Raw genomic sequence first — 115343 nt, forward strand, 5'->3', positions numbered from 1 at the left:
TTTTAAACAGTGTATAAACTATGTGTCATCTATGTGGTCTATGTGGTTCAAGCTACTTAACGGAATGGGCTCAAGGATAACCTAAGTAATCTTATTACAATTTTTCCCTTGAATGCTGTAAAATTGAGTAAAGCAATTCTCTCGCCCTAAACAATTGCGCCTTGATGGTTCCAAGGGGCATATCAAATTCAGCCGCAATTTCGAGATAGGAATATTCACGGAAATAACGAAGTTCAATGAGTTTACGATAATGGGGTTTTAAGCGGTCAACAATATCATGCATCAGAATCGTTTTCTGCTTGCGGATTAAATTTTCAACCGGGTCGGGTTGCTCGCAAGGAATACCTGGCGGACAATAAATATGGCCCTCGCTGTCTTCAAAAGTATCATCAATGGAGAGCGTATGTCGCTTGGTTTTGCGTTTGTAATCAATAAAATGATTGGAGGCTATTTTATTGATCCATGTAATAAATGCAAACTCAGGCGTGAATTGATGCAGGTTCTGAAAGGCTTTTCCAAAAGTTTCGATAGTGAGGTCATCGGCGGTGGTTTCATCTTTCGACTTTTTAAGCAGCAACTCATATACAGGCTTCCAATACAGCCGCATGAGTTCAGCATAGGCTCTCTGATCGCCCTGACCAATGGCCAGTTTTATCAGATCCTGATCACGCAGTGAACGCTCGCTCTGAGGGCCTTTTACTTCCATTTCTTGCTTTTGAAAACCAGACTATTAAGCGCCAGTAAAGGGTTGAAAAATGTGAAAAACGGATCGAACATTGGCGAAAGTAAAAATAAATTCCTTTCGTTCAGTTTTTTCGCACCATAACCATAAAGCACCATCCGGCTTATCAATCTTAATCCTTGCGCCCCAAGTACAAACGGCCAGTAAAATTGGATGGCAAGCAGATAAATCAATGATAAATAATAAACTACCGCACTCACAGCCTGGATTCCGAGAAGGTTCTTGTATTTAGATTTATAATACCTGCCGGTAGTAAAATGCCTTCGTTTTTGGGTAATCCAGGATTTGAGGGTTTTCTTGGGTTCGGAAAAAACATAGGAAGCTGGATTTAATTCTATGCGTGTGTTGATGCGGGTTGCCGCTGCATTAATAAATAAATCGTCATCACCTGAACTGATGTGATAATGGTTGATAAACCCTTTGTGTTTGTAAAACAGCGACTTTTTATAAGAAAGGTTTCGCCCAACACCCATGTATGCTCTTCCTGAGAGCGCGAATGAAAAATATTGAATTGCAATCTGAAATGTGTCGTAACGGATGAAAAGGTTTAGCAAGCCTGGCAGTTTTTCGTACGGCCCGTATCCCAACACAATTTCCGCATCTTTATCATAACTTGCCTGCATTTCTCTGATCCATTGGTTCGAAACTGGCCGGCAATCGGCATCGGTGAGCAGCAATATTTCATTCTTCGCAGATTTAATGCCCACGCTGAGTGGAAATTTTTTGCTCCTGAAAAAGACAACACTTTGTGTAACGTTAACAACTTTAAGTCGTGGGTATTGTTGAGCCAGCAGGGTGAGTACCATCTCAGTTTCATCGTGCGAACCATCATTCACAACGATCACCTCAAAATCAGGATAATCCTGTTCAAGAACCAGGGGCAGATTTTTTTCAAGTTTGTAAGCTTCATTATGTGCAGCTATTACAACAGAAACGGGTTCGCTACCGTCAGAACCCGGCCGGCGCTTAACAAAAGCGAGCCTGCTGTAAAAAAACCAGTAGTAGAAAAGCTGGACCAGCCAGGCGAAAGCGAAAATGCCCAGCACTATCATGCCGGAATTATTGATAAGAAAGGTGGTTAGCATCGTTTCGTTCATGAGGCGGCAAAAGTATCCAATCTCTGATAATTAGTATAAATTTGGCACTTTGTTTTAACAGGCGACTTATGAACACTTATGAAATTTGAATTAACAACAAAAGACCCCTCATCCAAGGCCCGCGCCGGTATTTTCCAAACAGATCACGGAAGTATCAAAACTCCTATTTTTATGCCTGTTGGAACCGTTGGAACCGTGAAAGCAGTGCATTTCAGAGAATTGGCTGAGGATATAAAGGCGCAAATCATTTTAGGAAATACTTATCATCTTTACTTAAGGCCGGGGCTTGAGATCATTAGTCAGGCTGGTGGTTTGCACCGTTTCAATGGTTGGAACCGTCCAATACTTACCGATAGCGGGGGCTACCAGGTTTATTCGCTCACGAGCATCAGGAAGTTAAAAGAAGAAGGTGTTGTTTTTCAATCGCATATTGATGGTTCGAGCCATACCTTCACACCAGAAAATGTAATGAACATCCAGCGCACAATCGGCGCCGATATCATCATGGCATTTGATGAATGCACCCCTTACCCCTGCGAATACGAATATGCGCGCCGAAGTATGCAACTCACCCACCGCTGGCTCGAAAGATGCATTTCACAGTTCAACATTACTGATCCAAAATATGGCTACAATCAGTCGCTTTTCCCGATAGTGCAGGGCAGCGTTTACAAGGATCTGAGAAGCCAATCAGCCGAAAATATTGCTTCATGGAATGCCGACGGCAATGCAATTGGCGGACTTTCAGTAGGAGAGCCTGCCGAAGTGATGTATGAAATGACTGAACTGGTATGCGGCATTCTTCCTCAGGATAAACCCCGCTACCTTATGGGAGTTGGCACACCCGTTAACATCCTGGAAAGTATTGCCCTGGGGGTTGATATGTTTGATTGCGTGATGCCCACGCGCAATGGACGCAATGGGATGCTTTTCACAAAAGAAGGAATAATAAATATTAAGAACGAAAAGTGGAAACAGGATTTTTCATCCATTGATCCCGATGGAGAATCCTTTGTTGACAGGGCTTATTCCAAAGCTTATCTGCGGCACTTGTTTGCATCTAAAGAAATGCTGGGTCCCATGATAGCGAGTATCCACAACCTTCGTTTTTATATGTGGCTGGTGGAAGAAGCCAGAAAGCAGATTATCGAAGGCAATTTCTTTGCCTGGAAAACTTCTATGGTAAAAAAACTTTCGCACAGACTTTAAGTACAGGTTTTCAAACCTGGCAGCTTCAGCAACTGTAAGTGTTTGACAACAAAAACAAACAATAAAAGTAAAACCCGGCTGTTTGTTAAATCAACTGAATGATCAAATCATTGTATTTTTGTCCATTGCAACAACTCTTCAGCACAGGTCCCTGAAAAATGAAAATAATTGACTGGTACATCATCCGGAAGTTCCTGGGAACCTTTTTTTATGCCATTGCGCTGCTTGCCATCATCATTATCATCTTCGATCTCTCTGAAAAAATTGATGACTTTATTGAAAAGGATGCCCCGCTGAAAGCGATCATCTTTGATTATTACCTCAATTTCATTCCTTACCTGGTGAACATGTTCAGTTCCTTGTTCACTTTTATTGCGGTTATCTTTTTCACCTCGCGCATGGCCACCAATACCGAGATCATTGCGATCCTGAGCAGTGGCATAAGTTTCTGGCGGTTGATGCGACCCTATCTGATATCGGCCACACTGCTAGGTTTGCTTTCTTTTGCCTTGGCAAGTTATATAATACCAGTTACAAACCGTTCATTATTTGCCTTTGAGCGAACCTATATCAAGGACCAGAAACGTAACCATCAGGCCAACATCCACATGCAGATCAATCCCGGTGTTTATGTGTACGTTGAGAGGTTCAACAGTTTCACGGATGCAGGAAGTAAATTTTCGATCGAAAAGATTGACAGCACGGGCTTGTATTACAAACTCACAGCCGAACAGATAAAATACGACAGCATAAATAAAATCTGGTCCATTATAAATTACCAGGTAAGGCAAATTGATAGCATCGGCGAAAGGCTGAGCAGTGGCAGCCAGATTGATACTGTAATGAACATGGTTCCAGATGATTTTGTAATTGATGTTGACCGGATCAAAGTATTAACGTCACCTGAGCTGAACGAAGTAATCGCAATTGAAAAAATGAAAGGTTCAGGAGCCGTGATAGCTTACCAGGTTGAGAAACACAGTCGTATTGCTTTTCCCTTTGCCAATATTATCCTTGCAATTATTGGTGTTTCGGTTTCGAGCCGTAAGATCAGGGGCGGAACCGGCTTACATCTTGGCATTGGTCTAACCCTGACCTTTTCCTACGTGCTGTTCATGCAAATATCAACAGTTTATGGGGTTTACGGCGGACTGCCACCCGTAATTGCCACCTGGCTCCCAAACCTGTTTTTTGGAATTATGGCTATCTTCCTCATCCGCAATGCACCTAAGTAATGTGACACAGTGTTGCAGTGATACAGTGCTGGAATGATGGAGTGTTGGAATTCAGGCAGCAATCATTAGTTATATAGTTGTCATTCATTGTCATACAGTTGTAATACCTGGTCATAAAGTTGTAACTGAAACGGTCCTTCTCATTTTCTCCTTTTCTCTCAGTCCCTTCGTCGCTTAATCCCTGGTCCCTCAGCCGCCCTGTCACTTCCACATCATTCCCTCGCTCCTTGCTCTACTCTCCACGCTTTCACAACTTCCCAATCCACTGAAAATATCCATCCGGGAAACCTATAATTTCCGGTTCATGATCAAATAACCCAAATATCGCTGAACCACTTCCGCTCATGGATGCATATAATGCTCCAATCTCATAAAGCCTATCCTTTATTTTTTTCGCCTCGGGATGTCGTTCAAAAACAGGTTTTTCAAAGGCGTTTAATAAAATATTTTTCCATTCGCTAACCGGCCTTTCCATTGTATCCAATAATGGCTGTCCGTATCCTGAAGCGGTGGTCCAGGAATATGCCTGTGCAGTATTGATGTGCACAGGAGGTTTGATCAAATATAAATAATAGCCTCCCAGCTTGAGTGTTAAAGGCTGGAGTTTTTCGCCCCGCCCGGTAGCAAGGGCAGGTTTGTTTTCGATAAAGAAAGCACAGTCGCTGCCAAGCTGAGAAACATATTGAAGCATTTGATCCTTCGTTAGCGCCAGATTAAAAAGATTATTCAATAGCATGATGGCATGGGTGCAATCAGAAGAGCCTCCACCAAGTCCGGCTCCAATGGGAATCACTTTGTGAAGGTGAATATGAACCGCTGGGAGGTCAAAATCCATTTTTAAAAGTTCGTAAAGCCGGATTACAATGTTTTTGGTTCCAGCGGTTATACCATTATTGCTGTCAATAGCTAAGCCTGTGCAATTGAATACGGTAGCTCCGGCATTTGACTCCATGATTTCAAGCACATCGCATAAAGCAATTGGAAACATAACAGTTTCGATGTCATGGAAACCATCATTTCGCTTCCGGATAATATTAAGACCCAGGTTGATCTTGGCGTTCGGAAATGCAATCATGAAAAATCACTTTTTAACCCGCTGAAGTTTAACTGGTGATGAAAGGGTTCAGCCAAAAGTACCATAAAATTTAATTTCGTGATGAGGGTTCGCAAATTTCGTTGTAATTTTGAACCTGTATTGGCGGCTTGTTTACCAACCCTCACGCCAAGAAAAGCCTATATATTATTTTTGTATGCCGTTATTCAACTCTATACTTTCCTGGCTGATGAAAAAGCGGATTTCACAAATCGATTTTTTCATGAAGCATCCGCATGAAGTTCAGCAGGATTGGTTTCGCATACTTATTGATGTTTCTACTGATACCGAATGGGGTAAGAAGTATGATTACGGCTCAATAAACACACCTGAAGATTTTCAAAAGAGAGTTCCTATAAACGACTATGAAGCCCTCAAACCATATATTGAAAGATTGCAAAAAGGAGAGTCAAACCTTTTATGGCCTACTGAAATAAAATGGTTTGCAAAATCATCAGGCACTACTGCTGATAAAAGTAAGTTTATCCCGGTAAGCCAGGAAGCTATTGAAGAATGTCATTTCAAAGGGGGAAAGGACATGTTGTCAATTTACTGCAATAATTATCCTGAAACCCGTCTTTTTTCAGGTAAGGTTCTTGGATTGACTGGCACACACAACTTCGGCGATGAAAATGCATCGTGGTACCAGGGCGATGTTTCAGCGATCCTGCTCGAAAATCTACCTTTTTGGGTCAATCTGATCCGAACACCCGACCGCTCCATTTCGCTAATGGACGAGTGGGAAAGCAAAATAGAAAAAATTGCCAGAATTACTATCAATGAAGATGTTACAAATATTACGGGAGTACCTTCCTGGACCTTGCTTTTACTCAAACGCATACTTGATATTGCCGGCAAGCAAAACATGATTGATGTGTGGCCGAATCTTGAGTTGTTTATACATGGGGGCGTAAACTTTGCTCCTTACCGCGATCAGTTTGAGAAAATTGTCCCACCAAAGATGAATTACCTTGAAACCTACAACGCTTCAGAAGGTTTTTTTGGCATCCAGGATCGCACCCACTCTAAGGAGATGCTGCTGATGCTGGATTACGGGATTTATTACGAGTTCCTGCCAATAGATGAACTCGGGAATGAGAATCCAAAAACCTTGCAGCTTCACGAAGTTAAAACCGGCGAAGTGTATGGTTTGATTATTACTACCAACGCAGGTTTATGGCGATATCTTATTGGCGATACTATCCGGTTCACAAGCCTGGCACCATATAGGATAGTCATTGCCGGCCGGACTAAGAACTTCATCAATTCAGTTGGCGAGGAACTCATGATTGATAACGCAGAACAGGCCATTAGCCTTGCCTGTGAAAAAACAGGTGCAACCATCAATGAATATACCGCAGCGCCGGTATATTTTAATGATAATGAAAATGCTGCCCATGAATGGCTGATCGAATTTGAAGCTCTGCCCAATGAAATTGAATTATTCACCGATACTCTTGACCAGGCACTTAAACAACTCAATTCCGACTATGAAGCCAAGCGTTATCGCGATATGATTTTACGAAAACCCATTGTTAAGGTAATGCCCAAAGGAACTTTCTACAAATGGCTCAAGCAGAAAGGAAAACTTGGCGGGCAGAATAAAGTACCGCGCCTCGCAAACGACAGGAAATACGTTGATGAAATTATGGCAGTACTTTAATAAGGTCAGAAATCAGAAGCCAGAATTCAGGAGAGGGAATACATTGAGAAACTTTACCACAAACTAACCTCATTCACTAAAATAATTACAGCGTTTACAATCTAAACCATAACCAACATGCATCACATTGCCATTGCCGGAAACATCGGATCGGGTAAAACATCGCTCACCGAGCTATTATCGAAATATTTTGGTTGGGAAGCCCATTACGAGGCTGTTGAAACAAATCCTTACCTGCACAGTTTCTATGAAGACATGCAGCGCTGGTCGTTCAATTTACAAGTGTATTTCCTAAACAGCCGCTTCCGCCAGGTTGTAAATATCCGCAACAGCGGCAAAACAGTTATCCAGGACCGGACAATTTACGAAGATGCCCACATTTTTGCCCCGAACTTGCATGCTATGAACCTGATGTCAACCAGGGATTTCGAAAATTACAGTTCGCTTTTTGAACTTATGAGTTCATTCATAAAGGCTCCTGATTTACTTATTTATCTCAAAGCCAGTGTTCCAACGTTGGTTCAGCAAATACAGAAAAGAGGCCGGGATTATGAAAATGCAATCCGCCTCGATTACCTAAAATCGCTAAACGACAGATATGAGTCGTGGATCTCGTCTTACGACGAAGGCAAATTACTGATCATTGACGTGGATAAGATCAAATTTATTAATGATCCCGAAGGGCTGGGATTCATTATCAACCGCATCAATGCTGAGTTGCACGGTCTATTCGGTTGATGTAAATTATGATTTTCCAAGCTTTCTTACAGCAAGCACTTCGCTTGCAATTTCTTCAATAGGTTTATTGGTCACCCTGATGACTGGCCATAGCGGCTGCCGGTTAAAAATTGCATGGGCATAGTTCAACTCCTTTTGTACAAAATGCAGGCTGGCATAATCATCTGAACCCATCCCTAAATGAACCTGCCTAACATGCCTCAGTGAGGCAAGGTTATGAGCATAAGTGGTCAGACAGAAAACCTTTTCGGGAGGAAGTTTAAAAAGTCCTTCAGGTGGTTCAATACCCAGCACAATAGGCACATTGGCCACTAGCCAGCCTTTGAACGCGAAGTATATGCTTAATGGGGTTTTAAAGGTTCTTGATACCCCAACAAGTACAATTTCTGCTTTATCAAGTTCGTCAGGGCGCTGCCCGTCGTCATGTTGAAATGCAAACTGCATGGCATCAATACGCTTGAAGTATTCACGGTTGATCTCACTGAACAATCCGGGTTTCTCAGCCGGCGAATGCATCAGTTTTTCCGATAACCTGCCCAGCAGCGGGCCCATGAGATCAATAGTTTCAATGTTGTACCTGCGCCCTGTTGTGATCATAAATTCACGCAAATCGTTCGAAACCAAGGTATGAACCACGAAAGCTTCAACCTTAGTAGCTTCCTGAACTGCTTCTTCAATTTGTTGTTTGGTTCTGACTTCATTGTGAATGATGGTTTTCACCACCTGTTCAGGAAACTGGGTAAGCGCTGCATTCAGCGCCTGGGTGGCAGTTCGGCCGGTTCCGTCGGAAACTATTAGTATTTTTGTCATAATTCATGGTTTAGGGAGATGCTAATATACTTAAAGAATTTATCTTTGCCATCAAGAAATACCGGTTCAAATGCAAAAAGCGATTGCCATCATACCTGCACGTTTTGCCTCCACCAGGTTTCCCGGTAAACCCCTGGTTAAGATTGAGGGCAGAACCATGATCATGCGCGTGTATGAACAGGCCATAAAAGCAGAGCAACTTCAAGAAGTGTATGTTGCCACCGATGATACACGGATTTTTGATCATGTGAACCAATCAGGCGGTAAAGCCATCATGACTTCAGTGAACCATAGCAGCGGCACTGAGCGCTGCCTTGAGGCCTTTCAAATTTTATTGAAAGAAAAGAAATGCACACCGGATGAAATTATTATCAACATTCAGGGCGACGAACCATTTATCCTTCCCGGTCAGATTGATAAACTGGTAATAGCCTTTGCACAGCCTGAGGTAAATATTGCCACACTTATAAAAGTTTTAAAATCTCCTGAGGAACTGAATGATCCAAACTGCGTGAAGGTAGTTGCAGGTAACCACGGACAGGCGCTTTATTTTTCAAGGTTTCCTATACCTTATGTTCGCGAAAATGCAGAGCTGGAAAAATTTGTTTCCGGGTTGCATTTCAAGCATATAGGAATGTACGCTTATCGCAGTAAGATATTGGCTGAAATTTGCAAGCTGATGCCTTCACCACTTGAGATGGCCGAAAAGCTGGAGCAATTGCGTTGGCTTGAACATGGCTACACAATTCACTTGCAAGTTACTGGCCACGAAAGCATTGCAATTGATTCACCTTCCGATTTACTAAAAGTTACCAACATTTCTTGAATAATAAGAACAAGTGGCTTAGCTTTGTAAGCCCTTAGTTTGAAGCCATGAACCTCGAAAAATACATTTGCGACTTACTCTACCGGCATGAATGCGTGATAGTTCCTGAATTTGGTGGCTTTATCACCAACTACGCGCCGGCCTCTATCCAGGAGGCAACCCATACCATTCTCCCACCCCGGAAATTCCTTGTCTTTAATTCGAACCTCACAATCAACGACGGTTTGCTGGCAAATGAGATCAGCAATAAAAAGAATTGCAGCTTTGATGAAGCGATGCAATTTATTAAACGCGAAGTTATTGCGTGGCATGAACGCATGAAAGCCGGAAAAACGATTTTTCTTATCGGAATAGGTTCATTCAACATGAATAAATCCGGCAAATTGGATTTCAAACCCGATCTGGAACAAAATTTTTTTGATGAAGCCTACGGCCTGACAAGTCTGGTAGTTCCGCCGCTGCAAAAGCGGGCACGAAAACCCAAACAGCAAGCAATCCGTTATCATAAACCTGCCCGCAAAATTAACCGAAAAGCCATTCGGCGACTTGCATGGGCAGCAGCCATCACTATTCCTCTTGTTGCAGCAAGCATCTGGAGCATACTAAACTATGATTCTCTCAGGCAATATGCCGTTCAACATTCAGGAATTTTTCAAGTTTTAGAATCCGAACCCAAATCAATCAGTGATGACCAGTCTGTTTATGAAGTTGATACAAGCGCATTCCTAAAGGCTATTGGGGAAAATGCTGAGACTTCAAACAGCGCTGAATCGCTGATCGGGGCTTATGGTGCGAACCTGGGTTCAGATATTGAAACCAAAGTAGTACAAGAACAACTTACCGAAGCAATACTTCCTGCTGCATCTGAACCGGTTGCTGAACCAATAGCGAAATCAGTCCGTACTTACCATATCATCATTGGTTCGTTTGAGAGCGAAATCAATGCCCAACATTTTGCCGATGAGTTGGTGGTTTCAGGTTGGAACGCAATCAAGGTTCCCGCATCACAAGGCATGCACAGGGTAAGCATTGCATCCTATGCCGACAAAAATGAAGCCCTGCAGCAGCTATCAAAAATTCGTGAGGAACGAAACCCCGGAGCCTGGCTTCTCAGAATCTGAAACTTTCTTTGGATCCTGAGCACTAAGAAATTTAACACCAAACTAAATTGGCTAAAAAGAAACTTGCAAGGTTTGAGGAATCTAAATCATTCCCAAACCTGATCCAGGCCGGTTATTTTGATTTATTAAAAGACTATCCGCTTAAAGGTAAATGGGCTGAGAATTATTTTGGTAACACCCATCCAATTGTACTTGAGCTCGGTTGTGGCAAAGGCGAATACACGGTTTCGCTGGCCGAAAAAAATAAATCGTTGAACTTTATTGGTATTGATAATAAAGGAGCAAGGCTTTGGCGTGGTTGTAAAAATGCCATTGAGAACCACTTCGACAATGTTTGTTTTATCCGAACCAAAATTGAACAGATCGAACGCTTTTTTGCACCCGGCGAAATCAGTGAAATATGGATTACTTTTCCTGATCCACAACCCGGCAGCTCCGGGGAGCGGAAAAGACTTACATCGCCCCGTTTTCTGAACCACTACAAAAACTTCCTCAAACCTGACAGCATTATCCATCTCAAAACCGACAACACACCATTATTTGAGTACACCCTCGAAACCATCGCATCACAAGGCCACCAATTGATTTTTCATTCGTTCGATCTCTATGGACTAAACCTTGAAGACGATGCCTCAGGGGTTCAAACCTTTTATGAAAAAATGTTTCTTGAACAAGGAATCAGCATCAAGTACTTAAGGTTTAAACTGAATCAAACTCAAACCAACTGATCAGCTATTAAAATGGCAGCATCCGGAAACGATTATTCCTTTTTTGCACAGGTTCACGAAGTTGTTAAACTGATCCCCTTTGGCCGGGTCACTTCATACGGGGCCATAGCCAACTATCTTGGCACCAAAGGCTCGGCGCGGATGGTTGGTTGGGCCATGAATGCATCTCATCACTCCCTTGATTCTATTCCAGCCCACAGGGTGGTAAACCGCATTGGGCTACTCACCGGCAAAAACAATTTTGGTGGGCCTGATATCATGCAACAGCTGCTCGAAAGCGAAGGCATTACGGTGCTTGAGGATCAAATACAGCACTTTGAAAAATATTTCTGGGATCCTGCAAAAGAGCTACTCTGATCCATTACATTTAACAGCACTCATAATTGAATACTACATCCCACCCCCTTAGCAGTATCTGGCTCAAAGCCGCAGTGGCGGGTGGTTTATGGGCTTCAGTTGAAATTATTGTTGGCAGCTTTCTGCACAATATACGAATACCTTTTGCCGGTGGTGTGCTGGCATCATTCGGGGTAATATTGATGATAGCTTTTTATCGTATGTGGCCGGAAAGAGGATTGCTTTGGAGGGCTGGGGTCATTTGCGCTCTCATGAAATCTATCTCGCCAAGTGCCATTATTCTTGGGCCAATGATTGGTATTTTATCCGAAGCCATCTTGCTCGATTTGATTATACGTCTTCTGGGAAGGAGTTTGCCAGCAATTATGATTGCCGGCGGCGTTGCAGTTACCACTTCATTTGCACAGAAAATCCTAAACATTTTGGTCATTTATGGGATGAGCCTGGTTAAAGTTTATCTGAACCTGATTGATTATGCTGCCCGACAGATTGGTTTTACACATGCCAATCCGTGGGTGTTGATTCTGATACTGGCAGGAATTTACTTTGTCATGGGCCTTGCTTCTGCTATTGCTGGCTATATAATAGGCCGGCGATCAGTGGAGTTGAAGCCGTCTGAAATGTCACCTCAACTTATTGCGGGTAGAACATTATTCAGGGATAACGAAAAACAAAACTATTCCACCTTCTTATTGTTCATGAATTTACTGGCTATTCCCGTGGGTATTATTTTAATGAACAGCGCGCCGATTTACATTTCTATCTCTGTATGTTCAGGATACATTATCTTTTGCCTTGTCTATTATCCCATTCTTCTGCGAAGGTTCAAAAACCCATTGATTTGGGTTCAGTTTGTAATAATCATTGTTTTATCCGGGCTCTTTTGGAAGAGTGATCTGGAGCAAAATGGCATGTTTGATTGGGCAAGTCTGCAGGCCGGTATTGAAATGTCGTTCAGGGCCTTGTTGGTAATTTCAGGTTTCACCGGTATTTCATCGGAGCTCAGAAGTCCTTTGGTTCGCGCATTTTTATTCAAAAGAGGACTCAGGCAGGTTTACGGCGCTGTTTCACTGGCTTTCCAGGCTTTGCCCTCAATGCTCGAAGATGCCGTTAAGCCGCGCGAGTTATTCCGTCAGCCACTCACAGCAGTAGCCCGAATGCTGTCACGCGCCGGGCAGTGGGAGAAAGTATTTGCACAATCGGCCAACGAAAAAGCTTTTTAACCTGTATAATTCACACCGCAACGACGCTCCCGATGGTTATCGGGAGACGCAATGATTTGATTTAAAATAGAACTTGCCGTTGGCTTTAGCCACATCCGTGTTTTGGCTAGAATCAACAGGTATGTTTTCCACAAACACAGTGGTTTATAGAACCGTCATTCATTAAAACTATTTTCCCGTTAAGTTAAAATGACTTCTTACTTTTGTAGCCCAGCCATATGATTTAATGAAAGCACGTTCAGCAAATTCGAACCAGGAGATGAGTTTCTGGGAACACCTTGAAGACCTGCGTGGAACCCTTGTGCGTTCCGTGGCAGGAATCATGATCTTTTCTGTGGTAGCATTCTTAAACCGCAATGTCATTTTCGATCACGTTATTCTTGCACCAAAAGATTCCGATTTCATCACCAATGTATTGCTTTGTAAGCTGGGTAAGTTTTTATCTTTGCCATCGCTTTGCATTGACGATCTTTCGCTGCAAATCATCAACATTCAAATGTCAGGTCAGTTCATGATCCATTTATATGCAAGCATGGCAGTTGGTTTTGTTTTGGCTTCACCCTATATCGTTTATCAGTTCTGGAAATTCATAGTGCCTGCTTTAAAGCCCGAGGAACGAAAATACAGCCGCCGTGCTGTTTTCGTGATTTCTTTCCTTTTTTTTGCAGGAGTTCTTTTCAGCTATTTTGTTATCGTTCCGCTTACAATAAACTTTTTAGGAACCTACCAGGTAAGCGAGTTTGTTGAGAACCGTATATCACTACAATCTTATATCAGCACCGTTATCTCTGTTACACTGGGAGTAGGCATTGTGTTCGAATTACCGGTAGTAATATATTTCCTGGCCCGCGTTGGACTGGTAAATTCAAGCTTTTTACGCAAGAACCGAAAATACATGCTGATCATTATTCTTATTATTTCAGCCATCATCACACCACCCGATGTTTTCAGCCAGATACTTGTGAGCATTCCTTTACTGGCATTATATGAGCTTAGCATTTACATTGCCAGAAGAGTCAACCCGGAATAATCTGCGGTGTAACCTTTCGGTTCTGATGGCGTCAAAAGATGAGATAATAAAAACATTTACAATCACATTAACCGTTTTATCATGAACTATTCAAGATTTTACAGAAGCAGGACCCAGAAAGTATTTGGCGGAGTTTCAGGCGGCATTGCCGAGTATTTTAATATGGATCCGGTAATTATCCGGGTCATTTTTGTATTGGCCGCAATCTTTGGCGGAGGAGGTGTTATCATTTACCTCGTGCTTTGGGTTGCCGTTCCCGAAAGGCCATTTACATCAACTTTTTATAATGCCGGAACCCCACCAGAGCCCGACCCAACGAAAGACACTCCCCCTGTTGTTGAACCTGAGCCGGGAGTTGACATCGCAAACCGCCGCTACACCGGTAGCATGATCGGTGGAATTATTTTAATTGGTATTGGTGCTATCATTTTGGTAACCCGGGTCGTACCCAATGTTTATTTCCGTGACCTATGGCCATTTATACTTGTGGCCGCAGGTGTTGTACTGATCCTGACCTCCATGAATCAGCCAACTCCCAGACAACAATAATAAAGTTTCGTTCAAGTATTGAATCATAAAATTCTCAAACCATGGATTACAAAAAAGTTTTTTGGGGCATCCTTTTCATTATGATAGGGTTGTTATTTGTTTTGAAAAATCTCAACATTCTCGAATTTAGCTGGTTCCAGTTCCTGAACCTATGGCCTTTACTTCTGATCCTGTGGGGTATAGCCATGCTGCCGATAAAAGGAGCCGTGAAGTTAATTCTATCACTACTCATTGTTGTATTGGGCGTTTACCTGGTAAATAAATACGACAGTGGTTACTGGTTTGATTTTAATAAACCTGGAACTGGAAAATACCGGCATTATGACAAATGGGATAAATCACGTGGTGATAAGTGGGATGATTCGCAAGATGATAATACAGATAAAGACCGTGATGGGGACGATTGGGAAAGTCAATACCTTTTCTTCCCTTACAGTGCTGATATTGAAAAAGCAACATTGAGACTCGACGCTGCTGCGGGCAGTTTCTATCTTCAGGATACTTCCCAACAACTCATTGAAGTTAGAAAAGATGGAAATATCGGGAGTTATAGTCTCACTTCCCAGGAAGCAAGAGATTCGTATGTTGTTAACTTATCAATGGAGGAAACTACTATCCGTGGCAATCGATTGAGACACCAGGTTGACATTAAGCTCCATGAAGAACCGGTGTGGGACCTCGATCTGGACATTGGCGCTGCCCGGATTGAAATGGATTTGAGTTCTTTTAAAGTAAATGACATAAACATTGATGGTGGCGCTTCCTCTATCCGGATGAAGTTGGGTAACCTGATGCCTATGATTAATGTTGAAGTGGATGCCGGAGCTTCTTCAATCGTTATCGAAGTGCCTGAAAGCTCAGGTTGCCAGGTTAAAACCAGCTCAGTGCTCTCGGGTAAGAACCTGAAAGATTTTAATAAAACAGATGACGATAAGTACACTACTGAAAACTTCAGCGATAGCGAGAATAAAATTTTCATCAATATTGATGTGGCCGTATCAAGCATTGAGGTGAAAAGATATTAAAAACCCTGGTTATATTTTGAGCCATATCAGGGGTACCGGCATTCATCCGCAAGGGTGAATGCCGGTTGTTTTTTTACAACCTTCCTCTTTTTTGCGACCACAAACTTTCCACTCAGGAAAATTGTTTATAAGAAATGCCTATTTTTGCAACATCAGATCCTGTAGCCCAAAACTCTAATTTCGCTTCCAACATGTCCATTTCACTCAGGTTAATCCTGGTTTGCATTGCCTTTTTGTTGCTGGTAGTTTCACCTGAGAATCTCTCGCGTAGTGCATTGCCGCACCAGACCGAGCTCTTATCGCCAAAAGAAGAAGACCAACTATACAGCTACCTTTTACGTGATAAAGTAGATCAGATTGACTCACTGCTCAATCGCTACTCCTGGTTTAACGGGAATATCATGGTGGTAAAGGATCATAAGATTTTATACCAGCGATCACATGGTTATGCGAACTTTCAAACGCGCGAACCATTGACCACTTCATCGGTTTTTGAACTTGCCTCGGTAAGTAAGCAATTTACAGCTGTTGCGATTTTAATGCTTTATGAGCGCAAATTAATTGATCTCGATGATGAGATTAAACGATACCTGCCAGAGATTACTTATAAGGATATTACAATCAGGCATCTGCTCAACCACACTTCGGGATTGCCAAATTATATGTATGTGCTGGAAAAGCAGTCCGATGGTTCGCACATGCCTTCAAATGAGGAAATGCTGAAAATACTTGTTGGCAGCAACCCAAATATATTCTTCAAGCCAGGTCGCCTTTATAGTTATTCCAATACCGGATACGCTTTGCTGGCATCAGTGGTTGAGAGGGTTTCAGGGAAAACGTTTTCTCAATTTATACGCGAGAATATTTTCCACCCACTTGAGATGCACAATACATTTACTAGTGTAGAGTTACTCGATAACGAATTTACTGTCAGTCATCAGGCAGTTGGCCATCGCCAGGTTTGGAGGCGGTTCCGACCCAATACACCAGTTGTTCACGATAGGGTTTTGGGCGATAAAGGCATTCATTCATGCCTTGAGGATCTTTATAAATGGGATCAGGCATTATACTCCGGGCAACTTGTAAGCAAGCAATCCCTTGAAGAGGCTTATAATCCGGTTACACTTTCCAACCGTCGTAATTTCCCTTATGGATTTGGGTTTAGGATCGGGAAGAAAAGTGAAGAAAAATACGTTTACCATCATGGGCTTTGGGAAGGCTTTAGAACCAGCTTTATCAGGTATATTGAACGGGGCGATGCAATTGTGATCCTGAATAATACAAACCAACGCTTTAACAACAAGATCATCAACAACATTGAGCATATTATTGAAAAGCCAGTGGTCATGAGCCCCACTCATAAACTCGCTTTATGTGTTATTCATGATGGCGTTCCAAAAGCTCTCGAAATGTATAATGAAATGATTGCCAGCGGAATGTTGCAACATCCTGATGCCAATGAATTATTTGGCGTAGCCCAGATGTTGAGGCAAATCAATAAACCCGTTTTGTCGAGCTGGATATATGAGTTTTACGAAACCACCAGTTTATGCCGGGATGTTGAACTTCCATTGGCCGGGAAGTAATTTGCAGGAATTAACGCCTGAGTTCAAAGTTTTTACCCAAGTACACTTTCCGAACCTGCTCGTCCTGTGCCAATTCTTCCGATGTGCCGGATTTCAAAACAGATCCTTCATACAATAAATAGGCACGATCAGTAATGGTAAGTGTTTCATGCACATTATGATCGGTAATCAGGATACCAATATTTTTCGATTTTAGCCTGACCACTATATTCTGAATATCCTCAACTGCAATAGGGTCAACTCCGGCAAATGGTTCGTCGAGCAGCATAAATTTGGGATCAACGGCCAGGGCGCGGGCTATTTCAGTTCTTCGGCGCTCACCTCCTGAGAGCATAATGCCAAGGCTTTTTCTAACATGCTGCAGGCCAAACTCATCGAGTAGGGATTCAAGACGTTCTTTTTGTTGCTGCTTTTTCAAGCCTGTGAATTCAAGCACGGCTTTGATATTATCCTCAACGCTTAACCTGCGGAAAACAGAAGCTTCCTGGGCAAGATATCCAATACCTAATTGAGAGCGTTTATACATTGGCTCGCGCGTAATTTCAGTATTATCAAGAAAAACTCGCCCTTCCAATGGTTTTATCAAACCTACGATGATATAAAACGAAGTTGTTTTACCAGCGCCATTCGGGCCAAGTAACCCAACAATCTCACCACGCTTTACTTCGATGCTGACATTATTTACAACTGTACGCTTGCGGTACTTTTTTACAATGTTATCGGTTCGTAATATCATGTGAATTGCGAATTGAATATTAATGAGTTTATGTGGCAGACGAGCTGCCGAGTTCATCCCAAAACTCCACAGCCCTTCGTGTATGCGGTATAACGATGGTTCCCCCAACCAGATTGCCTATGGCCAGAATTTCAAACAATTCCTCATTGTTCATGCCGTTTTCGTGGCATTTAATAAGATGATACTTGATGCAATCATCGCATCGCAGCACCAGCGATGCAATAAGCCCCAGCATTTCCTTTGTTTTTGTGTTCAGGGCGCCCCCCATATAAGCATTGGTATCAATGTTATAGATGCGTTTGATCACTTTATTGTCAGCAGCCAGAATGCGTTCATTCATTTTCTGCCTGTATGCATTAAATTCTTCCAGTTTTGAAGTCATTGTTCTGTATTTTGTTTAGATAAAAAGCCTGGGAAGGCTGTAGGACTAACGATTGTGTGAACCGGGACAAAATTAGTTCAGGCTTATTTCTTAACACTCTTGACCGGCTTAAATAATCCCTTCTTTCAAAATATCATGTAAATGGATCACACCAGTGTATAAATCATGATCAACCACAAGCAATTGAGTTATGTTGTTCTGGCGCATTATGTTGAGCGCATCAGAAACCAATGCATCCTTTTCAATTGTGCGTGGGTTTGCTGACATAATATCAACTGCTTTATGATTTTCGAACTCAACATTTCGGTATAACATCCTTCGAATATCACCATCAGTAATGATGCCTTTCAGCTGGTTTCCATCAACTACTGCTGTTGCACCCAGGCGTTTTGATGTTATCTCAACAATAACGGTCTTGATGCTATCATCTACATTAACCCGCGGCACTTCATTAGTAATACAAATATCCTGAACTCTGAGATACAGTTGCTTGCCAAGTGAACCGCCAGGATGATATCTTGCGAAATCACTGATCGAAAAACCCCTTGATTCTAAGAGACATACCGCCAAAGCATCGCCCATGGCAAGCTGCGCTGTAGTACTGGAAGTAGGGGCCAGATTATTGGAGCAAGCTTCCTTTTTTACAGAAACATCAATAATATAATCTGCCTGCCTGGCAAGATAAGAATCGGTATTGCCAACAAAAGCAACCAATTTATTAACTGATAACTTAAGCAAGGGGACAAGCACCTTGATTTCGGGAGTATTCCCGCTTTTTGAAAGGCAGATAACAACATCATCCTTGCGTATAGTTCCCAGATCGCCATGGAGAGCATCGGCAGCGTGCAGAAAAATTGCTGGGGTTCCGGTTGAGTTAAGCGTAGCAACTATTTTTTGTGCAATGATGGCGCTTTTCCCAATTCCGGTAAGGATTGCCCGCCCCTCTGAGTGCAGGATTAACTCAACCACCTCTACAAAAGTATCATTGATGTGTGATGCAAGATCGGCAACTGCTTCAGCTTCATCACGCAGGGTTAATCTGGCAATTTCTTTAATTTCGTCAGTAGATTTCAAAGTGTGGATTCAGTTTAAATGTTCAGTTTGCCTGACAAAGGTATGGAAATTAACTAATCAGAATCTGCCGCTTTTACTGTTGAAAAACAATCCGTTAAAACAGTCTTACTCATTAACGTTAAATCAGGAAGATTCTTTTTTTGAAAAACAATTTTAAATACTCAAATTTGCACTCCTTTTTTTGGGGAAGGGTAATAATTTGATCTTTACATGGTTTATACATTTCTGCGAATGAAAATCAATGAAGATCAATAGAGAAAGGAAAATATATTTTTTTCTTATTTGGTTAATTGGCTTTAAAAAGCATTATATTTGTATTGAACGATAAGATTGTTATAATTCAATTAATTAAAATTTTGGTTACCAATTGATTATTAAGCTTAAATTTTTATTGTTTTAAGCTTTATAGGAGATTTAATACTAGCTGTAAGAAATGACTTTGACTAAGGATTATCCGCTGCATGACCTACTGAAGAAGATTTTTGGATTTGAGCATTTCAAGGGTAATCAGGAAGCGATCATAAAAAGTGTCCTTGCCGGAAAAGACGCTTTTGTTATTATGCCCACCGGTGGTGGCAAATCAATGTGCTACCAGCTTCCTGCCCTGATCCTGGATGGAACCGCCATCATTATTTCACCGCTCATTGCACTGATGAAAAACCAGGTTGACGCAATCCGGAACTTTGGAGCTGAAAATGGAATCGCCCATGTGCTGAATTCATCACTAAACAAAGCTGAAATCACACAGGTTCGGAAGGACTTAACCACCGGAAAAACGAAACTTCTCTATGTGGCTCCGGAGTCACTAACGAAAGAGGAAAATATAAAATTTTTCCAAGAGATTAATATCTCATTTTATGCTATTGATGAAGCACACTGTATCTCTGAATGGGGTCATGATTTCAGGCCGGAATATCGCCGTTTGCGCCCAATAATAGAGGCAATAGGTAAAAAAGTACCGGTTATTGCACTCACTGCAACTGCAACACCCAAAGTTCAGCAAGATATTCAGAAGAACCTTAACATGGTGGATGCCAATGTTTACAAGTCATCTTTTAATCGTCCGAACCTATATTACGAAGTAAGGCCGAAAAACGAAGATGTGAGTAAGGAAATCATTAAATATGTGAAAGCCAATTCAGGGAAATCTGGAATAATTTATTGCCTGAGCCGTAAAAAAGTTGAAGAACTTTCTGAAACGCTGCAGGTTAATGGCATTAAAGCTTTACCCTATCACGCCGGGCTTGATTCTTCGACCCGGAAAATAAACCAGGACAAATTCCTGATGGAAGAAAGTGACATTATTGTTGCTACCATCGCGTTCGGTATGGGAATTGACAAACCTGATGTTCGTTTTGTAATTCATTACGATATTCCAAAAAGCCTTGAAGGCTATTATCAGGAAACCGGAAGATCGGGCCGTGATGATGGTGAAGGCAATTGCATTGCATTTTATTCATACGACGATATTCAAAAGCTTGAAAAGTTCCTGAAAGGCAAACCAGTGGCAGAACAGGAAATTGCCCAGCAACTGCTGATCGAAACAGTTGCTTATGCTGAATCATCGGTATGCAGGCGCAAACAATTGTTACACTATTTTGGCGAAATATATAAAGAAGACAACTGCAATAATTGCGACAACTGCCTGCATCCAAAGTCAAAGTTTGAAGCCAAAGATTATGTAGTGACCGTGCTTGATGCAGTACTTGAAGTAAAGCAGTTATTCAAGGCAAAGCATATCATTAATATTTTAACAGGCAAAAACACTGCAACGCTGAAGAATTTCAAACATCATATGCTTGATTCTTTTGGCAAGGGCATGGAAAAAGATGAGAAGTTCTGGAACGCAATCATCCGTCAGATGCTAATTGAGCGCCTGCTCATCAAGGACATTGAAAATTATGGGTTACTGAAAATCAGTTCCGATGGCAATAAGTTTCTGAAGAAACCTGTTTCCATCATGCTTACCCTCGATCATGATTACGAAAGCTCAGAAGATGAAGACTTCTTTGCAGGTGCCGGATCAAAAACAAGTACAACTGACAAGACATTGTTTTCATTGCTCAAGGATCTGAGAAAAGACATATCAAGAAAAGAATCACTACCACCGTTTGTCATCTTCCAGGATCCTTCACTTGAAGATATGGCTACTCAATATCCGGTTACAATTGATGAATTAAAGCATATAACCGGAGTTGGTATTGGTAAAGCTCAGAAATACGGCAAACCGTTCGTTGAACTTATCGGACAGTATGTTGAAGAAAATGAGATCATCCGGCCACTTGATATGGTGGTCAAATCAGTTGTAAATAAAAGTGGCTTGAAGGTTTATATCATTCAGAACATTGACCGGAAAATTGCTTTGGAAGACATAGCTTATGCCAAAAACCTTACCATTGATGAACTGCTATCGGAAGTTGAACGGATCGTATCAAGTGGCACCAAGATTGACCTGAACTATTATGTCAATGAATACATAGATCCTTATCACCAGGAAGAAATATTCGATTATTTCAAAGAAGCTGAATCCGACTCTATCCAGGATGCACTTAAAACACTTGGAGAAGATGAGTACAGCGAGGAAGAGATCCGTTTGATGCGGATAAAATTTATGTCAGAACTTGGCAACTAATATTCTACTTTACTTAAAACCTTTCTTAAAATGACTGAAAACCTTGAGAATAAAGGCAAGAACCCAATGTCTGGCCTTTGGATCGCTAACATTGTATTAATGTTTGGCTTAATTTTGCTTTATGTTTTACACTTTAATTCCAGAAGTGAGAGCCAGTCAAAAGAAGCGGATCAACTCTTAACATCTGACCCACATGCCGCACCGCGCATTGCCTTTATTGATTCTGATACTTTAATGTTACAGTATGAAATGGTTTCTGAAATGGTAAATTCATTCGAAGCCAGTACAATAGCGAAAGAAGCTACAATGCGTAAGAGGCAAAATGAATTCGAACAAAAAGTAAACGACTTCCAGAAGCGCGTTCAGAGTGGAAGCATCTCCATGGAAATTGCCCAGATTACCGAGCAGCAGCTTATGACCGAGCAGCAGGAATTAATGAGCCTGCGCGATGAATTATCAGATCAGCTTGCAAAAGAAGAATTTGATATGAATGTGCAATTGCTCGATATTGTTTCGTTATTCCTTGAAGATTATAATCGTACCAGGCAATATGACCTGATTTTTAATTTCAAAAAAGGCACCAATTTATTTGTTGCGAACCAGGTTTATGATATTACACCCGAAGTTATCGAACTTCTGAACCAGGAATATCGTCTGAAAAGCCAGAAGAAATAATCAGTACTGCTTATGGCTGGGCTTAAATTTAATCATCCGGTTCTTATTCTACTAAGTTTAACGATGCTTATGGCGTCCTGCTATTCAAGCAATAAACGCTTAGAATCTGAACTGCCACCCGATGCTTTGGATAAGAACACGATGATTGATTTACTAACCGATATTCACCTGATTGAAGGAACCCTGGCACAGAAGCAGGTTAAGGGCGTGCTTGCTTTCGATTTTGCAGAAATCTATTATGATTCCCTTTTTGCAAAATATTCTATTCAAAAAGCAAAATTGGACAGCAGTATTGCATATTACAGCAGAAACCCAGATGTATATGAGGAAATATATGCTGAAGTAATTACCAGGCTCTCAAAAATAGAAAGCGCTCAAGGCCATATTCCAGATCTGGATTCAGATAGTATGTTGATTATTGAACCTGAAGTTGAAGAAGTAACGGAACCGTTTTGGTTTAAAAAGAGCCAAAACCCATGGCTTTACAACAAACCAGGATTATAACCTTTGTGATCTACTGCTTGATTGCTATAGCCGCGTAAGAAATCAAATCGGCGCCGTCGTTTACGGCATATGTCCAGGTCATTGTGCTGTTGGTAGTCAGGTTGCCTATCCCACTGATAGTTAAAGATGCAACCGTTTGAGCGGGAATGGTTATCCTATCCTCAGTAACAATACCGTAAGCTGAATGAAAGCTACCGACATTCGCAAAATTGGTCAGCACTACCTGTGATGAGTTTGATGGATCGTAGGCAATATCAACATTATAAAATGCCTGGTTACTTTTCACTTCAGTTTCGTCGAAGCGCCATGTACCAACAAATCTATCCCGGAGGTCGGCATCGGGATCGTCGTCGACAATCTCGCAGGCAGTGAAACAAAATAATAAGGATACAACTAGAAATAAACCAAATCTGTGAAGCTTTATCATAAATGTAGAATATTAGATGATCTGATAACCTTCGCAAAGATAAATCAAGTAGGCTGACAAAAGTAAACAAGGTGGGTAAAAAAAAAGGCCCTCAGGCCTAAAATAAAGAAAAGTGTCCGGGGAGAATTTTGGCAACAAGGATACCATCAGATTAACCAACAATATCTGAAAGGTAATCAAAGCAAAATCGCAGTAGAATAAAGATATTTTAGCGTATGAAGATATTATGAGTAGTTTTACCGCTTACTTGCTGCCAAAGAACTTTGTTTCCCGGAACACTTAATGTTTTATAAAAACATGGCAAAGGTTGAATATTTAAGAGTACCCGGCAATCTAAAATATCGCTAAAACATAAGACTTCAACCATAGATCCTCAGTACAACTAATTTTTGTACATTTATGGATTCCTACCCTTTAATAAGGTTTAAGCCATTAACTGTTCAAATAACTCAAGAATTAGGTTGAAGCAGCATATTGCTGACATACTGATTGTTACCTGATATCTGCAGCTTCTGTTAAGCAATAGCAATACTAAGATTTCAAAATAAAACGTTAACATTTTTTAACTATAGCCTTGCAAGAATTACCGGGATATATAAATCAGAAATTCAAATGTTGAAAAAGAAAGAAGTCTTGTTTCAATTGATCAAATCGTTGACCAAGGAAGAGAAGAGGCATTTCAAACTTTATGTGAACAAGTATACCGGATCAAGGGAAAACAATTACATAACGCTATTCAACGCAATTGACAAACAAGAAAGCTATGACGAAGATGCAATAAAAAAGCAGTTCAAAGACCGGTTATTTATAAAGCAACTTACCGTCACCAAACATTATCTCCAAAAACAAATAATTAAAAGCTTACAGAATTTACATTTTGATGATACTGTGAACCTGAGCATGCTTACTTTACACCATCAGGTAGCAATTTTGTTTAAGAAAGGCCATTTCGAGATTTGTCGTGAACTCGTTAAAAAGGGAATTGAAGTCTGCACAGCAAATGATTTATACCTTGAATGGATAGGATTCCTGAAATGGGAGCTCAACCTGATTAATATTATTAATATTGAGGAGTATAAAAAAAGCCTCAACAGGTACCTCGAGAAAACAAGCCAACTTCTTACCTGGTATGAAATAACTACCCAGGGCAACCATCTAACCAATCAGCTCCAGATATATTCTCTTGATACCCCAACCTTCGGTTCGAACAGTACTCATTACAATAACCTCATAAAAAAAATTGAGATTCTGATATCCACTACTGATATTACCGCATTACCTTTAAAAATAAGGTTTAATCTTCTCTTTCCACTTGCCCAATCCTACCTTTATACTTCCGATTATCACAATGCTTACAAGATATACTTACGTTTGTATGGAGAACTTATAAATGAATATCGCACAAAGAATCTGCATGACCAATTTATTAGTAGCCTGCTTGGACTTATTTACACAGGAGGTGCCATTGGCAGATCAGATATGGTTTTAATTGCTGTAGAAAAACTAAAAATGGTTCCTGAAATCAACCCACACATTGCATTCCGGAAGAAGGAGAGCCTGGTTTTTTATCCTTTGATTAATTGCGCAATAAGCGGGGATTTTTATAATGGTCTAACAGCCATTGAAATTATGAATACGTTTCTGGACAATGCCACTAAAAAAGTAAACAGTGTGCAATACATCTATGCCTATTATTATTCTGCGTATATCTTTATGGGAAACGATAATCGCGTGCAGGCATTGAAATACCTCAGAAAAATTGATGCTTTCCAGAATAAAGAATTATTGCCTAACCTGAGGCTTGCAATTAAGATAATGGAAATTGTAATATTTTTTGATCAGTTGAAATATGATCTGGTCGAATCCCGTATAAAAAGTCTGCAACGCTATTTACAGAAAGATGAAAACGTTAAGCCATTCCTCAAAAAGTTTGTGAGCTATTTCCAGAAGTTGGTTGTTCAGGATCCGGATTCGATTGTAATTCAGGATCTTTACAAAAGATACTTAAGGGAGTTGCAAGATCTGGAATTGAAGGAGCAAATCGTATTACTTATCCATTTTGATTTGATCTCATGGCTACAGAGTAAGACTGAAGGATGCACTTTTGGAGAAAAACTCAAGGTAAACTCTCAACGCCTGTTCATTGAGAGTCAATTTGCACAGGAAAAGTAAACAGTGCAAAAAGAAACGTGGATATCAGCTTAACGCAAAACAAGCAAGCGGGAAGAATAGAATGAATCCTCGTTCCACGCTTTTATAACATAAACACCATCATCAACACCAAGAAGGGATAATGAAGTGGACTGAGAGCTTTGATTTTTGTAAGAACGTATCAGCCGGCCATTTAGATCATACAGGCTTACATTGAATTCAGTTTCGTCTGATCCCAATGATATGCTAAAGAAATCAATTGCGGGATTTGGGAAAGCAATAAACCCTTTTTTCTCAGAATCTGCAATATTATCATATCCTACTGTACAAGCAGTAGCATTTAATCCATAAGATGACAGGAGGCTTTCCAATTCAGAAACTGAAGGTGGATAAATATACTGTTCCACAATTGTATGATCAGGTGCAATTAAAATCACAGAGATAAAAGATTGAATCTGATAGGCCTCATTGATTTCATTACCATAACCCTCGATTCCACTTATAGAAGGAAAATTATAACCATTTTGCTGATGATACTCCAGCAACTGCATATTGGTAGCACCCCAGTTAACTCCAATCACGATGAGATCACCATTGTTGCAACCATATTGTTCATAAATGATGCTCACATGCGGATTATATGTTGAGCACGACCCACAATTCATGGTCGAAAAACTGAGCAAAACATGTTTCCCGCTATTAAGGTAATTGAATAAATTATGCGAAGAACCATTAAAATCCTTCGCATCAATTTGAACTGCATTTAAAAGGGGCGTTTGCGAAACTCCTGTAAATGCAATGCTCAGCAATAAAAGCGAGTATAAAATTTTTTTCATGAGCTGAAATATAATTGCAAATATATAGAAATTAACATCTTTTAAGCCGAATAGTTCGTCTGTAGATTTGCAATTATTGCAACAGGCAGAAGACTGTTTTCCGCCGAAGCGAATATGACCCCTAGCGAGCTATTCTTTTAAAAATTCTTTGATTTTTTCAATGATAAATTCTCGACCTATCCCAGTCTTAAAATGCTTTTCCCTTTTCATAGCATCTGATTTGGTCTGAAAAGTTTCGAAATAGGCTATATGCCATGGACTATATCTTTTTGACCAATCTTTACTTGATAGTTCATTGTGGCTAAGCAATCGCTGCTCAAGGTTACTGGTTTAGCCGGTATAGGTTTTATCGAACTTTTTTGAGAATAAAATGTAAACGTAGAACATGATGAAGAAGTTAGCTATCATTACGTAAAAAGGCCGAGATTCATATCTCAGCCTTTTGAAGTAGCGGGGACCGGATTCGAACCGATGACCTTTGGGTTATGAGCCCAACGAGCTACCTCTGCTCCACCCCGCAATATATTTTTAATCTTTTAAAGAACTTTCATTTGTTATTCGAACCGATGTCCGCCGCGGCGGATATGAGCCCAACGATTCGCCGCGGCGAATCCACCCCGCAATATATTATCTTTCAATGAAGTTCTTTAACTTACTCGTTTTTCAAACGGACTGCAAAGGTAATTTTTGTTTCTTTGCCAACCAAATTTATTATTAAAATAATGGGGCATAAAGCTGGATTCGTAAGCATCATCGGTAAACCCAATGTGGGTAAATCAACGCTCATGAACGCCATGATCGGTGAAAAACTTTCCATCATCACTCCCAAGGCGCAAACTACACGTCACCGGATAAGAGGAATTATAAGTGACGATGATTTTCAGATTGTTTTCTCTGATACACCCGGTCTTTTACAATCTCATTATAAATTGCATGATGCTATGATGGATTTTGTGAACCAGTCGCTTGAAGATGCTGACCTGGTTCTGTTCATGGCCGAAATGCACGAAAAGCCCGAAACGAATGATTTTGTTGAGATTGTAAAAAATCTTAAAACACCCGTTATTGTTGTGATCAACAAAGCTGATCTTGCAAAAGATAATGAGTTAGTTGTTGTCGAAAAGTTGTGGAGCGAAGCTATCCCAACAGCACAGCTTATTTTGGTTTCGGCACTTCAGGGTCTGAACCTTGGTAAACTGATGCAAACAATAATTGATCAGCTTCCGGAAAGCCCGCCTTTTTTCCCAAAAGAAGAGATAACCGATCGTAACCTGCGTTTCTGGGTAGCTGAAACTATTCGTGAGAAAATATTTATGAATTATCGCAAGGAAATTCCTTATTCAACCACTGTAGTTGTCGAAAGTTATAAAGAAGAAGATAGCATTGACCGCATTAAGGCATTGATTTTTGTGGAACGCGAAACCCAAAAAGCAATCTTGCTGGGCCACCAGGGAAAATCAATTAAAAAGGTTGGAATAGAAGCCCGTAAGGAAATCGAAGAGTTTCTAAATAAGCAAGTTTACCTTGAATTAACCATAAAAGTCAGTAAAGATTGGCGCAACAACCCTGAGATGCTCAAGCGTTATGGCTACGAATAATCTCATCGAATGCTTTATTTTCCATCTTCAACCATAACCGGCATCCTATTATGCGGGCTGCCAAATAATTATCAGATTCTGCTTGATGTTCTAAAAAGAACTATTTTTGTCACTCATTATAATTGCTTAACATACAAAAGTTTTAAAACCAATGTTTTGCAACTGAACATACCGAATTTTTTTATGAACAATTATTAACTAACAGGAGGAATAAAAATGGAAAACGATGAAATGATGGCTTTGGGAATGATTGAATCCCGGGGCTTCACTGCCATGGTCGAAGCATCCGACGCAATGCTAAAAGCAGCAAATGTTGAGCTTGTAGGGTATGAAAAAACAGGCGGAGGCTATGTAACAGCTATTGTCAGAGGCGACGTAGCATCAGTGAGAGCAGCAGTAGAGGCTGGTGTCAGAGCTGCCGAAAAAGTTGGCGAATTGGTTGCATCGCATGTTATCCCCAGGCCACATTCAAATGTTGATTCAGCGCTACCATTGGGTAAAGCAAAAGCTAAGAAAGGGTAACAGATATGAGTTCGAAAGCTTACATAGACCTTCGCACGTATATCTTCCTCGACTCTCTGCAGCTTCAAATGGCTTCATATTTATCAACAGTATCAAGGGGATATCTGCCTGTGGCAGGCCAGGCTTGTTGCATCATTGAAATTGCTCCGGGCATTGAGATTAATGCATTGACAGACGTGGCACTTAAGGCGACAAATGTTACCCCAGGTATGCAGATTGTTGAAAGGGCTTTTGGAATGCTTGAAGTTCACTCATCAAACCAGGGAGATACCCGCATGGCAGGTGAGGCAGTCCTCAAATCAATAGACAAAACCGAAAGCGACAGGATTAAACCACGAATTCTGACAAGCCAGTTGATTAAAAATGTTGAAGACCATCATGCACAATTGATCAATCGTACCAGGATGGGCATGATGCTTTTACGTGGCAATACACTGTTTGTACTTGAAATTGAGCCGGCGGGTTATGCCTACTATGCTGCAAATGAGGCTGAAAAAACAGCAAGGATCAATATTATTGATGTAATGGGTTTTGGAAAGTTCGGCCGTTTATACATAGGAGGCGACGAAGCCGAAGTGCTGGAATGTAAAATAAATGTTGAAAAACGCCTTGCCGAAATAACTGGAAGATCGGGAAAGGAAGACTATAAATAAAGAAACCAGCACGGTCTGATAGCTATAATTAAATTTTGTGCATGTTTGAAAACCAAGACTTTGAAGCCCTGTTGAAGTGTCTGTTGCCTTGGTAAAAGCAACCATATCAAAAAAAAATAAACTAATTGGAAAATGATATTAGCAAAAGTTGTTGGCACTGTTGTTTCGAGCCATAAGGAACCCAAAATGGAAGGCTTAAAACTCCTTCTTCTCGAAAAAATTGATCCTGTTACACTCAAAGGTAAAAACGATTTTGTTGTTTCGATGGACAGCGTAAATGCCGGCCTTGATGAAATAGTTATGTATGTATCGGGAAGCAGTGCAAGATTTACCCATGCTACCGAGGGCTTGCCGACTGACTCGGCAGTTATTGCCATTGTTGATAGGATAGAAAAAGACGGAGTATTTACATTTCAAAAAACATAACTTAATATCAGATGATTCTGGGTAAAGTTGTTGGTTCAGTAGTTAGTACTGACATAAGCATTGATATTGAAGGCGCAAGATATCTGTTGGTTCAAAAATGCAACCAGAAGGGAGAAGCAAAAAGTGACTTTCTTGTTGCTCTTGATCTTGTGAGTGCTGGCTATAACGAAATTGTGATGATTTCGGAAAGTACATCGGCGCGCGAAACAACCCTTACTCAAAACAAACCGGTTGATGCCATTATAGTAGGAATAATTGATATGATAGATGAAAACAATGAAATTGTTTACAGGAAATGATAGTTGATAAAAACACAATCGTTCTTGGTGTTCTGGAGTTCAGTAGCATAGCTATTGGAATCCATGCATTGGATCAGATGGTAAAAATTGCTCCTGTAAGAATCATTGACGCGCGTACAATTTGTCCCGGAAAATATCTGATTGTTTTCAGTGGCGATGTGGCTTCAGCCGAGTATTCCTACCACAAAGGATTCGAGATTGGTTCGGAATATATTGTTGACAGCCTTTTTTTGCCGATGGTTCACAGCGAGTTGATTGATGCTATCGGAAAAATAAAACCTGTGGATACGTGGGAATCTGTGGGTATTATTGAAACATTATCAGTAACATCTGCTATCGAGGCCGCTGATATCGCCGCAAAAGCCAGTGATGTTAAAATTATTGAAATCAGGCTGGCTATCGGTTTCGGTGGTAAATCTTACATGAAAATGATGGGGCGCCTGCACGATGTTGAGGCTTCAATGAATGCAGCCGTATCAAAGATAGCTTCCAAAAATATGTTGTGTGCGAAAACAATTATTTCTCATCCACATAAAGAAATAAAACCCTATTTCTTGTCATAAAAACCATGACTGATGGATAATTTAGAAGAAAAAGTAAGGCAATTGGTTGCCGAGGCATTGCAAAACCTTAGCATGGAAGCTGGGGGGAAATCTCAGGCTGCCATAAACGGTGTATTCACAGATATTTACGATGCCATCAATGCGGCGTCTACCGCTTTTAAAACCTTTATAGAACTGCCGCTTGATACCCGGAGAAGCATCATTCACAACATGAGAAAGGCTTCGCTGGAGCAGAATGAAACCATCTCAAAAATGGCTCATGAAGAAACTGGGCTTGGGAAGTATGAAGATAAAATGCTCAAGAACCTGCTCGGAATAAACAAAACCCCCGGTGTTGAGGATATTGTGCCACAGGCATTCAGCGATGAAAACGGTTTCACTCTTGTTGAAAGAGCGCCATACGGTGTGATAGGTTCCATAACACCATCCACCAATCCAACTGTTACCATCATAAGCAATGCCATTGGAATGGTGGCTGCCGGCAATACCGTAGTTTTCAATCCCCATCCGGCTGCCAGGCGTGTTTCGGCTTATGTTATTGATTTTTTGAACCGTGCTGTTATTGAGGCAGGAGGCCCTGCTAATGTAATTACCTGCATTGAAAACCCAACCATTGAATCGGCAAAGGCAATTATGTCGCACGAGAAAATAGCTTTGATGGTTGTAACAGGCGGACCGGCTGTAGTTAAAACCGCCATGAGCAGTGGTAAAAAAGTGATTGCCGCCGGCCCGGGAAACCCACCTGTAATTGTGGACGAAACTGCCAACCTGGCCAAAGCTGCTAAAGATATCGTTGATGGCGCAAGTTTCGATAATAATATCATATGCATTTGCGAGAAAGAAATTATTGTGGTTGAATCAGTTGCCGATGAACTCAAGGCTGAATTGAAAAAAAACGGAGCATGGGAACTCGATACGGATCAAATAAGAAAAATAACAGAACTTGTGATCTCTGACCCCGGCAAACCGGGCCATGAAGGGTCGGCCAATAAAAAATATATTGGGAAAAACGCTGGTCTTATCGCCGGAGAAATTGGATTACCGGTTCCTGCCTCCACAAGAATTTTGTTGTGTGAAGTTGATAGCGGCCACCCATTGGTCTGGACTGAACAACTTATGCCTGTTATTCCCCTGGTCAGGGTCAAAGATGTTGATGCAGCCATTGACCTTGCCGTTAAAGCAGAACACGGATTCAGGCATACAGCAGTTATGCACTCCATGAACATTGCTAAGCTTAGCAAAATGGCAAAAGTGATTAATTGTTCACTTTTTGTCAAAAATGGCCCCAGCTATGCCGGCTTAGGCTATGGCGGTGCAGGATTTGCCTCGTTTACAATAGCCAGCCCAACAGGCGAAGGTCTTAGTAGGGCACACACATTTACACGCGAAAGAAGATGCACCCTGGTGGATTATTTCAGAATTATTTAAAAACTTTGATATGAAATTTGGAAGGGTGATCGGAAGAGTAGTCAGCACCGTTAAGGTTGATTCATTTGAAGGACAGAAATTCCTTCTTGTGCAACCCGTTGATGAAAAACTCAATGATACCGGCGACCCGATAGTGGCAATAGATACAATACAATCCTCAGAAGGGCAGGTAATATATTATGAAACAAGCAGAGAAGCCGCAAGGGTGCTGGAGAATATACTGAATCCATGCGACGCCGCCATAGTTGGTATTGTTGACGTAATTAATCTGGAGAGATAATCATGATTATTGGCAGAGTAATCGGAAATGTTGTTTCAACGGTGAAAGCAAAAGGCTATGAATCAAGGAAAATTTTGATTGTTCAGCCGATAGATCCCACTGGCCAATCAATAGGAAAATCGTTTTTGGCTATTGATACTGTTCAGGCAGGCTTTGGTGATACCGTTATTACGATTGATGAAGGCAACTCCGCCAGGATCGCACTTAAAGAACCCGAAGCTTATACAATCAAACTGGTGGTAGCGGGAATTGTAGATCACATAAATAAAAAGATTTAATGAAATGAAGTGTTTGGATGGCGATTATTAGTTGTTATTTACCTGTGAAGAAACAGGGAATAGTTGCCCTAATGCTGTCAACCCAAAATTGTTAATGAACCATGAATAAGGAAAGTATTGTTACTGTAGCCTTAGGAGCCGATCACGGAGCATACAGCGCCAAGGAAATGCTTAAATCATATTTACAAGTGATCGGTTACAAAGTAACAGATGTGGGAACCGATAATGAAACGATAAAAGTAGATTATCCGGATTTCGCGTATCAGGTTGCAAAAAAAGTTGCCAGTGGCGCCTGCGACCGGGGAATTATGCTTGACGCAGCCGGTATTGGCTCCTCAATGGTTTGCAATAAAGTGAAAGGAATCAGGGCCGCTTTATGCTGGAATATGAAAACAATCATCAACAGCAGGGAGCATAACAATGCCAATGTGCTGACCATGGGAACCACAATGCATTCAGAGACGGAGTTAAGCGCTATGGCAAAACTTTGGCTTGAAACCGGCTTTGAAGGTGGCAGGCATTGGCCCAGGATCAACAAAATGATGGCCATTGAAAGGAAATAATAACTGCTGAATACATCTGTGAAAAAACCAGCCATATAATTTAATTGACAAGATTAAACATCAGAAAAACAATGGATCAAAACGAATTGGTAGAAAAAATAACCCGTGAAGTAATGTCACGGCTCAAGGAAAGCATGAATAAGGAAGATAGCAAAGATAAAATTGAATCAGATCTAAAACGACCAGGCATGACTCCGCAGGAACTGGCAGGATATATTGATCATACTCTCCTCAAACCCGATGCGGTGGCTTCCCAGTTCGACCAGCTTTGCAGCGAAGCAATACAGTATAATTTCTATTCCGTCTGCGTTAATTCGGGCTGGGTATCGTATGTGGCAAAGAAATTAAGAGGCACTGGCATAAAGATTTGTTCGGTTGTCGGATTCCCGCTGGGAGAAACTGATTCACGAACTAAAGCTTTTGAAGCCAGGAATGCTATCGGTAACGGAGCACACGAAATTGATATGGTGATGAGCATAGGAGCACTGAAATCAGGCGACCTTAAATACGTTGAGGATGATATCAGAGCCGTGAAAAGAGCTTGCCGAAGCAACACAGTGCTGAAGGTTATACTCGAAACCTCGCTGTTAACAGACCAGGAAAAAGTGTTTGCTTGTGAAATATGCAAAAAAACCGAGGCCGATTTCGTTAAAACCAGTACCGGCTTTAGCGGTAGTGGTGCTACTATTGCCGATATTGAACTCATGCGCCGCGCTGTTGGACCCAAAATGGGTGTGAAAGCCAGCGGCGGTATCAGAGATTTTGACTTTGCCGTTTCACTGATCAGGGCAGGCGCCACCAGGATTGGAGCCGGAGCAAGCGTAGCTATCATTACAGGTAAAACTACTGACGGTAAATATTAGCACATGAACTTTGGTTAATGCCAAATCTATAAACCCCTGATATTAAAATTAGTAAGAGCGCAGACCAATCAGATAACGATAGAGGTGTTATCATTACTTGGTTGTTTTTGAATTCAAATCTGATTGATTATTTATAACAACTTTTTCACATGTCTCTTTCCGAATACCAGACTCCCGACTACTTCCTTATTGACGAACTTCTTAGCCAGGAGCATCGCATTATCCGCGGTGCAGTCCAAGACTGGGTGAACCGCTCAATAAAACCCAATATTGAACGCTGGGCGCAAAACAATGAGTTTCCTTCTGAAATCATGCGCGAACTTGGAGAACTCGGCGCACTTGGGCCATATATTCCTGAGGCTTACGGTGGTGCCGGTTTGGATCAGATTTCTTACGGCCTTATCATGACTGAACTCGAACGCGGCGACAGCAGTATCCGATCTGCGGCTTCGGTTCAATCTTCCCTGGTAATGTATCCGATTTTTACTTTCGGTTCAGAAGAACAAAAACAAAAATACCTGCCCAAGCTTGCAAGTGGCGAATTGGTGGGCTGTTTTGGCCTTACCGAACCAAATCATGGCTCCGACCCCGGAAGCATGGAAACCCGCATCAAGGATCAGGGCGATCATTTTTTGTTGAATGGCGCTAAAATGTGGATCACCAATTCCGGTATAGCAGACATTGCTGTGGTGTGGGCAAAGGATGAAACGGGAACTGTTCGCGGATTGATTGTTCCTAAGGAAAGTGAAGGTTATTCGGCCCCAGAAATAAAAAACAAATGGTCGCTGCGGGCGTCCAACACAGGTGAACTTGTATTTGATAATGTTAGGATTCCCAAAGAAAATATTTTCCCGGGCGTAAAAGGCATGAAAGGCCCGTTAAGTTGCCTGAATTCTGCACGATACGGAATTGCATGGGGCGCAATAGGCGCAGCCATGGACTGTTACTTCGCCGCTTTGAAATATTCCAAAGAGCGAACCCAATTTGGGAAACCGATTGCCTCGTTTCAACTTCAGCAAAAGAAACTGGCCGAAGTACTCACCGAAATTACCAAAGCGCAGTTGCTTGCATGGCGGCTTGGTGTTCTGAAAAATGAAAACCGTGCAACACCCGCACAAATAAGTATGGCCAAACGCAATAACGTGAAAATGGCGCTGGATGTGGCCAGGGAATCACGGCAGATACTCGGCGCCATGGGCATTACCGGCGATTTCCCAATGATGCGCCACATGATGAACCTCGAATCGGTAATCACCTACGAAGGCACACATGACATTCATTTGCTGATAACAGGGCATGATATTACGGGGATAAGTGCGTTTTGAAGGAACAAGACCCAAGATCCAAATCCCAAGTCCCAAATTCCAAGGTTGAAGGCCAATTACTCCATTACTCCAATACTCCATCACTCCAATCAACCAATTGACTAATTGACCAATCAACCACACACACAATACTGCATCACCGTAACACAGCATCACCGTATCCCATTAAAAACCCTACCTTTGCCGCCAAATTATTGATATTATGAGCAATATACTTGCTATCGTAGGAAGGCCGAATGTTGGCAAATCCACTTTTTTTAATCGCCTCACAGGCATGAGGCAAGCCATTGTTGATCCAACTTCCGGCGTTACCCGCGATCGGCATTATGGCCGTTCAGACTGGAATGGCATTGAGTTTTCGGTTATTGATACAGGTGGCTATGTTACCGGTTCGGATGATGTTTTTGAGAGCGAGATCCGCAAACAAGTGGCTTTGGCGATGGAAGAAGCCGATGTAATCCTTTTCATTGTTGACTCGCGCGAAGGCCTCACAGGCATGGATGAAGAAATTTCGACTATGCTGAGGCGTTCGGACAAAAAGATATTTGTTGCGGCCAACAAAGCCGATAGTTCTGAACACTTTAACGAAGCCAGCGAATTTTATGCCCTGGGGGTTGACCAGGTTTTCCCTGTTTCTGCAATGACCGGAAGTGGAACCGGCGAATTACTGGATGAAGTGGTGAAAGAATTTTCCACACCCGATGTTGAGGAAGTTCCTGAAATACCAAGGATTGCCGTGGTGGGAAGGCCAAATGTTGGTAAATCCTCGCTGGTGAATGCCTTGCTGGGTGTTGACCGCAATATAGTTACCGCAATTCCGGGCACAACCCGCGATTCTGTGTATACAAGGCACAAAGGTTACGGTTTTGATTTCCTTTTAGTGGATACAGCCGGGGTCAGGAAAAAAAGCAAGGTTTCTGAAAATATTGAGTTCTACTCGGTAATGCGAAGCATCCGTTCAATCGAGAACAGCGATGTCTGCCTTTTGATGATTGATGCTTCAGAAGGATTTGAGGCGCAGGACACCAATTTGTTCTCGCTGGCTCAGAAGAACCACAAGGGAATCGTAATTGTGGTGAACAAATGGGATTTGTTGGAAAAGGAAACCAATACGCACAAGGATTATGAAACTCTGATCCGCGAAAAAATATCACCGTTTACCGATGTTCCGATCGTGTTTACTTCGGTTCTCACAAAACAACGTATTTACAAAACCATTGAACTGGCACATCAGGTGTATGAGAACCGAAAGCGAAGAATTACTACCTCTAAATTGAATGAGTTGTTGCTTCCTGTTATACAGAATAATCCTCCCCCGGCTACCAAAGGCAAATACGTGAAAGTTAAATACATCACTCAGCTTAAAACCCATTTCCCTGCCTTTGTTTTTTTCTGCAATCTGCCTCAGTATGTGAAAGACCCGTACAAACGTTTTATTGAGAACCAGATACGCTCCAACTTTGATTTTAGCGGGGTGCCAATGGAGATTTATTTCAGGGAAAAGTAAGTTGGAAGTCCCAAGTTTCAAGCCCCAAATTCCAAGAGACAAGAAACAAGAGACAAGAAACAAGCGTCAAGTCCTAAGTCCAAAATTCAAAATTTGAAGAACACCCTATTATCAAATTAACTACTAAACACCGCATTACTCCATTACTCCACCACTCCATCACTCCAAACTGCATCACTGCATTACTGTATCACAGCATCACAAAAACCTGAAAAACCATGAATGCTTCCGTACGAATTGACAAATGGCTTTGGTCGGTAAGGGTTTATAAAACCCGCAACCAGGCTGCCGATGCATGCAGGGCGGGCAAGGTTAAAATGGATGGAAACGCCGTAAAGCCATCACGTGATGTGAAACCCGGCGATGTGATTGAGATCAGCATGGCCCCGATCAAGAAAACCCTGGAAGTGATTGAACCGATCAAGAACCGTGTTGGCGCTAAACTTGTTCCTGAATTTGCCAGGGATTTGACTCCACAGGAAGAATACGACAAGCTGAAACTCATCAGTGAAATGAATTTCGAGCACCGCGACCGTGGCACCGGGCGGCCAACCAAAAAACAAAGAAGGCTGATAGATTATTTGAAGGATGAGGACTAGTACCTCCATTCAATCCCACATTTTTCCTACCGGAGAATTTCAAACTCCTCAATTATTGATCAAAATAAATTAGTATTACTTTTGTGACTAACCTTGAATTTTGAGTAATATGGAAGCAACAATAAGAATTTCCATTAATGAACTAACGCCTGATTTTGTCAAAAAGTTAAAAATGCTATTGAATAAGGATCAGGAGATTGAACTCACAATCAATCCTGTTGGTGACTTTGGCCTCAATAACAAAGAATCCAAAGAAGAATATATTCAACGGATTCAAGAGGCTTTAACTAACTTATCGAATGGCAAGTTTGTAGCATTTTCCGAGCAGGAACTGGATGAATTTTCAGAAAACCTGCTGTCATGAATAAATATATTTTCGAAGAAAATTCGCTTGACGATTTCAGCAATTGGGCATTGTATAACAGACAGATTTTTAAGAAGATCGTTAAGCTACTCAAAGACATCAAACGTTCTCCATTTTCCGGAATTGGCAAACCCGAACTATTAAAATTTGATAAATCTGGTTGCTGGTCAAGAAGAATTACTTCTGAGCATCGTCTTGTTTACAAATTAGATGAAACAGGAAACATTTTAATTGTAAGCTGTAAAGGCCATTACAGCGAGTAACGCTATTTATTTCTAAGATTGCTCATTAATAAAACACCACTTCAATTTTATTTCTCGGGAATAGCTGATACAATGTGCTGTCCATTTGGACCATATATCTGTATGGTCTAATACTTTTCGGAGTAACCACAATCAATGATTTCAAATTTTGATAAAAACAGTTATAACCGCAAAAGTTGAAAATAATTAAAGAATTACGGTTATAACCGTAATTTCCATATTTTTCCGAAGAATTCCGGCTATACCCGGAATTTGAAATTTTTAATCCACGTAAATCACTAGCCCCTTCAAATACGCCCCTTCCGGATGGAAAATACTTATCGGGTGATCGGGTGGCTGGCTGAGGCGGTGAAGGATGCGGACGCTACGGCCGGCTTCAATGGCAGATGCCATTACCGTGGATTCAAACAAATCGGTTCCGACTACCTGAGAACAGGAAAAAGTGAAAAGGATTCCACCAGATTTTATCTTTTTCAGAACCGATGTATTCAGAAATTTATAACCCTGCATGGCCCGGTGTTGCGAGGCTTTGTGCTTGGCGAAGGCAGGCGGATCAAGAATTACTTGGTCAAAATCAGCGGCCATTTCCTGAACATAATTTTTCACATCAGCTATGATGCCTTTGTGTTTGGTTTCTTCAAAGCCGTTGAGTTTTACGTTTGCATTAGCAAGCTCAATCGCTGATGCGGCGCTGTCAACAGAGTAAACTTCTTTGGCGCCGGACTTCAATGCGTAAATACTGAATCCGCCGGTATAAGAAAATAAATTGAGGACTTTACGACCCTGGGCATATAGCCCCAGCAAAGCGCGGTTCTCACGCTGATCCAGAAAGAAACCTGTTTTCTGTCCTTTGACAAAATCCACCAGGAATTTGTTTCCATGTTCGGTGATTTCCTTTGGAGTTTCGGCTTGCCCATGCAAAAACCTGCTATGTAATTCATTATTTTCAGAAGGTTCGAAAAATGACTCAGCACTTTTGTCATAAACAGCCTGGAGTTTGCCATTGTAAACGCTTGTCAGCGCTTCGGAAATTTCATTTCGGGCATTGAACATCCCCTGGGTCTGAGCTTGGAAAACCGCAATTTTATCATAAATATCAATGATCAATCCCGGCAAACCGTCGCCTTCAGTGAAAACGAGGCGATATGCATTGGTGTCAGCATTCTCAGCCAGGCCCAGCGCCTTGCGCAGATTGTAAGCATTTTCAATTTTTTGCTTCCAGAAGGCTGTATTGATTTCTTTGCGTTCGAAGCTAAATAGTTTGACCGCAAGCGAACTGTCTTCAAAATGCCCGGTGCCAAGATAATTGCCCTGCGAAGTAAACACTTCAACTATTTCACCCCCCTTAAGATGTTCGGATATGGATTGAACGGCCCCGGAAAAAATCCAGGGATGGAAACGCTGGATCGAAACTTCGCGCCCTTTGCTTAAGATAACCCTTGGGTAATTTTGATGCTTGTTTTTGATATCTGTCATTTGGTTTCCAATATCACTCGTCATAATTAATATCCTTTACCAGGCTGCCATCTTCGTCCCAGAATCTCCATCTCCCGGCCCGTTCGCCAGCCTTGTAATTGCCTTCAAAATACTTTCCGCCGTTTTCATGCCATACTGTACTCTTCCCATCGCGGATATCGGCTTTGTAATTAGCTTCGCTCCACTTGTTTCCATTGGAGAACCAATAGGTCCATTTGCCCTCCCGCATACCTTGATGATAGGCTCCTTCAATACGTTTCATGCCATCGGGATAATACCCGATTTCCTTTATCAGGATCGAATCATTATTTTGGAAGGAGTAATATTGTTCAAGTTCAACTTTCCCATCAGGGTAGGTTTGAACCACTACCCTTTCAATTTCAGGCGAACAGGAAAATAGAAAAATGAAGGCAAGGCTTGAGTAAATCATTTTTGTCATAGGCCTGGTTTTATTTTCGGTTTGAACCAAATGAATTCAGAATAAGCGACATTTTAGCGATCGAAAAGTAAGCGCTCTCCCCTGGAAGAATTATGAATCACCCCATCTTCATACACCAGGTTTCCATTCACAAAAGTATGGGTAATCTTTGAATTGAAGGTTTGGCCTTCAAATGGCGACCAGCCGCACTTGTACAATATGTTGTCTTTGTTAACGGTATAGGCTGTGTTCAGATCAACCAACACCACATCGGCATGATAATCTGGCCTGATAAAACCCCTTCTGTTAACCTGGAAACAAATGGCCGGGGCATGGCACATTTTCTCAACAATTTGCTCAAGACTCAAGCGCCCCTGGTGAAAAAACTCAAGCATAGCCTGCAAGGAGTGCTGCACCAACGGACCACCGGACGGCGATTTGAAGTATGTGTTACTTTTTTCTTCCAACGTATGTGGGGCGTGGTCGGTGGCAACCACATCGAGTTTGTTATCAAGCAAAGCCTGGAATAAAGCCTCCCTGTCGCCGGCTGATTTGATGGCCGGATTCCATTTTATTCGTGTGCCCTGGGTTCTATAATCTTCTTCTGCAAACCACAAATGGTGAACGCAGACTTCGGCGGTTATTCTCTTTTCATGCAGCGGGATCAGGTTATCGAACAGTTGCATTTCGTCAGCAGTGGAGAGATGCAGCATATGAAGCCGGGTGCCGTATTTTTTTGCCAGGTTCACGGCAAATTCCGATGATTTATAACAGGCTTCGTGGCTGCGGATTTGAGGGTGCAATTCAACCGCTATATCTTCACCATATTTCTCACGGAACATTATTGAATTTTTCCTGATGATGTTTTCATCTTCGCAATGGGTTGCAATAAGCACTTTACAATCTGCAAAAAGTTTATTCAATGTTGCATGGTCATCAACCAGTAGGTTTCCAGTTGAAGCTCCCAGAAAAACTTTAACCCCACATACATTTCCAGGATTTGTCTTCAGAACCTCATCAACATTATCGTTTGAGGTTCCCATATAAAACGAATAATTGGCCAGCGATTTTTTAGCCGCCATCTCATACTTTTCTTCAAGCAATTCCTGGGTAAGTACCGGTGGAATTGTATTGGGCATTTCCATAAAGGAAGTCACGCCACCGGCAACGGCTGCGCGGCTTTCGCTTTCCAAGTCAGCTTTGTGGGTGAGGCCCGGATCACGAAAATGCACCTGATCGTCAATTACACCAGGCATAAGAAGTTTGCCCCCGGCATCGAGAAAAACTGAATTTGGCGGGAAATGGCCTTCCTGCGGGGTTCCTTCGTACACCTGCTGAATGATTCCATCACTCAATAAAATGGAGCCTTTATAGGATTTCCCTTCGTTTACGATCAGGGCGTTGTGGATGAGCAGCGGATTTCCCATATGTGTTTACGATTTACGATTTTGGATTTACGATTTGGAGTAAGTTTATGCTATCAATTGACTCCTTCAAATTAGCGAGCTTACTTCTTGCCCCAAAGTCGTACTTCGTAAATCAAAAATCGTCAATAATTTCTATTTCGAATATCTCCGGAAAAAACTTTTCCACTTCATTGTGATGACACCGAAAATAGCTTCCTTGATTATGCCTTTGCTCATTTTTGAAACCCCTTCGGCACGGTCGGTGAATACAATCGGCACTTCAACAATGTTGAAACCAAGTTTCCATGCATTGAATTTCATCTCTATTTGGAAAGCATAACCAATGAACCTGATCTGGCTCAAATCAATGGTTTCAAGGACTTTGCGGGTATAACATTTAAATCCGGCCGTTGAATCTTTTACCCTCATGCCGGTAACAATTCTCACATAAAATGAAGCAAAGTATGAAATCAAAATCCTGCTCATTGGCCAGTTTACCACGTTGATACCTTTTATATATCGTGAACCTATGGCCAGATCGGCGCCTTTATTGGCACAGGCATCGTGCAAACGAAGAAGATCGGCAGGATTGTGTGAGAAGTCGGCATCCATCTCAAAAACATACTGATACTCTCTTTGCAAAGCCCACCGAAAACCGTGAATATAAGCAGTTCCCAGGCCAAGCTTGCCTTTGCGTTCTTCAATGAACAATTTATCTTTGAACTCCCCCAGCAGCGATTTTACGATATCGGCAGTGCCATCGGGGGAATTATCTTCGATGATGAGGATGTGAAAATCTTTCCTGAGTGAGAAAACCGTTCGGATAATTTTCTCAACGTTTTCCTTTTCGTTGTATGTTGGAATTATAACGAGACTATCTGACACCGGGTGATTTATTAAGAAGCAGCGAAATTAAACAATTCGATCATAAGCACAACAGGTATCTTTAACGCTTTCAACAATCCATTATTTCACAACGCTGGTGCAAGCTTCAAAACAACTTATTGCTTCATCAATTTCAGCGAATACGACTGGTCGCCGAAAACAGTTGTCAAAATATAAATGCCTGCCGGCAAATCAGAATAATTAACTACAGTGGTGTTAATACCTGCACTAAGGGTTGTGTCCTGAAAATCAACCGGCTTTCCTTCCAGTGTAAAAAGCTTAATTTTAATTTCGCCGGGTCGTACAACCAGCATTTCAATGATCATGTGATCCATAACCGGGTTAGGGAAGATACTCATCTTGAAACCAGCGCTTGTTATCTGATCCACACTTAGCCATTCCATGCTTTGGAAATCAATTTTTGAAGCAAAATGCATGCTGTCAATAAATGGGTTGCGGTTGCCCTGCCTTGAGCTTATATAGTCGTTCCTGGCTATTTCCCGGGCATCCGGTGGATCGGAAAAATGCCAGAGTTTGAGAATTTCCTGATTTTGTTGAGGTGGAAGTTGCCATTGGTAACCATTGGTGTTATCGTAACGGGTTACCATGTAAAACATCGCGCGTGCCGCATTGCCCTTTTGCGAATCTCTGGGTTCGTAAACGATATTTCCCTGTGCATCTGTTCCACGTTTTCCATCAAGAAATTGATAGGTGACATTTTGAACTACACCCAGCGGGAGATTGCTTCGCCTGTTGTTGGCATTGTTCTGGTGAACCGGGAAAAGGTGATAGTAATCTGAGTATTCCGGCGCCGATTCTGAATTGTGTGGAAACCAACTGAAAGGAAATGTATGCTCGCGGCTTAATGTACCGCCCGGTGACCCGATCCAGCCAAACGGATCATCATAAACATGGGCGTAACCGGTGTAAACACAGTACACAACTTTTTGTCCCCCTGTAGTATCCTGGTATTCGAAACCATTGATCATAATGTTCACATAATCGCCGTAAGCAAAAGAATTATGTGGTCTGATCCTGTTTTGCAATTCCTCAATAAAAAATTCACTTTTTGAATTGATGCCTTCATAAAAATCGCCAATCATGTTTTCGGGCGTGGTAGTGTATCCGGTCAAGGGGTTTTCCTGGAGATAATTTTCAGTGCCATCCGAACCGTTAAATGAAAAGACACTGTGATAAAAAGTAGTTCCGGCAAGAACGCCCCTGGGCGAAAACTCTGCATCGCTTCCAATAAAAACTACACGGGCGTTTCCTATTGCATCGCCTACGAAATAAGTTTCGCCATCGGCAGGCACAGCAACAACGGCTTGTCCGATGCTTCTGAGTACAATATAGAAATCCGGTTGCGGATCGGCATTGCTAAAAGCAGCATCGTAGGTATAGGTCTTTACATTTGAAAACGTAAGGTTGGCGGGCTGTGCATTTGGTTCAGAAGCCAACGCCTTGCCTGAACCGATCTTTTTTTCAACCTTACTGATAGACTTTGATGGCGTCTGAGCCATCATTATAGCAGCGATGAGCGAAAGCAACAATACAGCAGTAAAACGAGAGAATATATTTAAAGTTAGCATTTCATAAGCTTAATTTTTCGGAGGCTGACTCAGGACAGCTTTAATAGCGATAAAAAATTCCTTGGATCCCAACTATTTTTCCCTGACCAGGTAAATGTAAACCGGAAAATGATCGCTGAAACCGCCAAGATACGTATCGCCGGCATGTGTCCGTAAAGGGTATCCGGCAAACTGACCCTGGGTCTGCAAGAGGAATCGCTTGTTAAATACATCGGCCTTGTAGAAAGTGTATGTACTTTTATCTGGTGTAAGCAAGGTCTGGTTCAGAATGATCATATCAAACAGGTTCCATGAATCGCGATATGCAAGTGTTCCAATTCCTTTGCGGTAAAAATCATAGAAAGGGTTAAACAACTCATCCTTTTTCAGTTTATTCTTGTCCCAGCCGGTTTGTAAATGTTTCTTAACACTTTCATTGATTGGATCGTCATTTAAGTCGCCCATTATAATAATGTGTGCAGTAGGATCGGCCAGTTGCAATGAATCAACGATCTTGCGGTTGAGTTGGGCAGCTACATTGCGTAAGGGACGGCTGGCACGCTCCCCACCTCGGCGCGAAGGCCAATGGTTCACAAGAATGTGCATGGGTTCGCCATGTAAAAGGCCGGAAACAAGTAAAACATCGCGTGAATAAAAATCTTCCCTGCCTTCGGGAATGAAAAGATATGGCTTGCTGGATAAATAAGTGAAGTATTTAGGCTGGTAAATCAGGGCTACATCAACACCGCGGCGATCGGGTGAATCATAGTGTGCGATCCTGTAGCCACGATCCCTGATCTGCGGATCGTTGACCAGATCGTTTATCACAAGTTTATTTTCTATTTCGGACAAGCCCAAAATCGCTGGCCCATCGGGTGTAAACTCGGTTCCAACTTCAGCAATAACCCTTGCCAGGTTAGTAATTTTTTCTGAATATTTTCTGCTATCCCATTGCTTGCTTCCCTCCGGTGTATATTCCAAGTCATTGGTATCAAAGCTATCTATGGTATCAAATAGGTTCTCGACATTGTAAAATGCTATACAAGCTACGGTTGCCTTTTTTTCCTGGGCAAATAAAAATTGTGTGGCCAATGTTAGAACTGCAATCAAACCAACAATCTGTAGCTGGGTCGGATGTGTTTTCTTCATCAATATATGGTGCTTAAATGAGCAGCAAAGGTATTGCTTTTAACCATAAGCAGGGGAAGAAAGGCGGATCATTTCGGATCGGCTCCAAAATAAGCATCTATGAATGCAACAGGGTCTCTAAAAAATGCGTTATTTTGTGCAAAAATTAGCCCCCGACATTTTGACCATCAATTATATCTTACCACAGTAAATTTTCATTCATTTCTAACTGATCCCCTATGTATAAAAAGCTACTACTCATTCTGATTGCATTGATTCCGCTTGCGATAATTTATGCACAACAACCTGCTTTAAAGGATCTAAGTCAAACCACTGATGCTAAGTCCGGCACAATCATCGGCCAGTATTTTGGCCATGCTTTTATTGGGAATGTTTACACCGGGTACTCTGTAATGATCGGAGACTGGGACAAAGACAATTTGGGTAAAAACACGTTAACCGGTATTGTCATTGATGCCAGGGCTGCAGGATTATTGCAGGACAAAGACATTCTAACACTGAGTTCCGAGCTTGCTGCAATCAACAACATTAGCAATGCTGATAAGCTTAAGCCTGGTTTGAGGATTCACCTGCAAAAAGAAAAAATTCCTGTTCAGGAAATTGCAAAAACTCCTGATCCGGTAATCACTGAAAAAGAAATGGCTGCTGAACTGCCTGAAATGCAAATTGAAAAACCAGTTGCACCTGAACCAGCTATTGAAATTGAAAAGGTAGAAGAACCTGAGGCTATTGCTGAACCAGCAATTACGGAAAACGATGACACTATTCCCGAACCAGATGATTCAGGTCAGTCGGGGAATATATCCGGCCGGATTGTGGAAACATCCACCTTGCGCGGGCTTCCCTCTATACTTATTAGTGTGAATGACCGGCAGGTGCTTAGCGATGTGAATGGTGACTTTGTGGTGCGCAATATCACAACCGGCAAAGCCACACTGGTTATATCAGCCGCAGGTTTTCAAACCAAAACCATTGAGGTGGAAATAACTCCCGATACCAATCTTGGTGAAATCAAGTTTGAGCCTACCTCACTGGCTTCAGCCGATATTATACCTGAAATCAATTTATCCTTACTGGATATGGATGATGATGCGCGATCGCAAAATATTTCAGGATTGCTGCACTCCTCAGGCGATGTATTCAGTTCATATGCGTCTTTTACATTTGGACAGGCATGGTTCAGAACCCGTGGATATGATGCTGACCTTACGCCCACTTACATTGGCAATTCTCTCATCAACGATTCAGAAACCGGGCGTACCCTGTGGGCTATCTGGGGCGGTCTTAATGATGCCACAAGGAACAGCACCTTCGTAAATGGGCTAGGCACTGCCAGCAATTCATTCGGAAGTATCGGCGGCATATCTAATATTATAACTCGCCCTTCGCAGCAACGGGTCCAGACCAAATTAACTTATTCAGCCTCAAACAGGTCGTATACTCACCGTGTGATGTTTACACATTCCACCGGCATGATGAACAATGGATGGGCAGTCACGGCGAGCGGATCAAGACGATGGGGTCAGGAAGGCTATATTAAGGGAACTTTTTATGATGCCTGGGCCTATTACATGGGGCTTGAAAAAAAGATCAATGAGCGTCATTCAATTGAATTAACTGCATTCGCCTCGCCGGTAAAACGCGGAATGCAAGGCGGCTCCACTCAGGAAATCTACGACATGCTGGGTACCAACCATTATAGCCCTAACTGGGGTTATCAGGAAGGTGCAGTGCGAAATTCGCGTGTTCGCACCATGAACCAGCCCGTTCTGGTGCTTAACCACTATTGGAAATACAATAGTTCCACAGACATTACAACCACAGCCTCCTATATGTTTGGCAAAACAGGAACCACTGCGCTGAACTGGTATAATTCTGCCGATCCAAGACCTGACTATTATCGCTACTTGCCTAGCTGGCAAGAAGATCCTGCGGCAAAAGCAGCCGTGATGGAATCCTGGAAAAACAACACAAGTGTCAGCCAGATCAACTGGGATAAATTATACCAGGCCAATTACCTTGCAAAAATGGATGGCAAGCAATCGCGCTACATCATTGAGGATCGCCGGAACGATATGAAAAACATTAATTTGAGTACGGTAATTAACCACCGCGTTAATGAGAACCTGAAAATAAACAGGGGTGTTGAACTTTCGGATTACACAGTCAATTATTTTAAAACCATTGACGACCTGCTTGGTGGTAGCCATTGGGTAGATATTGACCAGTTTGCCGAACGCGATTTTCCGGGCGGTGATACGATCGCACAAAACGATATTGATAACCCGAACAGGATTGTGAGGGTAGGCGACAAATTTGGCTACGATTACAACCTCAGACAACAAACCGGGAAAATCTGGATCAGTTCAGAATTTACTTTCCGTGCCATTGATTTCTTCCTGGCCGGACAACTTTCGTCTACTACCTTCTGGCGCGAAGGTTTCATGCGCAATGGTCGCCATCCTGAAAATTCCCTTGGTGAATCGTTCAAGCACAATTTCATAGATTATGGATTGAAAGGCGGTGCCACCTACAAATTCTCGGGCCGCTTATTCCTTGAAGGCAACCTGGCCTATATGACCCAGGCTCCATACATGCGTAATTCCTTTGTTTCTCCAAGAACCAGAGATGATGTATCGCCAGGGATAAAAAGTGAAAAGATTTTCAGCTCCGAACTCAGTGTCCATTTGCGTGCCCCCATGATTAAAGCGAGGGCTACGGTTTATCATACCGAGTTCAAGGATCAAAACCAAATCCTGACATTTTATCACGATGACTATCGTACACTGGTTAACCATATCATGTATGGAATTAATACCACTCATCAGGGCATTGAATTTGGCGGGGAAGCACATATGTTTTACGACCTGTGGCTACAAGCCGCTTTGAACCTTGGCAACTACCGCTATACCAACAGACCTGAAGCTACTATCGCTTTTGACAACGGTTCGCGCGCCGATACCACTGAACTGATTTACCTCAAAAACTTTTTCATTACCGGCACGCCACAGACTGCAGGCGCACTTGGGTTAAAATGGGTTGGACCGGATTTTCTCTTCGTTAATTTGAGCGTCAATTATTTCGACGACATTTATCTAAGCTTTAACCCCGAGCGCAGGACCCAACATGCAATCCAGGACCTTGGGCCGGGGGATCCCCAAATAGCAATCATTACAGAGCAGGAAATGCTTTCGGGAGGATTTACCCTGGATGCATCGGTAGGGAAATCATTCAGGATCATGCAGAAGTATTTCCTTCAGCTTAACCTGAGTGCAAACAATCTTCTCAACAATAAAAACATCAGTTCCGGTGGTTATGAACAATTACGCTTCGATTTTGAAGAAAAGAACGTAGACAAATACCCGCCACGTTATTTCTATATGATCGGAACGAATTTCTTCCTCAATGTAGCCGTTAGGTTTTAGTAAGCAAAAAAAATAAAATATAATAACCAGAAACAATATGAAACATATTAGGAAATTTTTAGCAGGTCTTACTCTCATTGCAGCTTCAGTAGCCATTACAAGCTGTGTAAAAGGCGATTTTGATGAACCGCCTATCTATATCCCAACCGTTGACTTTGATGCCAATACTACGATAAGTGAACTTAAGGCTTCCTATACCGGATTCAGGTTGATCGAAGAAGATATCATCATCAAGGGTGTAGTAGTTGCCAACGATGAAAGTGGAAACCTATACAAAAAACTTATTCTCCAGGACGAAAACTCCGGAATTGAACTGGCGCTGGACAGAACTAACTTGTATAATGAATTCCAACTTGGGCAACGCGTTTACGTTAAATGTAAAGGGATGTACATTGGAGATTATAATAACCTCGTCCAGCTCGGCTATCTCTTCGACGGTGGTATCGGTCGTTTGCCAGAGGTGTTTATCCCAAATCATTTGTTCCGCGATAGTCTTCCCGGCAACGTACCTGAACCGCAGGTTACAGCACTTAATGCATTGAACTATTCGCTCCTCAGCAAACTGGTTAAGTTCGAAAATGTAAGCTTCGCAGAGCCTGGTGCAGAATGGGCCCCTCAATCAGCCGAAGCTACCAATCGCACCATGAGCGGTGCCGGAGGAAGCATTGTGGTGAGAACCAGCAAGTATAGTAATTTCTCAAGCCTTCCAGTTCCTGCCGGAAGTGGTGACGTTACCGGTATCCTCAGTATTTTCGGAAGCACCTACCAGCTCACCATCCGCGATACCAGCGATGTTCAAAACTTTGGAGGAACGGTTCCTCCCCCACCTGGTGGCGGCGATGGATCAAAAGAAAATCCTTATTCTGTGGCACAAGCGCTTCAGAAACAAAATGCAACTCCTTATGTGGTAGGTTTCGTGAAAGGCTATATTGTGGGTTCAGTAAAATCAGGCGTTACAAATATAACCTCCGCCGACGATATCCACTTTGCAGCTCCGTTTACTTCTGCCACCAACGTATTGATTGCAGATACCTCCATTGAAACCAATTACATGAATTGTGTAATTGTGAACCTCCCGGCCGGATCAAGCCTGCGAACCGAGGTTAATCTCCTGGACAATCCTGAAAACATTGGAAAATGGCTTAACGTTAAAGGCACATTGCGAACCTATTTTGGTATAGGTGGCATTCGTGATTTTTCAGGCGAAGCCGGTGATTTTGAGTTTGAAGGCGGCGGTGGTGGCGGAGGTGGAAATTCCATCTTCCTCGAAGACTTCAACACGAATCTTGGCACCTTTACAGCCTATAGTGTAAGCGGCGACCAGGTTTGGGGCTGGGGCAACTTTGATGGTGGCTGTGCGGTGATGTCAGGTTTTGTCACGCCAACCAGTTATGTCAACGAAGACTGGCTGATTTCTCCGGCAATTTCGCTGCCAGGGCAAACAGGCGTTACAATGAACTTCCGCGAAGCCATCAACTACATTACCTCAATCAACGATCTGAAGGTATTCATTTCAACAAATTACGATGGAACCAGCAACCCGTCAACCAACGGTACATGGACCGAACTCACAGGCTTTACACGTGCAGCAGGAAATAACTGGACATTCGTGAACAGTGGTGATGTAAGCCTTGCTGCTTACGAAGGCCAAACCGTGCGGATTGCATTTAAATACATTTCTTCGGCTTCAGCATCCTCTACCTGGGAAATCAGCCGGGTGGAAGTAAAATAGATAAAGATCTCCATTATCGCAAGACCTGGCGGGCTCTCTAGCATGCCGGGTCTTTTTTTTTTATCTCCTGATCCCTGCCAGGTCAAGCATAAAGGCATATTCCCTGGCGGTTTCCCGCAAGCGCTTAAAACGGCCTGAAGCGCCTCCATGACCCGATTCCATGTCGGTGTAAAACAATATCACGCCATCGCCGGTATTGTGCTCGCGAAGTTTAGCAACCCATTTTGATGGTTCCCAGTATTGTACCTGAGAATCGTGAAGGCCAGATGTTACCAGCAGGTTTGGATAGGCTTGCTCTTTAACATTGTCGTACGGAGAGTATGAGAGCATGTAGTCGTAATATTCCTTAACGTTCGGATTTCCCCATTCGTCGTATTCCGCGGTAGTAAGTGGTATTGTTTCATCAAGCATTGTTGTCACCACATCCACGAAGGGCACAGCCGCAATTACACCTTTAAAGAGTTCAGGCCGCTCGTTCACGATTACACCCATCAGCAAACCACCGGCGCTTCCGCCACCGGCAAAAAGCTTTTCCGGGCTGGTATATCCTTTTGCGATCAGGAATTCAGTACAATCAATAAAATCGTTGAAAGTATTTTTCTTGTTCAGCAATTTGCCATCGTCATACCATTGCCGGCCTAAATCCTGCCCTCCCCTTACATGGGCCAATGCATATACAAACCCACGATCAACCAGACTGAGAACATTTGAACTGAACCTTGGATCAATACTTGAGCCGTATGAACCATAAGCATAAAGCAGCAAGGGATTGTTGCCATCCATATTGGTACCCTTGCGATAAACCAATGTTACAGGCACTTCCACGCCATCACGTGCAGGCGCTGACAATCTGTGTGTTTCATAATTATCGGAATTAAAGTCGCCAAGCACTTCCTGCTGTTTTACCAGATTGCTTTCACGGGTTTCCAGGTTATAATCGTAAGTGGAATTGGGAGTGGTGAGCGAAGTGTAGCTGTATCTTAAAACATTGGAAGTCATCTCAGTATTGATGCCGATACCTGCGGTATAAGCGTCCACCCCGAAATCCAGGTAATGTTCCTGTCCGGAAGGAAGATGCATGATCCGCATTTGTCTTAGGCCTTGTTTACGTTCCTGCAAAACGAGATAATCATCAAAAATTTCGACATTTTCAATTAACACATCCGCACGGTGAGTCACTACGTCTTTCCAGTTGCTTTTGTTTGTAAGCTTGTCCCCGGTCTCCATCAGCCTGAAATTCTGTGCATCCCAGTTTGTTAACACATAAAATTTGCCATTATGCGACCATATATTGTAAAGCAGGTCTCTTTCTCTCGGTTGAAAAACACGGAAACTGCCAGTAGGATTGTCGGCTTCCAGGAGCCAGGTTTCGTTGCTCACGGTACTGTTGGCGGTAATTGAAAGGTAGCGGTTGTCCTTGGTTCGGGAAATACTGATGTAATAAAATGTTTCATCATTCTCATAATACACCTGTTGTGGTGGTTCTGAGCCATTGATATTGTAGCGGTTAATGCGGTCGTAGCGTAAGGTTATTGGGTCAATAGATGTATAAAATAAGGTAGAATTATCTGCTGCCCAGCAAACATCACCGCCGGCATACTGTATTCCGGTTACAGCAATCGCTCCTTTTTTCAAATCCTTGATTTTAATAGTATATTGCCTTCGTCCAACAGTGTCCACCGCAAAAGCCATCAGATCATTATTGAGGCTAATATCGTAACCACCTACACTAAAATAAGGATACGGTTTGGCAAGCACATTCACATCCAGCATGATTTCTTCCTCTGCCTCCAGCGATCCCTGTTTACGGCAATAAATCGGATATTCCGAACCGGTTTCATACCTCGTATAATAGAAGTATCCATTTCTGAAGAATGGCGCCGATTGGTCATCCTGCTTAATCCGGCCTTTCATTTCCTCGAATAATCTCTCCTGTAGATTATTGGTATGCGCCATCACCGCATCAAGATAATTATTCTCAGCTTCGAGATAGGCGACAACAGCAGGATTTTCCCGCTCATTCATCCAGTAATAAGGGTCGGTACGTGTATGGCCGTGAATTTCCAGTTGCTTTTCAATCTTTTCAGCAACAGGAGCCTGAAATTGTTTTCCCGGTTCCTGACATGCAGAAACCAAAACAACGATCGCCAATAAAAACAGCAGATGTTTCATAATTTACGGGGATTAAAATTTATTAATTAACGTTTGCAGTTGATTTTCAATTGTTGAACCCACTCCGAAAATTCACAAACTGGTGATTTTTATTGTTTTTACCCCTGATTCGCGCAGACGGAGAACCGCTAAAAATCAGTAGTTTGCGTAAGTCCCCTTTAGGGGATTTAGTGGCAAAACGACTGTTCGGAATAGCTCAATTGTTGCAAACTACACCATATTGTGTTTTTAATTTAAAAAACTCCGAACCATTCCGAGCCAGTAGAGTGCAGCATCCACATCTTTCACTTCTTTGAAGGTGAGGCGAAGGCGATTATCACTTTCTTTCAGGCGGCAGGCTTTGGGATTCGATTGCACAAACCCTATTACCTGTGCGAACCTTTCGCTTTGAAAATAACCTGATTCAGGATCGCTGAGAAAATAGCAGGTAAGCAAATCATTTTTCAACACAATTTTCTCAAACCCTATATCCCGGGCCAGCCAACGCAACCGAATTGTATTGATCAGGCCATCTGTTTCGGGTGGAACGGAGCCAAAACGGTCAATCAGTTTTTCGCGAAACGCTAGCAGTTCTTCTTCCTTTTCAATGCCATCAAGTTCTTTGTAAAGGCTCAAACGTTCTATCGTGTTGGTGATATACTCCGAGGGAATAAGAATTTCCAGGTCGGTTTCAATCTGGCATTCTTTCACGTATTTTTCTCTGGCCGGCCTGGCAAATACGTCGCTAAACTCACTTTCCTTCAGTTCGGTTATGGCTTCGTCGAGGATGCGCTGATACATTTCGAAACCTATTTCTGAAATAAAACCGCTTTGCTCGGCCCCAAGAATATTGCCGGCTCCACGGATATCAAGATCGCGCATGGCGATATTCAGCCCTGAACCTATGTCAGAAAATTCCTCGATGGCACGCAGTCGTTTCCGGGCTTCATCAGTAAGCACCGATGCCGGCGGTGCCAGCAGATAGCAAAATGCTTTTTTATTAGTACGCCCAACGCGTCCGCGCAACTGGTGTAAATCGCTCAGCCCATAGTGATGCGCATCATTGATAAAAATGGTGTTCACATTTGAAATATCAAGCCCTGATTCAATAATAGTCGTAGAAACCAACACATCATAGCGGCCTTCAATAAAATCGAGCATTATTTTTTCAAGTTTCGATCCGTCCAGTTGCCCGTGTGCAATTGCGATCCTCGCATCGGGAACGATGCGCTGGATGGTTCCAGCAATGTCCATGATGTTCTGAACGCGATTGTTCACAAAAAACACCTGTCCGCCACGCGACAATTCATACTGGATTCCATCGCGGATCAGTTCTTCGTTCCATGGCCTGATTTCGGTTTGGACCGGGTAGCGGTTGGGCGGCGGTGTGTTGATGATGCTCAGGTCGCGGGCGCCCATCATCGAAAATTGCAAGGTGCGCGGAATGGGCGTTGCGGTCAATGTGAGGGTGTCAACATTGACTTTGAGTTCGCGCAATCGTTCTTTTGCTGAAACACCAAACTTCTGTTCTTCATCAATAATAAGCAGGCCAAGGTCTTTGAATTCCAAATCCTTGCTCAGCAGGCGGTGGGTTCCAATAAGAATATCAATTTTGCCTTCTTTGAGCGCCTGCAAGGTCTTTTTTTGCTGAGCTGCACTTTTGAAACGGTTCAGGTAATCAATTGTACACGGAAAACTCTCCAGCCGCTCGCTGAATGTATGGTAATGTTGCAACGCCAATATTGTGGTCGGAACCAAAATGGCTACCTGCTTGGAATCAGCAACTGCTTTAAACGCGGCCCGCACGGCTATTTCCGTTTTCCCGAACCCAACATCGCCGCACACCAGTCTGTCCATTGGCGATGACGATTCCATATCCACTTTTACGTCGTTGGTGGTTTTCACCTGGTCCGGCGTGTCCTCGTAAATAAATGAAGCCTCAAGTTCATGCTGCATATAGGTGTCGGGTGTATATGCGAACCCATTGGCTGCCTTGCGCTGGGCATATAATTTTATCAACTCGCGGGCAATATCCTTAACCCTTTTCTTGGTGCGGCTTTTCAGGTTTTTCCAGGCATTGGAACCCAAACGGTCGAGGGTGGGAACCGTGCCGTCTTTGCCAATATACTTCGAGATGCGGTGCAATGAATGGATAGAAATGTACAGCAGGTCGCTGTCTTTATAAATCAGCCGGATAGCTTCCTGCTGCCTGCCGTTTACATCAATCAGTTCAAGGCCATCGAAACGGCCAACACCGTGGTCAATATGGGTGACAAAATCGCCTGGTTTCAGGTCGTAGATTTCCTTGAGGGTAAATGCCTGCCGGCTGGCAAAGCCATCACGCAGACGGAATTTATGGTAGCGGTCGAAAATCTGGTGATCGGTATAACAAAGCAGCTTCAGGTCATCATCAATGAAGCCTTCGTGCAATGCGATGTTCACCGGTTCAAAAGGGCTGTCTTCAATGTTCCGGTTCTTAAGCAAATCATCGAAGATCAACTGAATGCGTTCAATCTGTTTGGTGTTGGCGGCAAGGATGAGAGTCTGGTAACCTTGCCTGGCGTTGTCTTCAAGATTTTCGAGCAGCATATCGAAGTTCTTGTTGAACGAAGGCTGTGGCCGGGTTCGGAAAACAAATTGTTCTGCATCCTTAAAATGCGATCCCGAACCTGCTTCAATCACGGGCGATTGAAGCATATCGTCAAGAAACTCAGTTTTGGAGCAGAACAGTTTCGACGGCTCCAAATGTTTCAGTTCACCGCTCAGGTTCTTAAAACTCTGAACTGACTTTTCAAATTCTTTTTCAATCTTAACCAGCGCCAGTTCCGTTTCTTCGATCCAGACAACCGGGTTTCCAGGGATGAATCTGAAAAAACTGCCACGCTTTTCATGGATCAGCCTATCCTGAACATTGGGAATGAGCGTTACATGCTCAAGCTTGTCAATTGACAACTGCGAGGACGGATTAAACGAACGGATGGATTCAACCGCTTCGGTTCCGAACTCAATGCGGTAAGGATAATCGTTTGAATAGGAATAAACATCGAGTAACCCACCGCGAATGGCAAACTGTCCGGGTTCCACCACAAAATCAACCCGCTCGAAATTATACTCCAGGAGGAGATCGGCTACAAAATCCATATCTACAGATTCACTGGCTTTCAGGCGGAACGTGTTCTTTTTCAGGTAGGCCTGGCTGATTACTTTCTCGCTGAGGGCTTCAGGATAAGTAACAACAATGGTTGGTCTGCGCGAATTGCCAAGGCGTTTCAGCACCTCGGTGCGCAACAACACATTGGAGTTATCGGTTTTTTCGGGTTCGTAAGGGCGACGGTAAGAAGTTGGAAAGAATAGCACATGCTTTTTATGAAATGGCAATTCCTGCTCATTGAGAATGCTTTCAAGGTCGTTGAGAAAATAAGCGGCCTTTTCCTTATCGCTGATGATGGCGATGAAGTTGGTTTTTTGTTTTTCGAAAAGTGCAGCCAGCGCCAACGCCCTAGCAGAGCCGATGATCCCTTTGATCTGGAAACGCTTACGGCCAACAGTTAAACTTTCAGCTATTAACTCCACTTCAGGATGAGAAATATAGCACAGTAAAATTCCTTCTGGTTTCAAGATTTTTTAATTGAAGGGCGCAAAGTTACTATATTTCTCTCCGTCAAAGAAAAGCCCTTCGGGAATGAGTTGGCAGTTAGCAATTTGCAGTTGGCAATCAAATACATCACTCCATTATAGTTAATTGCAACTGCATCACTTAATCACAATACAAAAAAATAACCCATTTACCGATAGGATCGCTATTCACCGTTTATCGATAGGATCGTTTGGAGCGATGCTATCGGAGTTCCCTGCGATGCTATGGCTTCAAGCCATGGTATCGCTAACGCCGGTTTACCGATAGGATCGCTTGGAGCGATACTATCGGATTCGGGAAAAGCAAACTACAACTCCTCAACAAACTCCAGCTTCCGGTTCGTTAAAAAGTCATAATGCGTTAGTTTCCTCAATTCGTAGTAATTACGCCAATAGCTGTGGAGTGCAGCAATATAACCCAGTGCAGCGTTGTCTTTTTCGGTTTGGGCGAGGTTAAGTTCAATGATCCCGATTTTCCCGATCCGATATCGCTGAACGGTTACATCGTAGCGTTTCAATGCAACAGTATCGCTTCGGGCGGCGATGATGAGCTGATTTTGCTGCATGTTAAACTGCCTCACCTTGAGGTTCACTTCCTGGTCGAAATCAATTTGTTCCTGCTCTACAGATGTTTTCACAAGTTCCTGGCTCGATTCGGCCATTTTAATTTTGCCTTTGGCCAGACCCCAGTCGAGGATAGGAACCTGAATCCCCAACACCACCTGTTGCTGGTCCTGGGGGTTGATGTATGCATTCCTGAAATCATCGGCACTTTGGGTCAGACCATAAACCGCAAACAGGTTAGCGTTGAAACGACTGCCGAGGCGGGCCTCGCTCACATCGCTTGCGGCTTCAATCAGGCGGCGTTCAAAACCAAGGGCATCGGCCCGGCTGTGTCGTGCATGGTTAATGGCACGCTCCGGCTCAATCAAAACCGTTGAGGTTTCGTAAGGGGGAACAAGATCAATGGTTATGCTTTCGGGTAAACGCAGAAAGGATTTCAGGTTAAATTCCCTGGTTTCAAGATCGAGGTAGGAGTTTTCAAGAGCGGCTTCTGAGTTAAGCAGGTTGAGTTCAGTTTGCAGCAATTCATTTTCTGCGATGGTTCCCATATTGAACCGGCCCTGTGCAATCTGATACAGTGTATCGTTATTGGCTCGGTTAAGCAATTGGATTTGATTGCGGATCTGGGCCTGCAATAAATCAAAAAAGTAATTGATGGTAGTGATGGCCACCTGTTCCACGTCTTCAACATATCGGCGTTGGGCTTCGTTATAACGGATTGGCTCAATCATGCGGCTCCACCGGAAAGGGTTGTGTGCAAACAAGGGTTGCCGGAATCCGATATTGAGCGGTGTGCTGAGCCAGGAGGTAACTGTGGAATCAGAAAAAATATCAATCCGCTGCAAGCTCGTATTCATAAAAACCTGTCCACCTGTAAAGCCCACATTTTTACTCAACGAAAGGTTCACATCTGAACTCATATAACTTCTTTCGCGGAAAGCTTCGCTGCCATCGGGCTGTGTGATAGGACTGATGGAACGGTTGAGTTCGGGCAACGTTGCATCCAGGCTTAGCATAGGCATAAAGCCGGCTTCATAGGTCCGGAACTGCCAGTAACTGCTACGGTAGCGGTGCCGGGCTATCAAAGCTTCGGGCGATTGCTGTGTAGCAATCTCAATAGCATTCTGCAATGTGAGCCTGAGACCGTCTGATTGTTGTGCTTTTGCGTGAGGCACATCTACGAAGATAAGAGCAAGAGTGAGTGGGATCAAGGAAAATGTCTTTATCATAGAAGTATTTGCTTGTTAATGTCTTTACATGATTATATGGAGTGATGGAGTAAAGGAGTGTTGGAGTAATGGTACAATGTAGCTTTGTCTTTGTCATAGTAGTTTTTTCATTTTAAAACAGAATCTGGTTTAATTGGAGTAGAGTGGTGCCTACTTCTACTCGGGTAGTTATCTTTCCTTTTCCATTACTCCAACACTCCATTACTCCACTTAATTTATACCAATCAGACAGATCGATCGGACTAATTTACCAATTGACTAATTGACCAATCAACCCCAGTATTCTACTCATACCTCAACGATGCCAGCGGATCTTGTTCCGATGCTTTCTTGGCCGGCATATATCCGAACGCAATACCCACTGTGGCAGCTACGCCAAAGGATATGATTATCGAAAAAGGTGAAACAATGGTGAGAATCCCGGTAAATTCAGTGATCAGCTTGGCCAGCGTAATTCCCAATATGATTCCGATAAGTCCGCCTGCAAGGCTGATCATTGTAGCTTCGGAAAGGAACTGGAAGACAATATCCGCTTTCCGCGCGCCGGTAGCCATGCGGATCCCGATTTCGCGGATGCGCTCCATTACTGACGCCAACATAATATTCATGATCCCGATGCCGCCTACCAGCAAGCTGATCCCGGCAATGGCTCCCAATACAATATTGAAAATATCCTTGGTACGTTGTTCCTGTTTCAATAGTAGTTCCGGAACACGGATCTCAAAATCATCCACACCCTGGTGGCGACGTTCCAGCATGCGGCGCAACACCTCACTGGTAGGTGTAAGTTGCGAACTTTCATGTACCTGCACAACGATGCGATCCAATTGGTTGCCTTCAGTACCATCACCGCCGCTTCTGTAGGATACGGCTCCGCCATCAAAGAAAAACATGCTGCCGCCACCGCCAACTGAAGCCGAGGTAACAAGCGAGCGGTCGCGGAAACGAAGTAAAGCCGTTTGCAATGGCACGTAAACACTGTTGTTATAATCGCTGATGCCAAGGTCCTGGCTCGATTCAGGATCGGCAGCACGGTTCTCAAGCACGCCAACAACCCTCATCCAGATATGGCCGCATTTTATGTACTCACCAATAGGATCTTTATGCGGGAAAAATCTGGTTTTAATCTCCGAACCAATCACTGCAACCGGACTCGTTTCTTCAACATGGGTTTCGGTAAAAAACACACCTTTTTCAAGTGCGAGGTTAAAGATGTGAAAAAAATCGGGTGTTACGCCACTCAGCTTCGACATGCTCCGCAAACCATCTTTGATAACCGGAACATCAAACACCACCTCAGAACTCACCCTGGATACTGAGGGGATGATTTCGGCAATGCCTTGTGCATCTTCAAGCGTTAGACCCGGTGAAAACCTGCGAACGATGTTCTGGTTTTCTTCCTCCTCTTTCTGGGCATCCTCAACAGGGCGCGGCAAGACGATGATGTTGTTAACACCCACCAGTTTGATCTGCTCCAGTATTTCCTGTTGTGCGCCGGCGCCAATGGCCATCATAGCAATCACCGCTGCCACCCCGAAAATAATCCCAAGCGCAGTTAAAATGGATCTGAACCGGTTCGCAAAAACCGCTTCCAGGGCTATTTGAAAATTATAAGCGTTGCGTTCCACCGTTTACTGCAAGTTAATGAGTTTCCACGAGTCGCTTTTGGCCGGAGGGGTCAGGAAAACCATGTCGCCTTCTGCCAAACCCTCTGTCACCACAATTTCATTTTCATTGCTGCGACCCAATCGCACCTGCTGTTTTATCTGCTTTCCGGCGCGGTAAACAAACGAAATGGTGTCCTGGGTATGAACACTCTCAAGCGGAATATAAACGGCTTCCGGGATTACATCTGTGATTATTGTGTTCTTGGTAGTCATAGCCGGACGAAGAATGGTATCGCTTTCATTCACCACAATCCTAACCTCAAAAACCTTGGCATTGCTGTTACGAAGCTGTTCACCAATATTTGCCACTTCGGTAACCTCGCCTGAGTATTTTCTGTCAGGGAAAGCATCAACGCCTATTTCCACTTTCTGGCCAACGCGCACCTTGCTGATGTCAATTTCATTTACGTAAGTTTTTGTAATCATTTCGGTAAGGTTTGGCAGCGAAGCAACCACATTGTCCCATCCAATCTGGAGGGTAGATCCTATTCCTTGTTTGGTACCATCCCAGCTACGTTTGTGAATGACCATGCCCGACTTTGGGGCAAAAACAGTGAATTTTTTGAGAATTTCGCTTATTTGTTGATAACGCCGTTCCGACTGTTGTAACGAAGCGGCTACTTCCTGCATATTGGCTTTGGCTTTCTCGTCTTTGAGCTGGTAGTTATTCTGAGCCTGCTCGTAAGCGCGTTGCCCTTTTTCGAGGTCAATCTGAATTTGCCTGATGGTTGCAGGCGGTTCGTACATGCTTTGATCGAAACGAAGTTGCAGTTCTTCGAGGTTATAACGTAGATTGATCAGTTCTTCCCTGGCGCTACGCATTTCCATGGAAGTATCCAGGCGGGTTTTGGTAAACTGCGAATGTAGTTTTTCAAGTTCGGTTTCAATGTCTTTCATCTGGTTCATGAGGTCCGAACGATCTAGTTCTGCAACATAAGCACCTGAATCCACCACCGTTCCATCGGCAATAATATCATTGATCTTCACCTGCCAGATCCTGAATTCCCGCAAGCCTGAGGGCCCGCTGATGTCTTCCGAACTTTTGGCTTCAAGCTCACCGGATGTTACAACGAGTACTTTAAACTCGCCAAACTTTGCAGGCACAGTGATGGATTGCTCCGAGCCATCGCTTCTGCCTAAAAAATACCATAAGGCAATGATGACAAGAACCAAGGCGCCCAGTGTAATGTAAATGCTTTTTTTCATTGATGGCAGTGGTTTTGGATTATGGATTGTATCTAAACGATGGTTAGGGGGTGGTTATTTTGTGATGCTGTGATACAGTATTGCTGTGATGCTGTATTAATGTGTTTGGGTGATCGAATTATAGGCTGAGTTGTGTCTGTTCATTTCTTAGCTTTATGCATGGTGTTTTGTTAATGTAAAGCGTGTCCAATTTAATACTAAAAACCAAAATTGGCTGGGAGCCAATTATAGTCAGCCCGTTGTTACGATTTAACTCCGTTAAAAAGGTCTGTTCTAAAAAGTTGTCGTGTTTAGGTATTTTCAAATAAACATAGTCGTGTCTTAAACACCACATCCCGATAGCTGTCGTGTCAGTTGTCCAAGAGTAAACACCACCAGTGTTGTTCTCATGTATTAAAATCACAGAACTGTCAATTAAGTAAAGTTGTCCTGTTTGAAGTAGTTGAAGTGTAGTCGAGCTAAATCCACCAGTAACATTATCTGGGCTAAAAAATATTAAGTCTGTGAGCTTTTCATTACAATCACCGTCTGAAAAGAATAGATCGTTCATTTCTAAGCTATCAAGTCGCATAGCATCTGGTCTCAGACAGTTTGTAAAGTTGCACTTATCATTTGTCCACCATCCAAGTCCGAATGAAATAATCGCAACTAATGTAACAAATCCTATTTGTTTTAAGTCTCTCAAAATGTAGTAATTAAGAGGCTGTCTAACATAGAGACTAACTACTGAATTTATCTTTGAATTTTGGTCTTTTGGATTTGGATCTTGGGTTTTGGAATTTGGGACTTGGAATTTGGGACTTAGGACTTGGAGCTTATTCCACCAGTTTCCTGCTCACCGGCATCGTCATACACCTGGCACCGCCACCGCCACGAGGTAGTTCAGATCCTTCAATGGTGATCAGACAGCGTTTGTATTGATCCGGATCAATCTTCCCATCCAGGATTTCAGTAGCTTTTATAATCTCAAATCCGCTGTTGCTAAGCGCTTCAGCAGTATTTACATTGCGTGCATAGCCGATAATTTTTCCGGGTGCGACCGCAAAGAAATTAGCGCCGCTGTGCCATTGTTCCCTTTCCTGCAGCCAGCGGTCGTTGGGGCCGCCACATAAAACTGGTTTCATATCCATGCCCAGCTTGCGAAGGCCTGCCGGCAGGTTTTCTACTTCCCGGATGGTTTTCACTTCACCAGCTTCGGCATAGATATGCACGGTCATATACTTATTCATTTTCATGATCACAGGATCATAGATCATGCAAACATCGCGGTCGAGCAGGGTGAATATCATATCGAGATGAATAAACGACTCCGGCGCATAGGGCAATTCCTGCACCAGGATATGTTGCTTCTCGTTCTTCGCGTTCAGATGCTTAAGAATATAATCAATGCCTTGTGGTGTGGTACGCGAACCAATGCCGCAAATAAGAATGTCTTCGCGGGCCACAATTACATCGCCGCCTTCAATGGCAATGCCGGTATCGGCACCTTTATGAACTGCCGGATTGATTGTTTTGGTGCTGAACAAGGGGTGGAAATCAAAAATTGCTTCCATGATCATGGTTTCGCGCAACCGCACCGACGAAGCCATGGATCCAATAAAAACATTATCGTAAATAGAAATAGCGCCATCGCGGGTAAAAAAGAAATTATGCAAAGGTTTCAGTGAGAACCTCTCTTTGCTTAAGAAATTCGTTAGCGTATTCTTTTGAAGTGGAACCCCTTCAATCAGCGATTGCGAGAGCTGCTCCTCATCCATTTCCACTAGTGCGGGCGAAATGCAGCCTGCTTCTTCGTTTTTGCAAATCTTAAGAACAAGGCTCTCTTTGACCTTTTCATTTTTCAGAATATCGCGCAGCAAATCCCTGACTTCGAGGGTACGGGTAAAATGCTGCAATACGCCTTTGAACTGGTTATACTCTTCAATGGCAACGTTCAGGTTCAGAATATCGCTATAGAGTGCACGCTCAGCGTTTTCGGGAGTCATGTTTTCCACCTCAGCGCCGGGGGTGTGAATCACCACGGCTTCAAGTTCGCCAATTTCGGAATAAATTTGGGTTGGTATTTTTTCCTGCATAATGCTTGATCAATCAGTAAGCATGCAAATGTAGGAAATATTTGCCGGAGAGAAAGGGGGCCTGAAGATACTCAGATATAGGCCATGGAAATAACATTAATTTAATGCTTATCCCTTTCAAAACACCTTATGCCGGGATTCATTAACAATGTATTTTAAAATTATAACTTTTAAAACCTTAAGCCCACACCGGAAAGCCACAAATTACTGATTTTTAGCGTTTATAGCCCCTAACCACTATAGGGAAAACGCTAAAATTCATCAATTTGTGAAAGTCCTCGCCACGGCGAGGATTTAGGGGTATATTGACTTTTCGGAGTAGACTTAACCTTAATTGTATCCAACCCTATTGTGCATGTTTCTTGCGTTTACACTTTTCTCCAAATGGCTGGACTGCATCGTGCATATCAACTATATGATATGCAAAAAGGCAGAATGTCATATCTTTGTCAAAAAAACAATGGTAACGCTTCTCGCCTATTTATTCCTGGCATTAGTTATTTCATTCTTATGTTCAATAATGGAAGCTGTGCTGCTTTCAACACCTCAATCCTTTTTAATAGTTAATAAGGAAGCCGGGCACCCCTGGGCAAAACAATTTTCAGAATTAAAAGTCAACATTGACAAACCCCTTTCTGCCATCCTTTCACTGAATACTGTTGCCCACACTATCGGAGCAGCTGGTGTGGGAGCCCAGGCGATCAAGGTTTTTGGTGATGCCTATTTTGGAATTGTGTCGGCCATTTTAACAATACTGATTCTTGTTTTAACTGAGATAATTCCTAAAACCATTGGCGCCAAGTATTGGAGGAGTTTGACAAAGAGTGCAGCATATATAATCAGGGGAATGGTCATTATCACCTATCCATTGGTAATGATATCGCTGGTGATCACAAAACTGATATCAAAAAACTCAACAGAGCATGTTACCAGCAGGGAAGAAATTGCAGCATTGACCAATATAGGAGCCAGCGAAGGTGTTTTCTCAGAAAAAGAACATCGGATCATCCAAAATTTACTGAAACTTAAAAATGTAAGAGTTACTGAAATAATGACCCCCAGGGTGGTTGTGGCTGTTGCCGATGAAAATCTTCCGCTTAAGGATTTTCTTGAAGATAAAGATTATCTGAAATTTTCACGCATTCCTGTGTTTAAAGACTCTGAGGAAAATATCACAGGCTATGTTTTCAGACAAACTGTTTTTGAAAAGCTTGCTGAAGGTCAGCATGAGCTGAAACTCAAAGATATCAAACGGGAAATAGTGATTGTTCCTAATTCCATTGTGTTGTTTTCGCTTTGGGAAAAACTGCTTGAGAAAAAAGAGCACATAGCCCTGATTGTTGATGAATATGGTGGCCTCGATGGAGTTGTAACCATGGAAGATATCATCGAAACATTCCTGGGCCTCGAAATTGTTGATGAAAAAGACACCATCCCCGATATGCAGGTTTATGCCCGCGAAAGATGGAACACACGACAAGCCAAATATAATGCCCTGGATCAACTGGGTAAAAAAGGTAATCCGGATACCGGATCAGGCCAATAACTTATTTTGATCCACGATATTTTGTAAACTCCCCACTTGAAAAACCACGCTAATGAAAGAGAAAAAATGGTATGAATTGTTGTTCGAAAACTATGGGCTTGAATATGATAACGAGCCCTTTACAAAAGGCACAATGGGTGAATGCGATTTTATTGAACAAGAATTAGAGTTCGATAAAACATTAAAAATTATTGATATCGGATGCGGTACTGGCAGGCATTCCATTGAACTCGCTAAAAGAGGTTATTCATTAACTGGAATTGATTTAGCTGAGTCATTGCTTGAAAGGGCGAGACAAAAAGCAAAGGAAGTCAATGTGCAAATCGAGTTCTTAAAGCATGATGCCCGTGCATTGCCATTTGAAAGCCAGTTTGATGTTGCCATCATGCTGTGTGAAGGAAGTTTTCCATTAATGGAAACCGATGAAATGAACTTCGGGATATTGAAGAATGTTGCCAAAGCGCTGAAGCCAAAGGCAAAGTTTATATTTACCACGCTCAACGGTTTGTTCCCGCTTTACCACTCCATCAACGATTTTCATGAATCAAATAATGAGAAGGTGGGGGCAAAATACAAAAGCGAATCTTTTGACCTCATGACCTTCAGGGATTACAATAAAACAACATTTATAGATGATCACAGAATAACGCATAGCGTTGAATGCAATGAACGTTATTATATTCCCCCAGAGATTACATGGATGCTCAAAACACTTGACTTTCAGAAAATTGACATTTATGGCGCCAAACTCGGCGCTTTTTCAAGAAACGATATACTGACAACAGAAGATTTTGAAATGCTTGTAATCGCTGAAAAGCAAGCATGAAATCCCTTGAAGAAAGTGTAGTAGCAGCACTGGATGGTTCAGACATAGAGCTGTACCCCTTTTTGCCATACATACTTCAGGATATTTGGGAAATAGGTACCGACCCTGATGTTGTCATTGCATTAATCGCCAAATACTTCAGCAACTATAACGATTTAGAAATCCTTGACCTAGGTTGCGGAAAAGGAGCAGTTTCAGTGAAGCTGGCTCAGCGTTTTCATTGCAGTTGCCGGGGAATTGATGCTATGAGCGACTTTATTCAGACCGCAAAAGAAAAGGCGAAAGAATTTGGATATGAGAGCTACTGCACTTTTGAAGTTGGGGATATCAGAAAAAGTTTAACCCATTTGCCTGAGTTCGACGTCATCATTCTTGGTGCCATTGGCCCTGTTTTAGGTGATTACAAGGAAACCTTGACTACTTTAAGCAAGCATCTAAAGGCCGGTGGAGTTTTTATCATTGATGATGCCTACATTGAAAACTCGAGTGATTTCACTTCTCCACACATGCTGAAGTATGATGAATTAATCATGCAGATCGAAAGCGCTGGAATATGTTTGGTTGAAAACCGGGTGGTCAGCAATCAGGAAGTTATTGAGTCTGATGATTTGATTTTAAGTTCAATTAAACAAAGATGCCGCGAATTGGCTGAAAAGCATCCTGAGAAAAAACATATTTTTGAAGATTATATAGCTGTTCAGGAGTTTGAAAGCGATGTAAATGCAAATAAAGCAGTTTGCACTACGCTGGTCATAAAGAAGAACCTGGATCGCTAAACCTGTTATTCGCTGGAAAATCAATTAGCTCTATTTCTTCACGCAAAATGACCAACAGCCACTACTCATCATAAAAAAATCGCAGCACACTTTGCGCTGCGATTCAATTATAAAATACTAATATCTGCTTTTATCTTCCGCCTGAGCGTTTGTTGCTGCTCTTGGTTTCGGTGGAACTTTTACGACTGCCTGAGCTTTTGCTTTCTACTTTGCCGGCACTTTTGTTGCTGCTGTTACGCTCCTGGGTTTTGACCCTATTTACAGTCCTGCTTTCAGATTTTGCAGGCTTTGATCTTTCAACGGCAGATCTGCTTTCTTTTTTAGATGAAGCCGGCGCGCTCCGTGTTACTGACTTTTTAGGTTCAGCTGATTTTGGCCTTTCAATCCTACCTGAAGATGATTTTTCCTTTGAGGAATTGATAGTGGACTCTTTCTTTGGGCTTGCTGGCCTTGAGGTTCTGGTTGGTTCCACATTACGTGGAGGAGCAGCCTGTTCTCTTGACGACCTGTTTACCTTCTTTTCGATTGGCCTTGCATCTTCCCTTCGGGGAGCAGTTGTTCTTTGAGCATCTTCGCTGCGGCTGCTTCTGCCAGGGCTTGCTGTTTCGTTGCGGCTACTGCCGGTACGTAAATCGCGTACCTCTCTGGTTCTACCTTCATTTACAGACCTTGTGCCTCTTTCGTTTACATCAGGTGTCGGGCGTGATCCTTGTCTGCCTTCAGCAGCACCTACCGAACTCCGGCCAGGTAAGTTGCTTCCTGTTGATTGCCGATGTGCATATACTCTTTCGCCTTCACTTCTTTTTTCAGGGCGGCTGTAGGTATCTTTATAAGTTCCCTTGTTAATATTAACTACGACCGTTGGAGAATAGTTGCGTATACTCGAATAATATACGTTTCGGTAATGCACGCTGCGGGGTTGTTTCCAGGGGCGGTAATGTGCGTAGTAGTGATCATACCAGTTGTAGTGGTATCCGTAGTAGTAATGGTAGTAATGAGGAGTCCAGGGATGCCAGTAAACAGGGTAGTATCCCCAGCGGTAAGCAGAGCGCCAAACCCTGTAAGTTGGCTGATACATATAAACTATCACCGGCCAGCTAGCTACTTCATAATAAGTGGTTTGAACCACGGTAACATTGCGGCGTGTTTTTACTTTTTTGGTGACTGTAGTAGCATATCCGGGATTGGGAGTTTCATCATACATAGGCTCGATGATGTAATTGGCGCCATAAAGCGCTTCATCGCCAATAAGCTGGATCTGTACCGCATCATCACGTAATTTCTCAACTGTAAAAACTGCAACATCCTGTTGTTCATTTTCGTTGAGAGCCACCCTTAAAACAATGGTGTGGATATTGCCATCAGCATAGTTATAAACCATGATGTAGTCAACAGCGTTGTCACCATTGAGATCGAGGTTGTTGATAATGGTTTCGGGATCGTTGAGGCTGCGTTCAAAACCTTCCAGTGTTTCTGAATTCTGGAAAAGGTGCATCACGGCGTAGAGGTTAAGGTTGTCGCCAGGCAGTCCGAGGTATTCGTCGGGTCTGTCCTGTGCTTTTAGTGCGCTGCTTGCTGCCAGCAAGAGGGCGAGGACGAAGGAAAAGAGTTGTGTTTTCATGGCTTTATGTATTAAAAGTAAAACGTCAATGTATTGCATAAACCAAAAGCCATGCCAAAAATTATTGATTAAATCAAGATGCAATGAATGAGCGTTATCGGGTTGTGAAAGGCCCAATTAAGGCTTTAAATCCTCAAATCAGCAAATTTTGGAACAATTTAGAGTCTTCAGAAAGCAACTTTTAGCAATTACAGCAACTGCAGCCGCCTTTTGGTTTCACAAGCTGCGAAGAATTTACGAGGCTGGCACCTTTTGATGCCATTTCTTCGAGGGCTTTTTCTCCATCACCGGGATTCACTTCAACCGGATGGATGGCATCGGTTACAACAAATGTGCTGAAACCTTTCTGAAGTGAGTCTAATACTGTTTCCTTCACACAGTAATCGGTAGCAAGGCCAGCGATGTACAGGTCGGTAATTCCCCTGTTAACCAGGTATTCTTCAAGGTCAATATTGGTGGCTTCAAAGGCTGAATACCCGTCGTCTTTTCCTTCGGTGCCTTTGAGAAATATTTTTTCGATCATACTCATGTGCAAATCCTGATGCATGTCGGCGCCATCGGTTTGCCTGACGCAATGTGGTGGCCATTTTTCGAAATGTTTGCTATCAACCGGATGCCAGTCCATGGAGGCAACGACGAGCGGGAAACCTGACATTATATTATTAATCACAGGAACTACCTGGTCGCCATTTTTTACTTCGAGGGCACCACCCGGGCAAAAATCATTTTGTACGTCAACTATTAATAAAGCTTTCATTTATTTTATTTAAGATTTAAAATTCAAAATTCCAGATTCTAAAATTAGTTCTTAATATTTTTCCTGATCTGATTAACGAGCGATGAACGCAAATCCATCAGTTCACGGCTGATGCCAACTTTGTAAATATGCGGGAACTCGAAGCGTTTGTGTTCAGGGTAAAGCCTGGAAGTACTCTCTTTGACATACGAAGCTGCTTCCTGTGGCGATGGCAAATCATAGAGCTTTTTCCCTTTTTCAATGACTTTTTTGAGAACCACTTCGCTTTTTCTGTTTGCAACGGAAGAATGTTTGTCGGAATGGTGCGGATGGTAAATAGTATCAATTTCCTTCTCTGAATCCAGGACAACACCATCAGCATAATACATTCCATCATCATCGAAGAAGCGAAGCACATTTTTAATTCCCGGAAGAATCATTTTCTCAATATTCTCGGAGATTTTAAGCCTGGGTTTTCCATCACTGACAGCCAGTTTATAAACTCCATCAAGCACTGCATCATCCTGTCCGGTAACAAGCCTGGTTCCGACCCCAAAGAAATCAATAGGAGCAGCCTGATTGAGCAAGCTTCGGATCACAAATTCATCGAGTTGATTTGAGCACGCTATTTTTACATATTTCAGGCCGGCATCATCCAGCATCTTGCGGGCTTTTTTACTCAAATACGCAAGGTCGCCACTATCAAGCCGGATGGCCAGTAATCTTTCGCCACGGTTTTCCATTTCTTTGGCAACAATGATGGCATTGGGAACACCGGTTCTCAAAGTGTCGTAAGTATCAACAAGTAAAATACAACGTTTGGGATAGGCTTCGGCGAAAGCACGAAACGATGAAAGTTCATCCTCGTAGCTTTGAATCCAGGAATGTGCCTGAGTACCTGTAGACTCAAGACCATAGGCAAATGCGCTGTAAACATTGCTGGTACTGTTGAACCCGCCTATAACCGCCGCTTTGCTGGCCAAAATGCTTCCAAGGCCCTGGGCACGGCGCATGCCAAAATCAACAAGTATCCGATCGCCTGCAACCATGCGGATGCGATGGGCTTTTGTAGCGATAAGCGAACCAAAATTTACAAGGTTCAACAAAGCCGTTTCAATAAGCTGGGCTTCAATCAGATTGCCTTCAACCCTTATGATGGGCTCAACCGGGAAAACCACTTCACCTTCCCTGGGCGCATACAAGCTTCCTTTGAATGTGAAGCTTCGAAGGTATTTTGTAAATCGTTTATCGAACCCAATAGAATCAAGGTATTCGCAATCTTCATCGCTGAAGTGAAGGTTCTCAAGATAATCAACGATATCGCTCAGTCCCGCAAAAATAACATACGCCCCGTTGAAAGGATTTTTACGGTAGAAATAGTCGAAACACGCCTGAACATTTTGTTTTCCGGTCAGCAGGTAGCCCTGCGCCATTGTAAGTTGGTAGTGATCGGTATATAAACCGGAATGTTCCTTCAGAAGGTGCATAATTATATTTTGATCGCAAAGGTAAGCCATTGCTTCTTAATAGAACGACTGGGATAGGGAAAGTGAGAAAATGGGAAGGTGAGAAGATGAGAAGATGAGAGGCGGGAGATCAGGCAGAGTATATCAAATCCAAAGACCAAAATTCAAAAATTCAAAATTGAGCCCACTCTGAAAAGTCACAAATTGCTGATTTTTATCGTTTTTAACCCCTGACCCCTAAAGGGGAAACGCTAAAAATCAGCAATTTGTGGAAGTCCCATTTAGGGGATTTAGGGGCATATTGACTTTTCAGAGGGGACTCAAAATTCAAAGATCAAAGCCAAAAATCCAAAGCCCCAAATTCCAAAATTTCAAATTCAAAAAAACTGTCGTTTGTTGATTTACGAATCTTAAATCTGGAATTTTGAATTAATAATTCCACCACTCCACTACTCCAACAACCAACCAATTAACAAATTAACCAATCGACTATTTAACCAATCAACCATTTAACCAATTCACTCAGCCCTAAACGTATTCAATAATCTCAGCCTGGCCTTTGAGAACCAGCATTCCATTGGAGGCAAGGGAATCGAGATCATTAACTATAGGGTAAACTGTTATCGGAGCAATCTGGTCAACGCGCCTTGTAATTTCGTCGGTGAATTTTTTGTTATTTAATATATTGCCTGTCAGCAGGATTGAATCTACTTTGCCTTCCAGTACGGTAGCCATTGCACCAATTTCTTTGGCAACCTGGTAAGCCATTGCGTTCACATAAAACCACGCTTTTTCGTCGTTGGCGGCAAGACGCATTTCAATTTCACTGAGGCTGGAAGTTCCAAGGTAAGCGGATAAACCGCCTTCATCGGTGATCATTTTGCGAACCTCTTCCCTGGTATATTTTCCGCTGAAACAAAGCTCTACAAGATCGCCGACCGGAAGAGAACCACTGCGCATAACGGCAAAAGGTCCATCGCCATCAAAAGCCTGGTTTACATCTACAACCTTTCCCTTACGGTGTGCGCCAATCGAAATACCTCCACCACCGATATGGGCAACAATTAGATTGAGTTCGTTGTATGGCTTGTTGATTGACTTGGAATACTCGCGTGCCACATATTTATGGTTCAGGCAATGAAAAATGGATTTGCGTTCAATCAATGGATGCCCGCTCACCCTTGCCAGGTCGTCGAGTTCATCAACTACAACCGGATCGCCAAGATAAGCTTTTGCAGCAGGCAGTTGTTTGGCAATTTCATCGGCAATTAAACCTCCCAGGTTGGTGGCATGGCGGCCCATTACACCTGTGCGCAGATCTTTTTTCATTTGTTCGTTTACCTCATAAATTCCGCTTTTTAACGGCTTGATCAGTCCACCACGGGCCATGATCACTTTGATAGCGCCAAGCTCAATTTCGTTGTCTTTAAGTTCGTTCATAATGGCATCCACGCGGAATAAAAGCTGATCGTTGATATCATTGAAACTTTCGAGTTTGTCGGGTTTGTGCCTGATGGTTTTCAGAAACGTAACTTCACCGTTCTGATAAATAGCCATTTTTGTTTTTGTGACTTCAGGATAAATGACAAGGATTTTGGTGTTCAGCATAGCAGACAGGATATAAGGTTGGTAAAAAAACGCTCAAAGTTACACAAGTGTTCGGAATTGAGTGGGATCATATTATATTTTACATGATCAAACCTTCCCCCTAGCTATTAAATCCTCGTTCACTTGTTTTCACCCAAATTCATCACTATATTTGCATAACTCTTTAAACTGAAGGTTAATGAAAAATATAATCAGGCATTTTTGATCTTTGAAACTTTTAATAAAACTTTTGAACACTACATGCTTTACTATCCCCATATTGCTCAATCATCTGACTAACCACGCTTCCTTGAATTGCTAACTGTATTGTCCAATTCCAATGCGGTTGAATTTATTAAACAAGATACTCTTCCTTAACGAGGGATAGCCTCATAAAACTAGTATAACTTATCAGGAATTTTAACCAGGTCTTGGCCTGGCTTTAATATTACCCGCCACTGTATGGTGGTCAGACCATTATTAATTAAAATTGGAGGAATTATTATGGACAAATTCAATGGTTACCTTTACGCGATGTTGGCTGAAATAGGTTCACGATCAGAAGGGCCAGCCTACTACTTACAATTACTTGAACCACAAAGGGATATCACGGAATACCCCATCAAAAAGAAATCGGAACTGTGGGATATTGACCCGGTGCTGCATGCGTTCCTGGCAAGAAAGATCTCGATTGGAGGCGAACTGCAGGAAGGCCGTATCAACTACAAAACTATCATTCCTTATGGCGAAGAATTAACAGGCGAATTGCCAGCAAACGAGCCAACCATCAGCAAGCTCAGTATGCAACTTTCATTCGTGGGAAACACTTACTCGGCCGAAGATCAAATGATGTGGGTGAATAAAATGCCACAGATTGGAGGACCTCCACCTTTTCTGAACAACCTGAAAATAATCCTGGATTACAGATGGCTTGCCGTTGGCGAATACCGGGGCTCTTGCCCTACCTCCCAATTCTTTGAATTTACCATTCATGATCCTAACAGGACACTGATCTGGGAATGGGGTAAGACAATCAAGTTTAGCAATACCCATAATTCTTTTGAATTGACCGGGAATTACAAATATTCATTCAATGTTGACTGGCCATTCTTTAACCACGCCATCCAGCATGAAGGTGATTATATAGTTACTGCCAAATTTCTGGCAACCGGGAATATCCTTAAAAAAACCCTGAAGGTAACATTTGTTCACTAAGGAATGTTGAGGCAATTACAGGAGCGGTTGTTGGTAGATCCAGTGAGCAATGATTGTTGAATTTATGAAGGCTTTTCTATCTGCGATAAATGAGCTGTGAGTTTAATATGCCCTTTTAAGCGTATAATTCGATAAAGCTAGATAGCTTTAAAGCAATTGCTTTTGTACCTTTTGAATAAAATAGAAAAAATTGTAATTGTACCGGATTCTACATATTCCTCCGGTACTGCCCACCCACTTCAAACAACGCCTGGGTGATCTGTCCTAACGTACAGTTCTTTGTGGCTTCCATCAAAGCATCAAAAGTATTTTGATTGCGTAGGGCAGATTTCTTGAGGTTGTCAAGTGCAATATGAGATTCCTCTTCGTTGCGAACCAGGAGGTTTCGTAGTGTTGCAATCTGGTTTTGCTTTTCCTGTTCGGTGGCACGGATCACTTCGCCTGGAATAGTAGTGGGCGAACCGCTTGCCGAAAGGAAAGTGTTCACACCCATAATGGGTAGTTTGCCGCTGTGCTTCAGGTGTTCGTAATACAATGATTCTTCCTGGATCTTGTTGCGCTGGTACATGGTTTCCATGGCGCCGAGCACACCACCGCGTTCCGTAATACGTTCAAATTCCTGTAATACGGCTTCTTCCACTAGATTGGTAAGTTGCTCAATGATGAAAGAACCCTGCAGCGCATTCTGGTTCCTGGCGAGGCCCAACTCATGGTTGATGATCATTTGTATTGCTACCGCCCTGCGAACCGAATCCTCGGTGGGCGTAGTGATTGCTTCGTCGAAAGCGTTGGTGTGAAGGGAGTTGCAGTTATCATAAATAGCGCCCAACGCCTGCAAGGTGGTACGGATATCGTTAAACTCAATTTCCTGGGCATGCAGCGAACGCCCGGATGTTTGAATATGATATTTCAGTTTTTGTGAACGATCAGAGGCTTTGTAAAGATGCTTGAGTGCTTTTGCCCAGATTATTCTTGCTACACGGCCTATCACTGTATATTCGGCATCCAGGCCATTGGAGAAAAAGAAGGAGAAGTTGGGTGCAAAATCGTCTACTTTCATTCCGCGGGAGCGGTAATATTCAAGGAAGGTGAAGCCGTTGGCCAGTGTGAACGCCAGTTGCGTGATAGGATTTGCGCCGGCTTCAGCTATATGATACCCGGAAATAGAAACCGAATAAAAATTCCGGACCTTCTTAGTGATAAAATATTCCTGGATATCGCCCATCATTCGCAGGGCAAATTCTGTTGAGAAAATACAGGTGTTCTGCGCCTGGTCTTCTTTCAAAATATCGGCCTGAACCGTTCCACGTACAGCCGATAAAGTATCAGTTTTGATCTTTTCATACACTTCAGCCGGGAGCACCTGATCGCCGGTAACGCCCAGCAGCATGAGCCCAAGTCCGTCATTACCATCGGGAAGTGGACCATTATACATCGGGCGTGTGGTTTTGCGATCCTTGAAAATCTTTTTGATTTTTTTCCCGACTTCGTCAGTCAGGCCATGTTTCCTGATATATATCTCACACTGCTGATCAATGGCCGTGTTCATAAAATAGCCAACCAATGCCGGCGCCGGGCCATTAATTGTCATGGAAACCGAAGTAGCCGGATCAGCAAGATTGAAGCCGGAATACAGTTTCTTGGCATCATCAAGACAGCAAACCGAAACTCCGGAGTTGCCTATCTTACCGTAAATATCTGGCCTTTCACCAGGATCGCGACCATACAATGTAACCGAATCAAAAGCCGTGGAAAGACGTCGTGCGGGCATGCCTTTACTCAGGTAATGAAAACGCTTGTTTGTGCGTTCAGGAGCGCCTTCGCCGGCAAACATGCGTGTGGGGTCTTCGGCTTCGCGTTTGAATGGGAAAACACCCGCTGCATAAGGAAATTCACCGGGAACATTTTCTAGCAGCTGCCATTTCAGTAGGTCTCCCCAACCCATAAATTCAGGGAGGACGATTTTTGGAACCTGCAGGTGCGAAAGCGTTTCGGTGTGGGTTTCAACACGAATGGTTTTATTGCGAACCGTATACTCAAAAACCGCGTCGCTATAACTTTTCTTTAATGTTTCCCAGGATTCAATGAATCGAAGGTTTTCGGGTTCAAGCTTTGCTTTGATCTTTTCGGCTTTTTGTAAAAGGGATTTCTTCAGGTTCGAATCGGTCTCATTATCCTTGCCCATGTTCTCAGCGCTCAGCATAAGTGCATAATATTCCTGTGCAAGCGTTGATTGCTCCTCACTCCATGTATTATAGTTGCGAACCGTTTCGGCAATCTCAGAAAGATAGCGCACCCGTGAAGCTGGAATAATCGGAGTCATTTTTCCCGGCTCTTCCTCTACATGTAGTTTCCTGGAGAAATCCTGCATGGTGCGGTCGTCAATCATTTTGATGAGCGCGGTATACATGCGGTTCACACCCGGATCGTTAAACCGCGAGGCAATGGTTGGATAAATTGGCAGGCTTTCAGGATCGGACTCGAAAAGGAGGCGGTTGCGGGTGTATTGCTTGCGCACATGATTGAGGGCATCGGCTGCACCGGGGCGGTCGGCTTTGTTGAGCACAACCATATCAGCGAAATCGAGCATGTCAATTTTTTCAAGTTGGGTTGGGGCGCCAAATTCAGGGGTCATTACATAAAGCGCAAGGTCAGCATGCTCGGTTATTTGCGAGTCGCTTTGGCCTATCCCGGAAGTTTCAAGCAAAACAAGGTCAAATCCTGCATTTTTGATGATGCAGAGTACATCTTTGATATGTTTTGATAGAGCAACATTGGCCTGGCGTGTTGCCAGCGAACGCATATATACGTTCGGATGATGCACAGCATTCATACGGATGCGGTCGCCAAGCAAGGCGCCACCGGAGCGTTTGCGTGTAGGATCAACCGAAATAATGGCAAAATGTTTTTCGGGAAAGTCAACCAGCAAGCGACGGATGATTTCATCGGTCACGGATGACTTTCCTGCGCCTCCGGTTCCTGTAATCCCAATCACCGGCGACTGGATGCGACTGCAATCTTTGGCAATAGTATCAAGTAGCGTGCGGGTTTTTTCAGGATAATTTTCGGTTGCCGTTATAAGGCGGGCAATGGTTTGCGGATTGTTGTGGCTTATGTCTTTGGCTTCAATTGATATATCTTTGCCGAGTGGGAAATCCAACTTTTCAACCATATCGTTGATCATGCCCTGCAAGCCCATGGAGCGGCCATCGTCAGGCGAATAAATGCGCTCAATGCCATAATCCTGAAGTTCTTTGATCTCGTGGGGAAGGATCACACCACCGCCACCGCCAAATATTTTGATGTGTCCCGAACCGCGCTCCTGAAGCAAATCGTACATGTATTTGAAATATTCCATGTGGCCGCCCTGATAAGATGAAAGCGCAATGCCCTGAACATCTTCCTGGATAGCGCAGTCCACAATTTCCTGCACGGAACGATCGTGCCCGAGGTGTATGACTTCGACGCCGGTGGATTGAATAATCCGGCGCATCACATTGATGGCGGCATCGTGCCCATCAAACAGCGAAGCGGCGGTTACAACGCGGATATGATTCTTTGACTTGTACGGTTCAATATTATTCATGACAGGGATTTTGGATTAAACACATAAACCCGGGCTTTGTTGATTTATCTGAAATTGTGAGCCTGTATTCCAAACTGTTTTATTAAAAAATTCCTGCTTTTTGGATGCTTCAGTGTGAGGCTCCTTGCAAAACTAAAATAAATATCTCTGTTTCTGTAGAGCGGCCAGGCTTCACAAAAATACAGAGTTTGATGCAGGTAATGGTTGGGGCATACTTCTAATTGCTAATTTTGACTTGCTTAAACAAACGGCGGATTGCTGGCATTTCCGGCAAAATACGATTGCTGATTCATTTATAAACCTCTGACCAGTCATGAATCCTGATAAAATGAAGACAGGACTTTTTTTTGGTTCGTTTAATCCGTTGCACAACGGACACCTGATCATTGCAAGGTATATGCTTGAACACGAAAGCCTTGATGAGGTCTGGTTTATCGTTTCCCCTCAAAATCCGCTAAAGGATCCAGCATCGTTGGCCAGCGCTGAACAGCGGCTTGAGATGTTGAATGTGGCTGTTGGCTCTGAGCCCAGGCTCAAAGTAAGTGATGTGGAGTTTTGGATGCCAAAACCTTCTTATACTTTTGATACGCTGGAGTTACTATCAAAAAATCATCCCGAGAGAAGCTTTTTTCTAATGATAGGTTCGGATAACCTAGAAGAGTTCCAGCTTTGGAAAAACTATGAGCAGATTTTAGAAAAATATCAACTGCTGGTTTATCCAAGGCAAAAGAAAGTTAGCAGCCCCTTTGCCAGCAGACCCAATGTTACAATTACACAAGCTCCGCTGATAAAGATTTCGTCCACAAAAATCCGCAAGCTTCTGAAGGAAGGTAAAGATGTGGAATCATTTATTCCCCGTGAAATCATGAAATACATCATGGATCATGAGTTATATGGCATTTGATCAGGCTTTATTTATCCTTTTCGTAAAATCACTTATTACTCCAAGCGTAATTTCCGGCGCTTCCAGATAACCCATATGCCCTACTCCTTCAAGTAACAATGCTTCGGCGTGCTTAGGAAGGGCAATCTGTTCTATCACTTTATCAATTGGGATTCGGGTGTCCTGCTTGCCGGCAATGAAAAGCACTGGAATTGTCAACGTTTGAAGCAGATCACGCCATCCGTGTCTTACCTTCATCCCTTCCAATGCAGCCACCAATCCTTTACCCGAAATGCTTCCCGCCTGATTTGTAAGCACTTCTATTTCACTGGCCAGGCGCTCACGGTTGGCAGGGGCAAATAAATCGGGAATAAACTGGTTGATAAAGCCTGAGCGGTCTTGTCGTACGATCTCAATGGTGCGATCGCGGTTGTGGCGGGCTTCTTCATTATCGGCATCCGCCTGCGAATGGAAAAGAACCAATCCTTTCAGAAATTCAGGATAAAGATGGGCAAAAGCCAGCGCCACATAACCACCCATGCTGTGTCCGACCATCACACATTGCTGAATCCTGCAAAAAGAAAGCACTGCATGAACTACCTCTGTCATAAATTCCATGCTATGCACAGCTTCGAAATTCGCGGAGCGGCCATGCCCGGGCAAATCCACGCAAATCACCCGGAAAGATTTTGAAAGTTCTTCTGAAAAGGGTTTCCAGATTGCAAGCGATTCAGTGAATCCATGCAGCAACACCAGCACAGGCCCTTCGCCTGTATCGGTGTAATGTACGTTCTGTGAACGAAATTCAATGTATTGGCTCATAAGTCAGGTTTTTGCAAGTTCAAAATTCAAAGCTCAAAGTCTAAAATTCAAAGTCTAAAGTATTAAGCTCTAACTCCTTCAAATATTGAAAAATTATTCGCAGAACAGAATTATATTATGATACCATGGTCTTCCTTTGAATTTTGAACTTTGAATTTTAGCCTTTGGGCTTTATTTCTTCATGATCTCTTCTATCTCAGCCACGGCTTTTGGCACGGGCTTGCCAAGCAACTGATACCCATCGGCTGTGATCAGGATATCATCTTCGATGCGAACACCACCAAAACCTTTGTATTCCTCAACTTTGTCGTAATTGATAAACCCGGTATGGAGTCCTTCGGCTTTCCATTTGTCAATGAGCGCAGGAATGAAATAGATACCAGGTTCAACTGTCAGCACGAATCCTTCCTGCAGGCGGCGGCCAAGGCGAAGGTAGGCGGTTCCAAACTGATCGCTGGGTCTTATTTCATCATCGTAACCTACATAAATCTGGCCGAGGTCTTCCATATCGTGCACATCCAGGCCCATCATGTGGCCAAGGCCATGAGGGAAAAACAAAGCGTGTGCTCCGGCCTTAACGGCATCTTCCATATTTCCTTTCATCAAACCGGCTTCCTTCAGGCCATTGGCGATGATCCGGCTTGCAAGCAAATGAACTTCCTTGTAAGTGATTCCCGGGCGGCAGGCTTCAATAGCTTTCACGTTGGCTTCGAGTACAATTTCATAAATGGCTTTCTGTTTGGGTGAGAATTTCCCGCTGACAGGAACTGTGCGGGTAAAGTCGCTGGTATAATCCATGAAAGTGGCTGCACCGGCGTCAATCAATAACAGATCGCCATCTTTCATCACGTTGCCATGAAAATGATTATGCAGTGTTTCGCCCCGAACCGAAAGGATCACAGGGAAAGAAGTTCCGTTGCCTTTACTCAGGGCAATGCCTTCGATCGCACCGGCAATTTCCTGCTCAACTAAACCCGGACGGGCCATTTTCATGGCTGTGGTATGCATCTCATATCCTGTATTGCAGGCTTTTTCAATTTCAGCAATTTCATCGGCATCTTTTACTGAGCGCTGTTTAATTATAGCTTTGACCAACTCAAGTGATGCGTAATTCTTAATTTGTGATGGATGAATGCCAAGCATTTTTTCAAGCAGCAGAATATTCTTTGCCCGGTAAGGCGGGGTAAAATGAATCTTGCGGCCTTGTTTCACCGCGTCAGCTATATATCCGGAAAGTTTAATGTAAGGTTCAGTAATGCTGACGCCAACTTTATCTGCCTTATCGCGCATTGATTCCTGGAGTCCCATCCAGATGATGTCTTCAATATCAATATCATCGCCAAAAAGAATATCGCTGCCATTATCAATATCAATGATGCCTGCCAGGCCGGCAAGGTTATGCCCAAAGAAATACAGGAAATTGCTATCCTGCCTGTAATGATAAGTGTTGGCCGGATAATTCATCGGGGCATCCTCGTTGCCCAAGAACAATATCAATCCGGATGATACATCTTTTTTTAGTTGGTTTCTTCTTTCGGTGTAAACGCTTTTGTTGAACATGTTATGTGTTTTAATTGGGATTTATAAATTTCGTCTATTGGTTTCTTTTGCCCATCAACGCTTCGATTTCATCAACTTCTATTGGAATGCCGGCCATCAGGTCAATGGGTTCATCGTCAACAACAATATCATTTTCCAGCCTGACCCCAATTCCTTCTTTTTCAATATAAATTGCAGGTTCGCAGGTAACTACCATTCCTTTCTGAAGCACGATTTGCCGGTTGCCAACATCATGCACATCGAGGCCAAGAAAATGCGAAACCCCATGCATATAATAATCGAAGAAAAATTGCTTCTCAGGTTTTTGCTTCTTATCCTCTTCGATATATAAACCGAGCCCGATACACTCGGCATCAATAAGTATGATCACTTCGGTCTGCGCCTGATCCAGTGTGATACCTGGCACCAAAAGTTTAATCGCTTTTTTCAGAACCCTGAGAACGGCTTCATAAACCTGACGCTGCCGTGGGGTAAATTTCCCGTTTACCGGAATGGTGCGTGAGCAATCGGCTGCGTAATTGGCATATTCGGCTCCAAAATCCATCAGCAACAGATCGCCATCCTTGCAGGGTTTATCATTGATATTATAATGCAAAATACAGGCGCTTTTTCCAGAGGCGATGATAGGCGGATAAGCAAATCCGGCAGCGCCATGACGCAAAAATTCATGGCTGAACTCTGCTTCAACTTCGTATTCCATCATGCCAGGCCGAACAGAAGCAAGCACACGCCTGAATCCTTTTTCGGTAATGTCGCAGGCTTTTTGCATAATGGCGATTTCCGTTGGCCCTTTCACCAGCCTGAGTTCGGAAACAAGAGGAGCCAGCCTTTCAACCGGATGTGCCGGAAACTGTTCTCTAATTTTATTGGCGAAGCGTAAATCGCGGTAAGGCACTTCGGTGATGTATTTTGGGTATTCGTTCTGGTTCAAATAAATGCACTCTGAACGCGAAGCCAAATCTTTAAATGTAATTTCAAAATCTTCGAGAAATTTTACAGATTTAATCCCCGAAATTTCGCTTGCTTCTTCCGGCGAATATTTTTCACCGTACCAGATCACTTGCTCGCGGCTCACATTTGGAATGAAAACAAGCTCCCGCATGGCTTCAAGCGGATGGTTCGGACAAAGCACCAAAATACATTTTTCCTGATCAAGGCCGGTAAGGTAAAACAAATCCGAGTTTTGCCTGAACACAAAATTCTGATCGCCATTTCGGGGCATTTCATCATTGGAATTGACAACGGCGAGGGAATGCGGTTTTAGCTTCTTTACGAGCGATGCCCGGTTCTGAATAAAAAACTCTTTGCTGATAGGGTCGTATCTCATGGCAACAGTATCTATTTAGATTGGCTATAAATTATTTAAAAAGTTTTCTGAAGATTAATATTGTATTTACTTTTGTTACTCGTCAGAAGCATACAAAATAAAGGAAAAAACCTGACATACCTTTCAGGCATTACAAATTATATGATTAACTAACCATCAATATGAGTGATTCAACTTTAACATTTGCCTCTATCAGCAAAAAAGTTATTACCGCCCTGGCCGGTCTTTTTCTGATTACTTTTTTAGCTGTTCACCTGGTTATTAATTTACTGATGCTCAAGGCCGATGCAGGGGAAACTTTCCGGCAGGCAGTAAATTTCATGGCAACCAACCCGGTGATAAAAGTCATGGAAATAGTATTGTTTGCAGGATATATTATTCACATTCTGCTGGGTATTCTGATCACAGTAAAGAATTGGGTTGCACGGCCGGTTGGTTACAAAGTTTCCCAAAAGTCACACACTTACTTCATGTCGAAATACATGTTTCACACCGGAGCAATCATTTTTGTTTTTCTGCTGCTTCACCTCTGGCATTTTTACGCCATCAAAATAGGAATGGCGCCCCAGCCTGGCATTATGGAAGACACACACGACTTTTATCCGCAAGCGATTTTTTTGTTCCAGCAGCCATTGTTCTCAGCGTTCTATCTGATTTCGTTTATATTCCTTGGCTTTCATCTGAGCCATGCCCTGCAATCCGCATTTCAGACCCTGGGTTTGAACCACACCAAATACACGCCTGCAGTAAAACTGATCAGCACGGTTTATGCCATCATCATTGCAGCAGGGTTCGCGGTTATCCCGATTTATTTCCTTTTCATATTCAAGGGATAAGCCATTAATTATCATTGATTAAACAGCTAATTCAATAATATTATGACCAAACTCGATGCAAAAGTACCCGCAGGCCCGCTGGCCGAAAAATGGGCAAAACATAAAGCAGCCATGCGACTGGTAAATCCTGCCAATAAAAAGAAACTGGATATTATCATTGTAGGAACCGGGCTTGCCGGCGCCGGTGCTGCATCATCGCTTGGAGAGCTTGGATACAATGTAAAAGTATTCTGTTACCAGGACAGTCCCCGGCGTGCGCATAGCGTTGCCGCACAAGGCGGGATCAACGCTGCAAAAAATTACCGCAACGACGGCGACAGCGTTTACCGGCTCTTTTTGGATATGATCAAAGGCGGTGATTATCGTTCCCGCGAAGCCGATGTTTACCGTGCTGCCGAAGTCAGCAACCAGGTGATTGACCATTACACCGCTTTGGGTGTTCCCTTTGCACGGGATTACGGCGGCGCACTTACAACCCGCTCATTCGGCGGTGTGCAGGTTTCAAGAACCTTTTATGCCAAGGGGCAAACCGGTCAACAGTGTATTCTGGGCGCATACTCATCCATGAACAGGCAAATTGCAAAAGGAACTGTTACTATGTATGCCCGTCGAGAAATGCTCGACCTTGTAGTTGTTGACGGAAGGGCGCGAGGCATAATTGTCCGCAATCTTATAACAGGCGAAATCGAACGTCATGCTGCGCACGCAGTAGTTTTTGCAACTGGTGGTTACGGTACGGTGTATTATCTTTCGACCCTGGCTGTAAACAGCAATGCCTCGGCAGCCTGGATCGGATATAAAAACGGTGCTCTGTTTGGCAACCCAAGTTTTATCCAGATCCACCCAACCAGTATTCCGGTTCTCAATGAATTTCAAAGCAAATTGACCCTGATGTCGGAATCGCTGCGCAATGATGGCCGGGTTTGGGTCCCAAAACAAAAAGGCGACAAACGACATCCCAACAGCATTCCTGAAGAAGAACGCGATTATTACCTCGAAAGAAGATATCCGGCATTTGGTAATCTGGTTCCCCGCGATGTGGCTTCGCGCGCTGCCAAAGAACGCTGCGATGCCGGTTATGGCGTTGGCGAAACCGGCTTGAGCGTTTATCTCGATTTCAAAGACGCCATCAATAAACAAGGAAAAAAGGCCATTGAAGACAAATATGGAAACCTGTTTGAAATGTATGAAAAAATCGCAGGAACAAACCCGTATGCCGAACCCATGCGAATTTATCCGGCAGGGCACTATACCATGGGCGGGCTTTGGGTTGATTACAATATGATGACAACCATACCCGGTCTGTTTGCCATTGGCGAAGCAAATTTCAGTGTTCACGGTGCGAACCGATTGGGTGCCGCTTCGCTGATGCAGTGTGCCGGCGATGGCTATTTCATTATTCCCTACACCATTTCTGATTATCTTTCGGATCAAATAAAGGTTCCCAAAATAAAAACCGACCTGCCCGAATTTGAAAAAACCGAAAACGAGGTGAAAGAAACTATTAGCAAGTTGCTTTCAATAAAAGGCAAACAAACTCCTTCAACATTCCACAAACGGCTGGGCAAGATCATGTGGGATCATTGTGGTATGTTCCGTAACGCAGAAGGGTTGAATGTGGGCTTGAAAAAACTTGACGATCTTGAAAAGGAATTCTGGTCCGATCTGCTTGTGGCAGGAAACGGCGAAGAATTTAACCAGGAGCTTGAAAAAGCGGGAAGAATGATCGCTTTCTTTAAAGTTGGAAAACTGATGATCATTGATGCCTTGAACCGTGAAGAAAGCTGCGGGGCACATTTCCGTGAGGAGAGCCAGACCGAAACAGGCGAAGCCAAACGTGACGATTCCAATTTCACTTTCGTTTCAGCCTGGGAATTCATGGGCGAAGATCAGGACCCAGTGTTGCATAAAGAAGAACTTAATTTTGAGTTTGTGGAGCTCAAAGTAAGAAGTTACAAGTAACACCTGAACAACAGCTTGTTAAAAACTAATCACTAAAATTCCAGATTATGAAAATAAAACTCCAGATATGGCGCCAAAAGAATGCCAGAGCCAAAGGAAAATTTGAAACCTACGAACTCGATAATGTTTCGCCCGAAATGGGATTCCTTGAAATGATGGATGCCTTGAACCTGAAACTGGCCAAGGAAAGCAAGGATCCCGTCAGTTTCGACCACGACTGCCGCGAAGGGATATGCGGTTCATGCGGATTATATATTAACGGACAGCCTCACGGCCCCGAAGGCAAAACGACCACCTGTGAACTGCGCATGCGTTTCTTTAAAGACGGACAAACCATCGTGATCGAACCGTGGAGGGCTAAAGCATTTCCGGTTATCAAGGACCTGGTTGTTGACCGCACAGCCTTCGACAGGATCATCGCCGCCGGAGGTTATATTTCAATAGATAGCGGCTCAGCGCCCGAAGCAAACAATATTCCAGTCTGCAAAAATTCTGCCGACAAGGCATTTGATGCTGCCGTATGCATTGGTTGTGGAGCCTGTGTAGCTGCCTGTAAAAATTCTTCGGCCATGCTGTTTGTAGCATCAAAGGTTTACCAGTTATCAACGCTTCCTCAGGGTAAAATTGAGGCCCGTGAAAGGGTTCAGAAAATGACGGCTGCTATGGACAGGGAAGGTTTCGGTAGCTGTTCGAATACCTACGCCTGCGAAGCCGAATGCCCGAAAGGGATTTCGGTGACTACGATTGCCCGTATGAACTCGGAGTTTCTGACTGCAAAAGTAGTGGCTCAAAAAAGTGAATAGACTTAAAAAATAGAGATAGCAAACAACGTAAAAAGCTGGCAGCAATGCCGGCTTTTTTATTGGTTGTCACTTGCGAACCATTCGGCGTAGGCCGTGGTGGTTTCGCGAAGCCGCAGGCTGTGGAGTTTCACATCCGAGGGAAGTGCTTCATTTAGAATCCGTGCATATTCCGCCACCAGGTTTTCGCTGGTGGGTTCAAAAGGAAGCACAATGAGCTTGCAACTTTGAGCACCTTTGTCAGTTGCCCATGGTGATCGTTCACTTACCACAAAAGCGTGATCGTAAAGCTTTACAATATTCTTGTTTACAATTTCCTTCAAGTCTTTAAAATCCATGATCATGCCATTAGCCGGGTGGCCATCCTCGGCTTTGGGTTCGCCAATAATGGTAACGAATAGCTCATAAGTATGGCCGTGGATATTGCGGCAAGCCCCTTCGTGATCTTTGAGGGCATGTGCCATTTCAAAATTGAAAGCTTTGGTGATGCGTATGATTGCCATAATCAATAATTTAAGTGTTGAATCAGCATATTTATTCCGATGCCGATTAGGATCAGGCCGCCGAGCAATTCGGCCCTGTTACCCAACAAACGAAATCCGTTTTTGATGCCGAGTATGAAACCTGTAAGAGAAAATATTATTGTCACCAATCCAATCAACGCAACCGATAAAAGAATTGGCATTTCCAAAAAACCCAACCCCATGCCAACGATCAGTGCGTCAATACTTGTTGCAATGGAAAGGCCGATAAGAATCAGGTATTTTTCAACATTGAACGACCTGTCGCCGGGGTTGGATCGAATAGATTCCCAGATCATTTTGCTTCCAATACCAAGCAAAAGAGCGAAAGCCACCCAGTGATCGAAATGTTCGATCATTTCTTTAAACGACTGACTAAACCACCAGCCCAGTGCGGCAAAACCGCCCTGAAAAATCCCAAAGAAAAATACGGCCCGTATCACGACAGGCCAGCGCATTTTTTTGTGCGACATGCCTACAGCCAGCGAAACTGCAAATGAGTCCAATGAAAGGCCAATAGCTATAAAAAGGATTTCTACGAATCGCACAATGGGAAGATTTGTGGGGCAAAAATAAGGTTAATTCAATACGCAGATAATATGTTAAGTAAAGTTCAGGAGAGGAAAAAAATTCAGTTCCTATCATTTAATCAAGAAAAGGCACAACAATTGTAACTTTGCGCTCACGGAAATGTCTAACATCAATTCACAAAATCATTATTGTCATGAAAAAACAAACTTTATCCTCAAAAATCCTGGTGGGGCTTATGGCTGCTACCATTTTTCTAAGCAGTTGCGTAAGCACTACATTGATCCAATCGGTTCCCAGCGGAGCTAAGATTTACATTGATGGCGAAACTGTAGGTACAACCCCCCACACGCACTCTGATAAAAAGATTATTTTCTCCAGCACTTCCGTGGTGCTTGAGAAGGAAGGTTATGAGCCGTTTGCAACAACAGTGACCCGAAATGAAGAACCCAACGTGGGCGCCATCATCGGTGGATTTTTCATCTGGCCAATCTGGCTGTGGGCGCTGGATTACAAACCAATGCGAACCTACGAACTAAGACCTGCTGAATAAAACAACCAGCCTGAAATTGTAAAACCCCGGCAGAATATTAATTTCTGACGGGGTTTCTTTTTTAAGCTTATAAAACTATTTTTGAAAGTAATGCTTCTGGAAAAATTCCATATAGGTGGCAATTGCCTTATCACGATAAAAGACCGGGTAGTTATCGGAAGAAATCACAAAGAACTGTGAATCCCTTCTCAGTTGCGGTGAGAAAACATAATCGCTTTCATTTATTGCATTAAAGTAAGCCATTGCTTTCTCAATACCGGCAAAGTTGCTTACAGATATCATCTGGTTGTTATCGTCAATCAGCACCGTGTTTACGCTTAAATTGTCAAGTTTGTAATTTCTGGTGTTGTAATCGGAAATACGGATACGTGTGGCATCAACATTGGTTTTGTTGTGATCAACCACAAGTACAAAGAAATGGTTTTGCTCAGGCGAAAACGAATAAATTGAAGGCGCTTCCTGTTGAACGGCAACTTTGCCATCTTCATCTTCAAATCCCTCTATGCCATAACCGGCAAGGATTCCTTGTGCCAAAGGTATAATTTCACTTGACGGATAGTCGGCAATAAAGCTTTTCAGTTCTGCAATAAGCGTGTCCTGATTATGCATTCCACCTTTAGACAAAGCGCGCAGATAAGCAAATTTTGGAAGCAAGGGAGAGTCGGGATAAGTGTTTTCAGCCTCATTGCTGTAAATAACCACCATCTGGTGCTGATTGCTTTTATAGGCCTTGTAGGTGTCTTCGTAAAGAAGTTCCACTTTTCTTTTCTCCGCTTCCTGCCGCGAAAAATATTCAGGATCGGATAAGATTGAGGCATATTCACTATCGGGATAGCGTTGAATGATGATGCGTTTGTACTCATCGGCCTTGGCTTGATTGCATTCAATTGTATGAAGTGTGTACAAGTGATAATGGGCGTTGAGTACCTGTTCGTCAGCGGGGAACCTGTTAAGGAAAGCCTCAAAAGTTGCAGCCGATCTGGGATAATCCTGTAAGCCTTCCCTGAAAACATAGGCGAGTTGGTACATGGCAGCCGAAATCAATCGGTTTGAGGCTTCAATCTGCTCAGGACTGGATGGAATATTGGCCAGGTAGGTTTCACGTTTCAGCGGATCGCTGGCACCTTTCCCACCCCCTTTTTCATCAATCGAGTCGGTTTCAGCTGCAAGCATATCGTTTCCATCAAAACTATAAGTGCGTTTATCGCTAAGCCTCCAGTTGTCTTCAAGTTTCCTGCGACCCCATTTTCGGGTAAAGTCAGAAAACCCGAAACTGATAGCCTGCGGATTGTAGAAATACCAGCCACCGCCGGTTACCTGCTGCAACATGCCACGACTTGGATCACGCCCAGGCATTGGAGTAAATGATGGTGTTGCAGAGGCTAGCAGTTCTTCTTCTTTTTTTATCCGATCCTGTTCGGCCTGGTAATCTGCAATAATCTGGTCAACAATTTTATTGCGGGCTTCTTCCGGCAGGGCAGCAAGCATCTGCAGACTGTCCTGGAGTTGAATGGTGTTCAAATGGCCAACCAATTCCCTGAGCACTGTAGTTTTTTTGTCAATGGCAGCATAATCGGGATGGTCGAACTGCAGCGTCTGCATTGTTGTATCATAATAAACGTAGGCATCCTGGTATTGTGGGATCGCAAAATACAAATCGGCAAGCTTGCGGGCCGACAAGGTTTTCTGGAAATCGTTGGTAACGCTGGTAGCCACTGATTCACGAAGATATCTGTAGGCGGCGCTGTCGTTGTTTTCGCGTAAAGCAACATGGGCAAGCGCATAATAAATCTGGTCCTGATAGTCTTTGTTCTTGGAGTCTTTCAGCAGTTTGTTAAGATCGGCAACTATTTGCCGGCTGCTTCCGCTTGTTGCATCAAAACTCTGGGCCATACTTATCTGGGCGCTGAAACGCATTTCGTAAGCAGGATTTAGCTTAATCACCTTAGCATAATAACTGCTGGCATCGGCAAAAGCGCCTTCTTCCTGGTGGATCTGAGCCAGAATATAATACATGCGTGCCGTGAAATCCTTGTCGCGGCTGAGTTCTGCCGCCTTACGCAGGAAAGGTTTTGCTTCCTGGTAGCTTTTCTGTTCGGTGTAATGCAAGGCATACACAACGGGTATCTGAGGAATCAGCTCTTTGGGGAAATCTTTACGCCTGACCTGGTTCTGAAGATTGTCGAGCAGGGTAACGGAGCGTTCAAATTCACCTAACTGTATAGCAGTGCGGGCTTGCCATAACTGAGCTTTGAAGCGGATTGGCTGACGTTCGTATTTTTGTGCGACAAACTCAAATGTTTGCCTTGCACTGAAGTAATCCTGTTTATAGAAGTATGCCTTCCCAATCAGTTGGTAACTATCCGGAACTCTTTTTACCTGCTCCTTACGCTCAAAAAACATGGTGTGTTTTTGAACCACTTTCGATGCTTTCTCAATGGCCCGGTCCATATAGGTATTGATAGCCTGTGCCTGTTGCATATCGCCAAAATCTTCAACCGGAAGAATTTCGGTGTAGTTAATCTTTATCTGCTTATCAAGTTCGCGCAAACCTTCCTCATAGGCCTCATTGCCATTCCAATAAGTATTGTAATGCGATGTAAGGTTGTGAAAAGCCCTGCGCGTGAACGAGTTCTTTTTTGTTGAACACGAAGTAAGCGTTACTGCAAGGATCAGTAACAAAAAGGAAACAAACGATATTGAGCGGTAATTGATTCTCAAGGTTCAGAATATTAAAATGAGGCGCTTCAACAAAACCTGTGATATGCTTTAGGAGTTCTTTGTATTAACTCATTCCCGGCAAAATTATTATTTTATGGGGAATCTTTGCAAAAGTATAACAAGCTTTCAATTGCAAGCGTTCTGATTGATGTTTGGTTCAAAATAATCCGGCAAAGGTATTTTAACGATATTTGCACCCGCTTAACCTCCTCTTTATCCCATGAATGAATTGCTCCAGGAACTTGATAAGCCGAAAAAAAAGCGCTGGTATCAGCGCATGCGGGCCAGGTATCGCCTGGTGATCAGGGATGATGAAACGTATGAGGAAAAACTTTCCTTCAGACTTTCGCGATTGAATGTATTTGTGTTTGCAGGGTCCATAGCCATTTTACTCATTATATTAACAACTTACATAATCGCTTTCACCTCGTTGCGCGAATACATTCCGGGCTATACGGATGTGAATCTGAGCAAGAATGTGTATGATTTGCACACCCGTGCCGACAGCCTGGAGTTTGTGCTGGGCGCTAACGAACAATATCTTTCAAACCTGCGCCTCATACTGTTGGGCGAAGACCCTGAAGATATCAATTATGAAAAAAACGATTCATTGCTCAGGCAGTACACCGAAGTGCAAATAACGCATTCAAAAGCCGATTCCCTTCTTCGCGAAGAATTTGAGAACCAGGTAAGGATGTATTCAATTACTGGTACCTCAGAAATCATATCAACCGGGAAACTGAGCGGGCAGCTTTTTTTTTCCCCATTAAAGGGGATCGTAACCAACGAGTTTAACCCACTTGAAAACCATTATGGGATTGATATAGTTGCACCCGAGAATGAAGTTGTGAAAGCAACACTTGATGGCATTGTGCTTATCTCAAGCTGGACAATTGAAACCGGCCATGTGATTGTGATCCAGCACCAGCAAAATTATATAAGCGTGTATAAACATAATGCCGTGCTGTTTAAAAAAGAAGGCGCCTATGTACGTGCCGGCGAACCGATTGCCATTGTTGGCGAATCGGGCGAGTATTCCACCGGCCCGCATCTTCATTTCGAACTCTGGTACAATGGCAATGCCTTGAACCCAAGGGATTACATGATTTTCTGACAACAATACATCTGCACTGACAACCATCACCACCATCAACCAATGAAGAAGAAAATTGCCATACTGGGTTCAACGGGCTCAATAGGAACCCAGGCCCTGGAGGTTATCAGGCAGTTTCCTGAACGCTTCAGCGTGGAAGTGCTCACCGCAATGTCGAACGCCGGTTTACTGATAAAACAAGCCATTGAATTTTTGCCCAATGCGGTGGTGATTGGCAATGAAAAATATTACAATGAAGTAAAGAACGCTTTGATGCCGCATGATATTAAAGTGTTTGCAGGCGAAGATTCGTTATTCCAGATTGTGCAGATGGATGAAATTGACCTGGTGTTATCAGCATTGGTAGGTTTTTCGGGTCTGAAACCAACCCTTTGTGCCATTGAAGCCGGAAAGCATATTGCCCTTGCAAATAAAGAAACCCTGGTGGTTGCCGGTGATCTGGTTATGCGCAAAGCAGCTGAAAAACGGATTGCTATTTTGCCCGTTGATTCTGAGCACAGCGCTATTTTTCAATGCCTGCAGGGCGAATTTCACAATCCGGTTGAGAAAATTTACCTCACCGCTTCCGGCGGCCCGTTCCGGGGTATGAGCCGCGAAGCATTGCAAAGGGTTACAAAAAATGAAGCTTTGAACCATCCCAACTGGAAAATGGGCTGTAAGGTCACTATTGACTCAGCTTCCATGATGAACAAGGGCCTGGAGGTGATTGAAGCAAAATGGCTGTTTCATTTGAACCCTTCACAAATTGAGGTAGTAGTGCATCCGCAGTCGGTGATTCATTCCATGGTTCAATTTGAAGACGGTTCAATAAAAGCGCAGATGGGCCTGCCTGATATGCGCCTGCCCATTCAATATGCGCTTGCTTTTCCCGAAAGGCTTCCATCGAACTTTCCCCGTTTCAGCTTTTTAGCTTATCCGAACCTTAGTTTCGAACCGCCTGATACCGCAAATTTTCGTAATCTTGCACTCGCTTATTCAGCGCTTGAAAAAGGCGGCAACGCAGCCTGCATGCTCAATGCCGCCAATGAAATTGTGGTCGCAGCATTTTTAAAAGATAAAATAGGGTTCCTGCAAATGAGCGATGCAATTGAACAATGTATGGAACTGCTTCCTTTTATACCCGAACCAAATCTTGATGATTATATTCTCACAGACAATGAAACAAGGATCAGGGCGTTAGAGCTGATCAGAAAAATTAATTTATAAATGGAAATACTTATTAAAGCAGCGCAACTCTTACTCAGTCTCAGCATACTGGTTATCTTTCATGAACTCGGGCATTATATTGCAGCCCGAATTTTCAAGGTACGTGTTGAGAGTTTTTATCTTTTCTTCAACCCATGGTTTTCACTTTTTAAAAAGAAGATTGGAGAAACCACTTACGGGATTGGTTGGCTGCCATTGGGAGGTTATGTGAAAATTGCCGGTATGATTGACGAATCTCTCGACCGCGAACAAATGAAGCGTGAGCCACAGCCCTGGGAGTTCCGTTCAAAACCTGCATGGCAGCGCCTGATCATCATGGTTGGCGGAGTAACTGTGAATATCATCCTGGCTTTTGCAATCTATATTGCAGTTTTAGCCACCTGGGGCGAACAATATTTGCCCGCCGAAGAAGTAAAGTTTGGTATCGTGGCCAGTCCAATGGCAGAAGAAATGGGGTTGCAGAGTGGCGATCGCATTGTTGCCCTTGATGGTAAACCAGCTGGCGAGTTCTTTAAAATCCCAATTACAATCATACTCGATAATATTCAAACCGTGAGTGTGATCCGCGATGAAGAACCTGTAAACATCCAGGTTCCTGACGGATTTGTCACAAAACTTTTGCAGCAGCGCGAACCCGATTTCATTGGCATTCGCTTTCCGTTTGAGGTGGGTGGGTTCGCAGCAAGCTCGCCGGCAAAGAATGCCGGAATTGAAACAGGCGACCGCATTATTTCCATCAACGGCGAACTTGTACCTTATTTTGATCAATTCCGCGCTCGCATTCCCGATTTCAAAAATCAAACCGTGGATATAGGCGTTGTTCGGGCAACCGACACTTTGCAGTTTGCCGTTGCTGTGCCGGAAGAAGGCCTGATCGGCGTTTCCACCGTTCAGCAACTTGAGCACTATTTTAATCTGAAAACAAAAGAATATAACCTTATCCAGGCGATCCCTGCCGGCATCTCAAAAGGCTATACCGGCATCGGTAATTATCTGAAACAGCTCAGGCTGCTGATTTCGCCCAAAACCAAGGCGTATGAATCGGTAGGCGGATTTATCACCATCGGCAGCATTTTCCCTTCGGTGTGGAACTGGCAGGCTTTTTGGGAATTGACGGCATTTCTTTCCATCATGCTGGCGGTGCTGAATATTTTGCCAATACCGGCATTGGATGGCGGGCATGTGCTGTTCCTGGTGTATGAACTTATCTCGGGCCGCAAGCCCAGCGACAAGGTACTAGAGTACGCACAGGTTGTTGGAATGATACTTTTGCTGGCATTGGTAGTTTTTGCCAATACCAACGATATCAGGAATCTTTTCAGGTAGATTTTTCTTCCCGGTCGAACACAGATGACGCGGATTCAGCGGATTTTCGCAGTTTGATTATTGTTGTCTGGGTTTATTACCCGTCTGACCGCTCCAGGCGGTCTGACGGATATTGTTGCCAAGGGTTTTTTACCCATCCGATCGCTGGGAGTGATAGGATGGGGTTAGTGCACCTTAAACTTCTCCTTTATCATAGACTTGCTGTTATTTCTGATTTACGAACATGTCCGCCGAAGGAGGAACGAGGATTAACGATGTTAGAAGTGTTCTTAAACTATGCAAATCGCTATTCATTGATCCTTGGTCTTAAATCAAATATTAATGCTAGTCACTGCAAGGCTTTCCTGTTTCAGGTTCAAGAGCGAAAAAATGGTTTTATAAATCCCTTCGGCATCATACCCGCATTCGTGATATAGCTCTTCCACGCTGCCTTGCTCAATAAATTTATCGGGGATGCCCAGGCGGGTTACGGCAGCTTTGTAATTGTGGGCGGCCATAAATTCCAGTACTGCACTTCCCAATCCGCCAACAATGGTTCCGTCTTCAAGGGTAATAATTTGTTTGAATTTGCGGAACACTTCATGCAGGATTTCTTCATCAATGGGTTTCAGGAAACGCATATCGTAATGCGCGATGCTGATTCCGGCAGCCAGCAGTTTTTCACGCACTTCCTGCACGTAATTCCCCACATGCCCAATGGAAATGATGGCCAGTTCGTTGCCATCACACATCCTGCGGCCCTTGCCCGGTTCAAGTATTTTAAAAGGCGTTTTCCATTGCAGCATCACGCCACGGCCTTTGGGATATCGGATCACAAAGGGACCTGTGTTGTGTTCCTGTGCTGTAAACATAAGGTTGCGCAGTTCTTCCTCGTTCATGGGAGCCGAAATGATCATGTTTGGGATCGCACGAAAATAAGCCAGATCGTAAGCGCCGTGGTGGGTGGCGCCGTCTTCGCCCACTAGTCCCCCACGGTCGAGGCAGAAAACCACATGCAGGTTTTGCAGCGCCACATCATGAATCACTTGGTCGTAAGCCCGCTGCATGAAACTGGAGTAAATGTTACAGAAGGGGATCATTCCTCCGGCAGCCAACCCGGCCGAAAAAGTAACGGCGTGTTGCTCGGCGATGCCCACATCAAAAACACGCTCGGGCATTTTTGCCATCATATAAGTGAGCGAACTGCCTGTTGGCATGGCCGGGGTGATGGCTACAATTTTATCATTCTTTTCGGCCAGTTCCAATATTGTTTTTCCGAACACAACCTGGTATTTGGGGGGTTGGTTCGCACATGGGTGTTCAATCAGTATCCCGGTTTTGCGGTCATACAAACCTGGAGCATGATAAGTGGTCTGATCCTTTTCGGCATTGGCAAAGCCCTTGCCTTTTTTAGTGATCACATGCAGCAGTTTTGGGCCGGGAATGTTTTTTAAATCGCGCAAAAGGTTGGTTAGCCGGATGATATCATGCCCGTCAACGGGGCCGAAATAGCGAAAATTAAAAGCTTCAAAAAGATTGCTTTTCCTGAAAATGGTAGTTTTAAGGGCATTACCTATTTGTTTGACAATGGCACGGGAATTCTTGCCATAGGAACCGCGGCCACCCATCATCAGCCAGACTTTGTCTTTGAGTTTGTTATATGCCCGCGAAGTAACAATATCGGTCAGATATTCTTTTAAAGCGCCCACGTTTTTATCAATGGCGATGCCGTTGTCGTTGAGCACTACCAGCAGGTTGGTATTTGAAACGCCGGCATTGTTCAGCGCTTCCAGGGCCATTCCGCCGGTCATGGATCCATCGCCGATAATGGCAACATGTTGGCGGCTGGGTTCTTTCAAAAAATCCGATGCAATGGCCATACCTAACGCTGCGGAAATGGAGGTGGAGGAATGTCCAGTTCCAAAAGCATCGTACTCGCTTTCGCTCATGCGTGGAAACCCGCTTATGCCTTTATATAAGCGGTTGGTATGAAACACATCGCGGCGGCCGGTGAGAATTTTGTGAGCATAAGCCTGGTGGCCAACGTCCCAGATAAGGCGATCAAACGGCGTATTGAAAACATGATGCAGGGCAACGGTAAGTTCCACTACACCAAGGCTGGCTCCCAGATGGCCCGGATTTAACGAAACCACATCAATGATATACTGCCTGAGTTCATCGCATAATGCCGGAAGCAAATCTTCAGGCAATTGCCTCAAATCTGCAGGGGTGTTGATGGTAGCCAGCAGTTTCCCGGGTTCTGTGGTCATGAGATGTTCGTTTGCTCCGTAGGATTACAGGATGCAAAAGTAATGTTTTTCATCAAGAGCCAAGAAACAAGAGACAAGAACCAAGACACAAGAACCAAGACACTAGAGACAAGAGGAGCGCAGAGCACCATGTTAAGAACCCTAAAACCAAACTAAACCTCTAAACTCCTAAACCCTATAAACCTGGTACCACGACCTTGAACTAACAATAGAACAATTGAACAATAGAACATTCGAATTATGAACCCGGAACCTTGAACCCGGAACGTCAAACCTCGAACGCCGAACACCGATCTCCTCAATCCGCTACTTTCTCGTCAAGCGATTTGAAGCCTTCCCCGATGATATCGTTGGCATCCATCACGGTAAGGAATGCCCGGGGGTCGGTTTTATGTATAAACTCCTCGATCATGGCCAGTTCACGGCGGTTCACAACTGTGAAGATGATTGTTTTTTCTGCGCCGTTAAACATACCTTTCCCGGAAATGAATGTGCCTCCGCGATCCAGGTCATTGATGATTTTATCACGGATGGCGTCGTATTTATCGGAAATAATAAACAGCGTTTTGTCGTAATTAACGCCCTGCATGACCACATCAATTACTTTGCCGGTAATAAATATTACGATCCAGGAATACAAAGGAATTTTCCAATCGCCAAAGGCTGCCAGGCCCACCAGAACGATCACGGAATCAACATAAATGATAAGTTGACCCACCGGCAGCCGGGTGTACTTGTTAAAGATCATAGCAACAATATCGCTGCCTCCGGAGCTGGCTTTTGATTTAAAGATCAGCCCCAGCCCGAACCCGATCAGTACTCCGCCAAAGATTGATGAAAGTAGCGCATCGTTTTCAACCAAGGGCAAATCGCCCCGCCAGTAAGTTAAGCCATCCATGAAGGCTGAGGTCAGCACAAAACCCAGCACAGTTTTAACTCCAAACTTTGGTCCCAGTACCCTGATTCCAATGATTGTGAGTGGAATATTTAGAATCAGCCCCATTAAACCAATAGGAAATCCATCCGGAGCAAAGGAAAACATTCCCTTGGTCATAAAATGGATCACAATAGAGATCCCATACACACCTCCGGGAACAATCCTGTAGGGAGTGATAAAAAATACGAATCCCGCTGCAAGTATAAAGGACCCAATGACGATCAATCCATAATTGATCAGCCAACGCCTGGAAAAGGGTTTTTCCTGTGAAATAAAGGACATGTTGTAATGAATTGGTGATTGAAAAATTTAAATGCGACCGCAAAATTAGAAGTTTATCATGCAGGATAAATCCATCCTCATAATAAAAGGAGCTTCATTGAGTTATTTTAGTCTGTTAACGCTTAAGATTTCAATGTTATCAATAGGGGCAGGCAAAAAAAAATTGTATTATTGCACCGTTTTAAACAAATGGTGGTCGTTGCCGGTTTACAACTATTTGATAAACAGTTGATGTCTTTTAATTGCGATGATTATTGTTTTGATTGCCCGACTATTTCTGACATTAAGATCATTTGAATGCACTTTTTTGGTAAAATTATTTTACTCTTGCTTACCACTTTTTTTGCAATGCAAACCAAGGGGCAACAGGAACCACAATTCAGCCAGAATATGTTTAACCACATGGGCGTAAATCCCGGTTTTGCCGGGCTTAGCAATGCTATTTGCGCTACAGGGCTTGCAAGACAGCAGTGGGTTGGGTTCAAGGACACCTCCACAGGCGAAAGGGTCTCACCCGAATCTTATCTAATCACCGTTGATGGCACCGTGCCTGCATTAAGGGGTGGAATTGGCGGAAGTGTGATGCAGGAAAATCTTGGATTTTTTACAATCAACGATGTCCGCCTTGGTTATTCTTATCATAGAACAATGCGTGAAGGTCGGCTGGGAATAGGCTTACAGGTAAATTTTATCAATTCGGTTCTGGACGCAGGCAAATTTCAGGCTGTTGATGAGACTGACCCGAGGCTTAACAGCCTTGGCGGCGGTGAGGCCAGCATTATGATGATTGATATGAACTTTGGGCTCTTTTATCAAATGCCCGGAAAATATTATGTTGGTTTTTCCTCATCAAGATTGCTTGAAAGCAGCAAAGAATACAGCAATGCCGCGGGTGCATTTAACAATTTCAGGAGGCATTATTTTTTATCGGGCGGATACCAGTTAACGCTGGCAGGAAATTCGGCCTACGAATTACAGCCTTCGGTATTTATAAAGTCCGATGGAGCCAGTATTCAATATGATTTTAATACCCTTGTCATGTATAACCAAAAGGTTTGGGGCGGATTAAGCTACAGGCCTCAGGATGCAATAGTGCTATTAGTAGGGGCAACATTGAATGAATTAAGAATTGGCTATTCCTACGATGTACCTCTTTCAGCCGTTGGGGCAACAGGCAGCCATGAAATAATGATCAATTATTGTTTTAAGCTGGAGTTAGAACAAATACGAAAAAGTTACCGCAATACCCGTCATTTATAATTAATACTTACCTTTGGCCGCCAAATTTAAAGGAGCGGTAAATAATAATAAGATGCTATATCCGTTAATCTGCTTAATGAACACATTGATTTAACAATGAAACGATTATCCATTTATTTTCTTAGTCTTGTCCTGCTTGGCAGTTGTGGAAGCGCCGGCAAAGGAGAACTGGTTGGAGTTCAAAAACGCACCAAATTTTATCAGCCCGACCCTTATGGAATGGCATACATCCCAATGGGAAGTTACTCTATGGGCGTAGGTGATGAAGATATTACTGGGGCTTTTGTGCATCAACCCCGAACGGTTTCCATTTCCGCATTTTTCATGGATGAGACTGAAGTTACCAATAACGAATACCGCCAGTTTGTCCATTGGGTGAGGGACTCCATTGCCCGTTACCTTCTTGGCGAATCATTTCCGGAAACTTATCTCATTGAAGAAGACAGAAGGACCGGTGAAGTATATGACCCGCCACGCATCAATTGGGACCAGGACATCGAATGGGACGGAGAAGAAGAACGGGCCATCCTCGAAGACATGTTTCTTCCTGAGAACGAGCGCTATTTCCGCCTCAAGGAAATTGACTCACGTAAACTCTATTATGAGTATTATTGGGTTGATCTTCGCGCAGCCGCTTCAAAAGACTATACCGGAGGGGATTCAAAAGACGGCGCTTTTGCGAACCGTCCACAGGGAATGCGCGACCGCTCGGTATATGTGCGCAAAGAAGTAATCAACGTTTTTCCTGATACCCTTGTGTGGATACATGATTACGCCTATGCTTTTAACGATCCCTTGACAGAAAAATACTTCTGGCATCCGGCTTACGACCATTATCCTGTGGTAGGTGTGAACTGGAAACAAGCCCGTGCTTTCAGCATCTGGCGTACACAATTACTCTCTGCTTATCTTGTTGGCCGTGGTCAGGCTACTGTTATGGATTTCCGCCTTCCTACCGAAGCTGAATGGGAATGGGCAGCACGTGGCGGAAACACCCTTAGCCCTTATCCCTGGGGTGGGCCTTATTCCCGCAATGATCAGGGTTGCTTCCTTGGCAACTTCAAACCTTTACGTGGCGATTATGCCGTTGATGGCGGTCTTACCACATTGATTGTTGCCCATTATCCACCCAATGATTTCGGACTTTATGATATGGCCGGAAACGTGGCTGAGTGGACCAACGATGCTTACCATGAAGCAGCATATAACTTTACCTGGGACCTGAACCCTGCCTATACCTACAACGCCAGCGAAACCGATCCTCCGGTGCTAAAGCGCAAGGTAATCAGGGGCGGTTCGTGGAAAGATATTGCATACTACCTGAACACAAGCACTCGCTCTTACGAATACCAGGATACGGCGAAATCTTACGTTGGATTCCGCAATGTACAAAGTTACCTTGGCCGTCAACAAGGCGATAACCCGAGAAGGGCGTCAAGAATATATAATTAGGATCTACTCTTTTAACTACATCATTTTTAATTTAAACATCAAATCAAAATGGGTCTGAACAACATTGTAAGAAGCAAAGGCTTCAGAAACTTCATGTCGAAGCTTTATGGATGGGGAGCTGCATTGGTAATTTTAGGTGCACTATTCAAAATCAACCATTATCCTTATGCTGACATTATGCTGATCGTCGGACTTGGTACCGAGGCAATAATATTCTTTTTCTCAGCGTTCGAACCACCCCATGTTGAACCCGACTGGAGCCTTGTGCACCCTGAACTTGCTCACATGTATCATGACGGCAAAGACGGCCCGAAACCAGCCATGAAAGTGGCATCGAAACAAGGCTCAGCCTCTCAGCAGCTTGATAAAATGCTTGATGAAGCCAAGATAGGGCCCGAACTGATTCAAAGCCTTGGCGATGGATTGCGCAAATTCAGCGACAATGCAACACATCTTGCTGATGTAACTACTGCAGCCGTAGCCTCCAAAGAATTCGTCAGCAGTATGAAAGGTGCATCAGCATCGGTGAACAAGCTCACCGAAACTTCTGGATTGGCATCAGAAATTTTAGAACAGAACAGTCTGGCTTCAAAAGAATTTGCAACAAATATGAACAATGCTTCCCGGAAAGCTGCAGATTTAACAACTGCTTACGTAGAAGCATCGGCCACTATTAAGGGAGATATAAATGCTACCGGTGAGTTTTCGCAGGCAGTAAAGAAAGCTACCCTTGCCGCAAATGAATTATCACAACATTACACACATTCAGCTGAGCAGATTGCAAAATCAGCCGAAATGCTTGACCTTACCAAGATTGATGGTAGCGACTACAATACACAGCTCAAGAAAATATCAACAAACCTTTCTGCTTTAAATACGGTTTATGAACTCCAATTGAAATCGCTTAGCGAACAAATTGAAACTAGTAGCAAACTTCAGGGAACGGTAAATCAATTTGTTTCAAACGTTGATATGACCGCTGAAAACATGAACAAATACAGGCAGGAGGTTGATGCGCTTACCAAAAAGATATCCGCTCTCAATAATGTTTATGGCAATATGCTTACAGCCATGAATGTAAACCCTAAATAATTCAGGGATCAAAAAATCATCTTGTTTAACAAAAAATAACTAATCTGAATTATGGCTGGATATAAAGAGACACCGCGGCAAAAGATGATCGCCATGATGTACCTGGTGCTCACAGCCTTGCTGGCACTCAATGTGTCAGTTCAAGTGCTGGACGCTTTTGTGACGGTGAATGAGAGCATGGAAGCTACCAACGAGAATTTTGCAGAAAAGATTGAAGCGACTTATTATTCCTTTGAGAAACAAAACCAGCTTAACCCTGCCAAGGTTGGCCCCTTTTACAGCAAAGCCCAGGAAGTAAGAACTTTGTCGAACGAAATTGTTGAATATCTCAATGAGATGATTGTTGCCGCAATTGCTTATTCTGAAAGAATTGATATTGAACAAGCCAGAACATTATCGCTGCGCGAAGCCAAAACAAAAGATAAGTACGACGCAACCACCACTTTCTATATTAATGAAAAGCGGGCGGAACAGATCAAAGAACGCATCGTGCAGTACCGCGAAAATGTACTGAACGTGCTTGACCCCGTTGACCGCGAAAGAATCAAAATAGGCCTTGACACCGAAGGGCCGTTCTATGATAAAAGCGGCAACAGGAATTCCTGGGAAATGCACAACTTTTATCACACTATTCTTGCTGCCAACACTACCATCCTTAACAAGATGATCAACGAGGTTCAGAATGCCGAATATGATATTATCAGTTTGCTCTATTCTGCTGTTGATGCCGATAGCTATAAATTCGACAAGATTGATGCAAAGGTTATCCCGTCAAGCAACTTTGTATTCCTTGGCGATACTTACCAGGCCGAAATCCTTGTTGCAGCTTACGATACCAAAAGTACTCCAGAAGTATTATTCGTGGATGGCGCTGAAAGCGTTACCGAACAAAATTTACGCACTGCCCGCCGGATCGCAGGTAAAGACGGTGCGGTACTCATAGAACTCCCTGCCAGCAGCGAAGGCCTGAAGCGTTATGCAGGCACAATCCAGGTTCCAGATCCAACCGGACAAATGAAATCCTATCCTTTCAGTCACGAATTTATGGTTGGAAAACCTTCTCTTACAGTGTCAGCAACCAAGATGAACGTATTTTACGTGGGCGTTGATAACCCGGTTTCTATCTCTGTTTCAGGTATGGCGGATTCCCAGATTCAACCCCGGATATCCTCCGGTGAGATTAAAAGGGTTGGCAATGAATGGATCGTAACGGTACCCGAAACTTCCCCCACTGCAGTGATCAGTATATTGGCAGAAGGACGGCAGATGGGATCTTCAGAGTTTCGTGTAAAACGTGTTCCCGACCCTACAGCTACCATTGCCGGTATCAATGGGGGAAATATTGACAAGAGCCGCCTGCTCGCAGCAACTGCTATCATTCCCACCATGCCTGCCGATTTCGAATTTGACCTCGATTTCAGGATTACTACTTTTAATTTTGTGGCAACTAGATCAGGTGATATTTTCCAGCGTCCGGCCAATGGTAACCGCCTTTCAGAAGAAATGATTACCTATATTCAGAATGCCCGCCGTGGCGACAGAATCTGGCTCGAAGATATTGTTGCAAGAGGTCCGGATGGTGGTTCACGCCGTTTAGGAACAATCAGTCTCACAATACAATAATCGTTTTTGAGTTATAAATAAACGCAATTAAACATTCAAACAATGAAAAGATTAATCCTGGCTCTGGCAATCATAGGAATCAGTGTTTCCTTTAGCACCCAGGCTTTCGCTCAGATCCTCGACAGTCCGCCCCGCGATGCTGTTTACGATAAAATTCACACACCTGAACGCGGGCCTATTCCGTATGCTCACATCCGTGAAGCCGATGTAATGTGGATGAAACGCATCTGGAGGGTGATAGATATGCGCGAAAGAATGAACCAGCCATTCTATTATCCCGAATATCCGCACAACGGTTGGAGAAACCTGATTACCGTGCTGATGGATGCATTGAAAGAAGGCTCAATTACAGCGTATGATGCTTCAAGTCCGACGGATGAGTTCCTTGTGCCGCTCACCTATCACGAAATTATGCGCAGGCTCGAACGCACTGACACCATGCGTTACCAACGTCCGAACCCGCCTTACGAATGGTATGATACCGTTGTTATTACCAGGTTCAATGCGATGGATGTGAAACGGTTCAGGGTTAAAGAAGACTGGGTGTTTGACAAGCAACGTTCCATGATGGAAGCCAGAATACTGGGTATTTGCCCGGTTCGCGACAGCTATGATGAGCGTGGCGAATTGCGTGGTTATGAGCCTCTTTTCTGGATTTATTTCCCAGAAGCCCGCAACGTGCTGGCCAAGGCCGAAGTTTTCAACAGGTTCAACAGCGCACACCGGCTAAGTTATGATGATGTTTTCCTCAAGCGCATGTTTGCCAGCTATATCTACAAGGAAGACAATGTGTACGACCGCCAGATCAGCGATTATGCCATCGGCCTGGATGCATTGCTCGAAGCCGAAAGAATCAGGAACCAGATGTTCCTTTGGGAAACGGATTTGTGGGAATACTAAGCGTATAAACGAAATTACAGAAGGCTGCTTTATTCAAGGCAGCCTTTTTTTGTTCGGAATGAAGCTATTATTTCAGCAAGCTACAACAACTTAATATTACTAAGGAATTTTCATAATGCCATTCAGCAATTCGTAAAAGGCTTGTTTCTGACCGTCAGACCGTTCAAAGCGGTCTGACGGATAAAGTTAGGATTAGCTCAAAGCAGACAAGTTGTGATCTGGAATTGTAAATAGGCACTAAGCAGGAAAGTGTTATTCATGTTTCCGGAGTGACTAAACACTCCTGTTCAAGATTGTTAAGCACTATTGTGTAGCTACAAATGTTTATCCACTACGTAGAAAATAATAGAAATACTAAACCCATAATCTACAATACTTTATCCGCTACGCGGAATTCCCTTTTACGAAGCGGGTTCGCTGCAGGCAATAAAAGTATTGCAGCGAAATGTACAAGAACGTGTCTTCGCGTCTCCCGATAGCCATCGGGAGCGCCATCGCGGTGAACACACCCGGCTCAGGCAGAAACGAAAGTTCCTATGTTTTCGCCCTCAATAATTTTCTTCAGGTTGCCCTTTTGGTTCGCATTGAAAACCACCACAGGCATATTGTTTTCGCGGCATAGCGTAAATGCTGTGAGATCCATGACCCTTAATTGTTTATCAATGGCTTCATCAAAGCTGAGGGTGTCATATTTCACAGCATTGGGGTCTTTTTCGGGATCGGCAGAATAAATGCCATCTACCCTGGTCCCTTTCAGGATCACATCGGCCTTGATCTCAACAGCGCGAAGTGCCGCAGCCGAATCAGTTGTGAAAAAAGGATTGCCGGTTCCCCCACTGATGATTACAACTCTGCCTTCTTCAAGTTTCTGTATGGCTCGCTCGCGGCTGATTTTTTCGCAAAGCGGATCAATGGCAATCCCACCCATTACCACCGATGGAATATCAATATTGTCAAGAACCTCCTTCAGGCCAAGACTATTGATCACTGTAGCCAACATGCCCATATAATCGCCTTGTACGCGGTCAATGCCCGTGGTGTTGCCCTGGAAACCCCTGAATATATTTCCGCCGCCAAGCACTACGGCTATTTGGGTTCCCATAGCATGAACAGATGCAATTTCGGTGGCATACTCTTCCAGTTTTGCAGCGTCAATTCCATATTGGTTATTTCCTGCCAGCGATTCGCCGCTAAATTTCAACAAGATTCGTTTATATTTCATCTGCGATTGATTTAATAAAAATGAGATGTATACACGAGAAATAGTATTCAGGATCAAGCCATTTTCCCATGGCATTGTTTAAACTTCTTTCCGCTGCCGCAGGGGCAGGGGTCATTGCGGCCAACCTTCTTTTCGACCCTCACCGGCTGTGTGACCTGTGGCTCACTTGTGCGGTGTGCCTGCGAAAGCATATCGGTACGTTCGGTTTTGAGCCTGCTGTTGTCAATTCCTTTCGGGGCTTTGGCTTCGCGTACATTATCGGCATTTTGAAGTGGCAATTTGCCTTTGATCAAAAATGAAACAATTTCGCGGTTTACTTTCTGCATGAGCGTTTTAAATAGCTCAAAAGATTCAAACTTATAGATTAGCAAGGGGTCTTTTTGTTCGTAGGTGGCTGATTGTACGCTTTGTTTCAGCTCGTCCATTTCGCGCAGGTGGTCTTTCCACGAATCGTCAATCATGGCCAGTGTGATCCCTTTTTCAACGGATACCATTACTTCGCGGCCATGATCATCATAGGCTTTTTTAAGGTTCGTAACAACCTGCATGGTTTTGATACCATCGGTAATGGGTATCGCAATATTCTCGTACCGGGTTTCCCGTTCAAACACATCCTTGATGATCGGGAAGGTTTTCTCGGCGATAAAATGCGATTTGTCCTTGTAGTTCTTTGATGCGGCTTCAAATAACTTCTGTGTGATAACAGCCTGATTTGCTGCCAGAAATTCCTTTTCGCTGATTGGGTTTTCAAGCGCCAGGGTTTTCAGGATTTCCATGCTGAAACCTGTATAGTCGCGGTTGTCCTGGTAATCACCAACAATCTGTTCGCAGAGGTCGAAGGTCATGTTGGAGATATCAATGGCAAGGCGTTCGCCAAACAAAGCGTTGCGTCGTTTTCCGTAAATCACCTCGCGCTGGGTGTTCATTACATCGTCGTATTCCAGCAGCCTCTTGCGAACACCAAAATTGTTTTCCTCCACCTTTTTCTGCGCCCTTTCAATGGACTTGGTAATCATGGAGTGCTGGATCATTTCACCTTCTTCCACACCCATACGGTCCATTATTCGTGCAATCCTGTCCGAACCAAACATGCGCATCAGATCATCGTCAAGCGAAACGAAGAACTGTGAACTTCCGGGGTCGCCCTGACGTCCGGCACGTCCGCGCAACTGCCGGTCAACACGACGCGACTCATGTCTTTCGGTTCCAATGATGGCCAACCCACCGGCATCTTTAACACCAGGTCCCAGCTTGATGTCAGTTCCACGGCCTGCCATATTGGTAGCAATGGTAACGGTTCCAGCTTTACCGGCTTCAAGAACAATGTCCGCTTCCTTTTGGTGAAGTTTTGCGTTCAGCACATTGTGCCTGATGGTTTTGCGCTGAAGCATGCGACTCAGCAACTCAGAGGTCTCAACCGATGTTGTACCTACCAGCACCGGTCTGCCTTTATTCACCAGCGCTTCAATTTCATCAATTACGGCATTGAACTTCTCGCGTTTTGTTTTGTAAACAAGGTCTTCGCGGTCGTCGCGGGTAATGGGTTTGTTGGTTGGGATCACCACCACATCCAGCTTATAGATGTTCCAGAGCTCACCGGCTTCAGTTTCAGCAGTACCTGTCATACCAGCCAGCTTTTTATACATCCTGAAATAATTCTGCAGGGTAACGGTAGCGTAGGTTTGCGTTGCAGCCTCAACCTTAACATTTTCCTTGGCTTCAATTGCCTGGTGCAATCCATCAGAATAACGCCTGCCTTCGAGAATACGGCCGGTTTGCTCATCAACGATCTTCACCTTGTTATCCATCACAACATATTCTACATCTTTTTCAAACAGCGTATAAGCCTTCAACAGTTGATTGATGGTGTGCAAGCGTTCTGATTTTATTGAAAAGTCCTGCAATAATTCATTCTTCTTTTCAATCTTTTCTTTATCGCTGATTGTCATTTTCTCAATTTCGGCAACGGCGGCGCCCATATCGGGAATGATGTAGAAGTTAGGATCTTCATACACCGTTGTGATCAGATCAATGCCTTTTTCAGTTAACTGCACCGAGTTGTTTTTTTCTTCGATCACAAAATACAGCTCATCATCAATGATGTGCATGTGTTTTGACTGCTCCTGCATGTAGAAATTTTCGGTTTTCTGCATCAGAGCTTTCATGCCCGGTTCACTTAAAAACTTTATCAGCGCTTTGTTCTTTGGTAAGCCGTGGTGGCTTCGCAGCAGCAGTTCCCCGCCATGCTTCTCATTTTCAGGAGTTGGTACCGGGTTCTCAAGGATTGACTTTGCATCGGCCAGCATTTTTGTAACCAACTGCCTTTGGGCATTGTAAAGTTTCTGAACCTCTGATTTGAAGGCTTCAAATTCCTGTTTTTCGCCCATGGCTGTTGGGCCGGAAATAATCAATGGCGTACGTGCATCATCAATTAAGACCGAGTCAACCTCATCAACAATTGAATAATTATGTTTGCGCTGCACCAGGTCGTCCACGTTCCTGGCCATATTATCGCGCAGGTAATCGAAACCAAATTCATTATTGGTTCCGTAAGTAATTTCGGCCTGATATGCATTGCGGCGGGCGGGAGAGTTGGGCTCGTGCTTGTCAATGCAATCAACCCTGAGTCCGTGAAACTCAAACAACACGCCCATCCATTCCGAGTCGCGGCGTGCCAGGTAATCGTTTACGGTTACTATGTGAACCCCTTTGCCGGGCAGCGCATTCAGGTAAACCGGAAGGGTAGCCACAAGGGTTTTACCTTCACCGGTTGCCATTTCGGCAATTTTCCCCTGGTGCAGCACCATACCACCGATAAGCTGAACATCGTAATGCACCATGTCCCAGGTAATCTTATTTCCACCAGCTGACCAGCTATTCTGATAATAAGCCTTATCGTTCTTCACTTCAACATGGGCGCGGGTTGTGGCAAGGTTGCGGTCAAAATCATTGGCTGTTACTTCAATCAATTCATTTTCCTTGAACCTGCGAGCGGTTTCTTTGATCACCGCGAAGGCTTCCGGCAGAATCTTGTTGAGAATTTCCTGGGTTTTCTCGTAGCTTGTTTTCTCCAGTTCATCAAGTTCCTTATAAAGATTTTCCTTCTCATTCACATCCATATCGTATTCAGTATCGAGCCTGAGCTTGAGTTCTGCAATACGGTTTTCCTCAATTGAAAGGAATTCATGGATTGTTTTTCTGAATTCTGCTGTCTTTAACCTGAGCTCATCATTGCTTAGGTTTTTGATGACTTCATAAGCTTCTTTGATTTTTGCAAGTTGTGGCAGAACTGCTTTTACGTCACGCTGTGATTTTGTTTTGAATAGTTGTCTGAAAAATGAAACCATGATGCTACGTTCTTTATGTGAATAGGTTCAAAAAACCTGTTGTATTTCAAGATATTGCTTACTACAGGATAATTCCTGTTTTTTAAAAATCATGCAAAGGTAAAGGAAAAATGGTTGAAGCCGCCTTGCGGGCGGCTTCAAATAAAGGTTAGTACTCGTCTTCGTGGAAAAAGAAATCTTCCTTTGTTGGGTAATCTGGCCAGATGTCTTCGATGCTTTCGTAAATTTCGCCCTCATCTTCAATTTCGTTGAGGTTTTCGATAACTTCTGGCGGAGCACCCGATCTGATTGCAAAATCAATCAGTTCTTCCTTGGTTGCAGGCCAGGGAGCATCTTCGAGTTTTGAAGCCAATTCAAGGGTCCAGTACATTTATGGAATTAGGTGTTAGTTTTTTGCAAAAGTAATTTTTTTAACAAATAAATCAAGTGTTTTGTTAAATATCTGATATAAACAGTAAATCAATAGCTTAGCCTTCAATCCTTGCCTTCCATTGAATTTCTTCGCCGTTGTGATCGTAAATAAACTTGCGTGCGAGCACAAAAAGGTAATCAGATAGCCGGTTAAGATACCTGATAACGACAGGCTCAACAGGATGTTGCATGTCGAGTTTAATTGTGATTCGCTCGGCACGCCGGCATACGCAACGTGCTATATGCGCCAATGATGAAAGGCGATGCCCGCCCGGAAGAATAAACGATTTCAACGCCGGAAGTGTTTCATTCATGAGGTCAATTTCCTTCTCAAGAAGCACCACATCGCTATCGCTTAATTGAGGCAATTTTACTTTCGGTGGATTGTCAGGGTCGGCAGCCAGAATAGATTCGGCAGTGAAAATGCGGTCCTGCACTTCACGAAGGATGTTGAGTGTATGTGCATCGGCGCCTTCGTCACAGATCAAACCGATGAATGAGTTAAGTTCGTCGAGTGTTCCGTAGGCTTCAATCCGATCGTGGAATTTGGGTACACGAGTTCCGCCAAGCAATGAGGTTTCACCTTTGTCGCCGGTTTTAGTATAGATTTTCCATTCCTGGCTCATACTTTTTGGTTGTTATTTATTAACGTTCATTGGAAACGGAATGCGGTTTGTTTTGTTCAGTGCTACGCAAGCCCCAAGCTCCAAGCACCTGGCTACTTTGAACCCTTATATCCCAGCGATCTTTTCTTCTTCGCTTATCCTTCGTGCTTCACGATTCACTTCATCAGAGGCTACTTCACCATCAATCAAGCGGATAATGCGGTGGGCGTGGCGGGCTATATCTTCTTCGTGTGTGACCACAATAATTGTATTTCCTGCACGATGAATGTCCCGTATCAGGTTCATGATTTCCACCGTGGTTTTGGAATCGAGATTTCCTGTTGGCTCATCAGCAAGAATAATAGATGGATTGTTTACCAACGCACGGGCAATGGCCACACGCTGGCGCTGTCCTCCGGATAGCTCATTTGGTTTGTGGTGGGTGCGGTCGGCCAGGCCAACGGAAGTCATCACCTGTGTTGCCCTTTCGGTGCGTTGCGCTTTGCTGATTCCCGCGTAGATTTGCGGGAGGATCACGTTTTCAAGCGCAGTACTTCGGGGAAGCAGGTTAAAGGTTTGGAAAACAAAACCAATTTCCTTGTTTCTGATCTCGGCCAGGTGATTGTCATCCAGTTTGCTAACATCTTTTCCATTGAGAAAGTACTGCCCTGAAGTGGGTGTGTCGAGGCAACCTAAAATATTCATCAGTGTTGACTTGCCTGAACCCGAAGGCCCCATCAGCGCAACAAATTCGTTTCTTTTAATACTCAGGTTGATTCCCCGCAAAGCCCTTACTGTTTCGGCTCCTACGTGATAGTTTCTTACAATATCATTGAGTTGGATGACTTCCTGGTTCATTGTGTTCAATTTGTTTTACAAGCAAAAATACTAAACTTTTATAGTTGCCGGTTCGAAACAGGAATTAAACAAGCCATCCTCCTACTGCCTGCCTCCTACCTACCGACTTCTGACTTCCGACTTCGGACTTTCGATCCCATTATCTTATCACAAAGTTCTCCTTACTCAACTCTTCCCTGAAAAAAACAATACCGAACCTGAAAAGATCAATGCTCACACTGACCTGCGGATGGGCTTTAATTTTCGTCCAGGCTTGCTTCATTCCTTTCGACCAGTAAATGTCATCAAAAACCAGGATAGTACCGTTATGCGATTTCTCAAGGCAAGCATTGAAATAATGCAAGGTTGGTTCTTTGCGATGATTTCCATCAATAAAGGCAAAATCGAGCCGGGGCATTTCCTTAACAACATGATCGAGCATATGGCGAAACTCCCCGCATCGCAGTTCAATATTTTCAAGTTGGTGATCCTTGAAATTCTTTTGGGCAATTTCGGCGGTGGTGGCACATCCTTCGATGGTTGTGATCCTTGCATCGGGGTTTGCAAGCGATAAGTACATGGTGCTGATCCCCAGCGAGGTTCCCAACTCAATTATATTTTCTGGTTTGTAATGCCTGACAATTCTAAAAAGTAATTCACCCATACGGGCCGGCACACCGGAACCTCCGGCAATTTGACCTACCCTTCGGAAGCGGGTCTTAAAACGGTGCTTTCCTGCAAAAGCTCCGAAATCAGTTATCTCAATCAATTGCTTTGAACGGCGAAAACGGTTTCTGGCGTTTTTTACCAATTCATATCCGGCGAAATAAGTTTTATCATGCAGTACTTCTGTAATAAACTGGTACACAAAAGGCGAATGAATGCCATGAGCGGACTTTGATTTCCGCAAATAATCAAGGTAATTGATTAAATGGACAAGCTTTCTCATGGTCCAAAAAAGGGGAGGTTAAAATTAAGCAAAAAGTCTGTATGATTATGGAGTAGCAATCTGAGAAATTGCATTCCAAATATCCGATGCTATTGCTTCTGGCGCCCGGTTGCCATCTGTTACAAAAATCCGTTCTTTATTCCTGAGTAGCTCAAACACTTCTGAATATTTGTTTCTTACATTTCTGAGATTATCCATTGTTTCGTAAAGTTCGATTGAGTTTCTACCGCTATTTAATCGCTGCATGCTGATTTCGGGTGAAATGTCAATATAGATGTTTAAATCAGGACGAAGCAGGTCAGCGCTTAATGAATTGGCTTCAATTACCCAGTTAAGCGGCATGTGTATTCCCTGGTAAGCATAGGAAGAAAAATAATACCGGTCGGTAATAACGGTGTAACCTTCTTCCAGCATTTTCAAAATTCCGTCAGTTTTGTTTAGCAAATGGTTTAGCCTGTCGGCGACAAAAAGGCCTGCAATTACACGGTGGTCGGCCTCTATTTTATGCTGGAAGATGTTTCGGATGATGGAACCGATTGGACTATCTGTAGGTTCAAAAGTGGAATAGACTTTATGACCGGCTTTTATCAAACTCTCAGCCAGTAGTTTCACCTGCAAGCTTTTCCCACTTCCGTCAATGCCCTCAAAGGCGATAAATAAATTATTTCTCATTGTTTATTGTTCGTAGTACTTTGTTGGTTTTTCAAGTTCAAAGATAGGCTCATTTATTTTGAATTATTGGACAGATGCAAAATACAATCTTGAAAAATGAACAAGAAACACGCATGTGTCCAATTACAGAAGTGTTTTGAACATTCTTAGGCGCTCTCCAATGTTTTTTCTGTTATTGGACAATATTATTCCTTTGCAATTCCGACAAAATACAAGTCAAACCCTCCTAATCCGCCCGGCCTGTTTGACGAGAACACCATCATTGTTTGGGTCTGAGAAACACCTTCATCAATCAGGACAGGCCTAAACTCATCAAATTCTGTATTGATCGTTTCTCCGAAATTTATAGGTTCGCACCATATTCCATTTCCCAGGATGCTATAATACAAATCATAACCCCCATAACCACCTTCCCGGTTTGATGCAAAAACCATTTTATCCTCAAAGAAAAACGGACATTTATCATCTGAACTGCTTGATAAAACTGTATCCCTGAAAATTTCGTAGCTTAAATTTTCCGATAGCAATAGTTCAATGTCTGTTTCAGGGTTCACATTCACAAAATAGAAGTCAAAACGTGCTCCATTTCTGTTTGAGCAAAAATTTAGCTTAGTCCGTCCGGAATTGAAAGCGGGATACATATCTTCAAATTCAGAGTTTAGAAACGAAACTTCTTCGGGTTCTGAGAAATTTTCATCAGTTTTATTTGAAGTAAAGTTGATTTGTGAATTTCCTGTTATGTCTGTAGAATACAATAAAGTGAAATTATACTTATTTGAACTGTAAGCAGGTATAAGGTTTGGCCCAAACTCATTTCCGGTGGTGGTAATTTTCGTAAGACCCGTTTTAATGATTTCATAATCATTCATATATATTCCCCAATTATCGTATTCATTTGTAACTTTTAAAATTCCTGTTGTTTTATCAAAATTTACATTCATGGGTTGGTAAATAATGTCAAACTCATTTCCCTGGCTATTTCTATTTGTTGAAAAGCAAAATGGAAGTAAGAAACCTAAACTGGGAGCTGTGGAGTTATAATCATCATACGCTGTATTAAAATCAGACAGATTTACAGGTGTTTCCGGCAGGCTACCTCGTTCAAATTTATAGCCTTTGAAAGGTTTTTCGCAGGAGCTTGAAGCAAGTAACAAAATTAGTAATACCATTATTGTAATATTATTCATCTGTCTCATTCTTAGTATGGTGTGTTATATCAGTCAGCCCGGTTGTTACGATGCTTAAGGGAATTTAGATTTTAGAATCAATTGCAGAGAAAAATTGACCATTTGGCCCATCATCGTCAACTAAAACAGGCGCCAGTACTCCTGGTAGCACGGCTTCAACAGGGTTTTCGGCATTTACACCACCCATATCCGTCTTTATCCAGCCCGGATCTATATAATTGATTCGAACTGGTGTATCCTTTAGTGCAGAAGCTATATCGTGGGATAACTTATCCACTGCCCATTTTGATGCACCATAAGGAGCTAACTGCGGTTGGTTCATTATTCGTGAAGTAGTATTAACAACCCTCCCAAATTTATTTTTAATCATTGAAGGAATAAATGCACCGCAAAGTTTATACATGGCAACTACGTTGACTTTGTACGTTTCCAACCAGTCCTCTGATGTGTGTGCCCATATGTCTCCCCGATAATCCCTCATTATAGCCGCATTATTGTATAATATATCAACTGACACATTTAAAGCGCTCACCTGACCTATGAGATTGCTCACCTGTTTTTCATCAGACAAGTCGCCAAAAACACTATATGTTTTCACGGGAAAGCCTTTCAGCAGCTCCAGCGTTTTTTTAGTATTTTCTTCCTTTCTGCCGTGCACAATAATATTGCATCCGTGTTGGGCAAGGCCCAGTGCTATTTGTTGTCCGATACCACGGCTAGAACCTGTTATCAGAGCATTTTTCCCTTTTAGATTTATCATTTGATCTGAATTTATGGTGTAAATTGGTTCAATCCTGTTCTTGAAAGAACTCTTCGCTGGTTTCCTGGCAAACCGCATCAGGCAATGCAAACCGCTCAGAGGCCTTTTTATTGGGCAATGTTATTAGTATTCTTTTTATTTCGTCAATACTTCATTTAGTTCTTGCACTTCTTTTTCGGTCAGGTCAAACCATTCTCCCCTGACCCTTTTGTCAGCGTATGATTGATGTAATGCTAGTTCAAAACTAGTTGCAATTTTTCTGTTGGGAAAACGCTTGTAACAAAGCATTTCTATCGTCGGTTTTTCGCTTTGGAGTGTTTTCTCTCTATATCCTGGCTTATTGGATATTCCGATTTTATGATAGTTGTTTGTTAAGTCAATCATTAGATAAACATAGCAATGATCATTGTCGATTGTTATTTCCGCAGATATATCTTGCTTGTCAGTCAATGGCTAGTAATTGTCTATTTGGTTTTGAACAAGATCGAAATACTCTTTGACAAGTTTTCTAACTGCGTACTGGGCATCACTATCAAGTTGCCCTGAAACCTTTTTATCTGACTTAGCAAATTCAATTTGCCATTGAGTAAAAACTTGATTTTTCAAGGTTTCCAGTTCACTTGTTGTCAATTGTACTTTGGTTTCGAAAATGTGACCCCAAGCATAATGCTCTGAATATTTGTATGGCTTTGAAGATATTTCAAGTTTTATGATTTCTCCATTACTGAAGAGGAAGGAAATTGCTGATCCAATTGTCAATTTGTAATCTTTAGTTGGGTATTTGAAGACAGCGTAATCCTTGTTGTCTGTGCAGTTGATCGTAAAGAAAAGGGTGTCATTGTTTATGTTTCCAGCAAGAAACATGAAGCTATCGAAAGTACCCCTGTCATACCATTTATCTGGTCTCCGGCCAGCAACGACCTCCCATTTAATTTCTTTTATCCCTGTGAATTGGTCTGTTAATATGAACGGAACATTCTCGAATCTTTTGTCTTTAAGTTCTTGGGCTTTTTGGTCATCAATCTCTCGATGAATACTGAATATTTTTTCTTTGTCCTGTAAGTAATTGAGATTGTTTTCTGTCGGTGATTGTTTATGTATCTCTAGATACCCACTTACAGTCGCGTAAAGGATTATTGGTTTTGTCCATAATTTCTCAATTTCAAATTCACAGAGCGTCTCGCCTGCCTTAACATAGTCACCACTTGATTTGCTCCAATGTTTAACCCACATTTTGTGATGTCGGTATTCTTGTGGAATTACGTCAAGTCCGAATTTGAAGTTAGTAGTGTTGTCATGCTCCTCATTTGCTGTCTCCAATGTAGGTTTTGAAGGTGTCAGGGCAGTCTGCATTTTCTTTTTGAATAAGTTAAACATTGTCGTCTTTTAAGGGGTGGTCAATGTTCAGTGTATATGATTAGTTACGGATTGCTGGGCACTTTCCTGTCGAAAAGTACCGAGGTTGTTGCGGGTGATAATGTTGATTATCTGCACTTAAACCGCAATTAATTATATACACCGAGGCATATTTATTTCCTATTCATTTTACCTCTCTCAATCATCTCTCTAATCTCGGATTCAACATCGACTCTAATCCATTTTTCAGAAATAGAATCAAAATATACGTAATCCGGATGTTTATATTGATCATTCGCTTTTTGTTCCCTTAAGAAGTCCAGTACTTTATCCAGGGAGTTTTGGATTACTGCTTCATCCAAATCACCCTTTAGATCCATATTGAAAGTTGTATTTCTATCCAGTGAAACCTTTAAACCAAAAGAAATCTCTTTCCTTTCTGAAATTTGAGAAGTAGATCGAGTGTAAAATTTATTTCGAATTTTTTTCCATGAAGAAATCAATAAATACTTTATTACATCCCAAGTTACATTTGAACCAGTGCCTTTGAGCAATTCAACTATTATTGGTGGAGCTAACGAAATGTAAGTGACAAGATCAAACTTGTCCATGCAGGCATACATTACACAACTTTTATCAAATCGACTTAACTCAAGGCCTACACCAATAAGTTTATTTTCATATTCATCAAAATCAGTCTTTGAAAAAATTGAATTTAAATATTCTATATGGATTACATTTGGCCCATTTTTAAGGTATTTCTCCTTTTCAATCATTTTTTCCTTATATGCTTTCCATTCCTCACTATTCAGCAAATCATTTAGTGAATCTGTCATAATTGATGTTTTAGTAGGGTGCACTGTTAAAATCATTTATACCTTTGACAAAGTCATACTATCACACCCCCAATTGTCAGTATATGTATGACTGCTTTCATCTTTTAACATTTGCTTACAATCGTATTTTTTTACCCTCCCCACGTTTCCCTGTCCAGGCTACGGTAATGGATGGCTTCGGCCAGATGCTCGGTTCGGATATTGGTGCTGTCTTCAAGATCGGCAATGGTGCGGGCCACCTTTAGGATGCGGTCGTAAGCCCGTGCGGAAAGGCTAAGTTTTTCCATGGCGGTTTTCAGCAGGGTTAAGCCGGTATTATCAATTTCACAAATGGTTCGCAACAGTTTACTGCTCATCTGGGCATTGCAGAAAATATTTTTGTGTTCCTCAAACCGTCTTTCCTGCAAATATCTTGCTTTCTCAACTCGCTCACGAATAATGGCGCTGGGTGTTGAAGGCTTCGTACCTGTCAGTTCTTTAAATGGAACCGGCACCACTTCAATCTGAATATCTATCCGGTCAAGCAAGGGGCCGCTTATTTTGTTGAGGTATTTCTGAACCGTACCTGGCGGGCAAACACAGTCACGTTCCGGGTGATTGTAAAAACCGCAAGGGCAGGGGTTCATGGCTGCCACCAGCATAAAACTGCTGGGATATTCTACTGTGAACCGGGCCCGGGAAATCGTGATCACGCGGTCTTCAAGCGGTTGCCTGAGCACTTCCAGCACCGTTCGTTTAAACTCCGGCAATTCATCAAGGAAAAGTACGCCGTTGTGCGCCAATGAAATTTCCCCGGGCTGTGGGTTCGAACCGCCACCCACCAAAGCCACATCGCTGATGGTGTGGTGCGGCGAGCGGAAGGGCCTCACCGAAACCAACGAGGCTTCCTTGCTCATTTTCCCGGCTACGGAATGGATCTTGGTGGTTTCCAGCGCTTCATGCAAATTGAGCGGGGGCAGGATGGAAGAAAGCCTTTTGGCAAGCATTGTTTTTCCTGATCCCGGAGGGCCAATCAAAATTACATTATGACCTCCGGCAGCGGCAATTTCCAGCGCACGCTTTATGTTTTCCTGTCCTTTTACATCGGAAAAATCGTGCTCATAATGGTTCAACTGCGAATAGAACTCTTCGCGGGTGTTCACATGCACACGATCCAGGTGGCCGTTGCCATCAAAAAAATCAATCACCTGTTTGATGTTTTCAGCGCCATAAACCTCGAGATCGGAAACAATTGCAGCTTCGCGGGCATTCTGCATAGGCAGTATAAATCCTTTGAACCCC

100 protein-coding genes, 1 tRNA gene and 1 pseudogene (1 of these 102 running past the window's edge) are annotated in these 115343 nt (G+C 43.2%); 52 read left to right on the plus strand and 50 right to left on the minus strand.

The features are described from left to right. Positions 1 to 94: 94 nt before the first annotated feature. Together IH597_11170 and IH597_11175 are read right to left on the minus strand one after the other, a co-directional pair. Positions 95 to 706, minus strand: a complete 612-nt coding sequence (locus IH597_11170) for a sigma-70 family RNA polymerase sigma factor (GenBank protein MBE0663014.1) — start codon at positions 704 to 706, stop codon at positions 95 to 97. Further along, a complete protein-coding gene (locus IH597_11175) occupies positions 697 to 1827 on the minus strand; it encodes a glycosyltransferase (GenBank protein MBE0663015.1) in 1131 nt (376 codons plus the stop codon). The genes IH597_11170 and IH597_11175 overlap by 10 nt, the downstream gene beginning before the upstream one ends. A 90-nt stretch (positions 1828 to 1917) precedes the next feature. Here IH597_11175 and tgt point away from each other — a divergent pair, with 90 nt between their 5' ends. Beyond that, positions 1918 to 3048 carry a tRNA guanosine(34) transglycosylase Tgt gene (gene tgt / locus IH597_11180; protein MBE0663016.1) on the plus strand — a complete coding sequence of 377 codons (1131 nt, stop codon included), beginning with the start codon at positions 1918 to 1920 and terminating at the stop codon, positions 3046 to 3048. 158 nt (positions 3049 to 3206) lie between these two features. After that, positions 3207 to 4283 carry an LptF/LptG family permease gene (locus IH597_11185; GenBank protein ID MBE0663017.1) on the plus strand — a complete coding sequence of 359 codons (1077 nt, stop codon included), beginning with the start codon at positions 3207 to 3209 and terminating at the stop codon, positions 4281 to 4283. A gap of 247 nt (positions 4284 to 4530) precedes the next feature. Here the strand turns inward: IH597_11185 and IH597_11190 are convergent, their stop codons facing one another. Continuing rightward, a complete protein-coding gene (locus IH597_11190; protein ID MBE0663018.1) occupies positions 4531 to 5358 on the minus strand; it encodes a 4-(cytidine 5'-diphospho)-2-C-methyl-D-erythritol kinase in 828 nt (275 codons plus the stop codon). A 175-nt stretch (positions 5359 to 5533) separates the two neighbouring features. On the opposite strand from IH597_11190, the gene IH597_11195 reads away from it, so the two are divergent. Then, complete coding sequence (locus tag IH597_11195) at positions 5534 to 7039, plus strand: GH3 auxin-responsive promoter family protein (GenBank protein MBE0663019.1); 1506 nt, start codon at positions 5534 to 5536, stop codon at positions 7037 to 7039. A gap of 117 nt (positions 7040 to 7156) precedes the next feature. Continuing rightward, on the plus strand, positions 7157 to 7777 hold the full coding sequence (locus IH597_11200; protein MBE0663020.1) for a deoxynucleoside kinase: 621 nt from the start codon (positions 7157 to 7159) through the stop codon (positions 7775 to 7777). Positions 7778 to 7783: 6 nt separating this feature from the next. Here the strand turns inward: IH597_11200 and IH597_11205 are convergent, their stop codons facing one another. Next, positions 7784 to 8587 carry a kinase/pyrophosphorylase gene (locus tag IH597_11205; protein MBE0663021.1) on the minus strand — a complete coding sequence of 268 codons (804 nt, stop codon included), beginning with the start codon at positions 8585 to 8587 and terminating at the stop codon, positions 7784 to 7786. 70 nt (positions 8588 to 8657) lie between these two features. Here IH597_11205 and kdsB point away from each other — a divergent pair, with 70 nt between their 5' ends. The 9 genes from kdsB to IH597_11250 all read left to right on the plus strand — a co-directional run bounded on the left by kdsB (position 8658) and on the right by IH597_11250 (position 17032). Next, a complete protein-coding gene (kdsB, locus tag IH597_11210) occupies positions 8658 to 9413 on the plus strand; it encodes a 3-deoxy-manno-octulosonate cytidylyltransferase (protein ID MBE0663022.1) in 756 nt (251 codons plus the stop codon). Between the two features lie 47 nt (positions 9414 to 9460). Beyond that, entirely contained in the window at positions 9461 to 10534 is a 1074-nt protein-coding gene (locus IH597_11215) for an SPOR domain-containing protein (GenBank protein MBE0663023.1), read from the plus strand. Between the two features lie 47 nt (positions 10535 to 10581). Then, a complete protein-coding gene (trmB, locus tag IH597_11220) occupies positions 10582 to 11262 on the plus strand; it encodes a tRNA (guanosine(46)-N7)-methyltransferase TrmB (GenBank protein MBE0663024.1) in 681 nt (226 codons plus the stop codon). 12 nt (positions 11263 to 11274) lie between these two features. Continuing rightward, on the plus strand, positions 11275 to 11619 hold the full coding sequence (locus tag IH597_11225) for an MGMT family protein (protein ID MBE0663025.1): 345 nt from the start codon (positions 11275 to 11277) through the stop codon (positions 11617 to 11619). A gap of 26 nt (positions 11620 to 11645) precedes the next feature. Then, a complete protein-coding gene (locus IH597_11230; protein MBE0663026.1) occupies positions 11646 to 12842 on the plus strand; it encodes a hypothetical protein in 1197 nt (398 codons plus the stop codon). Positions 12843 to 13101: 259 nt separating this feature from the next. Further along, entirely contained in the window at positions 13102 to 13872 is a 771-nt protein-coding gene (gene tatC, locus IH597_11235; protein MBE0663027.1) for a twin-arginine translocase subunit TatC, read from the plus strand. An 81-nt stretch (positions 13873 to 13953) separates the two neighbouring features. Next, positions 13954 to 14421 carry a PspC domain-containing protein gene (locus IH597_11240; GenBank protein ID MBE0663028.1) on the plus strand — a complete coding sequence of 156 codons (468 nt, stop codon included), beginning with the start codon at positions 13954 to 13956 and terminating at the stop codon, positions 14419 to 14421. 41 nt (positions 14422 to 14462) lie between these two features. Beyond that, positions 14463 to 15446 carry a hypothetical protein gene (locus IH597_11245; protein ID MBE0663029.1) on the plus strand — a complete coding sequence of 328 codons (984 nt, stop codon included), beginning with the start codon at positions 14463 to 14465 and terminating at the stop codon, positions 15444 to 15446. Positions 15447 to 15637: 191 nt separating this feature from the next. After that, positions 15638 to 17032, plus strand: coding sequence for a beta-lactamase family protein (locus IH597_11250; protein MBE0663030.1), 1395 nt, complete (start codon positions 15638 to 15640; stop codon positions 17030 to 17032). 10 nt (positions 17033 to 17042) lie between these two features. Here IH597_11250 and lptB read toward each other — a convergent pair whose 3' ends face one another. The 3 genes from lptB to IH597_11265 all read right to left on the minus strand — a co-directional run bounded on the left by lptB (position 17043) and on the right by IH597_11265 (position 19224). Beyond that, positions 17043 to 17768 (minus strand): LPS export ABC transporter ATP-binding protein, encoded by a 726-nt coding sequence (gene lptB / locus IH597_11255; protein MBE0663031.1) that lies wholly within the window; start codon positions 17766 to 17768, stop codon positions 17043 to 17045. Positions 17769 to 17796: 28 nt separating this feature from the next. Further along, positions 17797 to 18150, minus strand: coding sequence for a carboxymuconolactone decarboxylase family protein (locus tag IH597_11260; protein MBE0663032.1), 354 nt, complete (start codon positions 18148 to 18150; stop codon positions 17797 to 17799). Positions 18151 to 18258: 108 nt separating this feature from the next. Beyond that, positions 18259 to 19224: a KpsF/GutQ family sugar-phosphate isomerase gene (locus IH597_11265; GenBank protein ID MBE0663033.1), complete on the minus strand. Its 966-nt coding sequence runs from the start codon at positions 19222 to 19224 to the stop codon at positions 18259 to 18261. 439 nt (positions 19225 to 19663) lie between these two features. On the opposite strand from IH597_11265, the gene recQ reads away from it, so the two are divergent. The 3 genes from recQ to IH597_11280 are packed head-to-tail and all read left to right on the plus strand — an operon-like array spanning position 19664 to position 23035. After that, positions 19664 to 21856, plus strand: coding sequence for a DNA helicase RecQ (gene recQ, locus IH597_11270; protein MBE0663034.1), 2193 nt, complete (start codon positions 19664 to 19666; stop codon positions 21854 to 21856). A gap of 30 nt (positions 21857 to 21886) precedes the next feature. Then, entirely contained in the window at positions 21887 to 22531 is a 645-nt protein-coding gene (locus IH597_11275; protein MBE0663035.1) for an OmpH family outer membrane protein, read from the plus strand. Positions 22532 to 22543: 12 nt separating this feature from the next. Then, entirely contained in the window at positions 22544 to 23035 is a 492-nt protein-coding gene (locus IH597_11280) for a DUF4296 domain-containing protein (GenBank protein ID MBE0663036.1), read from the plus strand. Positions 23036 to 23045: 10 nt separating this feature from the next. On the opposite strand, the gene IH597_11285 is transcribed toward IH597_11280, so the two are convergent. After that, positions 23046 to 23462 carry a hypothetical protein gene (locus tag IH597_11285; protein MBE0663037.1) on the minus strand — a complete coding sequence of 139 codons (417 nt, stop codon included), beginning with the start codon at positions 23460 to 23462 and terminating at the stop codon, positions 23046 to 23048. Positions 23463 to 24074: 612 nt separating this feature from the next. On the opposite strand from IH597_11285, the gene IH597_11290 reads away from it, so the two are divergent. Further along, positions 24075 to 25634, plus strand: coding sequence for a hypothetical protein (locus IH597_11290; protein ID MBE0663038.1), 1560 nt, complete (start codon positions 24075 to 24077; stop codon positions 25632 to 25634). A gap of 29 nt (positions 25635 to 25663) precedes the next feature. Here the strand turns inward: IH597_11290 and IH597_11295 are convergent, their stop codons facing one another. The 3 genes and pseudogenes from IH597_11295 to IH597_11305 all read right to left on the minus strand — a co-directional run bounded on the left by IH597_11295 (position 25664) and on the right by IH597_11305 (position 26969). Further along, on the minus strand, positions 25664 to 26449 hold the full coding sequence (locus tag IH597_11295; protein MBE0663039.1) for a T9SS type A sorting domain-containing protein: 786 nt from the start codon (positions 26447 to 26449) through the stop codon (positions 25664 to 25666). 129 nt (positions 26450 to 26578) lie between these two features. Continuing rightward, positions 26579 to 26836, minus strand: a pseudogene (locus tag IH597_11300) (GIY-YIG nuclease family protein). 61 nt (positions 26837 to 26897) lie between these two features. Then, a tRNA-Met gene (locus IH597_11305) sits at positions 26898 to 26969 on the minus strand. 202 nt (positions 26970 to 27171) lie between these two features. On the opposite strand from IH597_11305, the gene era reads away from it, so the two are divergent. From era to IH597_11385, 16 genes are all read left to right on the plus strand, one after another. Further along, positions 27172 to 28047, plus strand: coding sequence for a GTPase Era (gene era / locus IH597_11310; protein MBE0663040.1), 876 nt, complete (start codon positions 27172 to 27174; stop codon positions 28045 to 28047). A gap of 246 nt (positions 28048 to 28293) precedes the next feature. After that, positions 28294 to 28569, plus strand: a complete 276-nt coding sequence (locus IH597_11315; protein MBE0663041.1) for a BMC domain-containing protein — start codon at positions 28294 to 28296, stop codon at positions 28567 to 28569. A 5-nt stretch (positions 28570 to 28574) separates the two neighbouring features. Beyond that, complete coding sequence (locus IH597_11320) at positions 28575 to 29222, plus strand: hypothetical protein (GenBank protein ID MBE0663042.1); 648 nt, start codon at positions 28575 to 28577, stop codon at positions 29220 to 29222. A gap of 132 nt (positions 29223 to 29354) precedes the next feature. Beyond that, positions 29355 to 29648: a EutN/CcmL family microcompartment protein gene (locus IH597_11325; GenBank protein ID MBE0663043.1), complete on the plus strand. Its 294-nt coding sequence runs from the start codon at positions 29355 to 29357 to the stop codon at positions 29646 to 29648. A gap of 11 nt (positions 29649 to 29659) precedes the next feature. Beyond that, positions 29660 to 29947: a EutN/CcmL family microcompartment protein gene (locus tag IH597_11330; protein MBE0663044.1), complete on the plus strand. Its 288-nt coding sequence runs from the start codon at positions 29660 to 29662 to the stop codon at positions 29945 to 29947. Continuing rightward, positions 29944 to 30510 carry a BMC domain-containing protein gene (locus IH597_11335; GenBank protein MBE0663045.1) on the plus strand — a complete coding sequence of 189 codons (567 nt, stop codon included), beginning with the start codon at positions 29944 to 29946 and terminating at the stop codon, positions 30508 to 30510. Before IH597_11330 ends, IH597_11335 begins: the two co-directional genes overlap by 4 nt. A gap of 12 nt (positions 30511 to 30522) precedes the next feature. Continuing rightward, the gene (locus tag IH597_11340) at positions 30523 to 31938 is read left to right on the plus strand and encodes an aldehyde dehydrogenase EutE (GenBank protein ID MBE0663046.1); all 1416 of its coding nucleotides are present in this window, start codon (positions 30523 to 30525) and stop codon (positions 31936 to 31938) included. Positions 31939 to 31948: 10 nt separating this feature from the next. Beyond that, positions 31949 to 32218, plus strand: coding sequence for a EutN/CcmL family microcompartment protein (locus IH597_11345; protein MBE0663047.1), 270 nt, complete (start codon positions 31949 to 31951; stop codon positions 32216 to 32218). 2 nt (positions 32219 to 32220) lie between these two features. Continuing rightward, the gene (locus IH597_11350) at positions 32221 to 32496 is read left to right on the plus strand and encodes a EutN/CcmL family microcompartment protein (protein MBE0663048.1); all 276 of its coding nucleotides are present in this window, start codon (positions 32221 to 32223) and stop codon (positions 32494 to 32496) included. Positions 32497 to 32597: 101 nt separating this feature from the next. Beyond that, positions 32598 to 33059: an RpiB/LacA/LacB family sugar-phosphate isomerase gene (locus tag IH597_11355; GenBank protein MBE0663049.1), complete on the plus strand. Its 462-nt coding sequence runs from the start codon at positions 32598 to 32600 to the stop codon at positions 33057 to 33059. Positions 33060 to 33247: 188 nt separating this feature from the next. Further along, positions 33248 to 33922 (plus strand): deoxyribose-phosphate aldolase, encoded by a 675-nt coding sequence (deoC, locus tag IH597_11360; GenBank protein ID MBE0663050.1) that lies wholly within the window; start codon positions 33248 to 33250, stop codon positions 33920 to 33922. 149 nt (positions 33923 to 34071) lie between these two features. Next, positions 34072 to 35247 (plus strand): acyl-CoA dehydrogenase family protein, encoded by a 1176-nt coding sequence (locus tag IH597_11365; protein ID MBE0663051.1) that lies wholly within the window; start codon positions 34072 to 34074, stop codon positions 35245 to 35247. 202 nt (positions 35248 to 35449) lie between these two features. Continuing rightward, positions 35450 to 36754, plus strand: a complete 1305-nt coding sequence (der, locus tag IH597_11370) for a ribosome biogenesis GTPase Der (GenBank protein ID MBE0663052.1) — start codon at positions 35450 to 35452, stop codon at positions 36752 to 36754. A 218-nt stretch (positions 36755 to 36972) separates the two neighbouring features. Further along, on the plus strand, positions 36973 to 37353 hold the full coding sequence (locus IH597_11375; protein MBE0663053.1) for an RNA-binding S4 domain-containing protein: 381 nt from the start codon (positions 36973 to 36975) through the stop codon (positions 37351 to 37353). Positions 37354 to 37462: 109 nt separating this feature from the next. Then, a complete protein-coding gene (locus IH597_11380; protein MBE0663054.1) occupies positions 37463 to 37717 on the plus strand; it encodes a hypothetical protein in 255 nt (84 codons plus the stop codon). Next, positions 37714 to 37980 carry a Txe/YoeB family addiction module toxin gene (locus IH597_11385; GenBank protein ID MBE0663055.1) on the plus strand — a complete coding sequence of 89 codons (267 nt, stop codon included), beginning with the start codon at positions 37714 to 37716 and terminating at the stop codon, positions 37978 to 37980. Before IH597_11380 ends, IH597_11385 begins: the two co-directional genes overlap by 4 nt. Before the next feature lie 261 nt (positions 37981 to 38241). Here the strand turns inward: IH597_11385 and IH597_11390 are convergent, their stop codons facing one another. The 6 genes from IH597_11390 to IH597_11415 form a co-directional block, all read right to left on the minus strand. Further along, positions 38242 to 39456 (minus strand): class I SAM-dependent rRNA methyltransferase, encoded by a 1215-nt coding sequence (locus IH597_11390; GenBank protein ID MBE0663056.1) that lies wholly within the window; start codon positions 39454 to 39456, stop codon positions 38242 to 38244. 13 nt (positions 39457 to 39469) lie between these two features. Continuing rightward, the gene (locus IH597_11395; GenBank protein MBE0663057.1) at positions 39470 to 39895 is read right to left on the minus strand and encodes a toxin-antitoxin system YwqK family antitoxin; all 426 of its coding nucleotides are present in this window, start codon (positions 39893 to 39895) and stop codon (positions 39470 to 39472) included. A gap of 53 nt (positions 39896 to 39948) precedes the next feature. Beyond that, a complete protein-coding gene (locus tag IH597_11400) occupies positions 39949 to 41301 on the minus strand; it encodes a dihydroorotase (GenBank protein ID MBE0663058.1) in 1353 nt (450 codons plus the stop codon). 132 nt (positions 41302 to 41433) lie between these two features. Then, a complete protein-coding gene (locus IH597_11405) occupies positions 41434 to 42165 on the minus strand; it encodes a polyprenol monophosphomannose synthase (protein MBE0663059.1) in 732 nt (243 codons plus the stop codon). 116 nt (positions 42166 to 42281) lie between these two features. Next, positions 42282 to 43754, minus strand: coding sequence for an endonuclease (locus IH597_11410; protein ID MBE0663060.1), 1473 nt, complete (start codon positions 43752 to 43754; stop codon positions 42282 to 42284). Between the two features lie 72 nt (positions 43755 to 43826). Further along, positions 43827 to 44882 carry an endonuclease/exonuclease/phosphatase family protein gene (locus tag IH597_11415; GenBank protein ID MBE0663061.1) on the minus strand — a complete coding sequence of 352 codons (1056 nt, stop codon included), beginning with the start codon at positions 44880 to 44882 and terminating at the stop codon, positions 43827 to 43829. Between the two features lie 218 nt (positions 44883 to 45100). On the opposite strand from IH597_11415, the gene IH597_11420 reads away from it, so the two are divergent. Then, positions 45101 to 48307, plus strand: coding sequence for a TonB-dependent receptor (locus IH597_11420; GenBank protein ID MBE0663062.1), 3207 nt, complete (start codon positions 45101 to 45103; stop codon positions 48305 to 48307). A 37-nt stretch (positions 48308 to 48344) separates the two neighbouring features. Beyond that, positions 48345 to 50039 (plus strand): choice-of-anchor J domain-containing protein, encoded by a 1695-nt coding sequence (locus IH597_11425; protein ID MBE0663063.1) that lies wholly within the window; start codon positions 48345 to 48347, stop codon positions 50037 to 50039. A gap of 60 nt (positions 50040 to 50099) precedes the next feature. Here IH597_11425 and IH597_11430 read toward each other — a convergent pair whose 3' ends face one another. The 7 genes from IH597_11430 to IH597_11460 all read right to left on the minus strand — a co-directional run bounded on the left by IH597_11430 (position 50100) and on the right by IH597_11460 (position 62567). Further along, on the minus strand, positions 50100 to 52211 hold the full coding sequence (locus IH597_11430; GenBank protein ID MBE0663064.1) for a S9 family peptidase: 2112 nt from the start codon (positions 52209 to 52211) through the stop codon (positions 50100 to 50102). A 228-nt stretch (positions 52212 to 52439) separates the two neighbouring features. Beyond that, positions 52440 to 55793 (minus strand): transcription-repair coupling factor, encoded by a 3354-nt coding sequence (mfd, locus tag IH597_11435; GenBank protein ID MBE0663065.1) that lies wholly within the window; start codon positions 55791 to 55793, stop codon positions 52440 to 52442. A 341-nt stretch (positions 55794 to 56134) separates the two neighbouring features. Beyond that, positions 56135 to 57619, minus strand: coding sequence for a TolC family protein (locus tag IH597_11440; GenBank protein ID MBE0663066.1), 1485 nt, complete (start codon positions 57617 to 57619; stop codon positions 56135 to 56137). Positions 57620 to 57903: 284 nt separating this feature from the next. Beyond that, the gene (locus IH597_11445) at positions 57904 to 59247 is read right to left on the minus strand and encodes an ABC transporter permease (protein ID MBE0663067.1); all 1344 of its coding nucleotides are present in this window, start codon (positions 59245 to 59247) and stop codon (positions 57904 to 57906) included. A 3-nt stretch (positions 59248 to 59250) separates the two neighbouring features. Then, on the minus strand, positions 59251 to 60492 hold the full coding sequence (locus IH597_11450) for an HlyD family secretion protein (protein MBE0663068.1): 1242 nt from the start codon (positions 60490 to 60492) through the stop codon (positions 59251 to 59253). Between the two features lie 118 nt (positions 60493 to 60610). Beyond that, positions 60611 to 61177 carry a hypothetical protein gene (locus IH597_11455; GenBank protein ID MBE0663069.1) on the minus strand — a complete coding sequence of 189 codons (567 nt, stop codon included), beginning with the start codon at positions 61175 to 61177 and terminating at the stop codon, positions 60611 to 60613. A gap of 130 nt (positions 61178 to 61307) precedes the next feature. Further along, positions 61308 to 62567, minus strand: coding sequence for an arginine deiminase (locus IH597_11460; GenBank protein ID MBE0663070.1), 1260 nt, complete (start codon positions 62565 to 62567; stop codon positions 61308 to 61310). 460 nt (positions 62568 to 63027) lie between these two features. On the opposite strand from IH597_11460, the gene IH597_11465 reads away from it, so the two are divergent. Genes IH597_11465 through IH597_11475 form a run of 3 tightly spaced genes read left to right on the plus strand, consistent with a single transcriptional unit; the run spans position 63028 to position 65715 of the window. Then, positions 63028 to 64113 (plus strand): HlyC/CorC family transporter, encoded by a 1086-nt coding sequence (locus IH597_11465; GenBank protein MBE0663071.1) that lies wholly within the window; start codon positions 63028 to 63030, stop codon positions 64111 to 64113. 52 nt (positions 64114 to 64165) lie between these two features. Then, positions 64166 to 64939, plus strand: coding sequence for a class I SAM-dependent methyltransferase (locus tag IH597_11470; protein ID MBE0663072.1), 774 nt, complete (start codon positions 64166 to 64168; stop codon positions 64937 to 64939). Beyond that, positions 64936 to 65715, plus strand: a complete 780-nt coding sequence (locus IH597_11475; protein MBE0663073.1) for a class I SAM-dependent methyltransferase — start codon at positions 64936 to 64938, stop codon at positions 65713 to 65715. Before IH597_11470 ends, IH597_11475 begins: the two co-directional genes overlap by 4 nt. Before the next feature lie 130 nt (positions 65716 to 65845). Here IH597_11475 and IH597_11480 read toward each other — a convergent pair whose 3' ends face one another. The 4 genes from IH597_11480 to buk form a co-directional block, all read right to left on the minus strand. After that, positions 65846 to 67336, minus strand: coding sequence for a hypothetical protein (locus IH597_11480; protein ID MBE0663074.1), 1491 nt, complete (start codon positions 67334 to 67336; stop codon positions 65846 to 65848). Positions 67337 to 67517: 181 nt separating this feature from the next. Continuing rightward, on the minus strand, positions 67518 to 68093 hold the full coding sequence (locus tag IH597_11485) for an isochorismatase family protein (protein ID MBE0663075.1): 576 nt from the start codon (positions 68091 to 68093) through the stop codon (positions 67518 to 67520). A gap of 44 nt (positions 68094 to 68137) precedes the next feature. After that, entirely contained in the window at positions 68138 to 69559 is a 1422-nt protein-coding gene (locus IH597_11490) for a nicotinate phosphoribosyltransferase (GenBank protein ID MBE0663076.1), read from the minus strand. 507 nt (positions 69560 to 70066) lie between these two features. Further along, entirely contained in the window at positions 70067 to 71146 is a 1080-nt protein-coding gene (gene buk, locus IH597_11495; protein ID MBE0663077.1) for a butyrate kinase, read from the minus strand. Between the two features lie 483 nt (positions 71147 to 71629). Between buk and IH597_11500 the strand changes: the two genes are divergently transcribed. Next, positions 71630 to 72340, plus strand: coding sequence for a hypothetical protein (locus IH597_11500; GenBank protein MBE0663078.1), 711 nt, complete (start codon positions 71630 to 71632; stop codon positions 72338 to 72340). Between the two features lie 208 nt (positions 72341 to 72548). Here IH597_11500 and IH597_11505 read toward each other — a convergent pair whose 3' ends face one another. Next, on the minus strand, positions 72549 to 75926 hold the full coding sequence (locus tag IH597_11505; protein ID MBE0663079.1) for a methylmalonyl-CoA mutase family protein: 3378 nt from the start codon (positions 75924 to 75926) through the stop codon (positions 72549 to 72551). A 328-nt stretch (positions 75927 to 76254) separates the two neighbouring features. On the opposite strand from IH597_11505, the gene IH597_11510 reads away from it, so the two are divergent. Further along, positions 76255 to 76830 carry a nicotinate-nucleotide adenylyltransferase gene (locus tag IH597_11510; protein MBE0663080.1) on the plus strand — a complete coding sequence of 192 codons (576 nt, stop codon included), beginning with the start codon at positions 76255 to 76257 and terminating at the stop codon, positions 76828 to 76830. Here IH597_11510 and IH597_11515 read toward each other — a convergent pair whose 3' ends face one another. From IH597_11515 to IH597_11525, 3 genes are all read right to left on the minus strand, one after another. Next, positions 76831 to 77631 carry an alpha/beta hydrolase gene (locus IH597_11515; GenBank protein ID MBE0663081.1) on the minus strand — a complete coding sequence of 267 codons (801 nt, stop codon included), beginning with the start codon at positions 77629 to 77631 and terminating at the stop codon, positions 76831 to 76833. A 171-nt stretch (positions 77632 to 77802) separates the two neighbouring features. Beyond that, positions 77803 to 79191, minus strand: a complete 1389-nt coding sequence (locus IH597_11520; GenBank protein MBE0663082.1) for an aminopeptidase P family protein — start codon at positions 79189 to 79191, stop codon at positions 77803 to 77805. A 34-nt stretch (positions 79192 to 79225) separates the two neighbouring features. After that, positions 79226 to 80518: an aminopeptidase P N-terminal domain-containing protein gene (locus IH597_11525; GenBank protein MBE0663083.1), complete on the minus strand. Its 1293-nt coding sequence runs from the start codon at positions 80516 to 80518 to the stop codon at positions 79226 to 79228. A 161-nt stretch (positions 80519 to 80679) separates the two neighbouring features. On the opposite strand from IH597_11525, the gene IH597_11530 reads away from it, so the two are divergent. The 3 genes from IH597_11530 to IH597_11540 are packed head-to-tail and all read left to right on the plus strand — an operon-like array spanning position 80680 to position 84119. Beyond that, positions 80680 to 81354: a succinate dehydrogenase cytochrome b subunit gene (locus IH597_11530; GenBank protein MBE0663084.1), complete on the plus strand. Its 675-nt coding sequence runs from the start codon at positions 80680 to 80682 to the stop codon at positions 81352 to 81354. 42 nt (positions 81355 to 81396) lie between these two features. Further along, positions 81397 to 83316, plus strand: a complete 1920-nt coding sequence (locus IH597_11535) for a fumarate reductase/succinate dehydrogenase flavoprotein subunit (protein ID MBE0663085.1) — start codon at positions 81397 to 81399, stop codon at positions 83314 to 83316. A gap of 47 nt (positions 83317 to 83363) precedes the next feature. Beyond that, positions 83364 to 84119: a succinate dehydrogenase/fumarate reductase iron-sulfur subunit gene (locus IH597_11540; protein MBE0663086.1), complete on the plus strand. Its 756-nt coding sequence runs from the start codon at positions 83364 to 83366 to the stop codon at positions 84117 to 84119. 56 nt (positions 84120 to 84175) lie between these two features. Here the strand turns inward: IH597_11540 and IH597_11545 are convergent, their stop codons facing one another. Together IH597_11545 and IH597_11550 are read right to left on the minus strand one after the other, a co-directional pair. After that, the gene (locus tag IH597_11545) at positions 84176 to 84613 is read right to left on the minus strand and encodes a 6-carboxytetrahydropterin synthase (GenBank protein MBE0663087.1); all 438 of its coding nucleotides are present in this window, start codon (positions 84611 to 84613) and stop codon (positions 84176 to 84178) included. An 8-nt stretch (positions 84614 to 84621) separates the two neighbouring features. After that, entirely contained in the window at positions 84622 to 85185 is a 564-nt protein-coding gene (locus tag IH597_11550; GenBank protein ID MBE0663088.1) for a manganese efflux pump, read from the minus strand. A 176-nt stretch (positions 85186 to 85361) separates the two neighbouring features. Here IH597_11550 and IH597_11555 point away from each other — a divergent pair, with 176 nt between their 5' ends. Continuing rightward, positions 85362 to 85718, plus strand: coding sequence for a PEGA domain-containing protein (locus IH597_11555; protein ID MBE0663089.1), 357 nt, complete (start codon positions 85362 to 85364; stop codon positions 85716 to 85718). 75 nt (positions 85719 to 85793) lie between these two features. Here IH597_11555 and IH597_11560 read toward each other — a convergent pair whose 3' ends face one another. Continuing rightward, positions 85794 to 88439 carry a hypothetical protein gene (locus IH597_11560; protein MBE0663090.1) on the minus strand — a complete coding sequence of 882 codons (2646 nt, stop codon included), beginning with the start codon at positions 88437 to 88439 and terminating at the stop codon, positions 85794 to 85796. A 220-nt stretch (positions 88440 to 88659) separates the two neighbouring features. Between IH597_11560 and IH597_11565 the strand changes: the two genes are divergently transcribed. The 3 genes from IH597_11565 to rseP are packed head-to-tail and all read left to right on the plus strand — an operon-like array spanning position 88660 to position 92085. Continuing rightward, positions 88660 to 89553 (plus strand): M23 family metallopeptidase, encoded by an 894-nt coding sequence (locus tag IH597_11565; GenBank protein ID MBE0663091.1) that lies wholly within the window; start codon positions 88660 to 88662, stop codon positions 89551 to 89553. 42 nt (positions 89554 to 89595) lie between these two features. Next, entirely contained in the window at positions 89596 to 90759 is a 1164-nt protein-coding gene (locus IH597_11570; protein ID MBE0663092.1) for a 1-deoxy-D-xylulose-5-phosphate reductoisomerase, read from the plus strand. Then, on the plus strand, positions 90760 to 92085 hold the full coding sequence (gene rseP / locus IH597_11575) for an RIP metalloprotease RseP (protein ID MBE0663093.1): 1326 nt from the start codon (positions 90760 to 90762) through the stop codon (positions 92083 to 92085). It begins immediately after the preceding gene. A 311-nt stretch (positions 92086 to 92396) separates the two neighbouring features. Here the strand turns inward: rseP and IH597_11580 are convergent, their stop codons facing one another. Both IH597_11580 and IH597_11585 read right to left on the minus strand, forming a co-directional pair. Then, positions 92397 to 94334 carry a 1-deoxy-D-xylulose-5-phosphate synthase gene (locus tag IH597_11580; protein ID MBE0663094.1) on the minus strand — a complete coding sequence of 646 codons (1938 nt, stop codon included), beginning with the start codon at positions 94332 to 94334 and terminating at the stop codon, positions 92397 to 92399. Positions 94335 to 94632: 298 nt separating this feature from the next. Next, on the minus strand, positions 94633 to 95553 hold the full coding sequence (locus tag IH597_11585) for a YitT family protein (GenBank protein ID MBE0663095.1): 921 nt from the start codon (positions 95551 to 95553) through the stop codon (positions 94633 to 94635). A 297-nt stretch (positions 95554 to 95850) separates the two neighbouring features. Between IH597_11585 and IH597_11590 the strand changes: the two genes are divergently transcribed. The 5 genes from IH597_11590 (at position 95851) to gldN (ending at position 101880) form a co-directional block, all read left to right on the plus strand. After that, positions 95851 to 96813 carry a type IX secretion system membrane protein PorP/SprF gene (locus IH597_11590; GenBank protein ID MBE0663096.1) on the plus strand — a complete coding sequence of 321 codons (963 nt, stop codon included), beginning with the start codon at positions 95851 to 95853 and terminating at the stop codon, positions 96811 to 96813. A 96-nt stretch (positions 96814 to 96909) separates the two neighbouring features. After that, positions 96910 to 98265, plus strand: coding sequence for an SUMF1/EgtB/PvdO family nonheme iron enzyme (locus IH597_11595; GenBank protein ID MBE0663097.1), 1356 nt, complete (start codon positions 96910 to 96912; stop codon positions 98263 to 98265). Between the two features lie 48 nt (positions 98266 to 98313). Beyond that, positions 98314 to 99357 (plus strand): gliding motility protein GldL, encoded by a 1044-nt coding sequence (gldL, locus tag IH597_11600; GenBank protein ID MBE0663098.1) that lies wholly within the window; start codon positions 98314 to 98316, stop codon positions 99355 to 99357. Between the two features lie 51 nt (positions 99358 to 99408). Continuing rightward, complete coding sequence (gene gldM / locus IH597_11605; protein ID MBE0663099.1) at positions 99409 to 100980, plus strand: gliding motility protein GldM; 1572 nt, start codon at positions 99409 to 99411, stop codon at positions 100978 to 100980. Positions 100981 to 101022: 42 nt separating this feature from the next. Continuing rightward, positions 101023 to 101880 (plus strand): gliding motility protein GldN, encoded by an 858-nt coding sequence (gene gldN, locus IH597_11610; protein ID MBE0663100.1) that lies wholly within the window; start codon positions 101023 to 101025, stop codon positions 101878 to 101880. Positions 101881 to 102394: 514 nt separating this feature from the next. Here the strand turns inward: gldN and IH597_11615 are convergent. From IH597_11615 to IH597_11675, 13 genes are all read right to left on the minus strand, one after another. Then, on the minus strand, positions 102395 to 103102 hold the full coding sequence (locus IH597_11615) for a UMP kinase (GenBank protein ID MBE0663101.1): 708 nt from the start codon (positions 103100 to 103102) through the stop codon (positions 102395 to 102397). A 53-nt stretch (positions 103103 to 103155) separates the two neighbouring features. Further along, positions 103156 to 106449 (minus strand): preprotein translocase subunit SecA, encoded by a 3294-nt coding sequence (gene secA, locus IH597_11620; protein MBE0663102.1) that lies wholly within the window; start codon positions 106447 to 106449, stop codon positions 103156 to 103158. 148 nt (positions 106450 to 106597) lie between these two features. Next, positions 106598 to 106819, minus strand: coding sequence for a DUF2795 domain-containing protein (locus tag IH597_11625; GenBank protein MBE0663103.1), 222 nt, complete (start codon positions 106817 to 106819; stop codon positions 106598 to 106600). A gap of 97 nt (positions 106820 to 106916) precedes the next feature. Further along, positions 106917 to 107486 carry a cob(I)yrinic acid a,c-diamide adenosyltransferase gene (locus IH597_11630; GenBank protein MBE0663104.1) on the minus strand — a complete coding sequence of 190 codons (570 nt, stop codon included), beginning with the start codon at positions 107484 to 107486 and terminating at the stop codon, positions 106917 to 106919. Positions 107487 to 107591: 105 nt separating this feature from the next. Then, the gene (locus IH597_11635) at positions 107592 to 108323 is read right to left on the minus strand and encodes an ABC transporter ATP-binding protein (protein MBE0663105.1); all 732 of its coding nucleotides are present in this window, start codon (positions 108321 to 108323) and stop codon (positions 107592 to 107594) included. 139 nt (positions 108324 to 108462) lie between these two features. Then, positions 108463 to 109251, minus strand: coding sequence for a class I SAM-dependent methyltransferase (locus IH597_11640; GenBank protein MBE0663106.1), 789 nt, complete (start codon positions 109249 to 109251; stop codon positions 108463 to 108465). Positions 109252 to 109296: 45 nt separating this feature from the next. Then, on the minus strand, positions 109297 to 109923 hold the full coding sequence (gene tmk / locus IH597_11645; protein MBE0663107.1) for a dTMP kinase: 627 nt from the start codon (positions 109921 to 109923) through the stop codon (positions 109297 to 109299). Positions 109924 to 110108: 185 nt separating this feature from the next. Continuing rightward, positions 110109 to 111110 carry a PD40 domain-containing protein gene (locus IH597_11650; protein ID MBE0663108.1) on the minus strand — a complete coding sequence of 334 codons (1002 nt, stop codon included), beginning with the start codon at positions 111108 to 111110 and terminating at the stop codon, positions 110109 to 110111. 64 nt (positions 111111 to 111174) lie between these two features. Further along, complete coding sequence (locus IH597_11655; GenBank protein ID MBE0663109.1) at positions 111175 to 111870, minus strand: SDR family oxidoreductase; 696 nt, start codon at positions 111868 to 111870, stop codon at positions 111175 to 111177. 135 nt (positions 111871 to 112005) lie between these two features. After that, entirely contained in the window at positions 112006 to 112320 is a 315-nt protein-coding gene (locus IH597_11660) for a GIY-YIG nuclease family protein (protein ID MBE0663110.1), read from the minus strand. Between the two features lie 3 nt (positions 112321 to 112323). After that, a complete protein-coding gene (locus IH597_11665) occupies positions 112324 to 113247 on the minus strand; it encodes a hypothetical protein (protein MBE0663111.1) in 924 nt (307 codons plus the stop codon). A 152-nt stretch (positions 113248 to 113399) separates the two neighbouring features. After that, positions 113400 to 114062: a hypothetical protein gene (locus tag IH597_11670; protein ID MBE0663112.1), complete on the minus strand. Its 663-nt coding sequence runs from the start codon at positions 114060 to 114062 to the stop codon at positions 113400 to 113402. A 131-nt stretch (positions 114063 to 114193) separates the two neighbouring features. After that, positions 114194 to 115343, minus strand: the 3' portion of a protein-coding gene (locus IH597_11675; GenBank protein ID MBE0663113.1) for a YifB family Mg chelatase-like AAA ATPase. It continues 389 nt past the right edge of the window; 1150 of the gene's 1539 nt are visible here — the last part of the coding sequence; its start codon lies beyond the right edge, outside the window; its stop codon occupies positions 114194 to 114196.

The sequence above is a fragment of the Bacteroidales bacterium genome (genome assembly GCA_014860575.1).
In the GTDB taxonomy this organism is placed as follows: domain Bacteria; phylum Bacteroidota; class Bacteroidia; order Bacteroidales; family JAAYJT01; genus JAAYJT01.

Bases quoted from the DNA above. Each gene is read 5' to 3' on its own strand.
- IH597_11170 (MBE0663014.1), bottom strand. From the start codon at position 706: ATGGAAGTAAAAGGCCCTCAGAGCGAGCGTTCACTGCGTGATCAGGAT.
- IH597_11175 (MBE0663015.1), bottom strand. From the start codon at position 1,827: ATGCTAACCACCTTTCTTATCAATAATTCCGGCATGATAGTGCTGGGC.
- tgt (MBE0663016.1), top strand. From the start codon at position 1,918: ATGAAATTTGAATTAACAACAAAAGACCCCTCATCCAAGGCCCGCGCC.
- IH597_11185 (MBE0663017.1), top strand. From the start codon at position 3,207: ATGAAAATAATTGACTGGTACATCATCCGGAAGTTCCTGGGAACCTTT.
- IH597_11190 (MBE0663018.1), bottom strand. From the start codon at position 5,358: ATGATTGCATTTCCGAACGCCAAGATCAACCTGGGTCTTAATATTATC.
- IH597_11195 (MBE0663019.1), top strand. From the start codon at position 5,534: ATGCCGTTATTCAACTCTATACTTTCCTGGCTGATGAAAAAGCGGATT.
- IH597_11200 (MBE0663020.1), top strand. From the start codon at position 7,157: ATGCATCACATTGCCATTGCCGGAAACATCGGATCGGGTAAAACATCG.
- IH597_11205 (MBE0663021.1), bottom strand. From the start codon at position 8,587: ATGACAAAAATACTAATAGTTTCCGACGGAACCGGCCGAACTGCCACC.
- kdsB (MBE0663022.1), top strand. From the start codon at position 8,658: ATGCAAAAAGCGATTGCCATCATACCTGCACGTTTTGCCTCCACCAGG.
- IH597_11215 (MBE0663023.1), top strand. From the start codon at position 9,461: ATGAACCTCGAAAAATACATTTGCGACTTACTCTACCGGCATGAATGC.
- IH597_11225 (MBE0663025.1), top strand. From the start codon at position 11,275: ATGGCAGCATCCGGAAACGATTATTCCTTTTTTGCACAGGTTCACGAA.
- tatC (MBE0663027.1), top strand. From the start codon at position 13,102: ATGAGTTTCTGGGAACACCTTGAAGACCTGCGTGGAACCCTTGTGCGT.
- IH597_11240 (MBE0663028.1), top strand. From the start codon at position 13,954: ATGAACTATTCAAGATTTTACAGAAGCAGGACCCAGAAAGTATTTGGC.
- IH597_11245 (MBE0663029.1), top strand. From the start codon at position 14,463: ATGGATTACAAAAAAGTTTTTTGGGGCATCCTTTTCATTATGATAGGG.
- IH597_11250 (MBE0663030.1), top strand. From the start codon at position 15,638: ATGTCCATTTCACTCAGGTTAATCCTGGTTTGCATTGCCTTTTTGTTG.
- lptB (MBE0663031.1), bottom strand. From the start codon at position 17,768: ATGATATTACGAACCGATAACATTGTAAAAAAGTACCGCAAGCGTACA.
- IH597_11260 (MBE0663032.1), bottom strand. From the start codon at position 18,150: ATGACTTCAAAACTGGAAGAATTTAATGCATACAGGCAGAAAATGAAT.
- IH597_11275 (MBE0663035.1), top strand. From the start codon at position 21,887: ATGACTGAAAACCTTGAGAATAAAGGCAAGAACCCAATGTCTGGCCTT.
- IH597_11280 (MBE0663036.1), top strand. From the start codon at position 22,544: ATGGCTGGGCTTAAATTTAATCATCCGGTTCTTATTCTACTAAGTTTA.
- IH597_11285 (MBE0663037.1), bottom strand. From the start codon at position 23,462: ATGATAAAGCTTCACAGATTTGGTTTATTTCTAGTTGTATCCTTATTA.
- IH597_11290 (MBE0663038.1), top strand. From the start codon at position 24,075: ATGTTGAAAAAGAAAGAAGTCTTGTTTCAATTGATCAAATCGTTGACC.
- IH597_11295 (MBE0663039.1), bottom strand. From the start codon at position 26,449: ATGAAAAAAATTTTATACTCGCTTTTATTGCTGAGCATTGCATTTACA.
- era (MBE0663040.1), top strand. From the start codon at position 27,172: ATGGGGCATAAAGCTGGATTCGTAAGCATCATCGGTAAACCCAATGTG.
- IH597_11315 (MBE0663041.1), top strand. From the start codon at position 28,294: ATGATTGAATCCCGGGGCTTCACTGCCATGGTCGAAGCATCCGACGCA.
- IH597_11320 (MBE0663042.1), top strand. From the start codon at position 28,575: ATGAGTTCGAAAGCTTACATAGACCTTCGCACGTATATCTTCCTCGAC.
- IH597_11325 (MBE0663043.1), top strand. From the start codon at position 29,355: ATGATATTAGCAAAAGTTGTTGGCACTGTTGTTTCGAGCCATAAGGAA.
- IH597_11330 (MBE0663044.1), top strand. From the start codon at position 29,660: ATGATTCTGGGTAAAGTTGTTGGTTCAGTAGTTAGTACTGACATAAGC.
- IH597_11335 (MBE0663045.1), top strand. From the start codon at position 29,944: ATGATAGTTGATAAAAACACAATCGTTCTTGGTGTTCTGGAGTTCAGT.
- IH597_11340 (MBE0663046.1), top strand. From the start codon at position 30,523: ATGGATAATTTAGAAGAAAAAGTAAGGCAATTGGTTGCCGAGGCATTG.
- IH597_11345 (MBE0663047.1), top strand. From the start codon at position 31,949: ATGAAATTTGGAAGGGTGATCGGAAGAGTAGTCAGCACCGTTAAGGTT.
- IH597_11350 (MBE0663048.1), top strand. From the start codon at position 32,221: ATGATTATTGGCAGAGTAATCGGAAATGTTGTTTCAACGGTGAAAGCA.
- IH597_11355 (MBE0663049.1), top strand. From the start codon at position 32,598: ATGAATAAGGAAAGTATTGTTACTGTAGCCTTAGGAGCCGATCACGGA.
- deoC (MBE0663050.1), top strand. From the start codon at position 33,248: ATGACTCCGCAGGAACTGGCAGGATATATTGATCATACTCTCCTCAAA.
- IH597_11365 (MBE0663051.1), top strand. From the start codon at position 34,072: ATGTCTCTTTCCGAATACCAGACTCCCGACTACTTCCTTATTGACGAA.
- der (MBE0663052.1), top strand. From the start codon at position 35,450: ATGAGCAATATACTTGCTATCGTAGGAAGGCCGAATGTTGGCAAATCC.
- IH597_11375 (MBE0663053.1), top strand. From the start codon at position 36,973: ATGAATGCTTCCGTACGAATTGACAAATGGCTTTGGTCGGTAAGGGTT.
- IH597_11380 (MBE0663054.1), top strand. From the start codon at position 37,463: ATGGAAGCAACAATAAGAATTTCCATTAATGAACTAACGCCTGATTTT.
- IH597_11385 (MBE0663055.1), top strand. From the start codon at position 37,714: ATGAATAAATATATTTTCGAAGAAAATTCGCTTGACGATTTCAGCAAT.
- IH597_11390 (MBE0663056.1), bottom strand. From the start codon at position 39,456: ATGACAGATATCAAAAACAAGCATCAAAATTACCCAAGGGTTATCTTA.
- IH597_11395 (MBE0663057.1), bottom strand. From the start codon at position 39,895: ATGACAAAAATGATTTACTCAAGCCTTGCCTTCATTTTTCTATTTTCC.
- IH597_11400 (MBE0663058.1), bottom strand. From the start codon at position 41,301: ATGGGAAATCCGCTGCTCATCCACAACGCCCTGATCGTAAACGAAGGG.
- IH597_11410 (MBE0663060.1), bottom strand. From the start codon at position 43,754: ATGCTAACTTTAAATATATTCTCTCGTTTTACTGCTGTATTGTTGCTT.
- IH597_11415 (MBE0663061.1), bottom strand. From the start codon at position 44,882: ATGAAGAAAACACATCCGACCCAGCTACAGATTGTTGGTTTGATTGCA.
- IH597_11420 (MBE0663062.1), top strand. From the start codon at position 45,101: ATGTATAAAAAGCTACTACTCATTCTGATTGCATTGATTCCGCTTGCG.
- IH597_11425 (MBE0663063.1), top strand. From the start codon at position 48,345: ATGAAACATATTAGGAAATTTTTAGCAGGTCTTACTCTCATTGCAGCT.
- IH597_11430 (MBE0663064.1), bottom strand. From the start codon at position 52,211: ATGAAACATCTGCTGTTTTTATTGGCGATCGTTGTTTTGGTTTCTGCA.
- IH597_11440 (MBE0663066.1), bottom strand. From the start codon at position 57,619: ATGATAAAGACATTTTCCTTGATCCCACTCACTCTTGCTCTTATCTTC.
- IH597_11450 (MBE0663068.1), bottom strand. From the start codon at position 60,492: ATGAAAAAAAGCATTTACATTACACTGGGCGCCTTGGTTCTTGTCATC.
- IH597_11460 (MBE0663070.1), bottom strand. From the start codon at position 62,567: ATGCAGGAAAAAATACCAACCCAAATTTATTCCGAAATTGGCGAACTT.
- IH597_11465 (MBE0663071.1), top strand. From the start codon at position 63,028: ATGGTAACGCTTCTCGCCTATTTATTCCTGGCATTAGTTATTTCATTC.
- IH597_11470 (MBE0663072.1), top strand. From the start codon at position 64,166: ATGAAAGAGAAAAAATGGTATGAATTGTTGTTCGAAAACTATGGGCTT.
- IH597_11475 (MBE0663073.1), top strand. From the start codon at position 64,936: ATGAAATCCCTTGAAGAAAGTGTAGTAGCAGCACTGGATGGTTCAGAC.
- IH597_11480 (MBE0663074.1), bottom strand. From the start codon at position 67,336: ATGAAAACACAACTCTTTTCCTTCGTCCTCGCCCTCTTGCTGGCAGCA.
- IH597_11485 (MBE0663075.1), bottom strand. From the start codon at position 68,093: ATGAAAGCTTTATTAATAGTTGACGTACAAAATGATTTTTGCCCGGGT.
- IH597_11490 (MBE0663076.1), bottom strand. From the start codon at position 69,559: ATGCACCTTCTGAAGGAACATTCCGGTTTATATACCGATCACTACCAA.
- buk (MBE0663077.1), bottom strand. From the start codon at position 71,146: ATGCTGAACACCAAAATCCTTGTCATTTATCCTGAAGTCACAAAAACA.
- IH597_11500 (MBE0663078.1), top strand. From the start codon at position 71,630: ATGGACAAATTCAATGGTTACCTTTACGCGATGTTGGCTGAAATAGGT.
- IH597_11505 (MBE0663079.1), bottom strand. From the start codon at position 75,926: ATGAATAATATTGAACCGTACAAGTCAAAGAATCATATCCGCGTTGTA.
- IH597_11510 (MBE0663080.1), top strand. From the start codon at position 76,255: ATGAAGACAGGACTTTTTTTTGGTTCGTTTAATCCGTTGCACAACGGA.
- IH597_11515 (MBE0663081.1), bottom strand. From the start codon at position 77,631: ATGAGCCAATACATTGAATTTCGTTCACAGAACGTACATTACACCGAT.
- IH597_11520 (MBE0663082.1), bottom strand. From the start codon at position 79,191: ATGTTCAACAAAAGCGTTTACACCGAAAGAAGAAACCAACTAAAAAAA.
- IH597_11525 (MBE0663083.1), bottom strand. From the start codon at position 80,518: ATGAGATACGACCCTATCAGCAAAGAGTTTTTTATTCAGAACCGGGCA.
- IH597_11530 (MBE0663084.1), top strand. From the start codon at position 80,680: ATGAGTGATTCAACTTTAACATTTGCCTCTATCAGCAAAAAAGTTATT.
- IH597_11535 (MBE0663085.1), top strand. From the start codon at position 81,397: ATGACCAAACTCGATGCAAAAGTACCCGCAGGCCCGCTGGCCGAAAAA.
- IH597_11540 (MBE0663086.1), top strand. From the start codon at position 83,364: ATGAAAATAAAACTCCAGATATGGCGCCAAAAGAATGCCAGAGCCAAA.
- IH597_11555 (MBE0663089.1), top strand. From the start codon at position 85,362: ATGAAAAAACAAACTTTATCCTCAAAAATCCTGGTGGGGCTTATGGCT.
- IH597_11565 (MBE0663091.1), top strand. From the start codon at position 88,660: ATGAATGAATTGCTCCAGGAACTTGATAAGCCGAAAAAAAAGCGCTGG.
- IH597_11570 (MBE0663092.1), top strand. From the start codon at position 89,596: ATGAAGAAGAAAATTGCCATACTGGGTTCAACGGGCTCAATAGGAACC.
- rseP (MBE0663093.1), top strand. From the start codon at position 90,760: ATGGAAATACTTATTAAAGCAGCGCAACTCTTACTCAGTCTCAGCATA.
- IH597_11580 (MBE0663094.1), bottom strand. From the start codon at position 94,334: ATGACCACAGAACCCGGGAAACTGCTGGCTACCATCAACACCCCTGCA.
- IH597_11585 (MBE0663095.1), bottom strand. From the start codon at position 95,553: ATGTCCTTTATTTCACAGGAAAAACCCTTTTCCAGGCGTTGGCTGATC.
- IH597_11590 (MBE0663096.1), top strand. From the start codon at position 95,851: ATGCACTTTTTTGGTAAAATTATTTTACTCTTGCTTACCACTTTTTTT.
- IH597_11595 (MBE0663097.1), top strand. From the start codon at position 96,910: ATGAAACGATTATCCATTTATTTTCTTAGTCTTGTCCTGCTTGGCAGT.
- gldL (MBE0663098.1), top strand. From the start codon at position 98,314: ATGGGTCTGAACAACATTGTAAGAAGCAAAGGCTTCAGAAACTTCATG.
- gldM (MBE0663099.1), top strand. From the start codon at position 99,409: ATGGCTGGATATAAAGAGACACCGCGGCAAAAGATGATCGCCATGATG.
- gldN (MBE0663100.1), top strand. From the start codon at position 101,023: ATGAAAAGATTAATCCTGGCTCTGGCAATCATAGGAATCAGTGTTTCC.
- IH597_11615 (MBE0663101.1), bottom strand. From the start codon at position 103,102: ATGAAATATAAACGAATCTTGTTGAAATTTAGCGGCGAATCGCTGGCA.
- secA (MBE0663102.1), bottom strand. From the start codon at position 106,449: ATGGTTTCATTTTTCAGACAACTATTCAAAACAAAATCACAGCGTGAC.
- IH597_11625 (MBE0663103.1), bottom strand. From the start codon at position 106,819: ATGTACTGGACCCTTGAATTGGCTTCAAAACTCGAAGATGCTCCCTGG.
- IH597_11630 (MBE0663104.1), bottom strand. From the start codon at position 107,486: ATGAGCCAGGAATGGAAAATCTATACTAAAACCGGCGACAAAGGTGAA.
- IH597_11635 (MBE0663105.1), bottom strand. From the start codon at position 108,323: ATGAACCAGGAAGTCATCCAACTCAATGATATTGTAAGAAACTATCAC.
- IH597_11640 (MBE0663106.1), bottom strand. From the start codon at position 109,251: ATGAGAAAGCTTGTCCATTTAATCAATTACCTTGATTATTTGCGGAAA.
- tmk (MBE0663107.1), bottom strand. From the start codon at position 109,923: ATGAGAAATAATTTATTTATCGCCTTTGAGGGCATTGACGGAAGTGGG.
- IH597_11650 (MBE0663108.1), bottom strand. From the start codon at position 111,110: ATGAATAATATTACAATAATGGTATTACTAATTTTGTTACTTGCTTCA.
- IH597_11655 (MBE0663109.1), bottom strand. From the start codon at position 111,870: ATGATAAATCTAAAAGGGAAAAATGCTCTGATAACAGGTTCTAGCCGT.
- IH597_11665 (MBE0663111.1), bottom strand. From the start codon at position 113,247: ATGTTTAACTTATTCAAAAAGAAAATGCAGACTGCCCTGACACCTTCA.
- IH597_11670 (MBE0663112.1), bottom strand. From the start codon at position 114,062: ATGACAGATTCACTAAATGATTTGCTGAATAGTGAGGAATGGAAAGCA.